Raw genomic sequence first — 115,343 nt, 5'->3', positions numbered from 1 at the left:
ACAGGTGCTGGAGGCAACTGCAGGCGGTTATGTCCTCGAAGCCGGACCGGATGTGCAGTATGTTCGTGTAGCCGGTACCTTCCCTGGATTGACCGAACCTGTCTTCGACGAGCCAGCACCTTTCTCGCCGGCACTATCGGCGGCCGATCGAATGGTGCTGGTGCAGAAGTACCCGGAGGCTACGGCAGCCAAGGCTAAGGCGAAGGGGTATCTGCTCAATAAGGATGAAGTGACGACAGTAGAGGTTGATGTATATAACTTTAACGAAACGGCGATGACGGGAGAGGTAACGGGCACGACATACGGAGGATGGTCTTTTTCCTCGCAGGCAGAAAGTGTCACGATAGCACCTTTTTCCATGGAAACGTTGACCTTTGAGCTGACGGGCAGCGCTTCGGTGGCCGCGGATGTGAAGTTCCCTGTTGTGTTCCAGGGGATGTTCGGCGGCGAGGAGACTTCGCGCTCGATTACGCTGATTGCATCCGACGAGAATTTGCCTGCAATACCTAGCTTGCTGGTGCCTGGATACGACGATCCCAGTCGGTGGGGAGATAACAACTCCACAGGCACAACCAATATGGTGACAGCTCCCGAGGTGGGCGAGACACAATTCGAAATAACGTTCGGAAGCGGGGACAAGTGGACGTACCCGAGCTTTGAACTGGATGAATCCACCGATTTTGCAGGTTCGGAGGGGCTGACCTTCGAGGTGTACTTCCCTGAGCCAATCGACGGTGTGACGATCCGAAGCTTTATGTATGAGCGCAACGGTGCGGGTTACTTTACGGCAGGTGGAGCCGCTCCGACGGGGGGATGGCAATCCGTTAAGATGCCTTGGTCGGACTTCGCGGCATTCGGCGACCCGGATGATAACTTCCATCTCGATCCCGACCAAATTCGGGAGTTCAGCATCGGAATCAATTCCCGGACCGCCACAAGTGTGGGGTATAGAATCCGTAATGTCGGCGTGTATACCCAGCCGGATTCGGGTCTCTACAGCAAGATTGTTAATCTCTCTCCGGTTCATAATGGAGAAGTAACTGCCGGCACCGTCGAGATTACGGCCGATCTTGTGCAAGGCGAAATTCCTGTGGCGGCGGATACGATTCAAGTGCTGGTCAATGGAACGCAGGTGCCCCATCAACAGATTGGATCGGCGATTCAAGCGACAACGACGTTGCAGCCAGGCAGCTATGCGGTGACGGTCAAAGGATTCGACACAAACGGAAGATTGGTTGCGGCCAAGTCTGCTGTAACGGTCATAGAAGATAGCGAATCCGGGAACGAGAATGGCAATGAAGACGCAGGCGGCGTCGTGCCTGGAGGCGAGGACTCCACGATCATGAAGGCGACTGCTGCCGATTTGTTGCCGGCGGAGGGCGGCAGCGGACTGAAGCTGCAGCTAGCCGCGAAAGCGAACCAGGTAGAGCTTCATGCAGCTCTGTTCCATATGCTGTCGGGGCAGGAGCTTGAGATTGAAGCGGGGGGCGTTCGATTGATCATCCCATCAGGTACGCTGAAGCCGCTGCTCGAGGGCCAAGACGGTAATCGGTACGACCGGATCGTGATTGGTATTGATGGAGGAAGGGGAGATACCGAAAGCAAGCGGATGGGATTGCCGGATGAGGACGGTCCTCTAACGAAAGCTGGCGAGCTCGTCGAGCTGTTCATCTACGGGGTTGATTCAGCCGGGCACAGGTTCACGCCAGAGCGGTTCGATATACCTGTAACGCTGCAGCTTTCTTACGAAGGGTATGAGGAGCCGGAGCTGCTCGGTATCTATTATTGGGAGCCGGATGTGGATGCTCCCCAATATATTCGAAGTGTGTGGAAGCGTGCGCAAGGGAAGATCGAAGCACGGTTGAATCATGCTGGAACGTACTCGTTGCTGGCGTACGACAAACGTTATGTTGATGTGTCTCCGCAGCACTGGTTATATCCCGCATTACGGCAGATGACGGCCGCTCATGTGACAACCGGAGTAAGCGAAGATCGATTCGCGCCTGACCGTCAGGTAACGAGAGCTGAATTTGTTGCGTTATGGATGCGTGCATTAGGCTATGCAGGACTGGAAGGCGAGCAGCTAAACGCCGATACGTCCTTTGCCGATGTACCCTCCGACTCTTATTATGCGGCAGCGGTAGCTGCGGCAAGGCAAGTCGGTATTGTGACCGGAAGAGGGGATGGCCGGTTCGCGCCCGATGAGCCGATCACGCGCGAGGAAATGACGACGATGCTCATTAGGGGGCTGAAGCAAGCCGGCAAGCTCCCATTATTAGAAAGCAGCGAAGGGCAAACGATATCCTTCTCCGACGGTAACGATATATCAGCTTGGGCATCGTTGGCTATTGAGGAAGCAGCAGCCATTGGTTTGGTTGTCGGCTACGAGGATGGAACCGCGCGGCCACAGCGATGGGCATCTCGAGGAGAAGCGGCAGTAATCATTTGGCGCGCTTATCAGCTCTAGGCTGTTACGTTTTAGGAGGATTGTCGTCTTCAAATAGAGGGAGCGAACAAGTATAATGGACGAAATAGACCCGGGCTGGCAAGCACGAAGACATAGAGGAGGCGGACAAGTGAGAGAGAGAAGGTCATGGCGATTCATGCAGAGCAGCTTATTCGAATATTTCTATTATTTTCTTGCCCTGTCGCTGCTAATTTCGTCCATTACGGGAGCTACCCTGTATTATTCGTCATCCAATATCTTGTGGCGGGACGCTGTCCAGACGAGCAGCAATACCCTTCAGCTTCTCAAGAACGGTCAGGAGATCGTGTTGTCTGAGGTCAACAAAGCGATGGAGGCGGTATTCCTCGACTCCTCATTCTTAAACTTCATGGAATATTACGACAGCTCGGACATCATCATGCAGCTGAGGATTCAGCAGAGGCTTGAGAATGTTGTTCTAGCCAGTGATTATATTCATTCAGTGTATATTCATTATCCTCGCGAGCAATTTATTCTGTCTTCTATGCAGGGGGCCGTTCCGCTGACGGCATTCTCCGACAAGGCGTTTGCCGAGTCGCTGGCAGGGGAACGGATCGATGAGTCTTTAGTCCGTACTCGCTCGCTTCCCGCTATCTCGTCGACTCGGCATGATAACGTTATCACGATTGTGAAAACGCTGCCGATCATACATGGGGGAATTCCCTACGCGTATGTTGTGATGAATATAAAAAGCGACTTTTTGGTCAAAATCATGGATTCGTTAAACACGAATCAAGATGCCTTCCTTATCATTACCGATCAAGAAGGACATGTGCTGTCGCAGAAGTCCTCTGAGGATACATTCACTTTCGGAGCCGAGAGCGGTCTGGAGTTCTCCATGCTGGAAGGACCATCAGGCAATTTGTCTGCTAAGGTCAACGGGATTGATTCTCTCGTAAGCTATATTACTTCGGAGCCGAGCGGATGGAAGTACATTTATTCTGTATCTAAGTCGTCGGTTACCAAGAGTGTGCAGCTATGGAGCAGGGCGACTATCATCGTTGGTGTCATTACGATTGTGCTTAGCCTCATTGGTTCATTCTTGCTGTCGAAGCGGATCTTCCATCCAGTGAACCGGCTATTATCGTTGCTTCGCAGGGTGAATTCGGCAGGGGCAGGCTCGGAGCGGGGCAAGGAGATGACGCAGCTCGAAACGAAAGTGAATCGACTTATCGATCACAATCGGGATCTGACGATTCTGCTCAAGGCATACGAAACCCACCGCAAAGAGCAGTTTCTGTACCGGCTTGCAAGCGGTGTCGAGCCAGCCGATGCGGGGACGTTGGAGCGCCTTCGTTATTACGAAGTTCCGCTCCGCGCATCCGGTCACTTTGCGATCATTCTGATCTCGCTCGACGGATTCGCGAAGTTTAGTCAAGAGACGCATGAGTCCGTCCGCAATGAGTTGGTTCTGCGGATGTCCGAACATATTCGCGAGGAAGCATTCATCAAGCAGGAGTATCAAGGTTATCTGCTGGAGCACGAATCCAATGAGCTGCTGCTGGTGCTAAGCCTTGATAATCCGAGCGATGGGCCGGAATCGATGTTATCCCAGCTCCATCGCTGGATCCGGAATTTGCACAAAACGCTGCAGGATGTGTCCAATATGACGGTGACCTTCGGCGTAAGTTCGCTGCGCGAAGGACTGGAGGAGCTGGGCGAATGTTATCTGGAGGCAGAATCTGCGGTGAGTCAGAAGCTGATCTACGGCTACAATAACGTGATCTTCTACAACGGAGTCAAGTCGGAGCCGAGCATCGCGTTGTATCCGCTCAAGATCGAGAAACAATTGTTGACGTATTTCAAGACGGGCAACCGAGAAGGTGTCGCGAGCAGTCTGTTAGAATTTGAAGCGCATATGCTGGAGCATCATTCCAACCAGATCGAGGTTGTCAGACAATATTTCCTTCAGCTGTTCTCCTCTTCACTTAGGAGTATCTATGAGATTGACGCCAATCTCGGTTTCCAGCCGGTCATTCAGCAGCTTCGGTATACGGATTTGCTGGAATCGGAAACGATGCAGAGCATGGTGGGCTATATGCAAACCTTATATGATCTGATTCTGGGTCAATTGGAACAGAAACGAAGCATGAAGAACAAGGAGCTCGTTGCGGATGTTTCCGATTATATCGACTCCCATCTTGCTGATGACTTGTCAATTGAACGGTTAAGCGATTTGTTTGCGATCAGCATGTCCCATCTGCGCAAGATCTATAAGGAAGAGACTGGCGTGACCATCAAGGATACCATCAGCGAGCGGCGGATAACGAGAGCCAAGCAGCTGCTCGGTGATCCAGGACACAAAATTCAGGATGTCGCGCATCTGGTCGGATATTTGACGGTGCAATCCTTTGCCAAAGCCTTCAAGATGGACACGGGGCAGACGCCTGGCGAATATCGGGATCAGCTGCTGCGGAGGTCGCAGGGCGATGAAGCTTTGTAGTGTTGTAGTGTTGTAGCTACACGGGCATGCCATCGCTAATCGGCATAGAAAAGTCGATCACTCTCATGTGGCGACTCCTTTCCTGCATTTCATCAAAAGAGCCGAGCAGCTCCCCAGATTGTTTATCTGGCGAGTGCTCGGCTTTGTTCAATTCTAAGCGTACTATGTCAACTACTTTTTACGGACTTTAGAGCACCCCAAACACACCTAACCTGTAGAATTTTAAAAATAGGGTTACCAACTGACGAAAAGCGGTGGACGAAAGCGGTATGTCTCGAATCTGAAGAAATAGCCTCGTTTCAATCCTGTATGCAATCTGGCTGAGTGCAGATAGCTGTTCTAACGTACAATTCGCATTGACAGGACGAGGTGGATAACGCTTTAGTACGAGGTCTGGGCCTCCAGAATTTGATCCGATCTTCCCTCGGTCCCAGACATACCGACTTCATCATTTTTCTTTGTATCTAGGCAGCGCTTGATGTGATCATGCAATTAAAGGCGAGCTTTTTGTTGATTTCCTGCACGAGCCGATAAGCTGGCTTGGAGGAATGGAACGGCTGCTTATCGCGTAACATGGCAAAAGCGATCTTAAGCATCTTGTTGCCCATTGCTACAAAGGTTGCGCGTTCGTGCTTGCCTCGGCTTCTGAGACGTTCGTAAAACGGCTTCAGGTCCTCATTATGCAAGCAGAGGCTCCGCCCAGCTAGATAAGTGACATAGCGTAAGTGAGTATTGCCCTGCTTGGAGATTTTGCGATAAGAGCCCGCGCCGCCGCCTGACTGCTTGACGATCGGATTGGTACCGGCCTTCTTGATGAGTTGCCCGGCATGCTGATAATCCAAGACATTACCGATCTCCGCGTAGAGCTCTGCCGCCAAGGATACGCCGAGTCCAGGAACCGTAAGGAGTAAGCTACCGTCGGTCTGAAGCAACAGGTTTTCAATCTCATTGTCCAGCGTATTGATTTTGGCATCGAAGGCGCGGAGGTCCTGTAGCTTCATACGTAGCACCATGAGCTCGGGACGGAGCGTCTGCACGTCTGAGGCAAGTGATTCCTTTGCCACATGAAGCAGCTTGCCGATTGCGTTCGTACGCAACTTCAAGTTGTGCTGAACGGAAAGCTTCCGTAGCCCCATCTCACCAAGTTGCAAAACGAGAGCGGGGTGCGGGTAGTACTCCATGAAGTAGAGAGATGCTTTCCCCCACAAGTCGCTAAACACTTTTATTTTCTTAGCTCTTCCATTCTGGTGTTCGGCGTAACCTTGATACTCTCGCCAGACGATATCCAGGATGTTTCGGATCTCCATACGCAGGCTAGAACGCTTGCGAATTTCTGAGCGCTTTGCACGAGTTAGGACGCGCAACTGTCTTTGCAGGCCTTCCGTTAAACGATACTCCGTCGCTTTATTGTTACGAATGGCGTGAGCAATGGCGACGAGGTCGAGGTCATCGGTTTTGCACCAACTAAGAGCGCTGGCACGCTCTTCAGAGGTCGTGTAGGCGTTGAGAATTTGAACGTGGTACCCATGCATGGTCATCTGTCTGACAATGTCCTCGTAGTAGTGGCCGGTTGCTTCAATGCCAAGAAACAAGCGTACGGCTTCCGTGTCTCGAATGGCTCTTTCAATCGTGTCGTATAGGAGTTTCATTCCGGATTGACTGACGGAAAAAAAGAAGGGTTTCTCAATCACGTCGCCGAAATAATTGCATATGAGTGCTTTTTGGTGGAGCTTTGCCGCATCGATCGCTACGATGAGTACTTGCTCCAGGTTAACACCTCGCAGTTGTTGACTGAACTTTGTTCCCTTTAAGCCTTGAATATGTTGGGATTTCCCCATGTGACTTCAACCTCCTGTGGTGGGTGGTTAGATTGAAGCTCTTCGTCAGGTGCTTCTTTCTTCGATAGTCGCTGGGGATTTTCCTTTATAAAAGGAGTATATTACACGCCAGAATTTATAAGTTTTTGCATCTTATCTGAGCTTAGAATTCTCGGAATGAAACGCGCTGCGCCGCCAAAGACGGCGATAGCCGTTTCACCTTGGTTGACTGCTAATCGGATTTCCTCAATAATTATGCCGGGCTCGGAGAAATTGATCATATGACCTGAAGCGGGTGCTTGTACCCAGCGGCCATTCTCATGCTCATCTACCGTTTGCTGATGAGCGGCCATAATAGCGGGACGCATCTTGCGCTCGGCGCGTGTGATGAGCGTGCCTGAGATGATGGTAACCGGCAGTGAGCCGAGCTTAGGCGGTCTGGCACGCACTCTCGCCAGATCGTCGAGAAAGGCGAGCGACTCCGCATTGGAGGTGCGGGCGGCTTGCAAGGTGAAGTCCTCGCGAACATGATCCGCCGCGACATCCGCTGGCTGCACGCGTCCATATTTGCTCGACATGGAGCGGTACAGGCCGGTGCGAGCCATGAAAGGGAGGATTCGACGCATAAAGGCGAAATATTTGGCTGTGGTGGGATGGAAATATTGCTCGAAATGTTCGTCGGATGGATCGACAAGCACAAGAGCGGCAATGCGCGAAGGGTTGGCCGCCGCGGCTGCCCGGACGATCTGACCGCCCCAGCTATGTCCGACAAGGATAAACGGCCCCTGTCCCAGATGATCCAGCAGGTATCCGAGATCGCTCGCCATACGGCCGAGCGTCCGAGGTGCGGTATCCGGCGTGCTCTTGCCGAAACCTGATCTGTCGTATACGACAGCTTGCGTTTGTTCGGCTATGCGGGGCTGGACCAATCCCCACGCCGATCGGGAGTAACCCATGCCGGATTCGAAGACGACGATGGGGGAGCCCGTTCCTTGACTCATATAATGCAGCTTGCGGCCATCCGGTAATGTAAGATAAGAGCTTGAGCCATAGGTGTGCGGCACTTTACGTTCATCCTTTCAGGTATGAGAGCGATAGCGTAATAGATTTCGTAATAGATACCGTAATTGAAACGGTTATCCGTTTCTTCCAATGATAATTATTCTCACGCATTAGCGTATCAAAAGAACCAAAGCATGGCAAGAGTAATGAAATGGGATAGGAGCTGCTTAACTCGACGCAAAGAGACGGTCACCAAGGGAACTGGTCACCGTCACTTTTTTGTATATGTTCAGTCTAGCGCCTGCCAGCTGTTAGTCCTTCGGCAAAAGCGACTGTATGTGCTCTACAACATCCGGACGGGACAACCCGGCGCCCATGATAGATATTCGGCCGCTGTCTTCGCGCGATCGAATGAGCCGTCCGATACCTTGGCGCAGCCGCAGCATCATATAAGGCAGATCAACCTCCTCGAATGGATGGAGGGCATCGGAGCGTCTCGCCGAGAACACGGGGTCATGCGGCGGGAACGGCAACTCCCAGATGATCACATGGGATAATGATGGACCCGGAATATCTAGCCCTTCCCATAGCGTTACCGCACATAAGACGCTTGTCTCGTCATGCTGGAACTCGGCGATCAGATGGCTGATCTCGGCGCTACCTTCATAGAGGAGGCGATAGTCCTCGGCAACCGCACCGGATTGGCGAAGCTTATCCATCTCCTCCTTGAAGCCAAGAAGCTCTTCTTGCGAAGGGAACAGTATGAGCGCCCGTCCGCCGGATTGCTGCAGCAATTCAAGCACGCGTTGTACGTTGTCCGAACCATCGTCGGGAAGTAACACGGCTTCCATTTGTTCCTTGTAATCATATGGCGATGGCACCGAGAAGGATAGGTAGCTGTCAATGCCAAGATTGCTCGACATATAGTCGAAGCTGTCGTTCACGGACATCGTGGCAGAGGAGAAGACCACCGGCATATTCTGCGAGAATACGCGTTCCTTCAGCACTTCCTTTACCTTCTTGGGCATGAGCACAAGCGTCAACTCGTCCCGATCGTCTGTCACCCAGCAGATCAGATCCTTCGGGTTCTCGAATAAGGCAAGCGCAATGCCGATCATCTCGATATGCTCCTCGACAATTCGTAGTTGATACGAATCGAGGGTATGCATCCCGCTCTCGAAGACGAGCTCTTCTTCGATAATCTCCAGCCGCTTGCGAAGCTGAGCTACTGACCGCAGAAGCTCGCTGCTCTGGACAATTTCCTTACGATCCGACGCCTGTACTTTACGACTAGTACGCGCCAATAGGGCAAACAACGTCTCGCTGGCTTCCAAAGCATCCTCGATAACCATGGCAAAGCTCTCGCGAACTTCGCCTTGCAGAAGTCTGGTCACGATGGCTTCGAATGAGGAATGTTTGAGTTTATAGGTTAACGCATTTTGCGTCGCTGTCTCCAGCAGATGCCCCTCGTCGAACACAACCGAACTATGCTCGGGCAGCAGGGGCAGTTGACCTTCCCGCTTGCGGGCCTCGTATGTCCACACATGCTCCATATAGAAGTCGTGTGAGCAGATGATGAGATCCGGCGCCTTTCGGTAATGATCGCGCGAGATCGTTTGACCGCAGCGATGACGCTGGCTGCACACCAGACAATCCTGGAATACATCCCAGCCGAGATGGCTCCACTCCTCATCGGTCAGATGCGGAAAGTCCTTGCGATCACCGTAAGGGTAGAACGACTGCATCGTGCCTGGTGTATGGACGAAGTCCGGCAAGCTGCGATAGATGTCACGGTACTGCGGGTCACCATTCATAGCGGAGCGCGCTTCGTCCAGCTTGTTCAGACAGATGTATTGATCGGGCGACTTGCCAAGCCTCGCATCGATCTGCAAGCCAAGATGTGTCGCTAGCTTGGCGATATCCCCCTCGGGCTTGACCAATTGTTCAATCAGCGACTCGTCGGCGCAAGCGATAATGGCGGGTTTTCTCGTATATTTGGCATAACACAACGCGTAGAGCAAATAAACGAGCGTCTTGCCTGTGCCGACGCCAGCCTCGGCGAATATGGTTCCTTTGGTGCTGTATGCCCGTTCAAGCTGAAAGGCCATATATATTTGTTCATCACGAACCTCGAAGCCAGCCTCAGGGAGCACTTCATAGAAAACATCCGCGATCCAGTCGCTGGCTTGCTGGATGAATGGGATTTTGGGATCTACATTAAAGGGATAATTACTCAAATACACGGAGCCCCCAACCTCTTATTAGAAAACATCCCATCATTATACCTCCAATACGGCTATGATGCGAGTCTGCGGCATGATTTCATTCTGTACGGTATGATATAATGCAGTCGTTATCTTTTGAAGGAAGGGGTGCTGCCGGATGTCGGAGCATCGCGTTTACGTCAGATTCCCTTATGTGTCTGATGCAGCGGACTTAGCAGCTATGAACAATCGCAATCGTGAATTTTTTGAGTTATTCTCGCCGATTACAGACGAGGATTTTTATACCGAAGAGTACCAGCGCCAGTCGATAGTTCGCGGGAGAGCCGACAGGATGGAGGATCGCAAATATAACTTTGTCGTCTGCCTCAAGGAGAATGATGAGATTATCGGCACGGTGGGATTATCCTTTGTGACGAGAGGACCGTTGCAAAGCTGCATGATCGGATACAGCCTCGACAAGGGGCATAACGGCATGGGATACATGACAGAAGCGGTAGAGCAGGTCGTTCAGTACGCCTTCAACGAGCTGAAATTCCACCGAATCGTCGGCGAAGCCTCGCCGCGTAATCCGGGCTCTATCCGTGTACTCGAGAAGGCCGGTTTCCATAAGGAAGGGATCTCCCGCAGCAATCTTAAGATCAAAGGCGTGTGGGAGGATCATCAGGTGCTGGCGATCATTAACCCCTCGGAAGAGATATAGTTGAGCAGGTTAATGATTGATGAGGGAAATAGTGGAGCATATAAAGTTTCAGGATGGAATAGAACACGCAAGTTCACGATCCGTTGAGTGGGGGCCTTGTACGTAGATGGTATGGATGTCGTCGTAGGAGTTAGGAATCGTAATGTCGAACTCGCCACTGCTGCCCAAGGACAGAAGGCTTCCTTTGATTTGGATTGTCAAGGCATGATCGCTATAAGCGAGTCGATACCCGCGATATTTGTTTGCACTGTCGGCCAGCCCGCCTTGCAAGCTTATCAATTCCCCTTTCACGCTGCAGTCCGACATGAAGATGGTATCGGCATTCAGCGTTTTAGGCATAAACAGGTAGGTCGTCGATCCAATCAATAATAGTAACAATATCGCACCAATGCAGAATAGATAGTGTTTCATCCTCATACGGGAACCACCTCACTTGTAACTATGTCACTCTCTTTCAATAAACGCCTGAGTAGTTGCTAAAGCTGCGCCCCAGATATTCTAATACGAAATAGCGAGCAAGCTCGAAAATAAGAGTGGCCGTCCCGACGAGGATTTCTTAAGGGCGGCCACTCTTTACTTTGAAATGGCTGTGCAGTTCCGCTACAACGTGCTCGAAGCCTGTCCCAGCAGCGAGATAATCTCTGCCGAGTTGACGGGATCACCTTGGCGCAGCTTAACCGTCTTACGCTCCGGCGGACCGTCGTACACACCTTCGGGAAAGGTGAGACCAGTCGCGTTAAATATAGTGAAGCTGACGGCGTCCTTCGAGGTGGAGATGACGGCGGCGTACTTGCCATTTTTGAGAAAATGCGGCTTCTTGTACTGGATACGTTCTGCAGCCTCGGGTATCGCTTGGTGGACTGCTTCTCTTAGCGAGAGAGTCAATTCCTTCTGCCATGGCTGCGGCAAAGCTTCGATAAAATCCGTTACTTCTGGATTCATGAACATAACATCCCTTCATTATGGAATTAGCTGTTATCACGATTATTGAACATGTGCAGATGATTGTGCAAGTCGTATTGGAGTGCGTGCTCCATAGGCTCGTAAGTAGCCTTATTACGATCCTTCAATTGTCGGAGCTCAATCTCAAACTCCCCCAAGCCTGCAGGTACCGGGATACGAAGCGCCCAGTCAAGCGCCGCAGCTTCTGATGCGACATTGATGATCATATATTCCGCTATCGAGCCGCCAAGAGCCGGAAAAGGGCCGGATTGCAAGCGCGGTTGATCGATATTCGCAGAATAGGTAATGCGGGCTCCCGACGAGCTGGGCAGAAGCTCCTCCGCCGCTACTAGAATGCCGGCCTCGGCAAGTGATTGCCGGAAAGCTGCGACGGCACGGATATGCTCCATCCGATGAGGGATGCCTGCTTCGTGATGCCCCGTCGACTTCATGATAAACATGTAACGCATATGATGTGTTTCCTCCTCGGAGGAAGGCTGATTCTGATCGTTCCTTCCTCTATATAGACGACGAACGAGAAGGCGTGGGATCGACAGATACAGCGAAAAAAATCTTACTCCGAAATCGTTACGGAGTTAGCCGCTCGTTCGAGAAGTAAAGTGCGTTCACGTTCGTTGCGTGTCATAGAGGCCGCCCGCAGGAATTCCTCGCGGGCTTCTTGGCGTCGCCCTAGCTTGAGCAGCAGATCACCTCGAACGCTTGGCAGCAGATAATAAGCAGCAAGCGCAGGCTCGTCCTGCAAGGCATCCAGCAATTGCAGTCCAAAGGCGGGACCGAATGCCATTGCGATTGCCACGGCCCGGTTCAGCTCGACAATTGGCGAAGGGGCTACTCGAGAAAGCGCTTCGTACAATGCGGCGATACGCGGCCAATCCGTCTCTTCGGCGGCTGGCGCTTGTGCGTGGCAGGCTGCTATAGCTGCTTGCAGCGCGTACGGGCCTAGCGGCCGCCCTAACTGGCGGCATCGTTCTAGTGCCGCAAGCCCGCGCCGGATCAACAGCCAATCCCAGGCCGCACGGTTCTGATCCATAAGCAAGACCGGCTCGCCTTGAGCATCTACGCGCGTCCTGAATCTGGAGGATTGAATCTCCATTAACGCAACAAGGCCATGAACTTCCGGTTCCGCAGGTGATATTTCGGCGAGGATGCGGCCTAGACGCAGTGCCTCCAGGCAAAGTAATGGTCGTATCCATTGCTCTCCCGACGTTGCCGAGTATCCCTCGTTGAACATGAGATAGATGACCTCGAGCACAGTGGAAATCCGGCTTGGAATATCTTCCCGCGAGGGGAGCTCAAATGGCACTTGCTCCGCCTTTAGTGTTTTCTTGGCGCGGACGATTCGCTGGGCGATGGTGGATTCGGCGACAAGGAAAGCTCGTGCGATTTCGTCAGTCGCCAGTCCGCATAACAGCCGCAGTGTCAACGCCACACGAGCATCCTGCGACAGAACGGGATGGCAGGTCATAAAGATCAGACGGAGGAGATCGTCGCCGATCTCCTCGTCCAAACGTTGCTCCAAGTCATCCTCGGTATAGGTCGGCGAGCCATGAGCAAGCTCTGCATACTTCTGGTCACGGAGCTTCGATCTGCGTATGTGATCTAATGCGCGGCGCTTGGCCGTCGTCATCAACCATGCGCCGGGGCTGTCGGGCAATCCGCTGACTGGCCATTTCTCGAGCGCAATAACCAAGGCGTCCTGCGCCAGATCCTCGGCGAGTCCGACGTCCCGCACCATCCGAGTCAGCGTGGCGACGAGCTTGGACGATTCCGTTCTCCAGATCGCTTCTATCGTGCGCGCCATCCGTTCCATTGTCACGCTTGTGTTTGTTCCTTTACCTGTGCACGCAGCGCTGCTTCTTTGGCAATGGAATCCGGATTGTCCATAATCTCTTCCATCTCGAACACTTGTCTAAGCTCAATCTCGCCTTGACCAAAGCCGTGTGGATCCGGCATGCGCATGGCCCACGCAATGGCTTCCTCTCTGGACTTCACCTCGATTAGCGTGTATCCGGCGATGACTTCCTTAGCCTCGGTGAACGGACCGTCAATAACCTTCGGCTTGCCGCCGGGCTCGGGGTAGGAGATGCGCACGGCGTTCATGCTCGGCTGCAAGCCGTCGGCGGCGAGGAAGACGCCGGCTTTGATGAGTTCTTCGTTATATCTCTGCATCGCTTCAATTAGCTGGGGTGTCGGCTTTACTCCTGCTTCCGAATCGGCAGTTGCTTTGACAATCATCATAAATCTCATAAGGATAACCTCCTGGAAGTTGGAATTGTTGTATATCAATTTAAGCAAATGAAGTTTGTTTACGCGCCGTTGCGACTTGTCTGCACAATATGAATGGCCGAGTCTGTTTCTACAAATGTTGTGTACTTAAACTTCGCTAGATTAGTCGTAATTCCTGCCCTTTACGTTGGTGAGTGTGAGGTGAAGAAGGCTCGAAGCTCGGTGTTAATTGCCTCTGCCGGCATCTGCCTCATATGGCCGAGACCCTTCTTGCATACCAGACGAGCATCGGGGAGGGCGGAGGCAACGGCCTCTGCTCCACGTTGCATCGACTCCGGACTTTCTGTCCCTGCAAGTACAATTGTTTTCATAGCGACATGGCTCCATTGCTCCGTGTTCAGAGGCTTACCGTGCGTATGGCCCTCGATGAGAGCAGCATCGTAGGGCAACGTGTTAGCGACGGCAAGCAGTCTGCGCCACACGCCAGGCATGATATGCATCATACTGACCACGAAGGAGGGGGCTCCCATCCCTTTCGTCATAAAGTATCGGACGGCATCCGCCCTTCGATCTTGGGCAATAAGCAGCTTAAGATGTTGGAGGAATTCCCGAGGCGGCTTACGGTCGACCGATCTCACGATAAAAGGAGGCTCGTGCAGCGCCAGCTTGGTAATTGCAGCTCCGCTCGCCGCAGCATGCAAGGCGAGCGCTGCTCCAGAGGATAGTCCCCATACATAAGCGCTGCCTCCGGCTGCTTCGATCATCGCTTCGAGATCCTCAATCTCGCGTTCGATAGCGTACTCCTTCGAATCGCCGCTGTCTCCGCGTCCACGGCGGTCGTAGTTAAACACAGTGAACCGTTCCGACAAAAGCTGTGCCAGCTTGATCGTACCTGGGAACTTGCGGTAGCTGAATGCTCCCGCTACGAGAATAAGCGCGGGTCCTTGCCCTGTTTTGTCATAGGCGATAGCGGTACCGTCCTTGGAAATAACCGTATTCATAGTTGCTTCTCTCCCTTACACTTGTGTGCTTCTAATAGGATAACGAATGAGAAGTGGAGAAATCGACATCATTCGTAAAAAAGATTAAACTTTATGGCCCCCTCTAGACAATTGTTATTCGTAAACATATAATTGTTGTTAAATAACATAGTTTGTTCGAATATAACTTTCGAGGGGTGTGTCTACATGACAAAGGCAAGGTTAAACAGGATGTTTAGCGAAGCAGGTAAATGTTTTGATGTGGCAATCGATCATGGATTCTTTAATGAATACTCGTTTTTATCTTCGATTGAAAATATGAAGCAGGCAGTGGAGACCGTTGTAGGGGCTGGACCTGATTGTATCCAGCTCAGCGCAGGTCAGGCCAAACATCTTCAAGAAATCCCTGGTAAGAGGAAGCCAGGTCTTGTGCTACGCACAGATGCAGCGAATATTTACGGCTCGGAGCTGCCTCGTTTCTTGTTTAGTGAGATTATCGACAATGCTGTAGAGCAGGCGGTGCGACTGGATGCGGTAGCTGTCTGTGTCAATCTGCTGTTGCTGCCGAACCAGCCGGAGCTTCATTATCAATGTGTGAAGAACATTACGAAGCTAAAGAACGAATGTGAGCGATATGGCATGGTTCTTATGGTTGAACCTCTGGTGATGCTGCCGAATGAAGTGAAAGGGGGCTACATGGTCGACGGTGATATCACGAAGATTATGCCGCTAGTGCGCCAGGCGGTTGAACTTGGAGCGGACGTGATCAAGGCTGATCCATGCGATCATGTGGAGGAGTACCATCGCGTTGTTGAAGTAGCTTCCGGTATTCCGGTGCTGGTGCGCGGCGGCGGCAGAGCCTCTGACGAAGAAATTATCGAGCGTACTGTCCAATTAATGGAGCAAGGCGTCTCTGGTATTGTATATGGACGCAATGTGATTCAGCATCCAAATCCAGCGAGAATGACGAAGGCGCTCATGGAGATCGTTCACAACAATATGTCTGCCGACGCAGCACTTGCATTACTTAACGGGGAGGAAAGCCGTCATGAGTAAGAAGCAAATTCGATTCGGCGTTATCGGCTGCGGCTTGATGGGCAAGGAATTCGCCAGCGCGGCAGCACGCTGGTGTCATTTGACCGATGTAAGCTTCGAACCGGTTATTACTGCGGTCTGCGATGCTAATCCTGCAGCGATGTCCTGGTTCGAGCAGGCGATTCCGAGCGTTAAGAAAACGTATCCTGATTATAATCAATTGCTGGCAGATCCGGAGATAGATGCAGTCTATTGTGCGGTTCCGCATAACCTGCATGCGGAACTTTACACGGATATTATTCGTGCAGGCAAACATTTGCTGGGAGAGAAACCCTTCGGCATCGATGAGGTTGCGAATAAGAGAATCCTCCAGGCGATGGCCGAGCATCCGTCAGTTGTTGTACGCTGCTCTTCTGAATTCCCTTTTTTCCCCGGTGCGTTACAAATTTCGGAGTGGGTGAAGGAAGGGAAGTTTGGTAAAATCATTGAAGTGGAAGCTGGCTTCTGGCATTCCAGCGACCTGGATCCATTGAAGCCAATCAATTGGAAACGCAAAGCAGCGACTAACGGCGAATATGGCTGCATGGGCGACCTTGGCATGCATGTATTGCATCTGCCAATGCGATATGGCTGGTTGCCACACAATGTAAGAGCACTGCTGAGCAAAGTGGTGGATGAACGCCCTGACGGCAAAGGCGGCATGACGCCGTGTGAGACTTGGGACAATGCGATTCTTGCTTGCGAGGTAGCGACCGAGGAGGGGCAGTTCCCAATGCTGCTCTCTACGAAACGAATTGCGCCCGGGCATGCCAACACCTGGTTCATTCGGATACAAGGAACGGCTATGTCGGCAGAATTTTCTACCAAAAATCCTAAGCAGGTCTCTTGGCTCCCTTACGAGCAAGGCGGCATTCAAGCTTGGCATGTGATGGATGCACCATATAAATCGGCATACAGCACGATAACCGGCGGGATTTTTGAATTCGGCTTCTCGGATTCCATCCTTCAGATGTGGGCTGCATTCTGTGATGAAGTAACTAATGGCGCTGGCGGCATGCAACAAAGCTTCCGCTGCGCAACGCCTGACGAAGCAGAGGGGAGCCATCGCGTCTTTACAGCCGCATTGGAGTCGAATCGTACAGGCAAGACGATATCTATCAACTGGGGGGAGTAGCTTGCGCGATCAGACTTATCCATATCCCGCGATAGTCGGTGGACATATATGTTTGGACATTATTCCTGCCATTCAGCAAAACTCCTTTGAATTAGTTCCGGGAAAGCTGTTGAATACGGGTCAAGTCATATTGGCAACGGGAGGTGCCGTTGCTAACACTGGCATTGCCTTGCATCGGCTAGGCGCACCCGTGAGGCTGATGGGCAAGCTCGGCAAGGATCATTTCGGCGAAGTGTTACGATCCATTATTCGCGAACAGGACGAACGACTAACGGAGAATATGATTCTTGTAGACGGAGAGTCGAGCTCTTATACCATTGTCATTAGTCCGCCTAAGGTAGATCGTATGTTTCTGCATTGTACAGGTGCCAATGATACATTCTGCTCGAACGATATAAGCGAAGAAGCGCTTCTTGAGGCGGGGTTGTTCCACTTCGGTTATCCCCCCCTGATGCGTCGCATGTATGAGAATGAAGGTGCAGAGCTTGCGGACTTAATGAAACGCGCCAAGTCTGCTGGTGCTACAACATCGCTTGACCTTGCCAAGCCAGATCCGGCTTCCGCTTCGGGAGCCGCAGATTGGCGGCGCATTCTTGAGCGAACTCTGCCTGATGTTGATGTGTTTCTTCCTAGTGTGGAGGAAGTGTTATATATGCTTCACAGAGAACAATACGAGGTCATGCAAGAGCAATATGGCAGCGAGGGACTGCTCGCCTCTATCAACTCGGAGCTGCTGGAGTCCCTATCGGCAGAATTGCTGGATATGGGTGTGGCAATAGTCGTGTTGAAGCTCGGCGAATTTGGTTTATTTATGCGAACAGCGGCGGATCAGTCTCGATTGCAAACAATGGGAAGGTATACTCCTTCAGATGCAGATGGTTGGCAGGATCGGACCCTATATGCGCCATGTTTTAGAATAGAGGCAGCAGGAACAACCGGTGCGGGCGATTGCACGATAGCTGGTTTTTTGTCCGGCTTGATGCAGGGGCGCTCACCTGAAGCAGCACTAATCGGGGCGGTCGGCACTGGAGCTTGCAGCGTCGAGAGGCAGGATGCAACAAGCGGCATTCCCCCATGGACTGTGGTGGAGAGGCGCATCGCCTCGGGCTGGGAGCAGCATGGGATTCAGTTGTCGATGGAGGGTTATTCCTTATTCAGTGCCGAGAATGGCACAATATATCGCAGTCCAATAGATACTGGAGAGTAAGATCGCGGAAATTGCGGCTCCAATAGAATAGGGAGGTTTATGTGATGTTAACACGCAGTCAAGTAAGAGCTGCTCAGGAACGGACAGCCAAGATATTGGAAGAGGCAGGTATCGTCCTGACTTCTCAGGAGCTCCAACAGATCGAAGTCGCTTCGTTCGGGCTGGATGATCTGGAGAATCAAGGTCTCGAGCTGATCACATACGTGAATACCGATAGATATTGCGCGAAGGAGCTTGTACTCTTTCCTCGGCAGACGTGCCCGGAGCATAAACATCCGCCAATTGGCGACGATCCGGGTAAAATGGAGACGTTCCGCTGCCGCGCAGGGAAGGTATTCCTCTATGTAGAGGGAGAGCCGTCCGCTCAGGCCGATAGAGAGCTCTCTCGCAGCATTCAAGCTACGGTACCACCGCTAAGCAAGGACTATTACACTGTATTCCAAGAGATCGCACTACTGCCAGGCGAACAATATACCATTCCGCCGGATACCCTTCATTGGTTCCAGGCTGGGCTAGAAGGAGCGGTGGTGTCTGAATTCTCCAGTACGAGCCGAGATGAGCACGATATATTTACCGATCCTGCAATTCAGAGAATGCCGGAAATTCTAGAGGATTAGCGTATGCGCTTATTTGGCAAGCAATGGACACGAAGAGAACTTGAGATGCATGTAGGACGCTTGGAGCAGATTGGCGGCATTCAGCGGTTTGACGGAGCGGAGGGAACGGAGAAAGGAATGGGCTTCATTCGTGTCAGAACCGGTGCAGGATTAAGTTATACGGTGACGCCTGACAAGGGTCTTGATTTCTCTCTTGCCGAGTACGGAGGAACGCCAATCTCCTGGCAGGCTCAGGGTGGTGATGTACACCCGCAATATTACGATAGTGAAGGCGCAGGTTGGCTGACAACGGCATCTGGCGGCCTGATGATGACTTGCGGGTTCATGAATGTCGGTTCACCAAGCGTATATGAAGGGCAACGTTATGGCATGCACGGCAGGGCTCATCATCTGCCAGCCAGACATGTCTGCGCTGAAGGTCATTGGATGGACGATGAATACGAGATGGTAATCAAAGGTCAGGTGGAGGAAACTAGTCTATTCGGCGGACAGCTTCGGCTCAGTCGTGAAATCCGAAGCCGATTAGGAGAGAATCGCATTCTAGTTAACGATGTCGTTCAAAATATCGGATTTGAGTCGGTTCCGCACATGCTCCTCTATCATTTCAACTTCGGTTATCCGTTTCTTTCGCCCGACACAACTATAAGTTTCCCGCCAGGCGTGGTTTCGCCGAGAGAAGAAGGAACTCCGCTTGAAGGTTATGACAGCTGGCAAGCGCCTGAGTCTGGTTATGCCGAACGAGTCTATTACCATGAGCTTAAGTTGTCGAAGAGGCATAAGGTGGAGCTTCATCAACCTTATTTTCCTCAAGCGGGCGGACGGCATATTCCTTTGACTGCGACGTTGAGCTGGTCGGGCGACTCGCTGCCTCGCTTGATCCAGTGGAAGCTGGCAGGGGCAGGTACATACGTGCTTGGCATAGAACCGTCCAATTGCGGGGTAGAGGGAGTGTCAGTAGAAGCCGATCGTAACACCTTGGTCAAACTTGTGCCGGGTCAAAAGATTCATTATTCCTGGGAGTTGAACTTCGACTGATTCGTTGCCATAATAAAAGCACATATAGATCTGGAAAGCGGGAGTTGTAGCGCATGAGCGGTCGGTTGAATGAGAGACAGCAATTGATAATGGAATGGCTAGGCTCTGAAGGAGAAGCTCGCATCCCTGACATGAGTGTACGCTTCAATGTGACGGAGATGACGATTAGACGTGATCTCGAGAAGCTCGAGCAAGAGGGGCTGGTCAAGCGGACGCTGGGAGGCGCTATTCCCCTTGGGAAGGATATAGCGCTGAAGGAGCGTACCGGTGTGATGTCAGCCGAGAAGGCTGCGATCGGGAGACTCGCGGCTTCGCTCATTCAGCCGGGCGATTATGTGTTTTTCGACGGTGGAACAACCACGATTGAGGTTGCTCGTGCGCTGCGTCCGGATTATCCGATGACAGCTGTGACGAACGCTCTTAATGTCGCGGCTGAGCTGCAAGAGAAACGAATTCCGACCATTGTGACAGGCGGCATGATTTTGGAGGCAACATCCACTCTAATCGGCCCATTCGCAGAAAACTTGATTGGCTCTATGGCTTATTCGCGAGTTTTCCTAGGCACTACCGGTATTACCCCCGGACACGGCTTCAGCAACTCGAATATGTATGAAGCGGAGATTAAGAAGGCGGCTATAAGGCAGGCGGCAGAGGTTAATATCCTTGCCGATGCGACCAAATTTGGTGCCAGAGATTTATTCTCGTTCGCAGAATTATCTCAAGCAAGCCGAATAATTGCCAATGCGGAGCCGGAAGAGTCTCTGAAGCAGGCTTGTGGCGAGCATGGCGTCACTATAATGACGGAATGAACGATTGGCTCGATTCAAGATAGAAATATAGAGGTGGACAGACGCTCATATGGGCGTCTTTTCACATTCGGCAACGCTTCCATTTATGTTATAGTGATAGGTACACCTCATATAATCTAGAACATGAACAGGAAAGAAGGGGCGTTCTACGTGCTGCAAAAACTTCGAATCGGACTGGTGTTTCGCTATTTTCTCTCTTATATGTTGATTCTGTGTATTCCCCTCTCCATTCTCGGCGTGGTGATGTACAAGAATACGGTATTAAGCCTGCAGAGTGAGATAGAAGATTCCAACCTGAGTAAGTTGGAGCAGGTCAAGGAGACGGTTGATCTGAGCATGCAAGGATTAATTCGCACGACAGCTCAGATTTCTATCGATGCAAGTCTTACTCCTTATATGGTGAAGTATAACGGATATAATGCCAGTGAAGCGGTGAAGGAGTTAACGAGATATCGTGACAATATCGGGATAGCCGACGAAATTATTCTTCATTTTCGGGGAGATAACAATTTGTACACAACCTCCGGCACAAGTGATTTTGCCGCGCTGAATTCGTTGATGTATGAATTCACATTACCAGACGGTGAGAATTTGAGTCAGCATCTGGATCAGAACACGGCCATGGAGGTGGTGTTTGCGAGAAACAAGCAGCCGGGCAGCTCGGAGGCCAGTGATCTGCTCGCCATTCTCATTCCATTGCCCAATAGCAGTGCGATTCCTCATGGAAGCGTTATCTATTTGGTCAGAGAGTCCTTCTTAACGGACAGAATCGAGAATGTACTCGGCGATTTTGATGGAAGTGTCTATATTTTCGATGAAAACAACCGGAAGCTTGCCTCCAAGAATCAGGATTTGTTCGTTGCGGAGGATGATATGAAGGAGCTTTCAGAGCAATACATAGAGCCTGGCATATTTCAGATCCGTATGAATAAGAGCAAGCTCTCGCTGCTTTATGCGGAGTCTGATTATACGCATTGGAAGTATGTTGCGTTTATGCCCAGAAATCAATTCTTCCATAAAGTATTTGAGATGCGCTCCTTCATTATCCTTCTGACGGCGATGATCATGGTTCTGGGCGCAATATTCTCCATTTTGTTCTCATATGGCAACTACAGACCGATCCAAAAGCTGTCCAAGCTAATTGCCGCATCTCGTCATGGTGAGGAGAAGTCAGCGAATCGCAGTGAGATGGATATCATACATGATTCCGTCAACTCTGCTTTACGCAAAATTGATGAACAGAAGCCTCTTGTTCAACAGAGATTGCTGTTCCAGCTGCTGAAGGGCAGTCTCATTCCGTCAACAGACCATTACCCTGAGCTTCAAACTTTGCAGGCAGGAACGACGATCCAACATTATTATGTGGTAGTCATCGCGAATGACAAGAAGGAATTTACAGAGAAGCTTAATGGTGCGGCACTTATGCAGCTTTTGACTCCTTTGCAGTACAGAGATTGGAGCTTCTATCCTGTTGACTTGCTGGATGAGCATGAAGCAGCTCTTATTGTTTGTATTGGTCAAGAGGCGGAGGCCTTCAGTTCGGAGCATAAGAAGCAGCTGGCGAAGGAAATTACATCAAAATTCGAGCAATCAGGGCAAGAAATTCCGGCAATTGGCGTAGGAAAGACCTATCGGGAGCTCTATCAGGTCAATCGTTCCTTCATTGAAGCTTCAGCAGCTCTGGAATACAAATTCACAGTCGGCAGAGGAAAAGCGATTCTATTTGATCAAGTCAGCGCCTATCAAGAGAAGTCGTCCTGGTATCCAATCGAGGAGGAGCTGACCTTCGTGCAAAGCTTAAAGCGGGGGGACAGCAATCTGGCGCTTCAGACCTTGCATGAGATGTTCCGAAGCATCGCATTGCAGGAGCAGTCGATTCTGCTATTGAAGTGCATGTGTTTCGATATCATCAACACGGTCTTGAAGACAATTAATGAGATGAACCTCCCATCCTATACAGAAAATGTGCGAGGCCTGCTGCTGTTCCAATCCATTGATGAAGTGGAGACTGGTCTTGCCGAGCTGGTAACAGAGCTCTGCGAGCATGTGAATCGGACGAAGGAAAGCAAGAACACAGCAATGCTGGATGAGGTGCTGCATTATATACAAGAGAACTATCATTCTTATGAGCTCAGCTTAGAAGCGCTAGCTGACACCTTTCAGGTGAACGCCTCGTATCTCAGTCGGTTCATTAAGGATCAGACAGGATCAACCTTTACGGAATACATGTTCCAACTGCGAATGGAGCAGGCCAAATGGCTGTTGCGTACTTCAGATAAGGCGATCAAGGATATTATTAGCGAGGTTGGTTATGTAGATGTTTCCAACTTTATGCGCAGATTCAAGAAAGCACAAGGAATAACACCGGGTGAATATCGTAAGCTTCATTCGGAGGCTTAGGAGTGGTTTATATCCTTCTCCCTTCTTTCAAGCCCTTATGACTGCACATCAGCCATAGGGGCTTTTGTGTTGTAAAGAATAGCGTAGTCTGCAAGAAACGCCAAGCACGAATATGAGCCGCCTGTAATCCCTTAAAATAAGCCATTGTACAAAAAAACAATGCTGCATAAACAACAAATTTACAAAAGTAAGCGCTTCCCAAATAATGAGACCTGTAGCTAAATGAATGGAGGCGAATGTTATGACGAAGGCGAAGAATGGGGAGATGAGGAAGCCGATGAGGACTACCTTCTCCAGAAGAATTTCCATTATGTTATTGTTTTTGTTTGTTGCAATTAATGCGACGGTCCCATCAGGGCAGATCACTGCGAATGAACTATCCCAAGTAGGAACGACATCAGGTATTGGTATCGAACAGACGGCATTAGGGAATGTATTTCAAGGAAACGAAAAGGTGGAATTTAATCTTTATACACAAAGTCAATCCATTAAGTGGCAGGTGACTGACTTTTGGGATAACCAAGTAGCGGATGGTTCGTCAGAGGTAAAGAATGGAATGCTCAAGCTTAAACTCCCTGTGAAGGAGAATGGCTACTATACATTAAAGCTCACAGCATATCACGATGGAGTACAAGCGGGTCAGGCAGAAACGGTATTCGCGATCCTCGATGACTATCCTTTTGCAGCAGTTTCGGATTCGCCGTTTGGTGTTCAGACGCACTTTGTGAACATCTTGAATAATCCGGCATGGGATCCGAAGATTATGCCGCTTGTCAGTAAGATGGGAGCGAAGTGGATTCGGGATGAGCTGCCTTGGGGGAAGGTGGAGCCTGACACAAGGGGTGATTATCAATTCCCGGATTATCTTACGAATTATATGAATGCGGCGAAGGAGCAGGGATTGTCCTCCTACTCGATACTGAATTACGGCAACAAGCTGTACGATGTCGATGATGAAGGATTCGGCGCTGCTCCGCATACTGAGGAAGGCATTCAAGGCTATGCAAGCTACGCAGTGGCACTGCTACAACAATACGGCGATCAAATTAAAGGCGTTGAAGTATGGAACGAATATAACAGTACGGCGCCTTGGAACCGTGGACCGTGCAAATCCGATCCTAATTGCTATTACGAAATGCTGAAAGCTACCTACGAGGCGGTGAAGGCCGCCAATCCAGATGTGCTTGTCACCGGTCCGGCCGGTGTTACATTGCCGTATGGCTGGCTGGAGCGATTATTTGCGACCGGAGCTCTTGATTATCTGGACGCGGTAACCGTACATCCGTATAAGTGGTGGGCTCCGGATACGGTTGTTGATGGTACAGACGCATCCACCAAGAGAGTGGAGGATCTAATCAAACAATATAACAACGGTGGATTCAAGCCGATCTGGTTCAGCGAAATAGGCTTCCCAACCTCTACCCAGGGCAAGCAGCATGTCGATGAAGCGACACAGGCTCAATATGTAATTCCGACCTACGTAATGGCAGCCTCCGAAGGGCTGGAGAAGCTGTTCTGGTATGATTTCATGAATGATGGTCTCGGTGAGGCTAATCAAGAGCATAACTTCGGACTGATTCGCAATGCAGGAGATAAGCTTGGAGCATATACGCCTAAGCCTTCTTATGTATCCTACGCTGTTATGGCGAGACAGCTGACTGGCGCTGCTTATGTAGAGCGAGACAATGCGCCTGAGGATGTGTTCAGCTATGTATTCAACAAGAACAACGAGGATGTGCGCGTGATCTGGTCGAGAAGCGGCAAGGCGCCGCAGAATGTCACGCTGGAGACAAATGATCATTTAACGATAACGGATATGATGGGCAGAGAAAGCAATTATCGTCCGTATGACGGCAAGATTTACCTGACGCTGACAGGAGAGCCTCTCTATATTGAAGGAAATGTAGACAGCATCAGCGCTGGAAGCATGATAGCGGCAGAAGGCGGCTCTGCGCTGGCAGGGGAGGATATTCCACTCACCTTGAAGGTGAACGGAGAAGGGCTCTCGCATCCGGTTCCTGTCAAGTTTGAGGTAAGTGGATCTCAACATTCGGTTCATGTACAAGCCAGAGCCGGGGAGGAAGCAGAAGAGCAAGTGCTGCTGCCTGCAGGCGCGCAGCCGGGTACGAGAACCTATGTCGTGCAAGCAAAGATTGGCGGCAAGGATGCGGGAAGATTGGTAACAAGTGTGAAGATTGATGAACCAATCAATCTCTTGAACGGAGCTGCGACAGCGGTGTTAGGAAGTCAGTCCCAATTCTACGGATTAACGGCCAGAGCAGTGGGCGGATCCAATCTGCCGAAGGTTGTGACAAGGGCTGGCGTTGAAGGGTGGCAGACGGATAAGGCAAGCCAGCAGCTATATTTCTATCTGGGCATCGATGACCGTTACATCTTTGATGGAACAAACAGCGTGCAAGTAACCGTTGATTATTTCGATGAGGGTACAGGGAAATTTGCGTTAGCCTACGATTCTACAACATCGCAATTCCAATACACGCCAAGTGTGCAGCTTGAGAACAGCGGTACTTGGAAGCAGGTTCAATTCCAATGGGATGATGCTAAATTGTCTAATCGTATAGCAAATGATGACTTCCGTATTGGCATCTATTCGCCGGAATTCGGAACGGGAAGCTCGGACATCGTCATTGCAAAGATCACAGTGAAGTCCTTAAATCCCTGATGGGATAAGGAATGTAAAGAAAAACGCAGTATAAATAATCCGCCACCCCTGTCATTCTGCATGTCAGCATTGCTCATGTAAGATAAAGCGCATACATGCGATAATGGCAAATTTACAGAAGACGCCCTTTGCGTGATGATGGGGGTGCGGAACAAATAGGCGAGTTGGAAAGGAGGAACGAAAGGGATGGGTATAAGAGCAGTTAAAGTCATCAGGAAGAATTGGGAGCTGTATCTGTTCGTTCTTCCGGCAGTGGTTTATTTCATACTCTTTCACTACTTCCCGATGTACGGCGTGCAGATCGCGTTCAAAAAATTTAATGCGGTGCAAGGCATATGGGGAAGTGACTGGGTTGGCTTTGATCATTTGGATCGATTCTTCAATTCTTATTATTTTTGGACCTTAATCAAGAATACATTTGCAATTAATCTGTATGAGCTGGTTGTCGGATTTCCGGTGCCAATCATTCTTGCGCTGGCGCTTAATGAGATGAAGCTCGTTCGCTTCAAGAAGCTGGTACAGACGATTACTTACGCACCTCATTTCATCTCAGTTGTCGTGATGTCGGGCATTATCATAATGTTTCTATCTCCTTCAACAGGTATTATTAATTTCATCTTAAATGGTTTGGGATTGGATGCCATTGATTTCATGAGCAAGCCGGAATGGTTCAAGACCATATTCGTCTTCTCCGGAGTATGGCAGGGCATGGGCTGGGGAACGATCATTTACTTAGCTGCGCTGGCGGGCATTGATATGCAGCAGCATGAGGCGGCAATGATCGACGGTGCCACTCGCATGCAGCGAATTTGGCATATCAATATACCGGGTATACTGCCTACTGTTGTCATTCTACTCATCTTGAATGTCGGTAATTTCATGGCGGTTGGCTTTGAAAAGATTTATTTGCTGCAAAATTCTTTAAATATGGAAGCTTCGGATGTGATCTCAACTTATGTCTATCGAAGCGGGGTCCTAGAAGGTCAATACAGCTTCTCGGCAGCAGTTGGCTTATTTAATTCCATACTAAATTTCATTCTGCTGATTCTCGTCAATTCATTGGCTCGGAAGATGAAGCAAACCAGCTTATGGTAGAGAGGAGGAGTCCATATGATTAGAGAAAGCTTTGGCGATCGCGTATTTCATGTGTTAAATTTTATCTTTCTTGCTATCGTGCTGGTCGTTGTCATGTATCCGCTGGTCTTTATTGTGAGCGCATCTATGAGTGATCCCATTCTGGTAAGTCAAGGCAAGATGTGGCTGTTCCCCAAGGGACTTACCTTTGAAGGCTACGATCGCGTCTTTCACAACAGCGATATATGGCGGGGCTATCGCAATACAGTATTCTACACGGTACTGGGAACGGCAATTAATTTGTTCATTACATTGCCTTGCGCTTACGCTTTATCCAGGAAGGATTTGGCGGGGCGTCAAGTGTTAATGGGACTGTTTGTGTTCACCATGTTCTTCGGAGGCGGACTCATTCCAACCTACTTGCTGGTTAAGGATTTGGGTATGATTGATTCAGTGTGGGCGCTTCTGCTTCCCAATGCGGCTGCCGTATGGAACATCATAATTACACGCACCTTCTTCCAGATGAATATTCCGATCGAGATGCAGGAGGCTGCAGAGATGGATGGCTGCAGAACAACAAGGTTATTTTTCTCTATTGTGCTTCCTCTGTCGCTGCCGATTATTGCAGTAATGGGATTATTTTATGGAGTAGGGCATTGGAACAGTTATTTTAACGGCATGATCTACTTGTCCTCACGGGATCTCTTCCCGCTGCAGCTAATTCTTCGAGAGATTCTGGTGTTGAACGAGATGAGCGCCAGCATGCTTATGGATGGAGACAGCATGGAGCTAATGGCTCAGCAAGCGAGAATTGCCGATTTGATTAAGTACGCGGTAATCATTATCTCTGCGCTTCCGCTAATCATAGTATATCCATTCGTGCAGCGCTTTTTTGTAAAAGGGGTTTTAATCGGTTCGATCAAGGGCTAGAACGTACTGGCTCAGATGGGACGGATGCTTGAATATACAGCTGCTTTCATACAAATAGGGAGGTTATTGCAAATGAAAAAAACGGGGAAATTGTTGCTCACATCTATGTTGATGCTTTCTATTCTTGCTGCAGGCTGCTCAAATGCAAATCAAAACGGTTCGAATGCGAACAATCAGGAAGGTTCGGCCAATGGGCAAAATGGGAATGCCGCCAATGCGGACAAAGAAATTCCGAACTTCAATGCAACGGGCTTCCCGCTTGTCACCGACAAAATCACCTTGAAGATGATGGGCTCCAAAGCACCTATTCAAGGAGAATGGAATCAGCTCTCGATCTTTAAGAAGATGGAGGAGTTGACGAATATCAGCTTTACCTTTGACACCCCGGTTGCTGCTAATTATGAGGAGAAGAAGAAGCTTGCATTCGCCAGCGGTCAAATTCCGGATGTGTTTTTCGGTGCTAATCTGACGCCTTCCGATGAAGTAAACTTCGGCGAGCAAGGCATTCTGATTCCGCTGGAGAACTTGATTAAGGAATATGCGCCGACGATTGAGAAATTGCTTAATGATGATCCCAATATCCGTCGTTCGATTACGGCTACAGACGGTCATATCTATGCGTTGCCGCAAATTACAGCAGGCTTCGGCTTGTATCCTAAGCTATGGATCAATAAAAAATGGATGGATAACTTAGGTCTGGAAGAGCCAAAGACAATTGATGATCTTTATACAGTGCTGAAAGCGTTTAAGGAGAAGGATCCGAACCAGAACGGCCAAGCAGATGAAATTCCGATGTCTGGTCACGGCCTTGATATCCGTCAAGCCATAGAAGCCGCCTATGGACTCAATCCAAATGGCAATATCGAGAATGTAGAAGTGAAGGACGGCAAAGTGGTTTATTCTCCAATCGAGGAAGGTTATCAGAAGTATCTGACATTCATGCATAAGCTGTATGCGGAAGAGCTGCTGGATTCGGAGTCGTTCTCGCAGACACCGCAGCAGGTTGTCGCAAAGGGACAAGAAGGCAAGCTGGGTTCCTTTAACTCGGCGGGTCCATTCCTCATTGTTGGCGTGGATAAGAACTATGATTATGTGCAGTTGAAGCCGCTCACCTCTGAGCTTAGCAGCGAGCCGATCTGGCCGCTGAATTCGCCGATTCGCCGTGGCGCATTCGCGATTACGAATAAGAATAAGAATCCGGAAGCGACAATCAGGTGGGTTGATTATCTGTATACGGAGGAAGGCTCCATCATGATGGCGCAGGGAGTAGAAGGTCAGGACTTCGAGTATACGGCTGAAGGCGGATTCCAAATGAATATTCCGGAGGGCATGAACAGCCAGGAATTCAAGGCAGGTATGGTATCGCCTGACGCCGGAACAGTAGTGCCCCTAGATCGTCGTACTGTAGATGAGATTGGCAAGATTGGTACGGAGAAAGCTAATCCGACGAATTTCTTCATTCGTAATCAAACAGAAGAGCGTCTGATGCCTTATGGCAAGGAGACCTATCCCAATGTCTATTTCACCAATGAAGAACAGGATCGGTTAAATACGCTTATGGCCGATATCCGCACGTATACGGAGCAGATGGAAGCAAAGTTTGTTGCAGGCACTGAGCCGCTGACGAAGTGGGATTCCTATGTGGCTACGCTGAAGGATATGGGAGTAGATGAATACGTGAGCATCTATCAAGCCGCATATGACCGCTGGAAGGATGCGAAGTAAACCGTCATACCTGATTTAGCTAATTTGAACAAATACGGGTCCTTTGGCATCAGTCTACGGCTGAGGAAAGGGCCCGGTTCTATTCCTGGCAGAGGAGCAAACAACGGATGAATATTATCTATATGCACACACATGACACAGGCAGATATATATCCCCATATGGATTCGGCATACCTACACCAAATTTGATGGCATTAGCGGAGGAAGGTATCCTGTTCAGGCAGATGTTTAGTGCTGCGCCAACCTGCAGTCCTAGCCGAGTGGGCTTGTTGACCGGCATGGCCCCCCACAGCGCAGGTCTGCTTGGCCTTGCACATCGCGGCTTCCGCATGAACGACAGCAGTCAGCATCTTGCTGCGTTCTTACGTGGACATGGCTTCGATACGGCGCTTTGCGGGGTGCAGCATGAGCATCCTGACATTGGCGAGATCGGATATGACCGGGACCTTATGAAGGGTGTCCCTATACCGGGTTCTCAAGATTTTGTGGCAGCGGATTTAACAAGAGCCCGTCAAGCAGCAAGTTATATTGGAGAGCAGAAGGATAAGCCCTTTTTCCTCTCCGTGGGACTGGTGAACACGCATCGGAAGAAACGGGACTTCCCTGTTGATGAGCCTGTGAATCCGAATTATGTACAGCTTCCTTTTCCGATAGCTGATACACCGCAGAATAGGGAGGACATGGCGCAGTATATTTCTTCCGCCAAGGTGGTGGATGACTGTGTCGGCATTGTTCGTCATGCCCTTCAGGCTTCGGGCAAAGAGCAAGACACGTTGTTTATCTTTACAACAGATCACGGCATCCCGTTCCCAGGTATGAAATGCAGCTTGCTCGATACCGGAATTGGAGTGTCCTTCCTCATGAAGCTCCCCGATGGCTCGCGGAGCGGCAGCGTGGTCGATGCCATGACCTCCCAGATCGATCTGTTCCCGACTTTGTGCGACATCCTGGGGCTGGAGAAGCCTGCACGGCTGCAGGGAAAGTCGTTCCTGCCATTAATTAGCGGAGAGGTCGAACACATTCATGATGCAATCTATGCGGAGGTGACCTTCCATGCCGCATATGAGCCCATGCGCGCTGTACGGACGCAAAGGTACAAGTATGTGAAGCGGTTCGGTGGGTACACGTTGCCTGTGCTTGCCAATATGGATGACTCCTTGAGCAAGGAGACGCTGCTCTCACATGGCATTAAGGAGGCTGAGGTTGAGCAGGAGCAGTTGTTCGACCTCATACTTGATCCTGCAGAGCGGGTGAATCGATTCGGAGATAGCCGCTATGCCGCTGTTCAAGCTGATTTGATGAAGCGACTGGATAGCTGGATGCGAGAGACCAACGATCCGCTAGTTGCCGGGGAGGTACCGATACCAATTGGTGCAACCGTAAATAAGCTTTCCTGTGTCAGCCCCGAGGAGGAGGACTTCGAATGAAGACGCTGGAGCAGCAATTTGCAGATCCGGGAGCCGAGTTCAGGCCCCAGCCCTTTTGGTTCCTGAATCATGAATTTGAGGAAGAGGAGCTTCTCCGGCAAATTAATGAGATGCACACGAAGGGCGTAGGCGGCGTGGTGCTTCACTCGAGACATGGCAAGAAGGAAACGTATATGTCCCAAGCCTACTTGGAGATGCTCGCCTTCTGTATCGAGGCATGCAAGCAAAGAGGCATGCAGGTGTGGCTGTATGATGAGGATAACTGGCCGAGCGGCACCTTCGGCGGCAAGCTTACGCGCAGCCACCCTGAGTATCGGATGCGCTATTTGCGTATCGAAGAGAAACGCGCGGTTTACAAGGATGCTGCTTCTGCCGAAATTGCTCTTGATTTCGCGGAATTTGCAGGCAATGCGTTGATTGCACTGCTTGCGTATCGCGTAAAGGAACAGCATGTGGACGGAGCTCTGATTCTAGAGGAGCGGGCGGAGGATCTGACAGACAGGCTAGGGGAAATCTGGAGGCCAACGACGCCTGGTCATTATATTATTCTGGCATGCTGGGAATGTGAAGTCGCGGAAGGAGTTACCTTTGGCAATGGTTATTATCTCGACACGATGAACGAAGAAGCGGTCGAGTCATTTGTACAGCTTGCGTATGATCCCTTCGACCGCTATCAAGCCGAGTTCGGTTCTACGATACAGGGTGTATTCACGGATGAGCCGGGCCTCATGATTCACGATGGGTTCTTTGGAGTGGAGGCTTATCGCACGAATGTAGAGCATCCAACCTGCAACTTGCCGGGTGTGACCTTCGCCTGGACGAGAGGAGCGCTGCAGAAATTCGAGTCTGATCACGGCTATGGGCTAAAGTCCGTGCTTGGAGCACTGCTCTATCAAGTGGGTGATCGAAGTCATGGCATCAGAGAGCATTATTACAATAGTTTAGCCGAGTGGTACAGGAAGGCTTATCATACTGCGTTATCCGCCTGGTGCGGGAAGCGTGGTCTTCGCTATATCGGACATACACTTGAGGAGCCGCTATGGGGGCAAGCGAGATCACAGGGAAATCAGACGATGGTGCTTAGGGAATTCGATTATCCGGGTGTTGATTACTTGACACCGGGCATTGGCACGAAGGAAAATCCTCATCGAATTCTGTCGGTCAAATGCGCAGCATCTGTTGCCCAGCTGGAGGGCAAGCAACGGGTCGTATGCGAAGCCTTCGGTGCGAGCGACCATGCATATTCGATGCGGGATAGAAGACTGGATGCTAACTTCATGGCATTTTTAGGCGTGAACCTGTTTATCCCGCATGCGTTTTATTATTCGTTCGCGGGCTACAGGAAAACGGATTTTCCGCCGACGGAGTTTTTCCATGCTCCGCATTGGGAGCATTATAAGACGTTCGCAGATTATATCGGCAGGCTCAGTCTGATGGGGACAACAGGAAAACGTAATGCTGGCGTTCTTCTCTTCTCGCCTATTCATACGGTATATCAAGAGATGTTCGAGGACGGAAAGTCAGTTCGTCAGCCGCAAGCAGATGTGACGTTCACCTTGCTATCCGATCGATTGCTCCGCAATCAAGTCGATTACGATTATATGGATGAGCTTCAGTTGGAGGAGGCAGAGGTGACAGAGGATGGCGCACTGATATTCCCAAGAAGTCATGCTCGTTATACGGCGATGATTCTCCCCGCGATGTCAGCTATCTCCGTACAGTCGGCAGCTAAACTCTCCGTATTCGTCAAGAAGGGCGGCTTGCTCATCGCAGTCGGACAGCTTCCCAAGCATAGCCTGGAGCGAAGAGAGGATCCGGCAATCTTGGATTTCTTTGATGAATTGTTTTCGGAGAGTGACGGCGATGTGGACGCTATCCCCATGGATAGCAGGACAACGAAGGGAAGGACGATGTTCTTTCCGCAGGAGGAAATATTAGGGGGAGACGCCACGTTGCTCTGCGCTTTCCTGAAGGATTGGGAAGCCAGCAAGCATTGTGATCAGCACGTCCAAGGATTGCGTTTCAAGTCCCCCGAGGGACGACAGGAGGATCTGATTGTCACGAGGAGAGCGTACGGAGGCGGCTCCTTCGTATGGCTGATGAATTGGTCGAAGGAGCCGCTAGTGATAGCCTTGGACAGCTTAGGGCAGCATACGAAGCTTGTCGAATGGCGGTTGAAGGATGGCTCTGTTACAGCGTTGAGCCATGAGGAAGCGAAAGGTTTTCTTCTGGAGGCGGGAGAGCTGCGCATTGTGCATACAGCTATTCATGAGAATGATGCAAACATGCTCGCAATAGCTGAGGCGCAAGAGGAGCCGAACACCTTGGCAACAGAGTGGGGGGCATCAGCGCGATCAGCGCTGAAGCAGCGGCTGCAGCTTGGGGGAGAATGGAGGTTCCAAGCAGAAGAGCCGAATGTGCGTATACTCGATCGATGGGAAGTTGTTCTTAATGACCGAGAAGCAAGACTGCAGGCGAGAATGCCAGGGCAGGTCAATAGCTATCGAACGAGGCTCGAGGTAAGTGAAGAGGGCGTCATAACGGGAGACATTCGACTCGTTATCGATGATCTTGATCAGAATATCCCTTCGCATATCGGATTCTTATCGAGACGGAGGAATGTAGAGATATTCGTGAATGGGCATAAGCTACCTGCATTAAGGGAGACGAAATGGCAGGATCGCTTTTATCGCGAAGCGGATATCGGAACCTATCTGCAGGAGGGTGTCAACGAGATTGAGATTCTATGTCTGTCACTTCTAGAGACGATGCCTGCAATGACGTTCCCGGCCTTTGTTATTGGTGATTTCTCCCTAGATCCAGCCGGCAGGCTAGAGCTGCCGAAGTCAATCATTCAAGGGGATTGGACGCTGGAAGGTTATCCCTATTACGCAGGCAAGGCAAGCTATATGCAGTCCTTCGATTGGAATATTACAGCCCAGGATGCTGCGGGCGATCGTTTCTATCTGGAGCTCGATGAGGTGAGAGAAACGGCCGAAGCTTGGCTGAATGGTTGTCCGCTAGGTGTCTGTTTGTGGCAGCCTTACCGTTGGGAGCTGACAGGTGCCTTGCGGCAAGGGTCCAATACGCTGCGTATCCAGACGGCGAATACGCTTGAGAATTTGTACGGCAAACAGAGCTTGCCCTCTGGCATTATCGGAGGCTGCCAAATCTTGATTCAGAAGGAAGGTTAATGCCATGGGAGAACAGAGTCAGGAACATCAGCACAAACAGGAGCATCAACTTCAGGATGGACCGCATCAGCGTGAGCAAGCATCGCCTCAATCGATCTATCTATTCTCCAGCACGCACTGGGACAGAGAGTGGTATCAGACCTTTCAAGGCTTTAGAGCGCGGCTCGTAAAGATGATGGATGAATTGATCGAGACATTGGAGAATCAGCCGGATTTTGAAGTTTTCCATCTTGATGGACAGACCATTGTGCTGGAGGACTACATTCAGATTAGACCGGAAATGCGAGGCAGGCTGCAGCAATTAATCTCTACTAGGCGTATCCTTATTGGACCTTGGTATTGTATGCCGGATGAATTGCTGCTATCGGGTGAGAGTCTCATTCAAAATTTGGCAGTTGGCCACCGAATCAGCAAGGAATGGGGCGCCGAGTCTTGGAAATACGGGTATATCTGCGATATCTTTGGCCATATTGCACAGATGCCGCAAATCTTCAAAGGCTTTGATATTGGCTACGCCATGCTCGGCAGAGGGACGAATGAACACACAACGGACTCGCATTTCCGCTGGAGAGCCCCGGACGGCACGGAATGTCTGACCTTCAAGCTGCCGGACAACTACGGCTATGGAGCTTTCTATACGGATGTGCTGCTGCCTGCACGAGAGCAGCAGCTGAATTCGGAGGGGCGTATGGAGAGAATACGCAGCCATGTGCAGACAGAGCTCGGGCGAAGCAAGACACCAATTGTCGTGCTGATGGATGGTCTGGATCATGAGCCGGTGCATCAGGAGACGGTTGAAGTATTGAAAGAGATTCGGGAGCTGTATCCGGCAGCAAGCGTGAAGCATGCCGATTTGACGGAAATGGGCCTGGAGCTGGAGTCATTCAGAGCACATATGCCAGTCAAGGAAGGCGAGCTGTATGAGCCGGCGAAAGCGAAGGCCCCCTATCTGCATGTTATCACCCATACGCTCTCGAGCAGGTATCCGCTAAAGCAGGAGAATGACCGATGTCAGGCCTTGCTGGAGAAGTGGGCACAGCCACTGGCTGCAATTGCCGAGCTGGAGGGATATGCCGTTCCTCGTACGTATATCGATTTGTCTTACAACTACTTGCTCCAAAACCATCCACATGATTCGATTTGTGGCTGCTCCATCGATCAGGTGCATCAGGATATGATGTATCGGTTTGATCAAAGCAGGGAGCTGTCACAAATCGTAATTGATGACGTGATGAGAAACCGTGTGGCAAGTATTGTGCAAAGCGCCGAGCACGAGCATACGCTGCTGCTGACCAACCCGCTGCCCTTCCGCCGTAGGGAGGTCGTTACTGTGGACATTGATTTCGAGCTCGACTACCCGGAGGTATATCAGGAGCCATTTGGTTATGAGATGAAGAACAGCTTTAAGGTTTACGACAGCTCTGGCAAAGAGATCCCGTACGGACTAGCTGATATTCAGCGCAATCATAAGGTGAGAGTTTACAATCAGCATGTTGTCATCGTGAACCGGCACAAAATTTCGCTGGAGGTAGACGTCCCTGCTATGGGATCTGCAAGCTACAGGGTGGTTCCATTCCAGGAGGCATCCAGGTACTTGCATGTCATGTCGCGTCACGAGAACATAGCCGAGAATGAATTTGTGAAGCTGACGATTAACGGAGACGGCACGCTGACAATGCTGGACAAAACAAGCGGTGCTATCTACGACAAACTGATGAGCTACGTGGATGACGGCGAAATTGGCGACGGCTGGTATCACGCCAATCCTGCCGCTGATCGCGTTATTACGAGTCACGGCTCGGAATGTGTAATTGAACGGATTGAGACAGGGCCATCCCGTACAGTATTCCAGGTGACACAATTAATGAAGGTGCCCCAGGAGATGGAATACGATCAGGCGGGAATTCGCCGCTCTCGTGACTATACTACTTTAGAAATTACATCTCTTATCGGTTTGTCCATGGGAGCAAGGCATATTGATGTGGAGACAAAGATTGTCAATACGGCAAAGGATCATCGGCTGCGGCTGAACCTGCCAACAGGCGTAAACAGTGACAGCTATTTCGTGAAACAGCCGTTCGCCTTCATTACGAGAGACTGCGGGGTGAAGGAGGAGACGCAGCACTGGAGAGAATGTGATGTGCCTGAGAAGCAGATGGGCGGCATTGTAGGCAAGCGCCGCGAAGAGGATGGCACCGGCATCGCGCTGGTCGCTCCATTCGGCTTGCATGAATGTGCGGCGGCAGACGATGAGGCGGGGACCATTCAGGTGACGATGTTCCGCTCCTTCCGCAAGACGGTTATGACCAATGGGGAGGAAGGCGGGCAGCTTCTTCAGCCGCTAACCTTCCGCTATGCGTTGACGATGCTGCAGCCGGACACGGTCTTCGCAGATTTGGCAAGATTGCAGGACAGTATGCAGGCAGGCATACACAGCATGGATGTACGCTGCGCGGCAGAAGCATTGCCCTCAGGACATAGCTTCTTCAGCTTGCAATCCAGGCATATCTGCATGAGTGTCATGAAGCGTTCGGAGGAGAAGGACGGAGCGGTGGTCGTTCGTCTCTATAACGCTTCCAACCAGCTCGATACGGCTGAACTTGTCCCCTGCAGAGCCATTGAGGAAGCGGAGGAAGTGAATATGCTGGAGCAGACAATTGGGAGAATCGCGCCAAGCGGAGAAGGGCGCACGCTTTCGCTAAGCATCGAGCCATGGGGCATTAGAACCTATCGATTTACTTTAAGAGATTAAGTGCGATTACAATATCAAAGGGGTGAAGGCGTATGACAGCAAGCAACAAACGGCCTAATATTGTATTTATTATGTCTGATGACCATGCCGCACATGCAATTAGCAGCTATGGCAGCCTTATTAATGAAACGCCGAATATCGACCGAATTGCCAAGGAGGGCATGCGTTTTGACAACTGCTTCTGTACGAATTCCATCTGCTCTCCGAGCCGTGCCGCAACATTGACCGGAACCTATAACCATATCAATGGGATTAAAACGATCTTTGATGAGTTCGACGGCAGGCAGCAGACGCTGCCCAAGCTGCTTCAAGCAGACGGATATCAAACCTCCATTATAGGCAAGTGGCATCTAGGACACGGAGGAATGAGCGATCCTACCGGCTTCGACTACTGGAATATCCTGCCTCACCAAGGCGAATATATCGACCCGGACATGATTGAGATGGGGGTGCAGAAGAAGTATAAAGGGTACGTCACCGATCTGATAACCGATATGTCGATTAAATGGATAGACAATTGCGATAAGGATCGTCCGTTCATGCTCATGTGTCATCATAAAGCGCCGCATCGCTCTTGGGTTCCAGATGAGAAGCATGCGCATATGTACGAGGATGTAGATATCCCCGAGCCTCCGACCTTCCATGATACTTATGACAATAGAGCGGAGGCGGCAGCAGCGGCACTGATGAGGGTCGACCGCGACCTGAATGACCGTGATCTGAAGCAGAAGCCGCCCGAGGGCTTAAGCGACAGCGAATTGAAAAGCTGGAAGTATCAGCGATACATGAAAGATTATCTACGCTGCGTAGCATCTATTGACGACAATGTGGGCCGACTTCTCGATTATTTGGAAGAACAGGGACTTGCAGAGCATACGATTGTGGTCTATACGTCAGATCAAGGCTTCTTTCTTGGCGATCATGGATGGTATGACAAACGGTTCATGTATGAGGAGTCGCTTCGCATGCCGTTCCTGATTCGTTACCCGGAACTCATTAAACCGGGAACAGCAGCTGACCGAATTGCAGTCAATGTGGATTTCGCCCCTACCTTCCTGGAGCTGGCGGGTCTTCCGATTCCTGCTGACATGCAAGGCGCAAGCTTCGTCCCGCTGCTTAGAGGAGAGAATCCTGAAGGCTGGCGGAGATCGATGTACTATCGCTATTGGGAGCATATGTCTCCGCCGCACCGCGTCTATTCCCATTACGGTCTGCGGACAGAACGTTATAAACTAATCTATTACTATTCGGAGAGCTTGGGCTCTACCGGCGCACTGGATGATCCGAAGGAGAAGGAATGGGAGCTGTTCGATCTGGAGGTCGATCCGGCAGAGATGCGCAGCGTGTATGCCGAGCCGGAATATGCGGCGATTGTTAAGCAGCTAAAGGAAGAGCTGTACGCCCTGAAGCTGGAGCTGAAGGATTACGAATAAGCTTTGCAACTGACTGGCATTGGCATCGAAGGAACGATACGCAGATTATCATGAGAGGGGGGGACCAAATGATTAACAAACCAAACATGGTGCTCTTTACTGTTGATCAGCTGGCAGCGGCATCTCTGCATTGTTATGGAGGTAAGACAGCATCTACGCCCAATATAGACGGCTTGGCGAATCGGGGCATGCGATTTGACCGATTTTATGCGCATTCGCCTCTCTGTGCGCCGAATCGGGCCAGTATCTACACGGGGAGATCTACCGAAATACATGGCATTACCCGCAACAATCTTGTGCTGACTGAGGATTTGCCGACCTTCGCGCATGTGCTGAAGGGTGAGGGATACCGAACGGGTGCTTTCGGCAAGTTCCATCTCACGCCCATGCAGAGACCGCTGCCGAAGGATTTCGCTTATTTGGGCTTCGATCAATCCATTGGAACCGAGGACTCCAAGCTCGGCCCTTGGCTGGACTGGGTGGAGCGTGAGCATCCCGCGCACTTCGATAAGGCCCTCGCTGTCTCGTGGCCGATGCCTTATATTAGCGAATATGGCGAAGAAGGCCGCAATCTGCGTCCGGCATGGGATGAGGCGCATGAGAAATATATGAAGCCGCTGCGTGAGCAATCGGATTGGCGATTAATGTATGGATCTCCGCTGCCCAAGGAGCTGCACCAGACCACATATATTACCGATGTATCCTTGCAATTCATGGGGAAGCAACGGAGGGAGCATCCCGAGCAGCCGTTCTTCTGCCATGTCAGCTATGTAGATCCGCATGACCCCTATGATCCGCCGGCGCCTTATGACACCATGTACAAGCCGGAGGACATGGAGGCGGCTGTTCCGCGAGCGAAGGAGCATTACGATTATTCGCCGCTGGAGGATAAGCGGGACTTTCACGGATTTCGTGGCATAGCGGATGATGAAGCCAAGGTGAAGAAGCTCAGAGCGCTCTATCAGGGTTCACTCACCTTCCTCGATGATCAGATCGGCCGCCTCATCATGTGGCTGGAGGAAGAAGGACTAATGGATAATACGGTCATTCTGTTCACAAGCGATCACGGTGATATGCTGGGGGATCATGGCTTCATTACGAAGGGTTTGATGCATTATGACAAGAGTATACGCTGCCCGCTCATCGTAAGTGGCGCAGGTATAACGAAGGGCAGCACAGATCGGCTCTCCACCTCGCTCGACCTGTTTCCCAGCCTTTGTGAGCTGGGTGGAGCGGCTGGGTTGCCTCCTGTCGAAGGATTATCCTTCATACCGACATGCGGCGGATTGCCGGAGGCAGAAAGTTGGTCTGAGGTGACGGTGCAGTTGGAGAGAGCTAAGAGTATTGTGACTGACGACGGCTGGCGATTAACGGTCTACAATGAGCAGGGCAAAGGCCAGATGTTCAATTTGCAAGAGGATCCAGACGAGCAGCGAGATCTCTATCATGTTAGTGAGTGGCTCTGGAAGAAGGCAGAGCTGCTGGAACGGATGACCCGGGCGCATTTCCGTCCGATGGAAACGGCGCAATACCGGAACTTGCCAATCATTAATGGCATGAAGAGCATGCCAAGTGAGGAAGTGCACGCCTTTCGATCCGTATTTACCATAGGAGCAAGAGAGGGTGCGACTCGGTCATGAATGAAATAAAGGATATGACTTCGTCAAACAGCGAAATGGTTTATAGGGAGCTCATCTATCGTGAGGCAGATGGATTTGGCTTGCGGCTTCACATCTATTCGGAACGGGCATCTTCCCTTGATCAGGATACAATACGGGATAACGGCTCAACTGTGTCCCCTTCCATCGTCGTATTCTTCTTCGGCGGCGGATGGGTGGATGGCAATATGCGTCAATTTCATCCACAATGCCGCTTCTTCGCTTCGAAGGGGATGATCGCGATTGCCGCGGAATATCGCGTTACACGGCAACATGGCTCCACCCCGTTTGACAGCGCGGAGGACGCATGCGCCGCCATAAGCTGGATCCGTCGGCATGCCGAGCAATGGGGGGCGGCTTCGTGGCCCATTATCGCAGCAGGCGGTTCTGCGGGCGGACATCTGGCGCTATGTGCTGCGATGTTTGCAGATCGTGATGATCATGACAATCGTGTTAGCTGCAAGCCCGATGCGTTGCTGCTATTCAATCCTGTGGTCGACACTACAGAGTCGGGCTTCGTCAACGGAGTGCCTCGCTTCGGCGGCAGGGAGAGAGAGCTGTCTCCTACACATGCGGTTCGTCCTGGTCTTCCGCCGACGCTTATTCTCCATGGCACAGAGGATAAGGCGGTCCCGTACCGCAACGTTCTGCTGTTTCAAGAGCGTATGCGGGCTGCCGGCAATAACTGCGAGCTGCATACCTTCGAGGGCAGAGGACATGGCTTCTTTAATCATCCTTCGTTCTTTCCGGCTGCCGAGATAGAGGATTATGAGGAAGGTTTGAAGCTTTCGTTGGCGTTTATCTGTTCTCTGACCGGCAAACAATTTAGTTGATAGTTTCATAGTAGAGGTTTCAGATTTATACAACCGCTGATCTTGTGCTAATCCTTGACAGAGCAGGGAGCATCGATTAGTATCAGTAGAAATATATAACAGAAATGGCTTTGACCAAGGAGCATGATACGGCATTCGGCGGCGCAGAGAGAGACCCTTAGAGCTGGAAGGTCTTCCCCGGACGTATCAGACCCGCCTTGCGAGCTGTGACGGCTAGCTTATTCGGTCGTTGCCGGTGCCGACCGTTATTCGGATAGAGAATCGCTGCTTCTTGGCGATTAAAGCTAGGGTGGTACCGCGACACATTCGTCCCTGACGAATGTGTCTTTTTTGATTGACAGGAAAGTATCATTTTTTTTGAAAATAGGAGGTTTGACAGATGCGCCAATCACAATTGTTCGCTAATACTTTACGGGAAACTCCAGCGGAAGCCGAGGTCGAGAGCCATCGCTTGCTGTTACGGGCGGGATACATTCGTCAATTGGCTGCGGGTATCTACACTTACATGCCACTCGGCTTGCGTGTTCTGCGCAACGTGGAGAATATTCTTCGAGAGGAGCTGGAGAGGGCAGGAGCTCAGGAACTGCTTATGCCAGCTCTGCAGCTAACCGAACTGTGGAAGGAGTCGGGTCGTTACGAAGCATATGGACCCGAACTTATCCGCCTGTCGGATCGCCATCATCGGGAGTTCGCACTTGGTCCGACGCATGAGGAAGTCATTACGGCGCTGGTCAAGCAGGAGGTCGGCTCTTATCGTCGATTGCCCGTGACATTGTATCAAATTCAGACCAAGTTTCGTGACGAACGACGCCCGCGCTCAGGCTTGCTGCGGGGACGGGAATTCGTCATGAAGGACGCGTACTCCTTCGACTCATCCTGGGAGGGACTCGATTTGTCTTACCGCGCTATGTACGACGCCTATCATCGTATCTTCGAACGCTGTGAGTTAACATTCCGAGCGGTAGAAGCAGACGCGGGAGCTATTGGCGGCGAAGGCGGCACACACGAATTTATGGCGTTGGCAGATATTGGCGAAGATACAATCGCGGTATGCTCTTATTGCGGCTATGCTGCGAATATGGAGATGGCAACATCCAAAGTCGAACGAACCAAGAACGATAATAAATCCGAGAATGCTCAAAAGGAAGTACCGGCTTGCCAGAAAATATATACGCCTGATGTGCGCTCGATCGATCAGTTGACGGCATTCTTGCGTGTGGAACCAGCGGATATCATCAAGACTCTCATCTATTTGGCAGACGGAAAGCCGATCGCCGTTCTTGTGCGCGGGGATCATGAAGCGAACGAGGTGAAGCTCAAGCATGCAATAGGTGCATATGAGCTTGCCTTGGCGGATGCAGACACGATTGCGGCTGTCGCTGGCACGGCTGTCGGATTTGTTGGTCCGATTGGCTTGACGATCCCCGTTCTAGCGGATCTGGCGGTGGCCGAGATAGAAGCGGGTATCGCAGGTGCGAACGAGATTAACTTCCATATTGCGAATATCGTACCGGGGAGAGATTTCCCAATTATGCATACCGCGGATATTCGCAGTGTTACCGAAGGCGAAGCGTGCGAGCGATGCTTGGAGGGCAAGTTGTATTTGGCGAAGGGGATAGAGGTTGGTCACGTATTCAAACTCGGCATGAAATACAGCAAGGCGCTAGGGGCGCGATACCTGGATGCAAACGGCCGGGAGAATGCGATGATTATGGGCTGTTACGGTATTGGAGTATCCCGCATGATCTCTGCTATTGTCGAGCAGCACCACGACGAAAAAGGGATCATGTGGCCCATCGCTTTAGCGCCGTATCGGGTTCATCTCGTTCCGGTCTCCGTTAAGGATGAGGCGCAGATGGGCATAGCAGAAATCATGTATGGCGCGCTGAAAGGGCGTGGGATCGACGTTATAATTGACGACAGGGACGAGCGAGCGGGCGTGAAATTTAACGACTCAGAGCTGATCGGCATCCCGATCCGCATCGTCATCGGCAAGGATGCCGCTCGTGGCCAAGTCGAATATGTGGAGCGATCCACAGGTGTCAAGGAGCTGCTTTCTGTTCATGAAGCGATTGAGAAAGTAAGTTCTGGGGAGTGAACAACTTTTCTAGCGCAGTCTTCGTTTATACATAATGAGCAAATAATTCCAGTTGTATGGAGGAGCGGATGTTGCAAATGAGAAGGTTTGTTGATCGGAAGTTTATGGTGGGCGCAGTATGCGGGGCCATGCTGGCAGGGACGACTGCGGTATACGCCGAGGATGCGATACGTGCTACGTTATTTCCGGCCCAATATGCTTTAAACGGTGTTGCAATCGAACAGACCGGAGATTACGCAACCCTTCTGTATCAAGATCGGGCTTACGTTCCTATTCGGTTTGTTGCGGAGCAGCTGGATACGGTCGTGGCTTACGAGGATGCAACGCAAACGATTAAGCTCGATACAGGATTCGGCCTCAGCAGCATCAGCGGTGAGGTAAAGGCGGGATATATAAAAGTCGTGAAGGATAGCAAAGGCGAAGGAAGCACAGTGACCGGTCGTATATATGCCGGACAAGCTTATTGGGATGCACTTGCGAACAGCAAAGCAGCGTTAGAGCCCGGAAGCCCGATTGCGATCAAGGCGTACATCGCCTTCTATGACGAGAATAACAGGACGCTAGGCAAAGTGCCGATCAGCGTATCGACAACGGCCAAAGGGGATCGGATGCTCTCCTTTACGGCAACTTCGAATCGCGACCTGTCCAGCTACGCATTCGCAGCATTGGAGCAAGTTATTCCGGAGCCGATTTATGCTTATATGCCCCCGATACCTAACGTAGCCGATCCTACCGGCGTTCTTGAGATGGAGCAGACCGCGATACATGTCGGGGAAGATCAGACGCAAGTTCAGGTGAGAGCCATTGTCCGCAAGGACGGTACATTCCGGGTAGCGGCGGAGCTCCATTATTACGACGACCAAGGGAAGTTGCTTGGCAATACCTGGATGGATACTGAAGTTCAAGGCGCAGCAGAAGACCTTCCAGGCAAGGATCTGCGTTATTTCTATTATGAAATGGCGACACAAGCGAATCTCTCGGATGCCGTACGTTATACGATAACCGTTCACGAGCTTGAATCTCTGACGGAGAAGTGACGAGCGGAGCGAGGCCTAATCGCGTCGCAGGAGATCAGGACGTCTTACCCGAATACTATATAGTTACAATACAGGACATCACTCATCGGGATGGGATACGATATCATGTTGTTTTATTTCTTTGCCTTGCTCGCTGCGGCGGTTGTGTTGCTGGCGAACGATATTCGAAGCAGGAGTAACAGGTGGGCGGCGTTCTTCCTTGTTTTCGCTGCCATTGGCGGATTGGCGGATACGATAGACGAAGCGGGGATGCATGGGGCTGCGCGAGGTATTCAATTTCTGAATTTGACGGTGACGCCCTACGGTGTGCTCCTGTTCGCGCTGACGTATGCCGGTTTACCGGAGCGTAACCGAAGGAGATACAAGATGCTGGCGTGGCTGCTGCTTCTTCCGGTGCCGCTGATGCTTGTTGCCGGACTTAAGGAGACGGCGCTCCACATGGATTACTGGCTGCTCTTGCTGTGGAGCGGACCATATTATCTGGCTGCTTGCTGGCAGCTGGTGACGGCATTGCTGCGGGAGAGGGATGCGCATAGGCGACGCAACCGCTTTGTGACGACTGTCATTATCGTGCCGACCTTGCTGGCCGTGCTCGCCTTTATTTATGTCGCGCGAGCTGTGGCGCCGGACTTTCCTTTTTTTGACTATGTATCGCTTTTTGTGTTCTATTCGCTGGCAGCGGGGCTGCTGTTGGCGTTTGTTTATGGCGTGCTTGGAGTGAAGCTGCGTCTTGAGCGTGATCCGCTAGAGAGCGCTATGCAGGCGGCTAGCTCAGGCACGACTTTGCTCAACCATACCATCAAGAATGAAATCGGCAAGATTGCCATCAGCGCGGAGAATATGCGGCACACGCTGCCGGAGCTGACGGATGAAGCGAGCAGGGAAGCACAGCAGCACCTGCAAGTAATTGAACGCGCCGCGGACCATATGCTGGGTATGGTAGGGCGAATTCATAGCCAGACGAGAGAGGTTGTGCTGCGAGAGCAGCCGGTGCGATTGGACGAGCTGGCGGCTTCTGTCGCCGAGGAGCATCGCGAGCGCGCGAATCGTCTAGGCATTGAAATCGGCGTGCGGATGGATTGCCGTCCAATCGTAATATGCGATCCAGTGCACATTCGGGAGGCGCTCGGAAACCTGATTGCCAATGCTATAGAAGCGATGCATAGCTCGGGCGGGCGAATGGAAGTGCGGCTTGACGCAGGCAAACGAGATATAAGGATCACTGTCGAGGACAATGGTGCAGGCATGACGCGGGTGCAAGCGGAAAGAGCGTTTGAACCTTTTTATAGCACGAAGAACGGTTCCGGTAATTTCGGATTGGGACTTGCTTACGTCTACAATGTTATGCGAACGAGTGGGGGTTCGGCGGCGCTGATGCCTAGGGAAGGCGGAGGGACTTCGGCAATGCTTGCTTTTTCACCTAAAAAAGTTATCGAGCTAGAGGGGGGACCAAAGGATGTCAACTAATCCGATTAGAGTTTTGATCGTGGAGGATGATTCGGACTGGATCAAAGCGATTACGTCGTTCTTGAACCGGGAGCCGGATATGCTGGTTGTTGGCGCGGCTACAACGCATGACGAAGCGCTTATGCTGGCGAGGACGCTGACGTTCGATGTTGCATTGATGGACATTCAGCTATCGGGAAGCGGGTACGAGGGGATCTACACGACGCTTGAGCTGCACGACATTCATCCAGCCAAAATCATTATGCTAACCTCTGTCACTGAAGAAACGATCATGATGCAAGCTTTCACCGCAGGGGCCGTCAATTATATCGAAAAGACGCGCTTCAAGGAGCTGCCTCAGGCGATTCGAAGCGCGCATCACCATCCGGCGGCGATGGATGCATTGCTGAAGGAATTCGCCCGCTTGAAGCGCGAAGAGCAGCTTGGGGCGCTCACGCCTGCCGAACGAGAAGTGTACGAGCTGATCGAAGATGGGTACACACAGCCCGAGATCGAGAGGAAGCTGTACAAGGCGGAAAGCACGCTAAAGAATCAGGTCAATAAAATGCTAAAGAAGCTTGGCGTAAAAAGCAGCAAAGAAGCTGTGGAACTTGTACGCAGGAAGGGTATGTTCCGTAGAGGGGACAAGCGATGAACGCGTGGCAAAATAGCAGACTGTTGCTCCAATGGCAGTATTCGGATCGCAAACGATGGTTGAAAGTTTGAAGGTGCTAAGGCCTGGCTGCGCATCAGGAGGATGTGATGTTGGCTTTACCGGCTCGCGATTGTTGTATGGCGTACAGTAATATTTTTTGATTTGCAGCCAATTGGGACCGATTGATGTATTTGATGCAGGAATATCAGGTCAGCAAAGGTAGATAAGTGGTAACAGCGGAAAATTGATGTACAGAGTGCAGGAATGCTTATATCTAAGACGTTTGGAAGCTAGATTAATGTATAGAATGCAGGATTTTTTGTTCACCTTGGACGATGTAAAACACAACATAATTAGAGACGATTACACAAAAAAACGATTTGTCATAAACAGCATCCCAAATACCGTCCCAATACCGCCCACCGCCCAAATACCGTTCCAATACCGTCCCAATACCGTCCCAATACCGTCCCAATACCGTCCCAATACCGTCCCAATACCGTCCCAATACCGCTAGTTCAGTTCCCCCAGTATGTTGCTCCTATCAGGCAGCGTCATTTCGAAACAAGCATATGACAAAGAACAGATGAGTTAGGAAATCCCAGCAGAAGAGTAACGGTCGGCTAACAGATTCAGTCATGGGCTTTTTTTGTAACTCTGTCCCTATTCCATACCATACAAACTCATCACCACCATCCTCCTCCTCCTCCTCCTCCTCCTCAACATCCTATTATCCCCCTCAACATTCCATCCCATTAACATCCTCAACCATCTAAACTGCCGTACGTCAACACGTTCACTCATATACCTCTTAGCTCCATCCCCCACTGTCAAGTTCTACATCACATAGTACCCTCCCGGCTTGCAGACCTATAATAGTTGGAACTGCCGCGTCCTCTCGATCACCCATACAATGGACTTAACAGTCACGGGGAACGAGAGAGGGAGAGGACGCATATGAGAGGAAAGCACATTTATGTTGAGCTAGACATTGCAACTGACATGGAATCGCTTTGGAAGCATACGCAGGATCCGCAGCTGCATCAGCAATGGGATCTTCGGTTCACGGACATTCAGTATTTACCACAAGAGGACCCCGCGAATCCCCAGCGTTTCCACTATCGCACGCGCATCGGCTTCGGACTCGACATCTCGGGTACTGGAGAATCGAGGTCAGCCCGTTCGCTGGACACAGGCGGCGCAATCTCTACGCTGTCCTTCCAATCCGAGCAGCCGATTTCGTTGATCCGACGCGGGGGAGGGTATTGGCGATACAAGCCGGGTGAACAAGGAGTCAACTTCAGCACCAAATTCAATTACTCGACTCGGTTTGGGGCGCTCGGTCGATTGCTGGATGCATGGCTATTCCGCCCCATGTTCGGTTACGCTACCGCCTGGAGCTTCGATATGCTGCGTATCTGGCTGGAGCGCGGCATCGCGCCTGCCGTCACCATCCAGCGAGCAGTCATTCATTATGCCTCCGTCTTGACGTTGTCGCTGCTCTGGTTCTATCAGGGACTTGTACCAAAACTCATGACTCCGGCAGGCGGGGAGCTGGATTTGTTACGGGCGACAAATATCTTTCCTCCAGCAGCCGAACACAATATACTCCTGCTGTTAGGTTTATCAGAGATGGGTTGCGCTTTGGTTATCCTTTGGGGTCATCGACTCAAGTCGCTCTACGTCATCCAAAGCATCCTGTTAATCGCACTCGCCATACTCGCGATAGCAGCGTCACCGAATCTTCCGACATCGCCATTCAATCCGATTACGCTGACGGTTCCGATGTTAACGCTGGCGCTAATCGCATCGCTTACGACTACGGATTTGCCAAGCGCTGGTCGTTGCAAGCGCCGGCAGCCTTCGGAGAACGAGAAAGAAAGGAGAGGATCGATATGGCTTCCATATACGAGCAGGCGTTAGGCGCCGACTTTGGCAAGCTTCATCCCCGCATCCGGGAGCGATTCGGATTCGCCAGCGGAGATTGTGTTGCCTCCGTCGGCCGCGGGGTCATGGAGCATATACGCTTCTCCAAGCTGGCTGCGATTCCGCTCTATGCAGGAGCGACAAGAAATATTATGTTCCCGCAAGGCGGCAGAGGGGTGCCGTTTACCATTGAGAATTTCGCCTATATCGACCGATTCGGACGAGAAACGGTGACCTGGATTCGCACCTTCAAGTTTCCGAATGCTATTAGGCGATTCGACGCCACGATGATTTATAGCCAGGAGCGCGACCGTATTGTCGATTACCTTGGCACCAAACAACATCTGGCGGTCGATCTCGACATCTCGGTGGCCTCGAACGGAGGGATCCGGATTCGCTCCGGCGAGCAGCGTTTTTACGAAAATGTGCTGCAGTTCAAGTTCCCAGCAGCCTTAACGGGCATCGCCAATGTATGCGAGTGGTATGATGATCGGGCAGACTGCTTCCGAATTTCGGTGGAGGTGAACAATTCATTGCTTGGTACCGTGTTCGAATATGAAGGATCGTTTGAGGCGAGCAACGTCGATATCGTGCCGGATAGGATTCCGCTGTACGTCAAGCCGCTTAGGGAAGAACGCCGCGAGTAGCGCAGAGAGTAGCGCAGAGAGTAGCGAGGATAGGAAGAGGCATCTTATCTGCTCCTGATCTGCAATGCCTCCTGATCTGAAATGTCTCCGGCCGCTGCGGTTACCTGATCACGCATTCATCTGACGTCGGTACCCTTTTGGCGTTAGTCCCGTTACCTTCTTGAATTGCTGGTAGAAGTGGCGCATGCCCTGATAGCCGCAAGCTATCGCAATCGTTTCGATATTGTCCTCAGTCTCTAGCAGCAAGCTCTTGGCAAGTACTAGCCGTTTGGCATTGATGTAGTCGGTTACATTCATTCCTGTCAACTCTTTGAAGACGCGGGAAAAGTGGCTCGCGCTGACCGAAGCGCGGGCTGCCAGTTCCGCAAGTCCGCCGCATCCTACGGGGTCGCGGTTGATGTCGCTTAGCGCCTTGCGAATCCATGCGGGGCCAAATCCGGATGACATAGCTGTGTGTGTTGGCTGCGAGAACGGATGACGGCTTAGCTCAAGCAGCAATTGCTGAAGCCGCAGCCATATCGCATGGCGATACCCGGGTGCTTGCTTGCCCTGTTCATCCGCCATCGCGTCCAAGGTCGATTCGAGCTTCGTTTGTGCCGAGTCTGCCAAGGTCAATCGATATTGCTTGCGTCTTCGGGCCAGCTCGAAACATCCCAGCGGCTTGTAGCCGTCGCCGAAAGGATCGCTCTGCACAAGCGAAGGGGCAAAGAAGATCGCGGTGGATACGATAGGCTGGTCGATGGATGGGAACGCGCGATGGACGGTGTTGCCGGGGATGAGGAACAAGTCGCCCGGTCCTTTCTCATAGACGGTATGATCGATAAAAAACGTACCCGTGCCTTCGTGAATATAGACCAGCTCGTACAGATCGTGAAGATGATCCGGCAGCTCGTTCTCCGAATACCGGATACCTTGATAGACAAGCTCGAAGGGGAAGATCGGATCGAGCATAAACGGCTTGCGGATCGGTTGCATGTGATGCGGCCTCCTGAACGAGAGTAATGGTATAAATATATCAAAATTAGACATAAAATCGCAATGAAATGATATTTTATTCGCCTATTACGCGAGTAGAATAGAAGGGAGAAGAGAGGAGCGAACGCTATCATGCGAATCGATGCCCATCAACATTATTGGTCCATATCACGAACGGATTACGGCTGGATCACGCCGGAGCTGCCGGTGCTGTATAGAGACTACCTCCCTGGTGATCTGGATGATCATAGGTTAAAACACCATATCAACGGCACCATTCTTGTGCAGGCTGCGCCTACCGTAGATGAAACGGAGTATTTGCTTTCACTCGCGGCGGAGGCGGACAGCGTTCTTGGCGTGGTGGGTTGGCTGGATTTGTTCGATGCCGATCATCAAACGTATTACGAGCGTTACCTTCAACATCCAAAATTTGTCGGATTCCGGGTGATGATTCAGGATATGGACGATGCCGGCGCAATTATGCAGCCATCGTTCGTAGAGGCGCTGCGGACGTATGCCGCAATGGATGTTCCTGTTGACTTACTGGTGAAATCGAATCAGCTGGATTCGTTAAACGAGCTGCTTGATGCGGTGCCTAACTTAAGAGGCGTAATTGACCATATCGGCAAGCCGAATATTGCCGCAGGCGAGTTTGAGCCATGGGCGTCGCTCATGGAGCGAGCCTCCCTGCATCCACGTCTTTATTGCAAGCTATCGGGCATGGTGACGGAGGCGGACCACGGCGCTTGGAAGCCGGAGCAATTCCAGCGATATATTGAGCATATATTGCGGTTGTTCGGACCTGACCGCGTCATGTTTGGCTCGGACTGGCCGGTATGCTTGCTAGCTGGGAGCTACGATGAGGTCATAGAGCTGCTGGAAGGTTCACTGCCGAGTGGTTGGGGCGCGGATGCAAGGGAGAAGTTATTCGGCGATAACGCAAGAAGGTTCTACAAGCTGTAATCATGGGGGGATATCGATGGAATATCGTCAACTAGGCCATACGGGCTTGGCGGTGTCGCAGCTTAGCTTCGGCGCCTCTTCGCTAGGGTCCGTGTTTCGGGAGACAGATGATAACGAGGGGATTCGCACCGTGCACGCAGCTTTGGACGCGGGCATCAACTTAATTGACGTATCGCCTTATTATGGAGCGACCAAGGCAGAGACTGTGCTAGGCCAAGCGATCGCTCAGACATCGCGCGACCGCTTCTATTTGTCTACCAAGGCCGGACGATACGGCGATAATACGTTCGACTTCTCGGCTGGGCGGATTGTAACCAGTCTGGAGGAAAGCTTGGGCAGACTGCGGACGGACTACGTGGACATGTTGTTCCTGCACGATATCGAGTTTGTAGAGCCGGCTATCATTATAGAGGAAGCGATCCCGGCGCTGCATCGGCTGAAGGAGCAGGGCAAAATTAGATTCGCCGGCATCTGTGGCTTGCCGCTTGCTTTGTTTGAGGAATTGCTGCCGCAAGCGCAAATCGATGTCATTATTTCGTATTGTCATTATTCGCTTAACGATACGTCGCTTCTTCGTTTACTGCCTTTGCTGGATCAGCATGGCGTAGGCTTGATCAACGCTTCGCCTTTGTCGATGGGTTTGCTCGGCACGCGCGGCGCGCCGGACTGGCATCCGGCGGACCCGGAGCTCAAGGCGGCTTGTCTTAGAGCTGCCGCAAGGGTTGCCGAGCGCGGAGAGGATATCGCCAAGCTGGCGATCCAGTTCTCGACATCGGATGAGCGCATTCCCACCACGCTGGTCAGCACGGCGAACCCGCTTAACATCGCGCGCAATGCGGCATGGACGGACGAACCTATGGATCTTGAGCTGCTTGAGGAAGTGCTGGAGATGTTAGGTCCTATTCACAATCGTACGTGGGTCAGTGGTTTGCCCCGGTATAATACAGAATAAGTTATTCCATCTAATCGGCGAAGGAGGTACGGGATGAAAGGGATCGTATGTGAGCAAGTAGAGGAATTCAGCATGAGGATGGATCTGCCCGAGCCGGAGCTTGAGGAGGGACATGCCATCGTTGCAATCCGGAGGATCGGCATTTGCGGTACCGACTATCACGCGTTTAAGGGCAACCAGCCGTTCTTTGAATATCCGCGCATTTTGGGGCATGAGTTGTCAGGCGTTATCGAAGCGATTGGAGAGAACATGCAGGGTCATATAGTGGGCGATAAGGTCGCGATTATCCCATATCTGCATTGTGGCACTTGTATCGCTTGTCGGAGAGGCAAGAGCAATTGCTGCACGAACATGCAAGTGCTAGGCGTACATCGCGATGGCGGGATGCGAGAGAGAATCTCCGTGCCTGTGCGGCATCTATTAAACGTGAACGAGTTGACGCTCGACGAAGCGGCCCTGCTTGAGCCGCTAGCCATTGGTGCACATGCGGTGCGACGCGCGGAGCTTACGGCTGACGATACGGCGCTTGTCATCGGTTCGGGACCGATCGGTCTTGGGGTTATGGCGCTGGCCCGGCATGTGGGAGCACGCGTGATCGCGATGGACATCTCGCAGGAACGGCTGGACTTCTGTGTCTCATGGGCCGGTGTCGACGAGACGATAAACGCGCTTGCTCCTGATGTGCAGGAGCGTCTAGCGGAGATGACAGGAGGCGACTATCCGACGGTCGTATTCGACGCGACAGGCAACGCCGCTTCCATGACGAAGTCCTTCAATTATGTCGCGCATGGCGGCAAGCTGGTGTTCGTGGGACTGGTCAAAGAGGCGATAACGTTCTCGGATCCCGAATTTCACAAGCGTGAGCTGACGCTGATGGGCAGCCGTAACGCTACATCAGAGGACTTCCGCCATGTCATTGAGGTGCTGAAGCAGGAGAAAGTGGATATGAAAGCATATATTACGCATCGCGCGCCGTTTGAACAGATGATACAAAGCTTTGACGAATGGATGAATCCCGCCTCCAAAGTCATCAAGGCAGTCGTGGACATCGGATAACGAACGAACAAACGAGCGTGCACGCGCACAAAGAAACAGCCCTCCCCTTCTTATCAGGGGGAGGGCTGTTCGCTTGACGATAAGGTGGAGACGATGATGAATTAACGTCCCGCTACACGTGCTTTCTGTGGAGCTTCTTGAGTTGCAAGCTCAGCAATCAGCTTGTCGCCTTCGACGTCGAGGTTCGGCAGCAAGCGGTCGAGCCACTTCGGCAGCCACCAAGCTTTGTCGCCAAAGAGTGCCATAACGGCTGGCACAAGCGCCATCCGGACAAAAAATGCATCGATGAAGATACCAATGGCCAAGGCGAAGCCGATTTGTTTGATCATAATGTCATGCGTCATCACGAAGCCGGCGAACACGGCGACCATAATAACCGCTGCTGCGACAACAACACGGCTAGCTTGCTCGTAGCCATGAATGACACTGGAGACTCCACGATGTCCGTGTACATAGGATTCGCGCATGGAGGATACGAGGAACACTTGATAGTCCATTGCAAGTCCGTATAGAATGCCCGTCACGAGAATCGGGATAAAGCTCATGAGCGGACCGCCTGTATCGACGCCGAACAGGGTACTTGCCCAGCCCCATTGGAACACAGCCGTTGTAATTCCGAACGTAGCAAGAATGCTTAGCAGGAAACCAACCGTTGCTTTAATTGGGACGAGGATGGAGCGGAATACGAGCAGCAAGATAATAAGTGACAGAATGACGATGACACCGATATAGGTCGGGAACACTTCGGCCAGACGGCTCGACATGTCGATGTTGATCGCAGTAAATCCGGTTACGCCCAAGTTGATGTCGAAGTTGCTGGAGATCCCCGAATCATCGGATCGTAGCTCTTGCACAAGATTCTTTGTTTCGATATCCGTTGGACCTGTCTTCGGAATAAGGCTAAGAATGGCGATGTTGCCATCAGCATTCATGCCTACAGGCGTTACGACGGAAACATTATCGTGTTTCTGTATTTCTTGTACGATACCTCCAAGCACCTCTGGAGCAATTGTGCCTGATGAATCCTTGGGTTCCGCCACAAGAAGGAGCGGACCGTTGAAGCCTTCTCCGAAGCCGGCAGAAATTGCTTCGTAGCTTTGGCGAGCCGATGTATCCAGGTTGGCGCTTTCGCCGGAAGGAATACCGAGCTCCATCTTGGCAGAAGGAATAGCCGCTGCGCCCAGAATAGCGATAACCGCAATAATAACTACCCAGCGGAACTTCACGATACCTTTGATCCATGTAAAAGCGAAACCATGCTGCTTGCCTTTTGCCTTGGCGCGCTGCTTTTCACGCGCTTTCTCCGAGCAGATACGCTCGCCGACCAGACCAAGAAACGCCGGAAGCAGCGTAAGTGCGATTAATACGCTGAGAAGAACGGTGACAGAAGCTACTATGGCCATCATGCTGAGGAAGGAAATTCCGATAACCAGCAGACCGCATAATGCAATGATGACAGTCAAACCTGCGAAGAATACGGCGCTGCCCGCCGTACCAACCGCGCGGCTTGCAGCTTCGCGAGCTGTCAGACCTTGATCGAAGATAAGCCGGCGCTGCCGGTTTACGATAAAGAGTGCGTAATCGATGCCGACCGCCAGGCCGATCATCAGAGCAAGTACAGGTGTGAATGACGTCATAGCCACGAAGGTAGAGAGAGCGAACGCTCCGCCCACACCAATCCCTACGCCGAACAATGCGGTAATGATGGGCAGGCCTGCTGCAACCAGTGACCCTAACGTCATCACGAGGACAACGGCCGCGATCAGCAGCCCCAATATTTCAGTAGCGCTGATCGGAACCTCAACCGCTTTGAGCGAGTCGCTCGGCAGAGGAATAATGCCGGAGCCATCCACGGCCTCGGTAACCGCTTCTACGACAGAATCCGTAACGCCCGCGGGCAATGAATTCTGTTGCACGGTGAACTGGAATTGGAACAACGCGATGCTGCCGTCTGTTGCGATCAGCACGCCGGGAACAGGCATGCCATTAATCATTAACGGCATATATGGCGGCAATTCCATGCCTTCGGTGCTTTGGGCATTGCCCGCTTGTTGCTGTGCGGCACCAGCATCGGCGCCTTGCCCTGCGCTGAGATCCGCACCTGCTGCTGCGGCTAACTCTGCAGGGTTAATAATATAGTCGAGCTCGTATACTTTGCCGACGGCCTCGCTTATGGTAGCGATACGTTCAGGCGTATCAAGCCGCTCACCCTCAGGCGCGGAGAACAATACGCTCGCCTGACCGCCGGACGCTTCCGGGAGCTCTTGCTCCAGCTTATCCAGCACCTTTTGCGATTCGGTGCCGTCGATTTTCATTTCCGAGCTTACGCTCATGCCGTTAATAACGAGCATAGCAACGACAATGCCGATAATGACCAGCCAGCCTGCAATAAAGAGCCATGGCTTGTTGAATGCGGATTTACCGATTCGATACAATAATTTGGACATAAGGGGTGATGTCTCTCCTTTAGATAGCTTTTAATATTGGCGATTGGCGATTTTAAGACAACCGTGCAAGGCAGTGGCAGCTCATTTAGAAGCCGTTGCGAAGGTAACCGAACGCTATATTAAAGTATTCGTCGAACGACTGGGCTCCAGGATCCTCTTCGGGCGATTCGCCAGGGAGCGTGACGTGGAGCGTCCCGTCGAGCAGCGGTATGATGGTTGAACAGACCGCTCCTACAAGCAAATACGTATAGCTGGGTGGATGTGTGTGCTGGTATAGCTCGGTCAGGAGCTTCTGCGCTTCTCGCTGCACGCGCTGCACGGCAATTAGCGTGTACGGCTCCAGCGAAGTATAGCTTTTGGACAAGGTGAAAAGTTGTTTCAACCTGCGGAGCGATTCTTCTGCCAGCTGCATCTTTACGAACTGGTGCATAGCGTCGATGGGGGAGGTAGATTCCGGCATCCCATGCAGCAGCTCATAGAATTCTTCGACATCATGATAAGGAACGGTCGCCATTGCAACGGCCTCTTCCTTGCAGGAGAAGTAGTTGGCGAACGTACGGCGGGAGAATCCAGCCTTTTGTACAACATCTTCGACGACGAAGCCATCCATGCCATGTTCCAGTGCAAGCTGGAAAGCCGCCTCGCCTAGTGCATGTGCCGTCGCTTCTTTCTTGGATTCGCGCAAGCTAGGTTTGTGCATCATGGTGTGTCACCTCCGATACGGTGTTCCGGATTTAGCCGCGTTCTGCAATCAACTTTATCATCATAATTGCCCAATGAGCAATATTTTATCAGAATAAAGCTTGCCCATTGGGCAAGAAAATGGATGATTTGTGAACGTTCGGATTTGGGTGATCCGGGACGAGATCGTCAACGATAAAAGGACTTGCCGGCCTACGTTATAGTGGATAACGTTGGTCGGCAAGTCCTTATTCGGTGAATGATCGATTCGCCTTAAAGGTCTGCATCAGGTCACCTTTTGAATTTTGGCAGGATTGTTGATTTTATACGGGACGGGATGTTTCGTCAGTTTTTTGGCTACGATCTTGGCATCGAAGGTGATTGTATCGCCAATGGCCAGCTCCAGCTTCTTGATCGTGGCGCTGTGACTGGACCAGGCACTGCCAAGCTCCACAGGCGGATCATTGATGGAAACCGCTTCGTAGATGATAACCTCGTCGTCGGTATCAGAGAAGTGGTTCGGCACGGTTGTAAACTCTTGGACGGTAGCTTGCAGGCTGACCTTGCCCTCTGGCAGCTCCACCTTCTCCTTCTTGCTTTTCTTCGGCGCTCCCGATATTGGCGATGGTGCCGGAGATGTAACGTTCTGGAGGCTGCTGTCTGCTGGATCCACATCCCACGGCGGCGCGTCGGACAAGGAAGCTTCGGTTTGTTCTGCCGCTGTGTCGCTGCTCGAAGCGGACTCAGCTACGGATACATCCGTTCCTGTCGGTTCCTTAACGGCTGGTGCAGATCCCGCCCCGTCTCCATCATTGTCCGAGTCGGCTGCGGACTTCTTGCCGAAGCTCGCCGCTTGCATCTCCTTTAGATAGGAAGGGTGTATACTATGCAACTGGCCATTGTCGAAACGAATAACGGCCGTTACTTGATCTGCGAAGCCTATGATCGTGCAAGGCAATGTTTTGCCTTCTTTTTTGTAGGTTAGGGCTTTCATCTTGATGGCTTTCTCCGAAACGAGGCCCCACTCCTTGCCTTTCTCAAGCTGATCGGTGTCGTTCTCGAACGCCGTATAGGCGACCGGCTCAATCGTTGCGAGTTGCTCCATGACTTGTCCGCCTTTTCTAATGGTATGACTTGATTTTAACATTTTTTGACCCAACAAGGGTAATACCGAATGTATTCGATTAGTTAGAGCATCGCAGTTGACAATGTCAACTGTAACTATTAAAATTACAGTAACAACCGAAAGTGGTAAATAAAAAGCGGTTCGCCGTAAGCTGCTGGCGGCAACGTTTCCTCATGGTTTAAATGTACAATAATTTGTTACAGTTAAAAGTTTACCAAATATGATGATGACAGGCGGTGTATGGAGATGAACGTAAATGTAAGCGATTGGGTACACGGGATAACGGGCGATGGTGAGATGGTGTATGGTTTTGTGGAGTCGGCAGACCGATTGCAGAGCTTGATCACGTTATATGTCGTCAAGTCAGATAACGTGGAGCGTGAAAGGAAATACGCGACTGTCAAGTTGTCGACGATTAAGTCGGTTGAGGGAATAGATGCCGAGGATCTAAGGCATGTCGATGACTTGATTGATCTGGCATTGGCGACGAGGGACGAAGCTTGGTTTATGGAGCTGACAGACGGCATAAATACTGGGCAATTGGTACTGCTTCACGCGTCCGAGAGACTCACTCAGACGAAGCCTAATAATCGACTGGGAAACATGATCGGTTAATGGTACGATGGGACATGTAAGGGAAGCTATTCGATAGGGAGAGTGGACCAATCATGTTCAACAAAGTAGGCCAGATCATGCTTTACGTGAATGATCAAGACAAAGCGAAGTCATTTTGGACTGAAGTTGCAGGTTTCGATCTGGTAGCAGAAGAGGATAACGGCGAAGGTTTCCGATGGATCGAAGTAGCTCCCAAGGGAGCGGACACGACCATTATTCTTCATAACAAGGAATTTGTCGCCAAGATGAATCCGGGTATGAATCTGGGTACGCCTTCCTTGATGTTCTTCACGCAGTCGCTGGATGAGCTGTACGCTTCATTGAAGGAACGAGATATTTTTGTAGGAGATATCGTCGCGTTGCCGGGTGGAAGAGTGTTTAACTTCGCGGATTACGAAGAGAACTATTTTGCTGTGATGGAGAGAAACTAAAAGTCTCATTAGAAACACTACAGAAGAACGGTGCCTGAAGTCGATGACTTGGGCATCGTTCTTTTTTATGGATGAATGAGGATGAATATACAAATTTTATAATTTCGTGGTATTCTTTATTAAGAACAAACGTTCAATCAAAACCATTTGAAGCGAAGGAGAGGATGAAAAAATGTTGGGTGAAGCCGAGTCAAGGGGAGGAAAGTTAACTTTTATTGGAGTAGTGGCCATTATCATTTCATTGGTTGTCATGACGATCCATGCCGGCAGTGTGAACGCGACGGGAGAGATATTATCCCGTTCCTTACAAGGGACAATTCTGGATGAAGAAGGTTTGCCGATTGAAGGTGCGACTGTGCGGATTGGATTATACAATGGTTCCTTTCGGTTCGTTGCTTCAGGCACTACGGACGAGCAGGGGAGATACGAGATTGCCTATGAGCGGGAGCTTGGGGATGCCGTCTCAGCAATCCTCGATGTGAGAGGGAATATGATTGTGTACCAGGTGTGGGAGCCAACGCTCGACGTTCGGCTGCCAGAAGTGATGTCGACGTTAAGCGGACAGTTATCATACGGTGACGAATATACGACGCCTGTCAGCGACTATCCCATACGTCTCATAGTCAATCTGGGACGGGGGGAAGGGCGGATTACGATCGGCGAGACACGGACAGACGAAGATGGACGTTATGCACTCTCACTGGAGCCGGGGCAATTTCAGTCTATCCGCGGCGAGAATACATTCAGCTTAATCTTCAACGAAAGCATGGAGGAAGCAGTTACAATGCATTCCGGTGATCAGCGCATTATGGATCGAATCGTTTATGATCGACCTCCTATGTATTTCAATGGGCGTCTTGAGGTGGATGTGACGGACGCTGTCACGGGCGAACCGCTTGAGAACGCAGTAGTCGCATTGGCGGGAACGGATTTGCCGCTTTATCAGGCGGGCCATTATTTCTTCTCCGACATCCTGCGCGGAGGCCCCTATACGGTAAGCGCCACGGCACCAGGTTATGAGGCTGTGAATGAGCCGATCGTCGTGAACGGAAGTGTGTACCCGTTGTCCGTGCAGCTCCGGAAAACAACCGTCAACAATCCCCCAACGGTTACGGCAACTGCGGAGCGTGCACCGGATCGAGGCGAGTGGTACAACAGAGATGTGCTTGTATCTTTCCACGCTGAAGACGAGGAAGGCGAGCTCACGATAGATCCGCCTGTCCTCGTGACTACAGAAGGAGCGAATCAAATCATTACCGGTAGCGCAGTAGATGCGGAAGGGTTGATCGGCACGGGCTCATTGCAGATAAACTTGGATAAGACAGCGCCAACGACAATAGCCTCTGCATCCGGGGAAACAGGGGACGGCAATTGGTACAGGAGCAACGTTAGTGTTACCTTGTCCTGGGCGGATGATGTGTCCGGCGTTGAGAAAACCATGTATAGCCTGGACCGAGGACGGACATGGCGCGATTATGACGGGGCCATTCCTTTTTCGCGAGAAGGAGAACATCGTTTGTATTACCGAAGTGTGGATATCGCCGGCAACACAGAGGCAATCCAGCAGCATATTGTAAAGATCGACAAGACGCCGCCCATGCTGCTCGTTCTGCCTAATCCACCAATCATAACGCCGGCCAGCGGTCTTATGAAGTCCATTCGAGCGAATGTTGTGCGTGCAGACTTTTATTCGGGAATCGAATCGGTACAATTAACGTCTATCACGATTCATGAAAGTGGAGGCGACGGTACTTTGCCAACGGCGGATGATATCCAGAATGCTGAGCTTGGCACCTACGATACGGATTTCGATCTTCGAGCCGAGGCGCCAGGGGTTGGGCTGACAAGACGATATACGATCACTTATACAGCAACGGATAAGGCAGGCAACACGACGGTCGCCCAAACCGATGTCGGGGTGGTCAAGCTGTGGCAATGGACTTGGTAAAATAATAAAGACGTCTCGAACCTGCTTGAAGCGGGTTCGAGAGCGTCTTTTCGTTTAAGAGTTTAATTAACGGCTTCTTTGTTTAGTCGAACGCCAGCAGAAGTTGGCTCCTCAGCCGGTGAAGTTCGTGTGATGAAGAATGAAAGTACCAGACCTACGATACCGATGCCGATGATGACGAGGTAAGCGTCATTGATGCCCTGAATCGTAGATTCCATGCCTAGCTGCGCCTGCGACCATCCGCTAGCGGCGCCGGAGGTTACGAACTCTTCAGCATGAGTCTTCGCGCGGTCCGACATGATTGTAACGAGCAGTGCCGTGCCGACTGCGCCGGCGACTTGCCTTACGGTGTTGGATATCGCGGTGCCGTGAGCGCTCAAGCTTCTCGGCAATTGATTAAGTCCGGCAGTCTGGATCGGCATCAAGAGCAGTGCCATACCAATGCGTCGACCTGTGGACATTAGGACAAGATAAGAATAACTTGTGTGATCCGTCAAATTTATAAAGCCGACGGTTGTTGCGATTGTGATGACAAGACCAATGACGGACAACCATTTGGCCCCGTAGCGATCGAATAGCTTGCCGGTAATCGGCATCAGGAAGCCCATAACAAGCGCACCTGGAAGGAGCAGCAAACCAGATTCTAATGCGGTGTAGCCGCGAGCGCTTTGCAGGTACAGAGGCAGCAGCATCATGTCGGCGTACATCACCATCGTAACCGCGAGGCCGATAACAGTTGTTAAGGAGAACATCTTGTATTTGAATGCACGAAGGTCAAGCAGGGGCTGCGCGGACGTTAGCTGTCTCCAGACAAACAGCGCAAGAGCAACAAGTCCTACAGCGATCGTAATGGTCACTTCCGCACTCGACCATCCTTTGCTGCTTGCACTGCTGAAACCGTACAGAAGTCCACCGAATCCAGCAGTCGATAAGATAACGCTCAGTACATCGAGCTTAGTCGCGACTTTATCCGAAACGTTGCGGAGGTAGATGTAGCCGCAAGCAATGACGATGACGGCGAGTGGAATCATGCCATAGAACATGGTTTCCCAAGCATAATGCTCAAGAACGTAACCGGCTGTAGTAGGCCCGATAGCCGGGGCGAAAATAATGGCGAAGCCCACCATGCCCATGGCAGCTCCCCGTTTCTCGGCAGGGAACAAGGTCAAGATCACGTTCATAAGCAGCGGCATAATAATGCCTGCGCCGGCAGCTTGAATCATGCGTCCAGCCAATAAGACTTCGAAGCCTGGAGCGACAGCAGAAACGATTGAACCGATTAAGAATATGATCATCGATGTAAGGAATAGCTGTCTCGTTGTAAATCGTTGCATGAAATAAGCAGTGATCGGAATCAATACGCCGTTGACTAGCAAATAACCGGTAGTCAGCCATTGCGCTGTTGCAGCCGTAATATCGAAGTCAACCATCAGCTCAGGCGTAGCGACGCTCATAATCGTCTGATTAAGTGTAGCTAAGAACGCGCCTAATATCATGACGAACAGTATGGGACCTTTCTTGACGGAATCACCGTCCTGTGTAGCTTTTTTGGTACTCATTTCTCTCCATCCCTTTCGGTATCTCTCTGTTGGACTAAATTTACAACGTGTTGTATAGTATACATTGCATAAATTAGATTATAGTCCTTGGTCAATCCAAAGATCAACAGACAGCTTTATTGTGCTCTGTAGCTTAGTTTACATGTACGCTGGATCTGTTGCTTATACTCATCATGATAGACGACGATAAAAGGAAATGTAGCATGAAAGGAATAGACATAGCTGAAAGAGGGGGGCAGATTGGTGAGAAAGCAAAGCAGTGCGGATCCGCGTATTATTCGTACGCGGCAACTGATTCGAGATGCGTTCGTGTCTCTTCTGCAAGAGATGGATATAGAGAAGTTATCGGTCAATAAGATTGCGGAGAGAGCAACGATCAACCGTGTTACTTTTTATCTGCATTACCGGGATATACCCGACATGATGGATAAGATCGCAGACGAAATGGCAAGCAATATTGAAGGGATCTTGCAGAAGCCGGCCGCTGATGACAACGATTATGAAACGGATCCGGACGGAACGATCCTATTAAACTTATTGGAGCATATCGCAAGCAATGCGAGCTTTTATAAGGTCGTATTGGCGTCCAAACGAACGACGATCTTCTCCGATCGTCTGCTTAAGCTGCTGAAGGAACTCATAACGGTCATTTCGGAGCGACGGAGCAACGAAGCCAACAGGATGAAAGCCGGCATCCAGAAGGAGATTGCAATCTGGTACAATTCGTCTGCACTAATCGGCACGATCGTGTTATGGCTTCGTAACGACATGCCGTTCACACCCAAGTATCTTGCGGAGCAGTTCACTTTACTGGGCAAACATCCGATTCCGGAGGGTAACTAAACAACGATATCCCATAAACGCGAAACAGCAGCCATGTCAGCTCAGGAGACGGATAAGCCGCCTGTTGCTGTCATGGTTGCTGTTCTACTTCGTAATCCAATGCTCGCCATCCGATTCTCATGTAAGTCGACTAAACGTCCAGCACGAGCTTCATGCCCTCCACCTTAAGTTTATTCAGACCTTCGACCCATACCTTGAATTTGTCGAATGTTTCGCTCTCGCAGCCAAACAGCCGCTGTATCTCGTCCGAGATCGCTTTTTCTTTATCATTGTAATTACCGTCAGCATAGATAAGCATTAGCATCTCGGCCAAAAATATACGCTTCAACCGCTCGTCTTGAAGATTGCCGATCAAGTCGGCCGTGGAGAGGCTTGTCATCTCCGTAGGCTGCCATTGTTCAATTCCCAGCTCCAGCATACAGCCTTGCAGAAAAGCTAATTCGTTGCGGCCCACAAAGCCGTCAGACTTCGCGATCCGGTGCGCAAGCTCCAGAAAAGCTTCTTTATGCTCACGTTCCTCGATAAATTGCAAGAACAAGTCCGCTCACTCCTCTACTCTCGTCCAACACATGGTTTCTTGCGTATTGGACAATACGTCAAGTTTAGTGGAGTTGTGGGGCAAATTCAAGCAGGAAGTCAGTAATTGCAGGTGATTACCGAATTTGAAATGCAGGCTTGGCTGGATTAGAATAGTCAGGAAGACATCAAGAGGAGGGATTATGACTTATGTATCGTAAATCACAAGATTTCCTGGATGAATGGACAGCATCATCCGCAGGTACGCTAGCCGTTTTTAAAGCCATTACAGATGACAAAATGAACACGGCTATCGTTGAAGGGCACAGCACATTAGGTTGGCTCGCATGGCATCTGGTCGGCAGTGCAGGAGCATTTGGACACTTTATGGGTCTTCATATTCCAATGATCGAACGCGGCGCTCCAGTTCCGGCCACAATGGCTGAGATTGTAACCCAATACGAAGCGATCATAGAAGCTTATACACGTGACGTGACACCACTGACAGATGAGCAGATGGAAGAGGAGATCACAGCGTTTACTGGCAAAATGCCGCGCGGCAAGTTCCTGCGTGTTCTGGTCACTCACGAAACGCATCACCGCGGCCAAATGACGGTGCTTCTGCGTCAAGCAGGTCTGCCTGTTCCTGGCGTGTTGGGACCAACAAAAGAGATGCAAATGCAAAAATAAAGATACAAATGACAGCCTATGCGGTCATTCCTTACGAATAGAAGCCTCCGTCTCCACTTTAGATAGTGGTGACGGAGGCTTCTTATTGATGTACGGATTGTACGGATTGAAATCATGCAAAGCGCGTATTCATCCCTTGCCTCTTCGATAATCGGAAGGAGATGTCCCGATCGTCTTGCGGAACATCTTGGAGAAGAGCAACGGATCCTCATAGCCAACGGATCTGGCAATATCTCCGATGGAAAGCGTCGTGGCGGACAACAGCTCTCCCGCTCTGCGCATTCGGTAAGCGATGAGATGCTGCCGAATGCTGCATCCGACGGACTCCTGGAACAATGCATTCAAGTAACTTCTCTGCAGCCCGACAAACTGGGCAATATCGGATACGGTGATGCGGCTCTCATAATTACGTTCAATGAATTGGACGACCTGCGCAACGTAACGCTCCCGCGAACGAATAGGTGCAATGTCTTGCTCCAAAGGGCGAGCTTCTGCTATGGCGGATAACCACAGATACAGCATGCCGGTCAGCAGCATATCCCGTCCGCTCTTCATCGAACGCGACTCAGTCATCCTGCTTGTCATCATCTCGAAGCGTGAGGGATCGGCGCTGCGGAAGATGGGCTCTTCGCTCGATAAACCAGCTTGCTTAAGCAAGGCTGCGGCTTTGATGCCGTCGAATCCGATCCAGCAATATCGCCAAGGCCGTAAATCATCAGCTACATACCGGGCGACAGCACCGGGACAAATCAGGAACCCTTGTCCTTCGCTCAATCGGTATTCGGAGCCCTCGATTTCGAAGCGGCCTTCGCCCTCAAGGATAAAGTGGATCTTGTAATAGTCCCGTATGCCGGGACCTACAGTATGGCTCGGCGGGCATTGCTCCTCGCCGAACTGAATGAGATGCAGGTCGAGTTGATGCAGATTTGCGGGAAGAAATTCGATCATGGCGTAGACCCTTTCCATGAAATAAGGCAAGCACAAGTACAATACTTGTGCGATTGCCTTCTATGAAACGATATCACCGCGTGAAATGCGGTCAATGAGCTGGAGCTCTTCATCTGTAAATGTGAGGTTATCCAGCGCTCGTACATTTTCTTCGATCTGGGAAACCTTGCTTGCTCCGATCAGCGCCGAGGTAACGCCCCCGTTGCTGCGAAGTACCCAAGCCAGCGCCATCTGCGCCAGGCTTTGGCCCCGCTGGGCTGCAACCTCATTTAATCGCCTTACGATTGCAAGCTTGGAATCAGGGATGCTGTCCTTGGTCAGGAATTGGCTATGCCCGGCCGCGCGTGAATCCGCCGGGATCCCATTCAAATATTTGTTCGTCAGCACGCCTTGCGCCAACGGCACAAAGCCGATGATACCGGCACCGTTCTCGCTCATGGCGGTTTGCAAGCCGTCTTCGATCCAACGATCGAGGATCGAATAGCTTGCTTGGTGAATCAGGCAAGGTGTGCCTAATTTCTTCAGGATGGCGACTGCCTCGCGCGCTTCGGCTTCCCGATAATTGGAGAGTCCGATATATAGCGCCTTCCCTTGGCGGACGATCAGGTCAAGCGCGGTCATGGTCTCTTCTAGCGGTGTTTCGGGATCCGGACGATGATGGTAGAAGATGTCAACGTAATCGAGACCCATCCGCCGTAAGCTCTGATCGAGACTGGCGACTAGATACTTTTTGGAGCCCCAGTCTCCGTATGGTCCCGGCCACATCCCGTAACCAGCCTTGGTAGAGATGAGCAGCTCGTCTCTGTATGGAGCGAGATCCTTTTTCATGATTTGGCCAAAGGATTCCTCTGCCGAGCCTGGGGGAGGGCCATAGTTGTTCGCGAGATCGAAGTGTGTGATGCCGGAATCGAATGCCGCACGGGCAATGGCTCTGCCGTTCTCGAACACATCCTGTCCGCCGTAATTGTGCCACAGGCCTAACGATATGGCAGGAAGCTTGATGCCGCTTCTGCCGCAGCGATTATAAACCATTTCATTGTAACGATTTTCATTTGCCGTATATGGCATGCTGAGTAGCCTCCTACATATTAATGGATAGTTGATCTTATTTTATTATGATACGACAATTCAGGAAAATATATAGCGCCATGCCCGAATCATATGGCATGAAGCTTGATTCCAGGATGATCCATAGATTTTGATATGCGCCAGTAAAGATGTTATGAAATAAAACTCGAAAAAAAAGGGTTTATGACGTTTTATGTAGAAAATGTCAATTAGTCTATCTGATTCCGAAAGGATAGCTTTATATGGGACAGAAGATCAGTAAGGAAATGGTTATAAAATTTGAAATTAGGAGTGAAAAGAAAAGATGTATAGCAGATTGAGCAGGAAGGCCAGATGGCCCAAATGGCTCTTGTCCTTCATGCTTATTTTTTCGTTGCTGCCCTGGAGCGCATCGTCTGAGTCTACAGTATCTGCTGCGTTAGTCGAGAATGTCTACGCATTCGGCATGGGAGCGGATGGCAGGCTGGGTCTCGGTGAGGATTCAGTCGGAGATCAATTGTCGCCGGCCGTGATTGCCGGGTTGTCCGGGATCAGTGTCGAGGCAGTGTCTGCCGGTATCAATTATTCGCTTGTGTTGACAGAAGACGGAGATGTTTATTCGTTCGGCAGTGGTGCTAATGGACGACTCGGTCATGGTGACACAGCGAATCGAGCTGTTCCGACGAAGATTGCAGCGCTGGACGGCGAGAATGTCGTAGCTATTGCAGCGGGTACTGGCAGCTACTCGCAATCGCAGGCGGCACATTCGCTGGCATTGACCAGTGACGGCAAAGTATTTGCCTTCGGCACGGGGTTCGGCGGTCAGTTGGGTCTTGGCTCTACAAGTAATATGCTTATCCCCACGGAAATTACCGGAATTGCAGGCGATCCGGAATTTGTTGCGATAGCCGCGGGTGGACTTCACTCGTTGCTGTTGACCGATGATGGCAGGGTGTATTCGTTCGGTATCGGAAGCTCGGGGCAACTGGGTCATGGCGATGGTTTAAATTATCAGGTACCAACGTTGATTGCATCGTTGACAGACGTTATAGCGATCTCGGCCGGCTTTAACTTTTCGCTTGCCCTGAAGACCGATGGAAGCGTTTATGCATTCGGAGCAGGTACAGATGGGCAACTGGGACTTGGAACGGTGACAAATCATTGGTTACCAACTCTAATCACAGGATTGGCAAATGTAACGGCGATCTCAGCCGGTTACGCATACAGCCTCGTACTGACAGACGCGGAAGACGTGTATGCGTTTGGAAACAACTATGGAGGTCGGCTAGGCCAGGGAAACGATACCAATAGTGCGATTCCAGTACAAGTTCCAATGCCTGGCGGACAGAATATTAAAGCAATTTCGGCAGGGGAGCATTCGCTCGTCTTGACCGAAGATCAACATGTGTACGCATTCGGAAGCGGATTCCAAGGACAGTTAGGCAATGGCACGCAGCATAATCGAATGTCGCCCTATGCCGTTTCGTTAGTAAGCGGAGTCAAAGCGATTTCGGCGGGCTTCTACCACTCTATCCTGATCGGCGCCGTGGACGACGGGTTGACGTACTCCATCAATCTTTCTGAAGAGACACCTTCTGTTTTCTATCCGCTATTGCAAGGCTACAGCACGTCGCTGGCCAAGACGGTGACCATTACGAACACAGGGACGGGACCGGTACACGGCTTAAGCGCCGCTATATCCGGCAGTGACGCTTCTTCGTTCGAATTCGTAGGAGCGACGCCTTCGCCGGCACTTGAGGTTGGAGCTGCTTCTAACTTCTACGTAAGACCGGTACTTGGCTTAACAGCGGGCGAGTACGAAGCAACCGTCACGGTTACCGCTAACAATGGGATCAGCCAAAGCTTTGATGTTAGCGCAACAGTAACGGCCACACCTACGTACACCATCGACGTTTCACAAGTGGGAGCGCATACCTTCCCAGCACTTCAAGAGGGTTATGCCCAGCCGGCAGCCCACAATATTACGGTTGCCAGAACGGGAACGGGCGAGATTCGTAATATGGCGATCACGCTCGAGGGGGATGATTCGGACAGCTTTGTATTCGGTTCGTTCGCACCGGGCGAGATGTACTTGAATGATAGCATACGTTCGATCGTATTCCCGGTACGTCCGGTTAACGGATTGACGTTAGGCACGTATACGGCGACGGTTCGGATAACCGGTGACAATGGCGTCGATGAAAGCTTCGACGTATCCGTTACGGTTAATGCGCCACCAAGAATTACTGATCAACCGGATGATGTCGTTGCGAATGAAGGTTATTCAGCGACGTTCTCGGCGGCTGCCGAGGGTACGGGAACTTTGACCTACCAATGGCAAGAAGATAGTGGATCAGGTTTCGTTAATATGGCAGGGGAGGAGTCCGCAACACTGGTACTCGCCAGTACTTCGCCAAGCATGAACGGCAATCTATATCGTGTTGTCGTAACGGGCGCGCTTCAACCGGCTGCCATTTCGTCGGCTGCTGAGCTTACCATTAACCCGATTCCGGCCGTACCGGCCATTACTAGTGTAATTGCCAGCGATTCGCAAATTTCACTGAACTGGAATCCGGTTAGCGATACGACTGGCTATCATGTGTACTACGGCACCGCATCAGGCGTTTATGGTGCACCTATTACAGTAGGCGCTTCGGTGTACAGGTATGATTTGGCCAATCTCACCAATGGCACAGTGTATTATATTGCGGTAAGCGCGCTGAACGGCGTGCTCGAGAGTGCGGTCTCCAGCGAAGTACAAGCGACTCCGCAGGTTGCAGCGCCAGGCGCGCCTATTATTCAATCGGTAGTCGCCGGCAATGCGTCGGTCGAGCTGGCTTGGGATGAAGTTGACGGCGCGACGGGTTATACCGTCTATCAAAGCACGGACTCCGCCATCGTTGGAGCGGAAGCGGCGACTGTAACGGGCTCCGTCTATTCGCACCAGGTAACGGGTCTGACGAACGGTACAACGTATTACTTTGTTGTAACAGCAACCAATCCAGGCGGGGTAAGTGGTAGCTCCAATCAGGTGAGCGCTACTCCGTTTACAGTACCTGGAGCCCCGACGAATGTAACGGCTGTCGCGGGCAATGGACAAGCCACTGTATCCTTTGAGCCACCTTTGGACAACGGAGGTCATGCCATTACTGGCTATGAGGTTCGTTCCACTCCAGGCGGAATTGTTGCATCAGGCGGCAATAGTCCGATCCTTGTAACGGGACTAACCAACGGAGAAAGCTACACCTTTACGGTGAGGGCAATCAACGGAGCCGGTCACAGTGACGCTTCGACTGATTCCAATGCTGTAGTTCCATATGCGCCTCCGATTATTGTCGATACCGACTCCGGTAGCACTGAGCCGGAGGATGATAACACAATCGATATATGGGTGAATGGCGTTTCACAAAGCATTGGAAAGGTATTGCTGACAGAGAAGGACGGCAAGCAGTCGATTGTACTCTCCGTAGATGAGCAGAAGCTGGAAGCCTGGCTCAAGCAGGAAGGCAAAGGCGCCAAAGTGACAATCCCGGTCATGCTGCAATCTGACGAAGTGATAGTCGAAATGAATGGCATAATCGCAGCTCTGTTGGTTGACACAGATGCTACGGTAGTCATTCAGACAAAGCTTGGCAGCTATACGTTGCCTGTCTCCGCTCTCGGTCTTGACGATCTCCTGAAGGACATAGGGGACTTGGACGAGCTGGCAGACTTGAAGCTGCAAATTGTGCTTGCTGCACCGAATGAAGAACAATTAAAAGCAATGGAGCTTGCTGCTGATAATGGTTTCTTCACGCTTCTTGGTCCGGCTTTGCATTACTCGGTTCGTGTCACACATAAGGGAGCCGAATACGAACTGTCGGCATTCGACGCTTATGTTGAACGTACGATCGTGCTACCGAGGGAAGTGAACGCCAGACGTATTACTACGGCTGTCGTTGTGAACGAGGACGGTACGGTTCGTCATGTGCCAACCCGAATCGTAAGAATCGACGGCGTGCTGCAGATCGTGATCAACAGCCGCAGCAACAGCTTGTACGCAGTTGTTTCGTATCCTGCGAAGTATGAGGATATCTCCGGACATTGGGCGGATAAGGATGTTCGCGATATAGGCTCGAGACTTGTCGAATTTGGTTCTTCGAGCGCCAACTACCAACCGGAGGATGGCATCTCGCGCGCAGAATTTGCAGCAATCGTTATCAGCGCATTAGGTCTGAGCCTGGATGAGTCCGGCAAGGCGTTTACTGACGTAACAGCCTCTCATCCATATGCAGATTATATCGCCACGGCTCATGCCTACAGTCTGCTCAACGGCTACGAAGACGGCACCTTCCATCCGGAGGATACAATTACCCGTGAGGAAGCGATGTCTGTTATTGCCAGAGCGATGGTTTTAGCAGAGCTGGATCTAACGTTAGATGATGCTCAAGCAGAAGCTGTACTGTCCGCATTCGAGGACGCACCATCCATCTCGGCTTGGGCGCTCGATTCGGTGGCTGCCAACTTGCTGGCTGGCATCGTTAACGGAAGGAGCGAGTTAATGCTCGCTCCAAAGGATGCATTGACTAGAGCGGAGGCTGCGGTTATCGTGCGGCGTCTGCTGCAGCAGGCCAATCTAATCGAATAGACTGGTGTAGAACAGGATCGCGTCATGCGATCCTGTTTTTTGTGTACTTCTAATCGGAACGAAACTCCGGCCGCCGACAGAGGCCTGCACAGCCGTGCGGCTGTGTAAACAGGTGAATGGTGTGTTAACGTGCTCATAAAGGCTGTCCTTCAGATTGATGTAGTGCTTACATTAATAATCTTCGGTTTGTAGTCACACGGGAACGATTGATGTAGTCGATACAGGAATACTAAGGTCAGGAGAGAGAAATAAGGGGGAACCACGCTAAAATGATGTGCACAATGCAGGAATACTCGTATCTTCGAGGTTAGGTGGCTGGATTGATGTACAAAATACAGAATTGTTATCCGCTAGCGGAGAATGCGTTAGACATAATGTTATGTTAGGCATAATGCCGGCAACAGTGGCATACAGACCGATGTGAAACATAAAAGATGTCGGACTCGTCTATTCTCTATATAATGTCAGCCAGGGGGCGGTATGATGAAGAAACGTATCGTTATGTTAATCCTTTCCATGACAGCGGCAGCAGCGCTGAGCGGCTGCGATTCGGGCAGCGGAGGGGGCAATTCACCAGACCCGTCGGTTAATCCGACCGTTGCCGCGGAGCTGGAGGATTCGAAGCTGAATCACTCAGACACATACTTCGACATGAAGCTCCATTTATCCAAAACGACATATAAGGTCGGAGAAGCCATTGATATCTCTGCATCTCTTGAATATGTCGGCAAGGAGAAGCATTACACCGTCTGGGGATCCAGAGGCGCACAAGTCGTTTTCTCGCTGTCAGACGGGGAGGATTTCGAGATGCTGGGAGCAAGCACGTTGGATTTATCTCCAACGGAATTTAAGAAGGGCAAAGTGGTGAAATACCCATTCTCAAAGTCAGGCGGATACAGCTCTAGTGACCCGGATGCCGAATTTTGGAAGAAGTTTTACGAGGATAAGGAGCTGAAATTGCCGGCAGGTACATACCTGGTAACGGCTAGCTCTAATTTTGCTTTGACGCAGGATGTCCTGAAAGACGATTATGATGCTCGTGTGTACGCAACATTCACCGTAACGGAGTAGATAACATATAGCGATGCGAACTGCATCTCAAATATAAGAGCCAATCCATCGTTCGGGGTTGGCTCTTTGTTTGCATTGTTAGATTTCGTTGTCGCCGTAGCGTTAATCGTAATGTAGGATAGAGGCAGGTTGTTTCCATAGAAATGAGGGGTTTCGATTATGAAAAATACCAAAGTAGGTCTTTATCTTATCCTGAGCCAAGTTGGATTCCTGCTGTTCGGCGTCCTTTGGTTCATTGTGGCGATGATGTCGTTCATGATGTTTGATTCGCCTGATGCGCTCAAGGATCCTGTTACGTTATCCGTCTTTCTGTTTGTATGGCTGTATCCTGCCGGGTTCCTTGGAGCAACGATTGTTAGCTGGGTATTGTACCACAAACGCAAATACCGCTGGGCCGCCTGGATCAACGCGCTGCCGCTCGTATGGGTGCTCGTGATCGGTGGCACGTTGATGTTCCTGTGAGGGGATGTTAACGGCTCTTATGTCGCCGTGGTTGGCTGCAAGGAGCTGTAGAGCGGCGCTGTGAAAGTTCGCGCGTTAGGCGATGGGATTAGTAACAACGCTCATAACAACAGAAGTCCCCAGTCCGTTTACACGCACGGATGGGGACTTCGCCGGTTAAATTAAAGCTTCAGGTAAATCCTGTACAGGATGGTTGCCGCCTCGGCGCGACTGGCGCTGCGGTCGAGCTCGAGCCCGCTCGCGGTGCCCTTCAGGAACCCGGCTTGCACAAGAGCCTCAGCCGGCGAATCATGTTCTTCGATCAATCCGGCTGCCTTAAGCGTGCGATAGGTAAGCATAACCATTTCATCTCTGCTGATCGGGCTATCCGGCAAGAAGAGTCCCGCGCCGACGCCGTGGACGATGCCGAGATCGTGAGCGGCGGCTACATGCGCGCCGTAATACGAGTCGATATCTACATCGGAGAACGCTGACTCCGATTCTGTGCCGCCCTGCATAGCGAACATCCGCATTAGAAGGGTGACGTAATCCGCCCGAGTAATCATTCCTTGCGGATTGAACTGGTTACCAGACACGCCATGGATAATACCTTTGGAAGCCAATACTTCGGTTGCGTGGCGCATTTCTTGGTTGGCAGATGCGTCGCTAAACGTTTTTTTGTCATACGCAATGGTAAAAGAAGCGCCGTCCAGCTTCGCGGCGAATCGCATGCCGCCCGAAGCTGCATCGTAACGGCCGCTGGATACGATGCCGTCTTCGCTTGAAGCGCCGCCCGACCGTTTGATGATTAGGAATTCCGGCGCGGCGAGCTGCTTCACGGTTGGCTTATACGGCAACGCAATTCCCGCAGGGAGCAGTAGCCCGGCTGGGTCGACTTGCGTTCCGTCCTTCCATACGCTCAGGTTAAGTCCTTTGTCTGTAGGCTCCAGTCTGACTACGACTCCATCGCCGCCAGAGAGCTGCCCCGATAGCCAACCAACCGGCAGCGTTACGGCGCCGCCAGGTGTGCGGATGGACACGTACATGCCGTTCAGACCGTCGAGTGCCGCGGGAGGCAACTTCTGCAGAATCGTACCTTCGGCTTGCACGTCGATGACCACTGTATCCATTCCGTTGCTCTTTGCTTCCTCGAGAGCTTTGCTCCAAGCATGCTCATCGAAGCTGGAGATCGTTGCGTCGTTGTCATCCTTCGTGATGCTTGGATGGATAACGCCTGGTTTGCCGGATGGAGCAGGAGTAGGTGTTGGCAAAATGGTTTCCTGCGGACCCGATGAAGGCGTCGGTTCCGGTTCTACCGTCTCAGTCGGCTCGAAGACGCGGACATAATCGACATATAGATCGATCTGATCATGATAGGTGGCCAGATCGATTGGCCAGCCGCCGCCGAGAGCCAGGTTGATCATGAAGTAAAGTGGCGTGTTCGCTTGCTCGAACGTGTCATGGCGCCATACTTCCACGTTGTCGATATAATAGATGACTTCGGTATCCGTCACTTTTGTGCCGTAAATATGCCAAGTCGAAGCGCTATCGCCATACGCGAAGTTCGCAGATGAGCAATTGGTCGCGTGCGTCTCCGGATTGCCGGACCACCAATGCTTGGCTTGACATGCGCCTTGCGGATTGTGTCCGTACCCTTCGATGGTGTCCAGCTCGGCCGTCGACGGGAGATGGTCCGGACCGGAGCTATTCTGCGACATGAGCCAGAACGCCGGCCATGCGCCCTTGCCTGCCGGCAGCTGCATCCGGGCTTCGAAATAACCATTTGTTGCGGATATTCCCGTGCCATCCAGTCGAACGGACGAGAGAAGCCCGCCGATATATTTGCGGTTCCAGCCCATGGGGTCGATATAACCTTCGGGCGCTTTGGTGACCCGGATCCGCAAGATGTCGTCGCTTAGAATGTCGAACGGATTGACGGCATCCGTCGGATCCGCGAAGATGGCTTCACCGAATTGCGAGCCGTTTGGCCAATCCGGCTTCGTAGAAGTATACGTCGTGCCGACACCAGTCTTGGATATGGAGAGTGGTCCGTCGAAATCATCCGCGAACTTCACCGACATGCCTGCCGCCTGAGGAGGAGCGGCGGGCAAGCCGATTTGCCAGTCGACGCCGTTCTCGTTGTACAGCTGAACGTAGGTAGTCGCCGATTTGGTGAAGTTGGGATCGCCGGCGGGCGAATCCCAGCCGTGCATGACGACGACGAGCGGACCGCGCGGGAATTCGTCCGCGTTGAAGACAAGCGTGCCGTAGCCGTCTTCGTCTGGTGTTACGTTCGGCAGCGTCTTGGCATAGCCGTTCGGATCGGGATGCTCCTCGTCGGGCTGATGCCAGATGCTGGCGGCGATGTTTTTCATATCGGGCGCATAATAGCCGATCTCTACTTCTCCAGAAACAGATGAGCCAAGCTCCGGCGAGTTGACGAGAATATACGGCTCGCGCTCCAGCCCTTCGGCAGGCAGCGGCAGCGGCGCTGTTTGAGCGTCGACGTAGACGATTTCGCTCGCGCCGCTTTTGGCATCCGCCCGATGGTCGAAGACGACGCGCAGCCGGTCGGTCACGACCGTATCAAAGACGACGAGATTAAGTGCGTTGCCTGCCGGGTCTGCTGGCGTTCTCACTTGGTTAGGCACCGAGGTCCAGACATCTCCGTCCCAATATTCGACGTCGAACGAAGCTGGCGTCTGAACGCCTCCTTCATCGTCATAGAGATAGACGCCGGCGGCATTGATCGATTTCGACGCCGGATATGTCGTTTCTACCCAGTCGGACGAGTTCGGGGAGCCATAGGACGTCCAGCGGTTGCGCGGGAAATCAGAGAAGGAGAGAATGCCGTCGTTCACTGTGGCGACGGAGTCTCCGTTGTTGGCATAAGAGGCCGTCGCTGCCCCCATGGTAAGTTCTGCGGGCAACGTGCTGCGCGTCGTGTCGACGTACGTAATTTCGGTCACACCAGACTTGCCTTCGCTGTCATGGATAAACAAAACGCGGAATTTCTGCGCGCTAACGGCGTCAAAAGTTACAAGATTCACCTTGTTGCCTTCAGGAGCAGCGGGTATCTTCGTTTGGCCGGGCACGCTGACCCAGTCTCCACCTGCGTCCTGATATTGGACATCGTAGGAGAGCGGGGCACGTACGCCGCCGCCGTCGGAATATAGGTAGATACCAACCGCGTCTTTGGTCACTGCGCCGCCGAAGTTCGTCTGAATCCAGTCGCTGGCATTGGGAGATTCGTAAGCGGTCCAGCGGTTCTTCACCTCGGTCTGGTAGGAGGTGATGCCGTCGTTGACATGACCGACTTGATCCAGACGGAAGGTGTACGAGGCGGATACGATACCTAAAGGCACAACTTCGCCTGTAGGCAGCTCCTCTGTTTCCGAATCCCAATACCGCACCTCGGAAACGCCGCTTTTGGCTTCGCCGTGCGTTAAGACGATGCGGAAGTCGGTGGACGTAACGGAGTCGAATCGGATGAGATTGCGCTCGTTGCCTGACAGCGATGCGGGAGAGTGGATTGGATTAGAAACGGCTTCCCAATTGGTGCCATTCCAGAATTCCACGTCGATACCGGTCGGAATCTTGATGCCGCCGCCATCGGAGAACAGGTACACGCCGACGGCATCCTTGGCGCGGGCCGTGGCGTACGTCGTGCGGATCCAGTCCTGCGCGTTCGGGGATTCGTAGGCGGTCCAACGGCTCTTGGGCGTATCGTCGTAAGAAATAATGCCATCGATGACATGCGCGATTTGATCGCCGTGATACGTGTACGAAGCCGTTACGGATTCATCCGGCGCGTCTTCGGCGCCGACTTGCGGCACGGCGATCAAGCTGCCTAATAACATGAGAGTCAAAAATAATGAAAGACCTTTGCTGAGTTTCCGTTTTTTCATGGTCCAGATGTACACCTCGGTTACGGTTAAATTCCATCTCGCAACACTGAGCTCCGGTGATGGTGCTTTAAAGATACCTAAGCAAAGGGCTGGAGAAAATCATCCGTTCGTGACTTTCTCTCTACCAAAATTGACATCCGTCTACATCCTGGCAATGAAGTTGAGAAATGTTGAGCTTAAGTGCGAAGCGGTTGATTGCGCAGGGATGGCAATCCAGTATAATCAGGTTGCACTCCAAAACTTATATCGAAGGGTAGTGACGATTAATGGACAAACAGTGGAAAAAGAACGGGAGATCGACGATTTCCATCATAATCGTAAGCGCTTTCTTTGTATCGTTGTTTTCAAATTTGCAGGCATATGCGTACGATACGGGGGCGACAGTCAGCGCTTCGTACACGTTCTTTATGGATCAGGTCAGCGACGTGAACGATGGCATCGTAAACTACGGCTCTTCGGAGGGGAATCGTTGGACGGCGTACGAATCGCCTAACGCAAGTGATTGGGTCCAGACAGACTTCGGATCGGCCGTGACCAAAAGCTCGGTCGACGTCTACGTTTACGATGACGGAGGAGGCGTCAAGAAGCCGAACGCGATCGATGTGCAATATTGGAACGGCAGTGCATGGGTTGGAGCAGCGAGCCAATCCAAATCGCCTGCGACTCCAGTGGCGAACAACAAGAACACGATAAACTTCACGTCCGTGTCGGCATCGAAGTTTCGGGTCGTGTTCACACATGCGTCTGGAGCGAAGTCGGGCGTTACGGAAATTGCCTACGGAACGGGTGCATCGCCGACGGCGACTCCTGCACCAACGGCATCGCCAACGCCAACGCCAACGCCTTCCTCAGGGTTAAGCCTGCTCGCGGGCACTAGCAGCGCTTCTTATACGTACTCCGCAGATAACGCAGCTCTAGCTAGTGACGGTGTCTTCTCTTATAATGATGCGCCGCGCAATCGATGGACAAGCTATGGATCGCCTAACGCTACGGATTACGTAGAGACCAATCTTGGCGCAAGCTACTCTGTTTCGCAAGCGGTAATCTATGTTTACGATGACGGCGGAGGCGTCAAGTCGCCTGCTTCGTACAACATGCAATATTGGAATGGCAGCGCATGGATGAACGCGGCTTCGCAATCCAAGTCGCCGGCATCGCCTGCCGGCAATCAAGCGAATACCGTTACGTTTAGCTCAGTAACGACATCGAAGCTGAGAGTCGTCTTCACTCCGCAATCCGGGTCGGCATCCGGCGTGACGGAAATTCAATACTTCGGCAGCGGGGGAGGAACACCAACACCAACAGCAACGCCAACGCCTACTTCTACGCCAATTCCAACGGCAACGCCAACGCCGACATCGACACCAGCACCAACGGCGACGCCGTCACCAGGTGCGTACCCGTCGTATCAAGTCAGCGTAGTTTCGCCGGATTATGGTGCATCGATTACCGGTACGATAACAATTAAGTTCTACGCGCCGGGCATGCAGAATGTATGGGCGCGCTCCTGGCACCAGCCAGACACGGCCAATCCAGGCGCCAACGGCTATGACGCTTGGTTCGCCCGCGTGACACCGGATGCGAACGGCTATGGAGAGATCTCGTTCCCCGCGGATAACTTCCCGCATGGTCCGATTACCGTCATTTTGAGCGCATGGGATACGCCGGAAGGCAATCCGAACTTTACCCGTTCGGATAATTGTTACTTGCAGCTATATAACAACGGCGGCGTCGTCTGGAAGCAAGGTCTGCCGTCAGCGCCTCCTCAGGCTTCGGGGATGAGTGTTCTGTACGCGGACGACTTCACTGGCACCTTGTCGGTTTCCCGTACGGGTGCCGGCGCGACTTACGCTTCCTCCAAGCCGGATGCCCCGGGCGGTACGGAGTTCGGCGAAGCGATCTTCGCGGACGACGGAGGGCCGCTTGATCCGTTCGACGTGCTTGGCAGCCAATATTTGCGCATTCGCTCCAAGAAAGCGCCGGTTGGCACGGTTGATCCTATGGGCTGGAACCGAACGCACACGGGCGGTCTTCTGTCATCCGTACGGACGGACGGTACGGGCATCGCGGCGACATACGGTTATTTTGAAGCAAGGATGCTGATGCCGGCAGGCAAAGGCGCATGGCCGGCATTCTGGCTCATGTCGCAGGACAGTATTTCCGATGGCGTACCTTCGACGGCGGAGCTGGATACGATCGAAGCGTACGGTCACAATCCGCAAGGCGCTTGCCAGGTCAAGCATTGGTGGGCGGGCAGCCCGGAGATGCACGAGACGAATTGCTCGAACAGCAGCTTCGCCTTCGGTGACAACGCGTCCACTTGGCATATTTATGGCACGAAAGTAACACCGACGGACACGATCTACTACATCGATAACGTGGAGGTTTGGCGCCACACGACATTCGAGCAAGCCAAGACGCCAATGTACTTCATGATTAACCTTGCGCTTGGCGGCGGCTGGCCCGTGGATTTGGCTCGCTACAATAATCAGATCGACTTGTATGTCGATTACGTGAGGGTGTTCCAATAACATTCCGACAAATGCATCTCAAGATTTGCAGATACTTCGATAGGGAATGGAAGAAAACTACGAATCGGCGAGTCTGGCGAATTCCGGCTCGCCGATTCTAAGTTGAGAAGGGTAGAACCGATGTCAACAACGGACGATTGGATGCCGCACAGCAGTGCTCTATGATTAAGTCATGAGGAGCACATCCTTAACAATCATGTTCTGGGGGAGTACACACATGGATACGAAACTCCGTAACAAATGCGCGGCGGCAGCGCTCATGGTCATGCTAGCCGTGACGAGCGCATGCAGCAACAACGCGAACACAGGCAAGGGCAACAACGTCGTGGAGCCTGCCGCGACTTCGGAAGCGACAGCGGCGCCGACCGAAGCGCCAGTCGTTGATCCGAACGCCAAATACGATCCGCCGATCGAAGTGACGACGGTTCGTTACACGGATTCGTCCTTCAAGTTCAAGGAAGGCGAATCGATCGACAACAACGTATGGACCAAGGCGTATGAGAGCGAGCTTGGCATTAAAGTGAAAAATCTGTGGGTCGTGAACGGAGACCAGTTCAATCAGAAGATGAACCTGACGATCACATCGAACGAATTGCCAGACATGTTCATGGTCGATGCCAAGCAGTTCCGCGAGTTGGCCGATGCCGGCTTGCTGGAGGATCTGACTCCTCTCGTCGAACAGTATGGCTCCGAGCTGACCAAGGAAATGATCGAACGCGGCACGAATGCCAAGTCTGCAGCATCCTACGACGGCAAGCTGATGGCGATTCCGCCGGCTGAGGACTATCTTGGAGGTGCACCGCTCCTCTGGGTGCGTACCGACTGGCTGCAGAAGATGAATCTGCCGGAGCCCAAGACGATGGATGATTTCGCGAAGATTGCCGACTCGTTCACGAACGGCGACCCAGACGGCGACGGCCAAAAAAATTCGTACGGTCTGGCCGCTTCCAAAGACCTCATCGGCGGATATCCGGATCTGTCCGGATTCATGAACGCTTACCACGCTTACATGAACATCTGGATCAAGGACGCATCCGGCAAGCTGGTTAACGGCAGCGTGCAGCCGGAGATGAAGACGGCGCTTGGCAAGCTGCAAGAGATGTACAAAGCGGGTCAAATCGACAAGGAATTCGGCGTTAAGGACGGCGGCAAAGCTGCGGAGCTGCAGACAGCTGGTAAGATTGGCATGAGCTTCGGCGCCATGTGGAACCCGCTTTGGCCGCTGCAAGACAACGCAACCAAGGACGCGAACGCGGAGTGGGGCGCATTCCCGATTCCGTCCTCCGACGGAACGCCGTCAAGCGCGCAATCGAAGGCCGACTTCAACTCCTTCTGGGTCGTTAAGAAAGGCGCGGCTCATCCGGAGGCCATCGTGAAAGTGTTCAACCTGTATAACGAGAAGATCGTCAGCGAGAACGCCGACCCGGCGAACTTCCACAGCGCGGACGGCTACGAGTTCTTCAAATACGCGCTAATGGCCAACGGCTTCGGCACGCCACAAGGATTGCTTGCCGTGCACAAGAACGTGGTCGCGGCGCTGGATAGCAAAGACGGATCCGGACTGAATCCGGAGGAGAAAAGCTATTTTGACAAGATTGAATTGTTCCTCGGCGGAGATCGGGCGAACTGGGGCACGAACAAAACATTTGGTCCCGGCGGCTCGTGGGCGGTCATCGGCGCGAACTATGTGGATCAAGGACTGCTTAAGAAAAGCGAGTACTACGGGCCTCCTACGCCTGGCATGACGGAGAAGCAAGCCATTCTTGACAAGCTCGTGCTCGAGACGTTCACCAAAATCATTCTCGGCACATCAATCGACAGCTTCGATAAGTTTGTGACGGATTGGAATAAACTCGGCGGCGAACAAATTACGAACGAAGTCAACGAATGGTACGCCAGCAAATCCTGATTGATTGCCAAAACGCGGGTCCAAGTCCGGGGGTTCGCCCCCGGACTTTCGCCTTGGCTGCAAGTGTCAGAAAGGAGAAATACTCATGTTCAGAGCCCGGTTTAAACGCCAAATTCCGCTTCACCTCATGGTTGTTCCATCGTTTTTGCTCGTGCTTGTGTTCAGTTACGGTCCTATTGGCGGGCTCTTTATCGCCTTTCAGAAATTTTCGATCGTCAAAGGGTTGTTCGATTCCGACTTTATCGGGCTAAGCAACTTCGAGTATATGTTTTCGCTGCCGGATATTTGGCTGGTCATCCGCAATACGGTCGCGATCGCCGTCATGAAGATCGCAGCGGGGCTTGCCGTTCCGATCGTCGTCTCGCTCCTGCTCAACGAGCTTCATGCGAGAATCTTCAAACGCTGGATTCAGACTCTTATTTATTTGCCGCATTTTCTCTCCTGGATCATATTGGGGGGCATCCTGATCGACATCCTGTCCCCGTCGAATGGAATCGTCAATGAATTTCTCGGGTTGTTCGGCATCGAGCCGATCTTTTTCCTCGGCAGCGTAGGCTGGTTCCCTGGCGTTGTCGTCATTTCTGACATCTGGAAGGAATTCGGCTTTAGCACGATCGTATATTTGGCTGCGCTCACGAGCATTAATCCTTCGCTCTACGAAGCAGCCGTGATCGATGGTGCGAATCGCTGGAAGCAGACTTTGCATATAACGATTCCCGGCATGCTGCCCATCGTCGTGCTGCTCGCAACGCTGAGCCTCGGCAACGTGCTGAATGCCGGCTTCGACCAAATATTCAACCTGTACAGCCCGCAAGTATACGAAAGCGGCGACATTATCGACACGCTGGTGTACCGGCTTGGTCTTGAGCAAGCCCAATACAGTCTGGCTACTGCCGTAGGCTTGCTGAAATCGATCGTCTCGCTGGTCATGATATCAGGCTCGTATTATCTTGCGTACCGCTTGGCGAACTACAGAATCTTCTGACGGGAGGAACGAACCGCAATGAAATACACATCCGCATCGGGCAGAGTATTCAATATCGCGAACTCCGTCTTCCTGCTTGCGCTCGCGCTGCTGTGCCTGCTTCCGCTCGTCAACGTTCTGGCGGTGTCGCTAAGCTCCAGCACGGCGGCGAGCTCAGGCATGGTCAAGCTGTGGCCGGTAGAGTTTACGCTCAAATCTTACGAGTTCGTCATGCAAAAGCCGGAGTTTCTCCGCGCCTTCGGCGTTAGTCTGGAGCGGGTTGCCATCGGCACGGTGCTGAATATGCTGCTGACGATTACCCTTGCCTACCCGCTCTCCAAGGAGCCGGCGGCTTTCTCCGGAAGGCTGTTCTACGTCTGGTTCTTCGTGGTCACGATGCTGGTCGGCGGCGGTCTCATCCCTTGGTATCTTATCATCCAAAAGCTGAATCTGCTGGGCTCCATATGGGCGCTCGTCTTGCCGGGAGCGGTCAACGTATTCAACGTGGTGCTGCTGCTTAACTTCTTCCGTGGCTTGCCGAAGGAGTTGGAGGAGGCCGCCTTCGTCGATGGGGCGGGTCATTGGATTATCCTGTGGCGTATCTTCGTTCCGCTATCGATGCCTGCGCTCGCAACGCTCATCCTTTTTACGATGGTGGGCCACTGGAATTCGTGGTTCGACGGATTAATTCTGATGAATACACCGGACAAATACCCGTTGCAGAGCTATCTGCAGACGGTAGTCATTAATCGAGATCTTAGCTTGGTGACCATGGCTGATGCAGGGACGCTGGCATCGGTGTCGGATCGCACGCTTAAGGGAGCGCAGATTTTCCTGGCGGCGCTGCCGATCATCTGTGTGTATCCGTTTCTGCAGCGTTTCTTCATTAAAGGTGTCGTTATGGGAAGCGTGAAGGAATAATCATCAGAGGAAATGAGGGTTACAATGAACGGATTGAATGCTAGTGATTTCTCCTATTTAAAGACGCCAAACAAGATAGCTATCCCTGCCTTGGCGGCATCGGGTGTCAGAGGATCGTTCGACGAGAAGGCGGTGGATTGCCCGTTCGTATTCCGTCATGGCGGTATTTTCTACATGATGTACGTAGGCTTCGACGGCAAAGGGTATCAGACAGCGCTCGCGACGAGCGACGATTTGGCTCTGTGGAGGCATGCCGGCGTTATTTTGGAACGGGGAAACGATACATCTAGGTGGGATCACGTCGGCGCGGCAGGCTCATGGATATTGTTGAATTCGAACGATTTGTACGAAATGCCGACACTTAGGAAAGTGGGCGGCAAGTACTGGATGGTCTATCACTCATACCCTAAATTCGGCTACGAGGCCGGCGGTGCGGAGATGGGACTCGCCTGGTGCGAGGACGAGGATTTGCTGACCTGGCACCGACTGGAGGAACCGGTACTTTCTCACGAGGGCGGGGGAGATTGGGAGAAGGCCGGCTTGTACAAGTGCTGCGTCATCGAGGCGGAGAACAGATACTGGATGTTCTACAATGCGAAAAATCGTCCGGAATGGCCTTGGATCGAGGAAACTGGCCTCGCGGTATCGGATGATATGATGCATTGGGAAAGGCATCGTGAGAGCCCGCTGCTTCGCACGGCAGAAGGCACCTTCTATGCACAGTATTTCAGCGACCCCTGCATTCGTTACGACAGCCGCAGTGGCTTATGGATCAACTTCGGATTTGGGTTCGACGGGAGGCAAGCGCAAGGGGCTATGGCTGTGTCGCGTGACTTGCTCAGTTGGGAGATTCTCCCGGAGCCCTGGATTCCGGCAGGCGGACCGGGAGAGCTGGACGAGACGAACGCGCATAAATCTTCGATTGTGTATTGGAACGGGATATTCTACCACTACTATTGTGCAGTCCGGCCACTCCGGGAAGGAGACGCTTCGGACAACGGAGGGGAATTCCGCTGCATCGCGCTCGCGACCGGCGTTTCGGACCTAGAGGAGGAAGCAACCCATGTCAAACGTAATAACGGCTAAAGAACCGGTGGACTACGTCGATCCTTATATCGGCTCTATCGGGCATCTGCTTACTTCGACAACGCCGTTCGTGCAGCTTCCTCACGGGATGGCGCAAGCCTGGCCGATTGTTCCGCCTGGCACGACGGATCGATATCTGGCGGATCGTATGCATGGTATCCAATTCGCCTACGCCGCGCTAATAGCGACGGCGAACAAAAGCGGCACTGACGCGACTTCTTGTTCGTCCGCATACGATCATGATTTCGAGACTTCGACGCCTTATCATTATTCCGTACTGCTAGAAGATGAGAACGTATTGGCGGAGGTTACGGTTGCCAGACGTTCGGCCGCCTACCGTTTTGTTATGCCTGCCTGTGCGAACGCACGCGTGATCGTTAGGCTGCCCGCCGGCTTCGACATTCGCGTGACGGGCGAGTGCGAGTTGGCGCTGTACGGTGAGGATCGAGGAGTGCCGGTGCATATGGCTTTGCGTAGCGGCATGGCATGGAGCGGACTCGAACGGTGGGAGAATGCCGACGCGACGGGTTGTGCGCTCGTCTTCGGCGAGCTTTCTGAAGGAGAGCGCATCGAGCTCTCTGCCGGCTTGTCGTACGTATCGGCGGAGTCGGCGGAGCGGCATATCGGTTCGGGTCTGAGTGGAACGGATTTCGAAGCGATGAAGCTCGAAGGACGAGCTGCATGGAACGAAGCGCTTGGGCGCATCGCCGTGCAAGGCGGCTCCGACGAGCAGAAGTCCGCATTCTATACGGCGCTGTACCGGTCGCTGCTTCCGATGATTAACATCACGGAAGCGGACGGCAGGCATTATAGCGGCTTCGACGGGCGAACGCATGAACACGACGGACGCGATCACTATACAATGGACAATTTGTGGGACAGCTACCGCTGCTTGCATCCGCTGCAGCTGCTGCTGGAGCCTGGCTTGCAGTCGGACATGATCGCCTCTTACGTGCGGATGTACGAAGAATGCGGCTGGCTGCCGCAATTTCCGGATGTCGCAGGTGACCGTCCTTATATGACGGGCAACCATGCCGCAGCATTCTTCGCTGATACGTATGCGAAGGGCGAAAGAAATTTTGATCTGGAGAAAGCTTATGAAGCAGTGCGCCATAACGCGCTGGAAGCGACGATGCTGCCGTGGACGCACAACGGTCCGCTGACGGAGCTGGATCGCGCCTACCAGGAGCTCGGCTACTTGCCGGCGCTGCACAGGGGAGAGACAGAGAGCGTGCCGGAGGTTCACGGGTTCGAGCGCAGGCAGGCGGTGTCGGTCACACTGGAGCATGCGTACGACGATTGGTGCGCCGCGCAGCTCGCGAAGGCGCTCGGCCGGAAGGAAGAAGTGCGGGAGCTGCTCGCGCGCGCAGATAACTACCGCAACCTGTACGACGAACGGATCGGCTTCATGGCGCCGCGGGATGCGGACGGCGAGTGGGTGGAAAACTTCGATCCGGCGCGGGACGGCGGGCAGGGCGGCAGGGATTATTTTGCCGAGTGCAACGCCTGGGTCTATACGTTTCATGTCCAACATGACATCGAGGGCCTGATTGGGTTAATGGGTGGACGTGATCGGCTGGAGGCCAAGCTGGATGAATTGTTTACGGCATCCTGCAGCGGCTCCAAGTATGAGTTCCTCTCACAGTTTCCAGACTCGACGGGGCTCATGGGCCAGTATTGCATGGGCAACGAGCCGGCGTTCCATATCCCGTACCTTTACAATTATGCGGGGGCGCCATGGAAGACGCAGCGCAGATTGCGCGAAATCATGAGGCTATGGTTCACATCGACTCCGTTCGGCATCTGCGGCGACGAGGACGCGGGAGCCATGTCGTCCTGGTACGTCTTCTCCGCGATGGGCTTCTACCCCGTCTGCCCCGGCAAGCCGGTCTATGACATTGGCAGTCCGATCTTCGAAGAGACTCGCATCCGGCAGGAGAACGGCAAAGAGTTCGTCATCCGCGCGGAAGGCGTGTCGGATGTGAACAAATACATTCAGTCGGCGGAGCTTAACGGCGCGCCGCTGTCCGGCCCGACGCTGCCGCACGACGCCATAGTCGCAGGCGGGGAGCTGCTCCTGCGGATGGGGCCGCGGCCGAACAAGAGCTGGGGAGCGGACTGCGCCGGCAGCGTGCTGTAACCCGACTTTTCGGGTTGCAGCCTTCGCAGAGTGCAGCCTTCGCAGAGTGCCGCCCGTCTGCTGCACTTAGGTGCCTTAACTTAGAAAAGCCCGCCGATCGGCGGGCTTTTTGTTACTACTATTAACAATTAGCCAGCTTAAGTTGCACAGCATCGCGCTACATTGATTTGCGCAAATCATGTTAGGAGCTTCGGTGTTTACGCATCGCGATATTCCTGCGGCGTCACATTGGTTTCGCGTTTGAAGAAGCGGCCGAAGGAGGTAGCGGAGTCGAAGCCTACCTTGCCGGCAATATCCTGAATCTTTATTTGCGAGTACCGCAGCAGCTCTTGTGATTTGCCAAGTCGCAAACCAGCGATATACTCCGATACCCCTTGGCCGGTCTGCTGCTTGAATAGCCGCGACAGGTAGGTCGGGTTTAGGTACACGACATCCGCAAGGCGGACGAGTGACAGGTCTTCGCCCAGGTGGCCGTCGATGTACGATTTCAGCTTGGAGACCACGAAGTGCGCCCCTTCATCGTTAGAACGGGCCTGCTCATCGATTAGCTTGACGATCTCGGAGCGCAGGTAGGCGAGGGCGTCCTCCCACGTTACATGGGTATCCAGCGATAACAGCTTCCCGAGCCTGTCTCGGCGCTCAAACGACTCCGCTTCCGCCGCGGACGATGACGAATCATCCGACGATAGCAGCAAGTAGCAGATACCATGATACAGCTCTGCATGAAACTTGCGGCTTTGGTCCCCGCGGCGGGATAATTCGGCAAGCTCGTCAAAGTCGGCGAGCATCCTATGCTCGAGCGCGAGCTCGGAAGAGAGCAGACGGCGCAGCTTATTGCGCGCGACGGTTGCGTCCAGCTCAGGTGCAGCCTCTATGCCGAAGTTGCGATTAAATGCGTCCGTCAGCAGCAGCTCATCATCCGACCCGAAGCCATAAAATAACAACTGCTTCAGCTCGGCGTATTTGGCGGGCAATTGATGCCACTCGATAGGGGCTGTGCTTGCGGCGAAGGATACTGCCAGGTTCAAGTATTGCCGGCAGGCATTCTGAATCGCTTCGAGCTTACCGTGAACGAGGCGGCTCCATAGTTCTGCGTCGAGAGCCTCTCTAGGCATTGCGCCGAATCTCGGCGGCTCTCCGATGTTGGCAGCCAACGCCTCCGACTTCGTTGAGCTAATATCCGTCGTTCTCGCAAAGCCAACAGTCGTCTCCGGCTGGATAAACGCCGCCAGCAACGGCATCTCGGGCAGCGTGGAGAAATGGTGGAAGCCGCTCCAATGCTCCGCCGCGATGTTCTGCACGGCGTACCGCAGCAGCGCCTTGTCGGACTCGGTATGCTCGGAGTCGAAACGGTCTACGCGCGCGACGAGCAAGAGAGCCGGGCGTTCGGCATCGAGCCCGGTCTGCAGCTCATCCAGCCGGTCTTGTCTGACGGAAGCCAGACCGTGCACAAGCTGGCGCGCGTATTCATTCTGCCGGGCGCCGATCGCTTGCAGCCACTGCGCCCTCGCTTGCTCCAGCAGCTGCTCTCGCTCGCCGCTGCGTTCCAGCTCGGCGATGGCTTTGCCGATTGCTTGGAGAATCGCCTCGTCTCCGTCCATCTTGAGGACGTAATCGATGCCGCCGCCTCGCATCGCCGATTGAATATAAGAGAAGTCGTCGTAGCCCGACAGGAATACGGATTTGCACGACGGCCAGTTTTTGGCGATTACGGTTTGCAGCTCGAGTCCGTTCATGCCGGGCATTCGAATATCCAGCAGCGCGATATCGATCTTCGTACGTTCCATGACCGCTAAGGCTTCATTAGCTGATAACGCTCCATACACATCCAGCTCGTAAGGGGCCTCCTCCGCGAGCAGTTGTTTCAGCCCGCGCACGATATTCGGTTCGTTATCCACGATCAACAGTCGGTACATCAAGCTGTCGCCTCCTTATAGGGTATAGTCATGATGATCCGCAATCCCCCCAGGGAACTACGATCTGCAATCAGCCCGGCACTCTCGCCAAAATGCAGCTGAACCCGCTGCAGTACATTACGCAAACCTTCGCTGTCCGAGTTGTAGCCGGGATTGGTCAGAAGCGACGAGATATGCTCCATGGCGCGTTCGTCCAGCCGTTCGCCGTTATCCTCCACCGTAATTGCCGCCGTCCCGTCGTCATGATCGAGGAAGGTGACGGAGATCAAGCCTTGGCTGATTCGGTCCTCCAGCCCATGATGGTAAGCATTCTCGATCAGCGGCTGCAGCAGAAGCTTGGGCACCGGCAATTGACTCAGCCTCTCCGGCACGTTTCCGAACTCAATTCGGACGTGATCGTCGAAGCGAATGCCTTGAATGGAGGCATAAGAGCGGCAGAACGAAATTTCCTGCTCCAGAGATACGTTGTCGGCATTTTTGGTAACGTATTTGAAATAATCGCCGAGGTGTTTGGAGAACGCAATCACCTTCTCGTTTTCGTGAAGCTTGGCAAGCCGGTATAGGTTAAAGAGGCTGTTATATAGAAAATGGGGGTTGATCTGCGACTGCAATTGCTTGAGCTCAGCTACTTTAACTTGGTAACGCTGCACGTAAACCTCATCGATCAGCTCTCGCAGCCGGTTGACCGTTCGGTTGAACTGGTGGTACAAGTAGCTGAATTCATCATTGGTATCCGCCTGCAGCTGCTGGGTAAGATTGCCTCGCTCCAGTCCGCGGAACGCGCTAACAAGCCGCTTCATCGGGGCATGGATGCTTCGATACAGCCGGTAAGAGAATAGTAGCAAGAGTGCGACGGCGGCGATGGACAGACTCCATAACCAGATCGCGTATTGCTTGAGCGGGCCGGTCAAACTATTTTCATCCAGAAACAAAACAAGCGACAGACCTAGCTTGGAGGAGGTCTGGTGGAAGGTATAGTAACGTTCCTTGCCCTCGGAGTAGATGTTGTTGCGATCGTCGTTCCCCGCTTCTCCGACAGCAGGAGAGGAGCGGAACGCAACCGATTGCCGAATGAATGCAAGCGTCCGTTGGCGATCGCCCGGAAGGGCGCCGCCCGTCATCGACCACTCTAGCCCACTGTCCAGCAGCATCGCGCCTCCACCTCCACTGCCGCCGATGGTTATGCCGGCAAGCGAGTTCATGATGGCGTCGTTAGAGATTTCCAGCACGATGGTGAAGCCTTTGCCCACCGGCTTTGTATTGGGAAACGGCAAGCTCATCCAGAGCTTGTTCTGATATAAAGTGAAAGGAGATTCGTAGATATCGACCAATCGTTTCAACGCAGAGGCTTCTTCGACAGGCAGCTCGTCGTAGGAGGTTGCTGAGATTTTGCGATTCAGGGCGGGCACGTTGACGAATGCATCTCTTATGTAAGGACTCATATTTTTTAGAATAAGGAGCTTCTTCTGTACGTTCTTTACGGCTGCTGTGAACTGTTCATCCGTCAGAATGACCGACGAATAGGCGAGATGGTTGATGTCGTCATCAAGCACGTATTGCTGCATGAGCGTCACGAGGGGACCAAAATCGCTTTCGAGCGAGCGGATATAATCGCCTACCTTGGACTCCGCGGAGCTCGTAATCTCGTTGCGTACGAGCCGTTCGCTGCGCACATTGACGACCATGCTCAGCGTGACGAGAGGAAGGATAAGCACCAGGAAGGTAAGAAAAAGCTTGGGAAATAACGGTAGGCTGGGTATGCGCACGGATGGGTCCAACTCCTTCTAAGCAGCTACAACGAGTATATCATGCAAGCGCATTCAGAGGCGGTTCTAAGGGTAAGAAGTAGACGGACGTATAGTATTTGGTTGAGGAAAGTCGATTGAATCGTCCGCCCAAGGGCATCTAGAAGTCTATGGGACACGGGGATATGTCGCGAAATCAACGGAACCGTCACTCCTCTGCCAATATAGAGCTAAGTCGCGCCGCCATCCTTATGCTGACCCGCTAGCAGCATTTGCTGCTTGTTTCGGTATTGCGTCGGCGTGCATCCGACCCACTTGCGGAATTGGCTTGCGAAGTGGGACGGAATGGGCCAGCCAACTCGAGCGCCGATCGTTTCGACGGAAAGGTCGCTTGATCCGAGCATCAGACATGCCTCCTGAATACGGCGCGCCAGCAAATAATCCGTCACCGTTTGCCCGGTCTCTTCACGGAACAGGCGCGATACATGGAATTTGGACAGATGTATGTCGCTCGCCAGTTGCTCGAGCCTAAATGGCTCTTGGAAGTGGAGTTCGATCCATTCGAGAATCGCTTCGGTATGGGTTGCGGAACGGGAAGATAGCGGTGCATGATCGGATAGGTAAGCGCCCTCAGCTTCTAGAAAAACAAGCATTTGCGTGAGAAGAGCCGCCTTCAGCGAGAAACGCCCTTCCGGCGTAGCTTGATCCAATAGCTTGTTGTAGTAAGTCATCAGCGGTTCTATGGGATGGCGGGTTCCGAATCCGTGGAATACCTGCGACGTAAGCCCATCCTTCGAGATTCGTTTCATCCCGGTCATGAGGCTGCCGAACACCTGGAGTCCGCTTGCTACTGCGTTGGGCTCGAAATGGATGATGGAGCGAATATAGTTGGATTGCTCGCTTAGCGCTCTAACATAATGAAGCTGGTAGGGGCGGAATAGGAATAACGAGCCGGGTTGAATCGGATAGACGTTCTGATCCAGAATGACGCTGCCTTCTCCCTCGTGTACATATAGAAGCTCGATTCCTTGGTGGTAGTGGAAGTAGCCCCGGTATCCAGGCTCAGCTCCTTTCACCAGCTTGGCATTAATGGATCCATCCGGAAAATCGACATTCATTAGACGATTCATGATGATTTCAATCCTTTCCACACATCCGCAATATAGCTATAGTCTAGCACAAGAGAACTGAACTGTCGCTGCGCAGCATTTGGTATTCTCATAGTAGAAACTCATGAGAAGAGGGATATGTATGTGGCAGACTATCATGGATGATGTAATAGCGAAGACGAAACAAAACATAACACGGTTCGGGGATCAGTTTCCTCATGTCAGCTTAAACGACGAGTATTTGCTTAACGATAATACGGATTGGACAGATGGCTTCTGGTCGGGCTTGCTATGGCTGTGCTACGAATATTCCGGCGACGAAACCTTCAGAGACGCAGCGCGAGGAACGGTGGCGAGCTTCCGCACTCGCTTAGATAACAAGGTAGCGCTTGACCATCACGATATCGGCTTCTTGTACTCCTTGTCCTCCAAGGCGCAATGGATGATCGAAGGCGACGAGGAGGCCAAACGTCTGACGATTGAAGCGGCTGACGTGCTGCTGGACCGCTGGCGTCCCGAGATTGGTATTATTCAGGCATGGGGATCGAAGGGCGATCCGATCAACGGCGGACGCATCATCATTGACTGCTTGATGAATCTGCCGCTGCTTTATTGGGCGCATCAAGTGACTGGCGAGCAAAAGTATTACGATGTTGCGGTGGCACATGCCGAAGTCAGCCGTCGTTTCCTCGTGCGCGGAGACGATTCGTCGTACCACACGTTTTACTTCAACCAAGAGACGGGCGACGCCCAGCGCGGCGGCACGCATCAAGGCTACCTCGACGGCTCCACATGGACGCGCGGTCAGGCTTGGGGCATTTACGGCTTCGCATTGTCTTACCACTATACAAACAACGAGGCTTTCCTGGAAACCTCGATTCGTCTTGCAAAATATTTCTTGGAGCGCCTGCCTGAAGACCTTGTTGTCTACTGGGACTTCAACGCGCCGGTCAATGCGGAGACGAAGCGTGACAGCTCGGCTTCGGCCATTATGGCATGCGGCGTGCTTGAGCTGTTAAAAGTGTTGCCTGCCGATCATCCAGATCGGGCTGTGCTGGAACATGGCTTGGAGCAGACCATGAAAGGTCTGGCTGAAGGTTATTCCACGGTGAATAAGCCGGATGCGCAAGGATTGCTGGAGCGCGGCTCATACAGCGTGCGCGGCGGAGCTTCTCCTGACGACTACATGATCTGGGGCGACTACTACTACATGGAAGCTTTGATGCGCATTGAGAAGGGGCATAAAGGCTACTGGTACGAGTAAGGGAAACATCCTATACGATCAGAAAAACTAGAGTGGAATAGATAGAAATAGAGGTAGCCTCGGCTTGAATCTTGAAGCCTTGGGCTGCCTCTATTTGTTTGAACGAACATGAATTTGGATTTGCGCACGCATATATCTTTCGGGTTGCTGCATGTGCTTCAAGCACCATGCACCCTTTTACTCCCGTGTTTCGTCTAAATGTTAAGACGTATACAAAGGGGGAAGTTTCATGAAACGCTGGATGATGTTGGCGCTGGGCATACTTGGCAGCATGTTGATGTTGCTAACGATAGGCTGCGGAAAAGAAGAACGTTCGGTACCGCCTGAGCCAACTATCGCGGGGAGCATCACGGAGGGGGGCGTAGAAGCGGACCGGGTAGTCGTGTCCCGTTCGATAGATTTTGCACAAGTGAATGAGCGGCCTTACGTCATATTCGAAGACGGGGATGAGATGGATACATTTGCAGATGCAATGAAGTCTGGGAATAAAATAAACGGGACATTAGATGTCGACTTTCCGGATTATGACATCGTCATCGACCAAAACGGGAAACGCAGCACGCTTCATATGTGGCTGCATCGGGATGGAGGTCAAGGCATGTTCGTCTATACGGGAGATACAGGCACTGGATATACGATGACCGAGAAGTCGACAAAGGCGTTAATTGAGATCATATGGGGCGTCCACTATGATTCTGATACAGCTGCGGCTAACGGTGATGTTGTTTCTCCTTTGTCGGGCGGAATTCAGAATGCGGATCGTTGGCTGAGCTTTGTTGATAACGTGGAGAATAAGGAGCCGGATGAGGTGCAAGTGGTGTATTATACGATCGAAGGCGATCCCATCTTCCGTAATTTGATCTATGATGGGGGCGATTCGCTGAGATTCCGGCTGGATACATCCCATGATGATTATGGGGCGGCGCTTGATCGGACCGATTTCTGTCGCAGCATTGAGGCTGATAAGACCGATGCGGGAACGGTGTATACACTTGCTGGATGCGGCGACAGCGAGACGTGGTTTGAGCTCATTTTTCCGGGCGAATAAGATGTGAAACGATCCCTGTGATATACTGGATAAAAAATGAAACCTCAATCTACGTGCTTCGAAGAGTGTGGTTGCGGAGGACATGGTTACGATGGCAAGCATTGACGATACGGAGAAGGAACAACGGCTGAGCTCATTGCCAGAAGGCGTTAGACTCAGCTGGGGCATTGTGAAGAAGCAGCGCAGAGGACCTAAGGGGGAGCTCAGTATCCCTCAGATTGTCCAAGCGGCAATCGCAATTGCCGATGAGGAAGGGCTGGGAGCATTGTCGATGAGCCGGGTGGCTCAATCGCTAGGCTTTACGACGATGTCGTTATACCGCTATGTCTCTAGCAAAAACGATCTGCTGCTCCTCATGCAGGATGCGGTATGCGATATCGAGATCCCGGAGGACTCGGGCGAAGAAACCTGGCGGGAACAGATGAAGGAATATGTACGCCGGAGCGTGAGTGTCTTCCGTGACCATCCGTGGTATGCCGATATTCCGATTCAGAGCTTGCCGATTATGCCGAGTAATTTGCGCATTCTGGAGTGGATGCTGCGGATTATGCGCGACTTCCCGCTGAACGAATTCGAGAAGATGTCCTTCTTGCTCCTAGTAAGCAGCTACTCCAGAGCATACGGTATGATAGAACGGGATAAGGCGCTCGTCATGAAGGATCATGGCTCACTCAGCAGCTTCGAAGGATTGGATTATACGGCAGCTCTCCGGGAACTTATCTCTGCCAAGGATTTCCCGCATCTATACCCGATTGTGATGTCGGGCGCATATACGGGAGAGAAGGGCAGCCCCATAGAAGACGACCTGGATTTCGGTCTGGAGCGAATATTGGACGGTATCGAGCGATACATCGAAATGAAGCGCAAGATGATAGAATAACAGAAAAAAATCACAACCAGGTCAAAGATTAACGGCGTTACTCTTTCGATTTTCTCGAGAAAGCAATCGCTCCCCAGATCATTGCGAGCATCCATATGCCGCCGCACCAGAGCAGCGCCTTCCAGCCGTTATCGCCAACAGCCCCGCCGGAGAGTAGCGCACGAATGCTCTCAATGACGGGCGTAATGGGCTGATGGGCCGCGAAGCCTTGCAGCCATGACGGCATCGTATTGGTCGGTACGAAGGCGCTCGACAGATATGGTAGGAATAATAGGACGAAGCCATAACCGCTTGCGGCAGAGGGGCTGCCGGTAACGAGGCCGATCGCAGCGAAGAGCCAGGTGAACGTTAAGATGAACAAAGCAACGAGTCCAAGCGCAAGCAGCCATTCCGCGAAGCTGGCCGAAGGTCTGAAGCCGACGAGCAGCGCGACGCCGATCACAATGCCGGTTGCTACGAGATTACGTATGAGACTCGCTACAACATGCCCCGTCACGACGCTTGTGGCTTGTATCGGCATCGTGCGGAAACGGTCGATTATGCCATTGGTCATATCGGTGGCCACGTCGACGGCTACGCTGGAGGCGCCGAAGCCGGCACACAACAGGATGATACCGGGGACGACGTAGTTGACATAATCGCCATCCGAAGAGAGTGCCCCGCCGAATACATAAGTAAAGAGCAACATGAGGAATACAGGGAGCATGATGGCCATGAGCAGCGCCTCGACATTACGCAGGCTGTGGCGCAGACTGCGACCGATGAACACGGAGTTTGTGGTTAGAATCGTTCTCATCTTGCGGCAGCCTCCTTTGTTGACTCCACGCCGGGAGTCTGAGTGAGGGCTACAAATACATCGTCCATGCTCGGCTTGCGAATACCGATCTTCGTATCCCCAGGATAGCGGGCTGAGAGCTCGCTCATCATATGTTTAATCTCTGCAAGACCGCCACTTGTCGGGATCGAATGAATCAACTCATCCTTATTGTTTCTTAGCTCGATCACTTCGCCCCCTACCATGGATTTAAGCTCTGCCGAAGTGCCTTCGGCGACGATCCTGCCGCCGTTAATGACTGCAATTCGATCGGCCAGCTCGTCAGCCTCCTCCAAATATTGAGTAGTCAGCAGAATGGTGATTCCTTGCTCCTTTAATGCCAGTATCATCCCCCACAAGGCGCGCCGGCTGACCGTGTCGAGACCAGTAGTCGGTTCGTCTAAGAACAGCACAGGACGGCTATTGACCAGACTAAGCGCGAGATCGAGCCGTCTTCGCATGCCGCCGGAATAGGTTTTGGCTCGTTTGTTCGCGGCTTCCTGGAGTTCGAATTGCTGCAGCAGCTCCGCTGAGCGAATGCGGGCTTGAGAGACAGAATAGCCGGACAGCCGGCACATCATGATTAGATTTTCTTCCCCTGTCAGCACTTCGTCGACTGCTGCGAATTGGCCCGTCAAGCTAATGGACTGTTTCACTTGTTGTTTTTCCAGCTTAACGTCATAACCAGCTACGTTTGCCTTCCCGGCATCAAGAGAGGAGAGCGTGGACAAGATGCGAATCAATGTTGTTTTGCCAGCGCCGTTAGGGCCTAACAGTGCGAAGATGGTTCCAGCGGGCACAGACAAATTCAGTTCGTCTAACACGGATTTTCCCTTGAAGGACTTCCGGAGTCCGCGTACTTCGATGGCATTGGTCGCCATACAACATCACTCCTCAAATCATATTTAACAATTGTGTGCTACATAAACAGTATATGATGCACTCAGTTCATATAACTCCGTCTAGAGGATGATTTTGAAGGGATGGATAAGAGGCTCTAAGGGGGGATTTCCATGCGCGTATCGTTAAAGTCTTTTGTTGCAGGATTCGTTTGCTGTGCGCTACTCAGCGCCACAACTGCTTACGCCGCGGTTGGCTCTTCACGCATCGATTACGGATCAGCGACGATCCAGGGGAGCTTACCTTGGATGATCTAGGCATCGATGATGCTGTAACGGGAGCTCAGATTCGGTTAGGCATGACGAAGGCAGAGGTAGAGAAGCTGCTAGGGGCGCCGGACGACGAAATAATGGGTCGGGACTTGTACAATGGTCTTCAAGTCTATTACCGGGATGACAAAGCTGCAGGTTTGATCGTGGCTGCATCCGATAATGAAACGAATCGCTATAGGACCCACAGAGAAATTGGTCTAGGCAGCTCGTACCGCGAAATTTTGAGCCAATACGGCGGTCCGCAATCCCAAGAGCCTCTGTATAACGACATTGCAATCAATTATGTGTTTTCAAACAATAATGGAACGCTTGAGAAAGTAACCAAACCGATAACCCCTGTGGATAACTGGAATCTTTCCGAAACTTATTACATTTCGATTCTTTTATTTAACCTCATACGGCAAGAAGTCTCCTATCCTCTATAGGTGGGAGATGAATTCCCGTCTTCGAAGCGTTGCTTACAAAATACACGCCGTCATGATACAATCAGTAGTATAGTTGTAAATGGCGGTGATACTGTGGAATTAGATAATAATAATCATTCAGTATTCTTGATGTACTATCATCTTGTTTTAGTTATCAAATATCGTCGAAAAGTGATTGATGATCAAATATCGAATCGTCTCAAGGAGATATTCGAATATATTGCACCGAAGTACAATATTTCATTACAGGAATGGAATCACGACAAAGACCATGTTCATATTTTGTTCAAGGCACAGCCAAACAGTGAGTTATCTAAATTTATCAATACCTATAAAAGCGCATCATCACGTCTGGTCAAAAAAGAACATTCCATCATTAGAAAATCACTATGGAAAGAATATTTCTGGTCGAGAAGTTTTTGTCTGCTAACAACAGGCGGAGCACCCATTGAAGTGGTCAGACGTTATATCGAAAGCCAAGGTGAGAAGATATGAACAAAGCATTCAAATATCGGATTTATCCGAATGCCGAGCAAGAAATTCTCATCCATAAAACGTTTGGTTGTGTGCGATTTATCTATAATCAAATGCTTGCGAATCGAAAAGAAGTTTACGAGTCATTCAAAGACGATAAAGAAGCAATGAAGAAACAGAAATATAGGCTTCCAGCCGACTTCAAGAAAGATTTTGTTTGGCTCAAAGAAGTAGACAGTCTGGCGCTGGCGAATGCACAATTGAATCTGCAAACGGCTTATAAGAATTTCTTCCGAGACCCGTCTGTGGGTTTTCCGAAGTTCAAGAATAAGCATCACGATAAGAAATCCTATACTACGAACAATCAATGCGGCACGATTCGGCTCATAGACAGCAAAACCATCCGACTGCCTAAACTGAAAGATGTGAAGATTAAGCTTCACCGTCAGTTGCCAAAGGAAGCCATCATAAAGTCTGCAACGCTAAGTAAAACGGCAACGGGTAAATATTTCGTCTCCATATTGATCCAATACGAAGCACGAATAAATCTAGTAGAGCCAACCCCTGAAACGGTAGTAGGTTTGGATTATTCGTCTCGTTCATTGTTTGTCGATAGTCAGGAAAACAGTGCTGACTATCCAAAATTCTACCGAAAGGCAGAAGAAAGACTGAGAAAAGCTGGGCGCAAGCTGTCTAAACGTAAAAAAGGCGGTAAAAACCGTGAAAAGCAACGCCTTAAAGTAGCCAAGCTCCATGAAAAAGTAGCGAACCAGCGCAAGGACTTCTTGCATAAGCGCTCCAGGCAGATAGCCAATGCCTGCTCAGCCGTTGCCATAGAAGACTTACATATGCGTGGAATGGCGCAAGGACTCCGTCTGGGAAAATCTACGAATGACAATGGATTCGGGATGCTAAAGACCTTTTTGGGGTATAAGCTTGCGGAGCAAGGAAAACAACTTGTTGTGATTGACAAATGGTTTCCATCCAGCAAACGGTGCAGATATTGCCAAAACGATAACAAGGAACTTACATTGGCAGATCGAACTTGGGTATGCCAGCACTGCGGCACAGCATTAGACAGAGACGTAAACGCGGCAATCAACATCAAAAATGAAGGTTGCCGGAAGCTGGGTATAGCCTAATCGGCACGAATCAGAACCGTGGGGCAAACGGGGATAGCTTGGTCATGATGCTGGCATTAGCTGGTATGTCCCAAGAAGCCCCCACCTCTAAGCGTTAGCGCAGGTGGTGGGAGTATGTCACCAATGTTAATCGTACGCTAGGTTATATGTTAATCGGGGATTTTCAATTCGCAATGACATCAAAGTAAGCCTCTAATCCATCAATTCTGAAAAAAAGTTAATCCTGCAAGCGTTTTAGTGTGTGCTATAATTTGTCGGAAGCCTGAAGGCACGGGACCAAGCAGCACATCACAAGCGATTGCTAGGAGGTAATCATGAACATCAAGGCCCATGTAGGAACAAAACAATGGATATTTATGGCGTTGGCAGCCTTGCTGCTGCTCGTCACGCCGTTAACGGCTTCGGCCGCGCCGGCGAAGGGCGACGTTATTGTGACAAAGGATGCCGTCATCAAGCTTGACGGAGAAGCCATTACGCTTACAGAGCCGGCATTGACGCTGGACAATCGGTTATTTGTGCCGGTAGCACGAATGGCGGAGCTGTTCAACGTAAAGAAGATAAGCTGGAACCAGGCGAATCAAGAAAGCACAATCGAGACTGTGCTTGGTGACACAATCGTCTTCGGGGTTGACGTTCCCGTCGTCTATTTCAACGGAGCCCGCTATATGCTGGACGCCGCACCGTTCGTCGAGAATAACAGATTGTACATACCGCTGCGCCACGCAGCTGAACTGATGCACGCAACGGTCAAGTGGAACGATGAAGAGGATGCCGCGGAAATTACAACGGTTGAGCCTGCCATTGTAAGCGAGGAAAACGTGTTGGCTGATATTGTAAAGTCGTTCGGCACCAATGAAGCGGAGCTGCTTCTGCGTAACGAGATGAAGAATGCCGACAGCATTAAAGCAGGTATTGCGCTGCGAGTCGTGATGCCGTCCATCTTCGACAAGCCTGCTAAACCTTATACGGATCAGGATTACAAGCTGCTCGCCAAGATTACGATGGTCGAAGCCGGATATGAGACGTATGCGGGACAGCTCGCCGTCGCGAATGTCATTCTGAACCGTACCAAGGACACGAGATTCCCAAGTACGATTAAGGATGTCATCTACTCCGGCAAGCAATTCCCGCCTGCACATAACGGATTGTTAGACAAGGCAAGTCCGAACGCTAGCGTGCTGCGCGCAGCCAAGGATGCGCTTAACGGCAAGAACAACGTACAAGGCGCTGTCTACTTCTTTAATCCCAAGGTGTCCAAGGGATCGTTCTGGTCCAATTTGGATGTCGTCGCTAAGATCGGGCATCATCATTTCGCCGAATAGAATCAAACAAAAGACGCATCGCCGGCTCCCGGCGATGCGTCTTTGTTTGATTAGAGGGACGTATCTATGCAATCGTTCCGTTTACTTCAGCAATTCCTCTGTCATCCGGTTTGCGGCTTCTGCTGTAGAAAGCCCCGAGGATGTTGATAGCTGGTACACTTTCGTGAGTGTGCCATAAATGTTCTCTACATTCCGCTTCGCCTCTGCGGCATCGCCGCCGCTAAGCTCCGATCCAGTGACGATAATGCCGCCGGCGTTGATGACGTAATCGGGGGCATACACGATGCCGAGCTGACGCATACGCTCTGCATGCTTTAAGTCCGATAGTTGATTATTCGCGGCACCGGCTACAATTCTGCACTGAAGCTGTGCAAGCGTGGTGTCGTTCAGGATGCCGCCGAGCGCGCATGGAGCGAAGACATCACAGGCTGCATCATAGATGTTCTCCGGGGCACAAGCGGTCGCGCCGAATTCCAGCGCGGCTTGCTTCATACGGGATTCGTCGATATCCGTAACGATCAACGTGGCGCCGTCATCGTGCAGGTAGCGGCATAACCGATAGCCGACCTTGCCCAGACCTTGCACGGCAACGGTTCGTCCAAGGAGGGACTCGTAGCCGAATACCTTTTTGAGCGATACACGGATGCCAAGAAAGACGCCGTATGCCGTCATGGTCGCTGTCAAATCATTAACGGCGCCAAGCGAACCCGAAACATCTGTTACGTAAGAGGTTGTCTCTCGTATGCAGTCCATGTCGGCGACTGTCGTACCGAGGTCCATGCCCGTAATGTAATGTCCTTGCATCCGGTCGATATAACGTCCGAGCATGCGAAAGAGCCCCTCACGGGAGCCTTGACCCGGATGGGATAAAATAACCGCTTTGCCCCCTCCATATGGAAGACCGGAGATCGCGGATTTATACGTCATGCCTTTGGCTAGTCGCAGCGCATCCGAGATGGCTGCTTCGTCACTTTCGTATTGCCACATTCTACATCCGCCAAGCGCGGGACCAAGCTTCGTATTATCGATTGCGATAATGGCCTTGAACCCGCTTACGCGCTCCTGCAGGAAGAACACCCCTTCGTAATCACTCTGCCACATGTCCACGGACGGTCCCTCCTTCACCCAATGTGCTGCGGATCGGCAGCTTATGGTGTAGGATATTCATCGGGAGCGCTCGAGGACTAGGCATTGGCTGAGAGGGAGGACGAATTTGTTCAATACTAAGCGTTGCTCGGAATGGAGCGCGCTGCTAATTCAATAATGTTTCCATCTTGCCGAGCAGCCTGGTCCATTCCACAGGCTTTGTATCAAAGTCGTCGCAGCCAGCCTCGAAGGCATGATCGCGGTCACTGGTCATGGCATGTGCGGTGAGTGCGATGACGGGGATGCTCTTGGTGTCCGCATCTGCTTTGAGAGCGCGAATCGCATCCCAGCCATCCATAACAGGGAGGCTTAGATCCATCAGGATGAGATCGGGCTGAAGCGACTTGGCAAGCTCGACGCCTTGCCGGCCGTCAACGGCCATATCGACTTCGAACCCTTTGCGCATCAGACGACGGGACAGCATGTCCCGATTCATTTCGTTGTCTTCTACCAGCAGTATTCTAGCCATAGACTGTTTCCTCCCTAGTGTGACCAGACGACTGATCGATCAATCGATGAATTTCGGCGAGCAGCCTCGATTTCTCCAGTTGTCCTTTGTCCATGATGTTTTTGGCGTAGCCGCTTAATCGCAAGCGCTCATCCTCCGTCAATGTCTTCGCCGTGACAACAACGACAGGAATATCGCGCCATTGATCATGCTCGCGCAGCGCGCTTGCGAATTCGAAGCCATCCATCTCCGGCATCATCAGATCCAGCAGGATGAGATGAGGAGCCTCTTTCCGCAGGAGATTAAGAGCGAGTTGCCCGTTGCCCGCCTGCAGGACGCGATACCCTTCCTTGCTAAGCATCTTTGTCATCATGTCGCATGTAATGGCATCGTCTTCGATGACCAGCACGGAGCGATTGTGACGCTCGGGCACATATTTCTCAATGATGCCGATGAGGCGATCTCGTTGTACAGGCTTCGTAACGAATTCGGAGGCGCCCATCGCGTAAGCCAGCCGCTGTTCGTCCAGCATGGAGATCATGACGACGGGTATATGCGCGAGCTCGGGGTCGTTCTTCAGCATAGTGAGCACATTCCAACCGTCAACTTCGGGCATCAGTACGTCAAGCGAAATCACATCGGGTTTCAGCTGCTTGGCAAGTCGCAAACCTTCCTGACCCGATTTGGCTAATGTGACGCTCCAGTCCTCATTGCCGAGATATCGCTGCATAAGACCTAGCATCGCGGGGTCATCGTCAATCACTAGCACAGTGCCCACACCTTGAGTCGACGAGAGCGACAAATGCTGAAGATGCTCTCCTTGGACAGGTCTAGCGCTCTTGGCCGATGATGACGACTTTGCATCGCCATGCAGCGCTTCCGTTCTGCTTGTGACAAAGGCGGTTGACTCGCTAGCAACAAACGGATGATTAGAACCGTCGGCTAGCAGAGGCAGCCGGACGGTGAAGGTCGAGCCTTCGCCAAGCATGCTGTCTACTCGTATGGTACCGCCGAGCATGTTGCACAGATTCTGACTGATCGCCAGACCAAGGCCAGTGCCTCCGAACTTTCGAGTCGTTGACGTGTCTGCCTGCTTGAACGCGACAAATATACTCTCAGCCTGCTCCGGTGTCATACCGATGCCATTGTCCTTCACTCGGAAGATGATATCTAGTCCGCTGTCTGTCTGTTCGCTGGCAATAGACAGGAGAACAGTGCCTTCCGTCGTGAACTTGGCTGCATTACTGAGCAGATTAAGCAATATTTGCTTTAGTTTGGTGGCATCCGATCGGATCGTTCCGATGCTGCCGTCCAATCCATCGAGCACAAGCTTGTTGCGTTTGGCGGCGATGAGCGGATCGACAGTATCGATTAATTCGGCAATCATGGAGGGGAGGTCGAAGGGCTCCACATACAGTTCCATCTTGCCTGCTTCGATTTTGGACAGATCAAGGATGTCATTGATTAAGGAGAGGAGGTGACGTCCTGCTTTATGAATTCTGTGCAGATCCTCGGAGAAGGCGACCTCGCCCATTTCGTCCGCTTCTTCTTTGAGCATCTCGCTGTAGCCGATGATCGCATTAAGCGGTGTGCGCAGTTCATGGCTCATGTTGGCGAGAAACTGGCTTTTGATCTGGCTGGCTTCAATCGCTCCGTCGCGTGCCTTGGACAGCTCGAGCGTCCGCTCGGCAACCTTATCCTCTAATTGATCATTCAGCATGCGGAGCTCTTGGTTGGTCGTATAAAGCTCCCGAGTCTTAAGCTCGGCGATCTGCTCGGCATCCTTGCGAGCGCGTCGCTCCCTCTCCAATTGCCTGCGCAAAACCTCGATTTCGTTCATGTGATCATTCACCCCGCTAATGTAAGCACGAATCGTGCCGATGTCCCGTCAGTCAAGTCTTCACGGCTAAGCGCAATGTGTTCTCCGTAATGCTCGATACACCCATTGATCAGTCCTTCTGCCAGATCTGCGAAAGGTCTCGTCGACGAATAAACCATCACAAGCGTTCCCGGAACGGACGCATCAAAACTGAAAGCAGGCAGTTCGGCGTCCGGATAAAGTTTCCGTACTTCGACGTGGATATAGCTGTCCAAGCGCTGCAAGAAGTCGAAAGTGGAGGCATGCTCTTCAATAAAGTAGGGATAGTGCTGGACCAGAACGGCGAATAGATAGCGGCCAAACGCTTTGACGAGAGCGGCGACAGGAACGCCCGTCCGAGCGCTTAGCTGAGAGATGAGCTCGATAATCTCTGCGTGATCGTACGTACCGAGCGATGTATAGCTCCCGCCTGAAGGGAGCTTGGACGATTCGATAATGTCGTCTGCAAGCGACAAGGAGAAGGTTTCTTCGACCATGTCCAGAAACGAGGTAAATACGATTCCCTTCATCCGCCGGCTCCTTCCAACAGGTAATCGGCCTGCTGATTGATGTCGGTCAAGCGTAAGAATGCCTCTACGACATTCGGGTCGAAATGCTGACCGGATTGCAACTTGATCTCTTTCAAAGCTTCCGCAGGTGTCCATGCCTGTTTATACGGACGCTCATGAGTTAGGGCGTCGTAGAAATCGGCGAGTGCGACGATTCGGCCAGCCAGAGGAATAGCTTCGCCGCTTAACCCTTGCGGGTACCCCGTTCCGTTCCACTTCTCATGGTGGGTAAGCGCAATAACGCCGGCAGTCTGCAGGACGGGGAAGACGCTTCCTTGCAAAATATTGGCGCCGATATCGGCATGCTCCTTCATCTTGGCGAATTCCTCCGGAGTGAACCGTCCTGGCTTCAGCAGGATCCCGTCGGGAATGCCGATCTTGCCGATATCGTGGAACGGCGCAGCGCGTCCAATCAGCGTGGCTTCCTCCGGCAGGAGTCCCATGCTGAGCGCGATGCGCTCGGCTAGGTCGCCGACTCGTTTCGTATGGTGGCCGGTCTCGTCATCGCGATACTCCGCTGTACGGCTGAGCACATCCAATATTTCCGCCTGTGCCATCTCGAGCTCTTGTGTCCGCTCCCGCACGCGCTGTTCCAGATTGTAATTCCGCTCTTGCAGCTTCAGATGGTAGAATCGTGTAGCGAGGAAATTCTGGATACGAAGGACAACCTCCGTCCGATCGAACGGCTTGGAGATAAAGTCGCTCGCACCTTCATGCAGCGCACGTTTCTTGGCTTCTGGGGTTACGTCGGCTGTCAGCACGAGAATAGGCAAATATTCGCTCTCCGGCTTCCACTCGCGTAATCGCTCCAGCACAGTGAAGCCGTCCATCTCGGGCATGTGCAGGTCAAGCAGCACGATATCCGGTTGATGCTCGGCGAATAAGGATTCCACCTCTAGCGGATTTGTTGTCGTTACTAGATTCGTATATCCCGCCCGGGTCAGAATTCGTATTAACAGGCTGATGTTATATTCTTGATCATCTACGATTAGGAACTTGGCATTACGATTCCACTGAACATCCATATGTCGGCCTCATTCGAATATATAATGAAATTCATTGGCTATTATTGCCACTATTCTATTATTATAAGGGGTAATTCGATATTTTACGACTGGATTCTAGTTCAATCGACACTACCAATTTAGAATTTAAGTGGTTCAGGAGCGGCATATCTAGCGTAGAGGGAGGAAATGGTCGATTGTTTGTCGAATGAACACAAGGAATACACGGCTAGAGATACTTGAGAGGAAAAGAGGATGTTCCTATGCATCATCACCACGGCTCATATGACAGTATTCTGGTATTGTTCTCCTATATTGTCGCGATCGCCGCTTCCTATACTGTATTAGATCTGGTCAACCGGATCAGCACCACTTTGGGATCGAAACGATGGCTTTGGCTGTTATTCGGCGCTTGCTCGATGGGCATGGGCATCTGGTCGATGCACTTTGTCGGCATGCTGGCGTTTTCGCTGCCGGTACCTGTCGCCTACCATATACCGACTGTTGTCCTATCCGTATTGTTCGCGATCGGAGCATCATTTGCCGCGCTGCATATTGTAGGCAGGCCGAAGCCAACGATTACGCGTATCTTATCGGGCGGGGTCCTGCTGGCGGCGGGTATTGTTGCCATGCATTACGTTGGTATGGAAGCTATGCTGATTCGGATCGAATACGATCGTTTCTACGTCGGGTTGTCCGTATTGATCGCGCTGATCGCGGCCATAACTGCGTTATGGTTATCCTTCTATTTCCGCAGGGAGGAAGGAGCGGGCAACCGCGGGTACATGATACTGAAGCTCGGCAGCGCGCTTATCATGGGCGCAGCTGTAGCGGGCATGCATTATGTGGGTATGATTGCGGCTTCTTTCGATCTGGATGGCCTATCCCAATTCGAAGGATCGGGTCTAATTCTCGATCAAAAGTGGCTTGCTTATTTTATTTCGGGCGGAACCTTGTTTACGCTGGGATTGTCGATTTCCGGTATATTCGTATCCAATAAATTTGCATACTTGGACTCCGAGATTGAGGATAAAACAGCTGAGATCCGCAATGTGAATCGGGAGCTGCGGGAGTTAAACGATCAGTTGGAAAGTCTGGTCAAGGAACGGACGATGGAGCTTTCCGAGGCGCGAGACGAGGCGATAAGAGCCAATCAGATCAAGAGTCAGTTTCTGGCCAATATGAGCCACGAGCTGCGCACGCCGCTTAACGCGATTATCGGGTACAGCGAGATGCTGAAAGAAGAAGCTGACGATATGGGCGAGCAGTCGTTCTCCGATGATCTCGACAAAATCCGTAAAGCAGGTACTCATCTGCTCATGCTGATTAATGATATTCTCGATATTTCCAAGATTGAAGCGGGCAAAATGGAGCTGTATTACGAGCGGGTCAATATAGCAGATCTCATGCAGGAAGTCATTGCGACGGTGGGGCCGCTTATCGAAGGAGCTGGCAATACGCTGGAAACGCGGCAAGTGCAAGGAGATCTGGAGATCGATGTGACGAAGCTTCGCCAGATTCTGCTGAACCTGCTCAGCAACGCCGGCAAATTTACGCATGGCGGCAATGTCCGGTTCGAGGTCGCCGAGGAACCACATCTTGATCGTCCGGGATATAGCTTCATCATAGCCGACTCCGGAATCGGTATGAGCGCCGAGCAGCTTAAGCGGCTGTTCCAGCCATTCATGCAAGCCGATGCCTCCACGACGCGCAAATATGGCGGCACAGGTCTCGGACTCGCCATCAGCTCCCGCTTTCTGAGCATGATGGATGGCTACATACAGGTGACGAGCGAGCCAGGCAAGGGCAGCACATTCAAATGTTGGGTGCCGGCTAGGCGGAGTAACCTCTAGCTCTAACGAAACGATTTGATTCCCTTAAATAGGCTCGCCTTCACACAGCCCCCCTGGGATGGTATTCCAGGGGAGCTGTTGTAAATAATTACAATATGAAAATCAGAATAGGCTGGCTTGACTTCGATAATGAGAATTGTTATCATTAACAAGCCCGAAACTAAGACACAGACAAGCCGGGACACATATGGAACGAAGGAGTCTACACATTCATGAAAGCAACCAGAACGAAATTATCATTAAGCACACTAGCGGGAATATTGCTGCTCTCCATGCTGCTGACCGCATGCGGTGCCAACAATAACGGGAATGAAGGAAGCAGCGCAACAGGCGAGCCGACTGCCAGCGCACCGACGGAGACGGAAGCTCCGACTGAGCGCAAGCTGACAGATGGTCTGGGACATGAGGTAACCATCCCGGCAGAACCGAAACGTATTATCGCCTCTTATTTGGAGGATTATCTGGTCGCTTTGGATGTGACTCCGGTTGCCCAATGGTCGGTTCCAAATGGTATTCAAGACTACCTGCAACAAGATTTGGCTGATGTGCCGACAATTGCGTTTGACCTTCCGTACGAGGCTGTATTGTCGTTCGACCCGGACCTTATCATTACGGGCACGGCAAGCACAGTTGAGGGCGGCAAATATGATCAATATTCACAAATTGCGCCGACTTTCACACTAGGTGATGAGGTGAACGGTGATTGGCGTCAGGCTTTGCTCAAAGTTGGCGAAGTGCTCGGCAAATCCCAGCAGGCGCAAGAGGTGCTGGATAACTACGAGAAAAAAGCAACAGAAGCGAAAGCGACGCTCCAGGAGAAAGCATCCGGACAGTCCGCAGCCGCATTGTGGCTCGTAGCGAACTCCTTCTATGTCGTTAGCGATACGCAATCCAGCGGTGCTGTTATGTACAAGGAGCTGGGACTAACGGTTCCGGCGACAGTCAAGGAAATCTCCGCAGGCGCTTCGGCTAGCTGGAACGCATTGTCGCTTGAGATGCTGGCGAAGCTCGATGCCGATCACATCTTCTTGATCAATAGCGATGGTGATGGAGCGCAAATGCTTAAGGATCCGATTTGGAAGAATATCCCTGCAGTCAAAAATGGCAATATTCATGAGTTCGGCCCGGCTACAAGCTGGCTGTACACAGGTCCGATTGCGAATGGTCAAATGATCGATCATATTCTGGAGAGCATCGTAAAAGAATAGCTTTTCTTTAAGGAACAACCAAACGGCGGATTGTCGTCCCTTCACTGAAAGGACGATGATCCGCCGTTTGTAGTTAGGGGAGTCCGAGAGCGCGGAATAGTTGAGCTATTGCTGATTCATAAATGGTAGAATGGAACATAGCAATACGATTAGCCGAATACGGAGAGGAGTAATAACATATGGGCAAACAAACGGTCAAATGGGGAATTCTAGGCTGCGGTGGCATTTCATCAAAGTTCGCGAGCGACCTGAAACTGGCGGAGGGAGCCGAGCTGACGGCGGTCGCAGCGAGAACACAGGATAAGGCGCAAGCGTTCGCGGATAAACATGGTTTCGCTCGCGCTTATGGCAGCTACGAAGAACTCCTGAACGACGCGGATGTAGAGATCATTTATGTTGGCACGATTCATCCCCTGCATAAGGAGCAGGTGCTCGCTTGTCTAGAAGCAGGCAAAGCAGTATTGTGCGAGAAGCCGTTCACGATGAACGCGGCTGAAGCTGAGATACTCGTAGCAGCTGGACGCGATAAGGGATTATTTGTTATGGAAGCTATGTGGACACGTTACCTGCCGCCTATCGTGCAAGTTCGTGAATGGCTGCAGCAAGGACTTATCGGAGACGTTCAGCTCGTGCAAGCGGACTTTGGCTTCGATGCCGGCTGGAACCCTGGCGGCAGGCTGCTTAATAAGGAGATTGGCGGAGGCGCTCTGCTGGATGCCGGTATCTATCCCGTTTCATTTGCTTCGATGGTATTCGGCGAGCAACCGACCACGATTCATAGCAGCGCAGTAATTGGCGAGACGGGAGTCGACGAGAAGTTCTCGGCCTTGTTCGTATACGAAGGCGGACGTACCGCGGTGCTGAATGGTGCAGTCCGACTGCAGTTGACCAATGAAGCTTATCTGTATGGAACGAAGGGCTATATTCATATTCCAAGCTTCCTATTCGGGAAGTCGGCGAGCTTGCATGTCCGCGGAGAAGAACCAGTCAGCTTTGAGGATGATCGATCGTTCTTTGGATACAAGTATGAAGCTGAAGCTGCGATGGAAGCACTTCGTGAAGGTAAGACCGAGAGCGAAGTGATGCCGCTTGACGAAACAGCTGCAATTATGGATACACTCGATCGTCTGCGTAAGCAATGGGGATTGTCTTATCCTGCGGATGAGCAGTAAGAGCGTGAAGCTGGACAGGCTTGTATCTCTCATAGAATCGGAATGAGAATCCGGACCTAACACGGTAGCGATATGCCGTCTTAGGTCCGGTTTTTTTAAAAATAAAGGATTGTGTATCTAGCATTGGAATCGCTATCAAATTGGAGTATGATAGGAATATTCGGAACAATCACATTATATTGAATTTCATTGTTCAAGGGGGAAATTAAGAGATGCCGCAAGTCGATATGCCGTTAGAAAAGTTAAAAGAGTATCAAGGAAGAAACCCGCGTCCTGCGGACTTTGACGCTTACTGGGATCGTGCACTTGAAGAGCTTCGCGCCGTTGACGGCAACGTCGAGCTCGTGCCAAGCGCGTTCCAGACCCCGCAAGCGGAGTGCTTTGATCTGTATTTCACGGGGGTTAGAGGCGCACGCATTCATGCCAAATACATACGCCCTCGCAACGTGACTGAGCCGCATCCGGCTATCGTGATGTTCCATGGCTATACGGGCAATTCGGGAGACTGGAGCGATAAACTTGCGTATGCCTCTCTGGGTTTCTCCGTCCTTGCCATGGATTGCCGCGGTCAAGGCGGCTCCTCCGAGGATTCCGGGGGTGTGAAGGGCAATACGCATCATGGTCATATCATTCGGGGTCTTGACGATCACCCGGACAACCTGCTCTTCCGTCAAATCTATCTGGACACCGCTCAGCTTGCGGGCATCGCGCTTGGTCTTCCAGAAGTTGATCCGGAGCGCGTATACGCAATGGGAGGCTCCCAAGGCGGTGCGCTCACGATTGCCTGCGCGGCGCTGGAGCCCCGCGTCAAGAAGCTGGCTCCCGTGTTCCCGTTCCTATGCGATTACAAGCGCGTGTGGGAGATGGACCTGGCGAAGGACGCTTACGCGGAGCTTCGCACGTATTTCCGTCATTTTGATCCGCTGCACGAGCGGGAGGACGAAATTTTCGAGAAGCTGGGCTATATCGACCTCCAGTTCCTTGCGAACCGCATTCGCGGCGAAGTGCTGATGTACGTCGGACTAATGGACACCATCTGCCCGCCGTCCACGCAATTCGCGATGTACAATAAGATCACGGCGCAGAAGCAGGTTGTGATCTATCCGGACTTCGCGCACGAAGGTTTGCCTGGCTCGTCCGACCGCACGATTCAGTTTTTCTTGAAGGATTAATATAAGTACCGACGAACACACCGTTTCTCTTCGAGAGAAGCGGTTTTTTTTATAGCATCATAGTGTACTTTGCAACTAGATTTAGAACATTTTGGAACATTACATTCTTTCATTTTCGATAGAATTCATAGAACTTATGAACTATAATGAAAAAGTATTTTGTTGGTATCATTTTACTTGATAGGGAGAGTGTGTGGGTGTTGAGAAAATTTTGGAAGCGTGTAATTCTTGGAGTCAGCATTCTTGCTTTAGCCCTTCCTAGTCTGACATTGTCTGAATTTCCAATGGCAGCGGCGGCTAGTGAATCGGCATTAAAGTCCGATTTGGAGGGACACTGGTCTGAAGAAGTGTTCTCGAAGTGGATTGAGCAAGGATGGATAAACGGATATACGGACGGTACGTTCAAGCCGGACAAACCGGTTAAGAGGGCGGAGCTCGCGGCTATGATCAATCGCGCGTTCGGATTGGCAGAGCCTTCGGATACGTTGCCTTTTACGGATATTAACAGTACTCATTGGGCTTATAAGGATATTTTAATAGCCTTCCAGGCGGGATATTTGAAAGGGGCTAACGGCAAAGCAAACGCTGATACCGTCGCGACTCGTCAAGAAGGCGCCGTTATGATGGCGAACGTATTAAAGCTGGAATCGGTTACCTCAGCTGATTTGTCCCAATATAAGGACGGCAATTCTGCGGCTGTCTGGGCGCAATCGGCTCTTAGCCAATTATCCGCCAAAGGCATCTTCAAAGGTGACACGAATGGAAATCTTCGTCCGGGTGATGTCCTAACGCGCGCGCAAGCAATAACGGTAATTGACTCGGCTCTGGTGAAGAACCAGGAGAAGGTCGTATTCGACACGGCGGGCGAATACGGGTCTCTTGAACAGACTCAAGTTATTAAGGGAGATGTGGTCGTAACCGCTGCCGGCGTTACTTTGATTAATATGGAGATTCAAGGCGATCTGCTTCTGGCGGAAGGCATTGCCGAAGGAGATGTGTATCTAAAGAAAGTAAATGTCCGGGGCACGATGACCGTCCAAGGCGGCGGAGAGAATTCCATCCATGTAGAGGACACAGTACTCGTCAAGGTGATCGTAGACAAAGCAACCGGCAAGGTACGTATTGTGGCAACAGGTTCCACGGATGTAAAAACGGTGGTCGTTCAATCGCCGGTCAAGCTGGAGGAACAAGACTTCCAGTCAGGGAAAGGCTTTAATGCCGTTGAACTCAGCAAGAGCTTGCCTGCCAATTCCAAGATTGACTTGGTCGGTCAGTTCGAAGATGTAAGAGTGCTTGCGACGACTATTCAAATCAATATTCCTAGCGGAACAATCGAGCATCTGGATGTAGCGGCTAACTCCAACGACAATAAGATTGAGCTTGGAGAAGACGCTAGCATCGTCAATCTGGTATTAAACGCAATAGCGGAGCTTGCAGGAAAAGGACAAATAATGACGGCTACGCTTAGCGAGCAGGCAGAGGGAACCAAGTTCGAGACCGAACCCGTGAAGGTGGAAGGACCGGGACAATCAGGCGGAGCAACGACGCCTCCCGTCGTTATCCCGGGCGGAGGCGGAGGCGGACCGGTTGTGCAGCCTCCGGCAGGCAACCAGTCTAATGCTGCGCTGAGCGATGTTCAAGTCGGCGGTAACTATTCTCTTGTGCAAAGAGATGCGCAGCTAGCCGCGATTGGAACGGGCTTCCATAAAAATATTTTGGGCTACAGCATTTCCGTGCCGCGCAATATTTCGAATATAACCGTGCCTGTAACCGTAACTTCGGAGTCAGACGAGGCGAAGATTTACGCCACTGTTGAATATAAGGATCAGACCAGCGCTAATTTTTCTTTAACAAATACAAATCGTGCATTTAACGTTCAATTAAAGCCGTTAGAAGATGTACAAGTCTCCATCTCTGTCATCAGCGGCAATGGACTAATCGAGAAAAACTATTGGATCAGCTTCCAGTATGAGAGAACGGTACAGGATGCGTTTCTTATTCGTCAATACGATTTACCATATCTAATCGAACCCGGAAATGTTCGATATGAAATATATTCCTCCAAAGTATTTAATAAAAACGATGTCGCAGAATTATACGAATCGTCTGATGCAACCGAGCCTTTTCTATCTGCTGTGGCAGGAAACCTTGGAGAGATTTACCTGATGCTTAATGGTGAGAATGCTAGGCTTCAGGAAACAGGCGAGTTCTTTATAAAGGTCAAACGCGGCGGTCAAGACATTCTTGTCGGTGATTTCAAATATGACTTTTCAACGATACCTAGAATTACGGATGTTGAAGGTGTAACAGTGCGTTCAATGACGAATGTAGAAAGGGAAGAAACGCTAGGTGATCTCTCGCCGAAGGTTCCCTACTATAGAGTTATCGCTTTGGATCCTTCCCGATGGTCTGGAACATTATTGGAAGATGCGAAATATTACACGAATCACGAAGCTCCCTCTGATTCCATTTATTTTGAATTAGGGGCCCCGGTACGAGACAGCTATAAAGCGGATCTTGACCCGTTCTATACCAATATAAATCTTATTAGACAGGCAGAAGGATATTATGGCATGCACAACATGAATGATCCAATCGTCTACGATTCCTATGTGCAAATTATCTTCTATAACAAAAATTACCAACCAATCGGCTACTATCAGGAAGCTATGGAGCCCGGGCCGGAACATGTATTGCCAGGTTATACTGTGGTTCATTCCATAAGGCCAGAGCTCAATACGGGGGATCAAACGCCGCCAGCATTCACGGGTGCGTTACCGGCCCATCTGGCTGTCGGTGAAAAGCTGTTCTTTAGCGTAAACGAAAAAGCCAACGTCTATATCGTGCCAGACGGCACCCAGTGGGAGACAGGAAAGGACATTGATAGCCTTGTTCGCAGCGGAGGAGGAGCCGGGGCTAGGTATGAAATTACGGATATTTCCGCTGCGCTGGATACGAGCAAACTTGCGACAGGTGACTGGATTGTCGTAGCTATAGACGCTTCGGGCAATATTTCAAGCTCGGTATTGATCAGCCTTGTGGATCCGGAAAGTGTAATCATGTTTGATGGATTTATGTATAACTTTAACAAAGGGATCGGATTAAGATTTGATACCGAAATTGGCGTTCCGGATAACTTGAAGGAAGCTATCTCGCTGTCCAGAGACGGTGGACTTACCTACGAGCCGCTTGGGCAAGGTGATCGTGTATCTCGAGATACCGATAATTCTATTTACATTGTATTCGAACATCCTTATTCAGGCAGTCTCAATCAAATTAAAATCAATAAGGGTACTCTGGTTCATGTAGCAAGCGGAAGAACGATGGATTACGATTGGATTAGTCCTACCTTCGAGGCTGGCACCGATGTTGCTATGACTAGCGAAACGAATCTTGAAATAGGAGAAGAGGTTGTGTTCTCTGTAGACAGAGCGGCCACCCTATACCTAGTTCCACTAGATTGGTTTGGTCGGTTTCAAGAAGCCGTTGCCGAGGGCAAGGGCAAATCGGTCACCTTAAACGAGCAACAAGCAGGGCAAGAGATCCGTATTTCGACTCAAGGACTGGTGCCTGGAAAATATGTGTTGTATACGCAACTTGGTGTCATCCATACCATTAACTTGAACCAGACACAAAATGTAGAGAGTAACCAAATCACCGTTGTAAACTCTCAGATCGAGAAGAGCGTTACCGTTACGAATCTGAATCCAGGCGATACGATCCGCGTGTACGGTATGGGTATGATGAATTCTGAACGTCTTCTATTGCAATCCAAAACGGTGCTTTCAGGAGAGACAAGCGTCAAGCTGGAAGTGCCCGGGCTTTCTGATTACGGGAGTGTGCTGATTACTATTCAGGCTCCCGATCGAGGCGAAAGCAAAGGTCTAGGCATTAATTATTGATATTGTATTCATACAGATAGGTGAACAAAGGCCTGAGCGATCCTCGCTCAGGCCTTTGTTCACCTACAGGAAAGTATATGATTTTGCTCAGATCGGACATTTCTGCCACTCGCGACAGGGATCAGGGGAGCCGCGAAGAAGGATGTTCCGCGCCAGTCGGTAACCTCGTAATCAGGATGAAACGCGTCGAAATTTTCCTCCCCTAAATAGGAAAACGCCCTAACTCTCCGCCCCGTGCGGTTAATTAGGACGTTCTTCGTCTCTTCCTGCATGATCAGCAAAAGGGTTGTCTGGCAAGACATCAAAGCATGTTTCTCATGATAACTACAGCCGCCAAGCCGGTTCCAGTCTGTGCACGCCTTTCGGCGCGTAGCTGAGAGAAGAGGCGAGACCGCAAACATCGGCGAGCAAGTAGAGGATGCTGAGCCACATCTCGGTGCCCTGCAGGCCGGCGGAGTCGCTGTCGGCAAGGACAAAGGCGAAGCCGCGATCCGGTACCCAGCTCCGTAGAACGATGTCGATGTGGTGTTCGGCCCACGCGACAATCTCGGGCCGGCGGTGGTCCGTCTGCCGTAGACAGAGCCATAGTGGATGGATGACATCGAGCACGTTGCAGGCGTTGAGCCGATCCTCCCGGAAGAAGGCCTGATTGCGGCTGTGGCCAAGCACGGTGTCGATGGCGGTCTTCGGATACGGAAGCGGCAGTCCGAACTGGGCGTACGTCGCGCGGGTCAGGCGGTAAAAACCGTTGATCGGCTGCAGCCATTCTTGCGCCTCGGTCGGCTCTCCCCATAGACCCGTTAGCCGGTTCGCATGCGTATGCAGCCACCCAAACAAGTCGTCGGGGCGATGCGCCGAGCCGAAATGCCGCAGGTTATGGTACAGACCTGTCGTGTAACAATCAATCCAGTCGCCGCAGCCCCATGCGTTTGTTGTCCACGGGAGCGACTCCAGCTTACCGTACAGCGTTCCCGTATCCATCGTCTCCACGACATGAACGGCGTGTGGCAACTGCGAGCCTAACACCTCTAGCGCGTAGCCGACCGCAAGGAGGTGGTAGCGCGACAGATGATCCGTGAGCAGCTCAGGGCGGTACGACTCCGAGTCGGGAGGCGTCCATGGATCGGGCAGCAATCCCGTTGCGGCGTCCTGGAAGCCGCCAAGCTTGGCGATCAGATCGTCGCGCGTCCAGCCAGGAGGCAGCTCGCCGAACATGGCCGCGATCTCTACGGCATCGCAGTAAGCACGCACTGTACGTTTGTAGCCGGGGCGATCGCGGAAGTAGCGCTCGCCGCCCTCGGACTCTTCATAATGTCCAAGCAGTCGCGAAAGCTGCTCCCGCGCCTCAGCGCCGAAGCCGCGAAGACGGCTCGCCAGTCGGGTGTTCGCAGTGATAGTACTGGCTTCGTCACCGGAGCCGTATAGTCGATTCGCGAGTAACGCTTTCGCAGAGGTAGCACTAGCCTCGTTGCAGTAGCCGCGAAGACCGTTCTCCTGAACCGCGTTTGCAGCGATAACACCAGCCTTGTCGTTGATCGTTGACTCGTCGGTTGCCGCACTCGCAGCTCCCAGATCGGTATTCGTCACAGTTGCCGTACCAGCACCCCCCAGCACCGTCATCGCCACCGCACCCAGCTCGAACGCCGATTCGCTGCCGTTCTCGCGTGGGGCGGCGCTTTCATCCAGTCGACTGCGAATGACCTTGGCAGGATTGCCGCCAACAATGGCATAGTCCGGTACATCTTTTGTGACCACGGCTCCTGCAGCGATGATCGTATGCGAGCCTATCGTAACGCCATCGAGGATAACCGCATTAGCACCGATCCATACGTCATCCCCGATTCGGATGCCGAGCGACGTATGAGGCTGACGATAAATCGGAAGATCTACCGACGCATAACCATGGTTAAAGCCATATAAACTTGCATTGGAAGCAATGCGTACGCCGTCTCCCATCGTGACGCGGCCTGCTACGACAGCATAAGCATTGATCGAACAATACGCTCCCATCTCAATATGACCATTGCGCACAATCGCTCCCCCAGCAATATAACTGCGATCACCCATGCGGATCGAATCGGGATGGAACACAGCCTCAGGCGAGACGACACAATGATTGCCGAAGACGCCGTTGAATTGGGTGGTCAATTCTTCTTGCAGGAGCTGTTGTTCCTGCTTCTCCTCTTCCGTCAAGCTCATCCAAGGCATATAATCAACCGGCTTGCGCCTCATTACGACTCCCCCTTTGTCATTATCACGTCGATTCTAACATGTGGTTTCTTATTTTAACATGGTTGTACCGATTTCAAACTTGTCAAAATCGCTTCAAGGATTTATGCTCCAAGGGAAAAGGATACAGGAGTGGGAAAAAGCAATAGCAGGAGGGAATAGAAAATGGACAAGGAGCAGATGCTTCGCCAGTTACATATCCAAATCCACTGGGTAATTGACAAGGAGGCATCGCCTGGCTGGCGAGATATTCGTCAGAATAGAAGCGCACATACCTTTTATTGGATTAAAGAAGGGCGCGGGCGATTTCGTGGTAAAGAGGACTACGATGTTCGAGCGGGTATGTTGTTTTATTTGCGACCTGGTTTGCCGCTCTCGATGGAGACAGATGATCGATATCCGCTGCGAATTACGATGGTGCTAGTGTCCGCATTTCATGC

At 51.8% G+C, this 115,343-nt stretch carries 85 protein-coding genes and 1 pseudogene (2 of these 86 cut by a window edge); 57 read left to right on the top strand and 29 right to left on the bottom strand.

Going from position 1 to position 115,343, the window contains the following annotated elements:
- Positions 1-2,467, top strand: the 3' portion of a protein-coding gene (locus ACX1C1_RS03385; protein WP_458955759.1) for an S-layer homology domain-containing protein. Its footprint begins 1,961 nt before the window's first position; the window shows 2,467 of its 4,428 coding nt (coding positions 1,962-4,428); the start codon falls outside the window, past its left edge; the stop codon is at positions 2,465-2,467.
- Between the two features lie 109 nt (positions 2,468-2,576).
- Positions 2,577-4,928, top strand: coding sequence for a helix-turn-helix domain-containing protein (locus ACX1C1_RS03380; RefSeq protein ID WP_458955758.1), 2,352 nt, complete (start codon positions 2,577-2,579; stop codon positions 4,926-4,928).
- Between the two features lie 464 nt (positions 4,929-5,392).
- Here ACX1C1_RS03380 and ACX1C1_RS03375 read toward each other — a convergent pair whose 3' ends face one another.
- From ACX1C1_RS03375 to ACX1C1_RS03365, 3 genes are all read right to left on the bottom strand, one after another.
- A complete protein-coding gene (locus tag ACX1C1_RS03375; RefSeq protein ID WP_458952756.1) occupies positions 5,393-6,766 on the bottom strand; it encodes an IS110 family RNA-guided transposase in 1,374 nt (457 codons plus the stop codon).
- 101 nt (positions 6,767-6,867) lie between these two features.
- Positions 6,868-7,809 carry an alpha/beta fold hydrolase gene (locus tag ACX1C1_RS03370; protein ID WP_458955757.1) on the bottom strand — a complete coding sequence of 314 codons (942 nt, stop codon included), beginning with the start codon at positions 7,807-7,809 and terminating at the stop codon, positions 6,868-6,870.
- 249 nt (positions 7,810-8,058) lie between these two features.
- Positions 8,059-9,984 (bottom strand): ATP-dependent DNA helicase, encoded by a 1,926-nt coding sequence (locus tag ACX1C1_RS03365; RefSeq protein WP_458955756.1) that lies wholly within the window; start codon positions 9,982-9,984, stop codon positions 8,059-8,061.
- Between the two features lie 145 nt (positions 9,985-10,129).
- Here ACX1C1_RS03365 and ACX1C1_RS03360 point away from each other — a divergent pair, with 145 nt between their 5' ends.
- A complete protein-coding gene (locus ACX1C1_RS03360) occupies positions 10,130-10,672 on the top strand; it encodes a GNAT family N-acetyltransferase (RefSeq protein WP_458955755.1) in 543 nt (180 codons plus the stop codon).
- A 48-nt stretch (positions 10,673-10,720) separates the two neighbouring features.
- On the opposite strand, the gene ACX1C1_RS03355 is transcribed toward ACX1C1_RS03360, so the two are convergent.
- From ACX1C1_RS03355 to ACX1C1_RS03330, 6 genes are all read right to left on the bottom strand, one after another.
- Positions 10,721-11,089, bottom strand: coding sequence for a hypothetical protein (locus ACX1C1_RS03355; protein WP_458955754.1), 369 nt, complete (start codon positions 11,087-11,089; stop codon positions 10,721-10,723).
- 183 nt (positions 11,090-11,272) lie between these two features.
- The gene (locus tag ACX1C1_RS03350; protein WP_458955753.1) at positions 11,273-11,614 is read right to left on the bottom strand and encodes a DUF1801 domain-containing protein; all 342 of its coding nucleotides are present in this window, start codon (positions 11,612-11,614) and stop codon (positions 11,273-11,275) included.
- A gap of 26 nt (positions 11,615-11,640) precedes the next feature.
- Positions 11,641-12,084 (bottom strand): YciI family protein, encoded by a 444-nt coding sequence (locus tag ACX1C1_RS03345; protein WP_458955752.1) that lies wholly within the window; start codon positions 12,082-12,084, stop codon positions 11,641-11,643.
- Between the two features lie 104 nt (positions 12,085-12,188).
- Positions 12,189-13,445 (bottom strand): RNA polymerase sigma factor, encoded by a 1,257-nt coding sequence (locus ACX1C1_RS03340; protein WP_458957581.1) that lies wholly within the window; start codon positions 13,443-13,445, stop codon positions 12,189-12,191.
- Positions 13,446-13,447: 2 nt separating this feature from the next.
- On the bottom strand, positions 13,448-13,882 hold the full coding sequence (locus ACX1C1_RS03335; RefSeq protein ID WP_458955751.1) for a YciI family protein: 435 nt from the start codon (positions 13,880-13,882) through the stop codon (positions 13,448-13,450).
- A gap of 161 nt (positions 13,883-14,043) precedes the next feature.
- Positions 14,044-14,862 carry an alpha/beta fold hydrolase gene (locus tag ACX1C1_RS03330; RefSeq protein WP_458955750.1) on the bottom strand — a complete coding sequence of 273 codons (819 nt, stop codon included), beginning with the start codon at positions 14,860-14,862 and terminating at the stop codon, positions 14,044-14,046.
- Positions 14,863-15,048: 186 nt separating this feature from the next.
- Between ACX1C1_RS03330 and ACX1C1_RS03325 the strand changes: the two genes are divergently transcribed.
- The 23 genes from ACX1C1_RS03325 (at position 15,049) to ACX1C1_RS03215 (ending at position 48,636) form a co-directional block, all read left to right on the top strand.
- On the top strand, positions 15,049-15,897 hold the full coding sequence (locus ACX1C1_RS03325; RefSeq protein WP_458955749.1) for a class I fructose-bisphosphate aldolase: 849 nt from the start codon (positions 15,049-15,051) through the stop codon (positions 15,895-15,897).
- Complete coding sequence (locus ACX1C1_RS03320) at positions 15,890-17,050, top strand: Gfo/Idh/MocA family protein (protein WP_458955748.1); 1,161 nt, start codon at positions 15,890-15,892, stop codon at positions 17,048-17,050. The genes ACX1C1_RS03325 and ACX1C1_RS03320 overlap by 8 nt, the downstream gene beginning before the upstream one ends.
- 1 nt (position 17,051) lies before the next feature.
- Positions 17,052-18,257: a carbohydrate kinase family protein gene (locus ACX1C1_RS03315; protein WP_458955747.1), complete on the top strand. Its 1,206-nt coding sequence runs from the start codon at positions 17,052-17,054 to the stop codon at positions 18,255-18,257.
- Between the two features lie 44 nt (positions 18,258-18,301).
- Positions 18,302-18,874 (top strand): D-lyxose/D-mannose family sugar isomerase, encoded by a 573-nt coding sequence (locus ACX1C1_RS03310; protein ID WP_458955746.1) that lies wholly within the window; start codon positions 18,302-18,304, stop codon positions 18,872-18,874.
- 3 nt (positions 18,875-18,877) lie between these two features.
- Positions 18,878-19,909: a DUF4432 family protein gene (locus ACX1C1_RS03305; RefSeq protein WP_458955745.1), complete on the top strand. Its 1,032-nt coding sequence runs from the start codon at positions 18,878-18,880 to the stop codon at positions 19,907-19,909.
- 53 nt (positions 19,910-19,962) lie between these two features.
- Complete coding sequence (locus tag ACX1C1_RS03300) at positions 19,963-20,718, top strand: DeoR/GlpR family DNA-binding transcription regulator (protein WP_458955744.1); 756 nt, start codon at positions 19,963-19,965, stop codon at positions 20,716-20,718.
- Between the two features lie 150 nt (positions 20,719-20,868).
- On the top strand, positions 20,869-23,118 hold the full coding sequence (locus tag ACX1C1_RS03295) for a helix-turn-helix domain-containing protein (protein ID WP_458955743.1): 2,250 nt from the start codon (positions 20,869-20,871) through the stop codon (positions 23,116-23,118).
- A gap of 241 nt (positions 23,119-23,359) precedes the next feature.
- Complete coding sequence (locus tag ACX1C1_RS03290) at positions 23,360-25,801, top strand: glycoside hydrolase 5 family protein (RefSeq protein ID WP_458955742.1); 2,442 nt, start codon at positions 23,360-23,362, stop codon at positions 25,799-25,801.
- Positions 25,802-25,987: 186 nt separating this feature from the next.
- Positions 25,988-26,896, top strand: a complete 909-nt coding sequence (locus ACX1C1_RS03285; protein ID WP_458955741.1) for an ABC transporter permease — start codon at positions 25,988-25,990, stop codon at positions 26,894-26,896.
- A 15-nt stretch (positions 26,897-26,911) separates the two neighbouring features.
- Positions 26,912-27,805, top strand: a complete 894-nt coding sequence (locus ACX1C1_RS03280) for a carbohydrate ABC transporter permease (RefSeq protein ID WP_458955740.1) — start codon at positions 26,912-26,914, stop codon at positions 27,803-27,805.
- A 72-nt stretch (positions 27,806-27,877) separates the two neighbouring features.
- On the top strand, positions 27,878-29,530 hold the full coding sequence (locus tag ACX1C1_RS03275) for an extracellular solute-binding protein (protein ID WP_458955739.1): 1,653 nt from the start codon (positions 27,878-27,880) through the stop codon (positions 29,528-29,530).
- Between the two features lie 107 nt (positions 29,531-29,637).
- Positions 29,638-30,957 (top strand): sulfatase family protein, encoded by a 1,320-nt coding sequence (locus ACX1C1_RS03270; RefSeq protein WP_458955738.1) that lies wholly within the window; start codon positions 29,638-29,640, stop codon positions 30,955-30,957.
- Positions 30,954-34,151, top strand: a complete 3,198-nt coding sequence (locus tag ACX1C1_RS03265; protein WP_458955737.1) for a glycosylhydrolase-like jelly roll fold domain-containing protein — start codon at positions 30,954-30,956, stop codon at positions 34,149-34,151. Before ACX1C1_RS03270 ends, ACX1C1_RS03265 begins: the two co-directional genes overlap by 4 nt.
- A gap of 4 nt (positions 34,152-34,155) precedes the next feature.
- On the top strand, positions 34,156-36,903 hold the full coding sequence (locus ACX1C1_RS03260) for a glycoside hydrolase family 38 N-terminal domain-containing protein (protein ID WP_458955736.1): 2,748 nt from the start codon (positions 34,156-34,158) through the stop codon (positions 36,901-36,903).
- Positions 36,904-36,935: 32 nt separating this feature from the next.
- Positions 36,936-38,336, top strand: coding sequence for a sulfatase family protein (locus ACX1C1_RS03255; RefSeq protein ID WP_458955735.1), 1,401 nt, complete (start codon positions 36,936-36,938; stop codon positions 38,334-38,336).
- A 68-nt stretch (positions 38,337-38,404) separates the two neighbouring features.
- Positions 38,405-39,976 (top strand): sulfatase family protein, encoded by a 1,572-nt coding sequence (locus ACX1C1_RS03250; protein WP_458955734.1) that lies wholly within the window; start codon positions 38,405-38,407, stop codon positions 39,974-39,976.
- Positions 39,973-40,827, top strand: a complete 855-nt coding sequence (locus ACX1C1_RS03245) for an alpha/beta hydrolase (RefSeq protein WP_458955733.1) — start codon at positions 39,973-39,975, stop codon at positions 40,825-40,827. Before ACX1C1_RS03250 ends, ACX1C1_RS03245 begins: the two co-directional genes overlap by 4 nt.
- A 379-nt stretch (positions 40,828-41,206) precedes the next feature.
- Positions 41,207-42,925, top strand: a complete 1,719-nt coding sequence (locus tag ACX1C1_RS03240) for a proline--tRNA ligase (protein WP_458955732.1) — start codon at positions 41,207-41,209, stop codon at positions 42,923-42,925.
- A gap of 68 nt (positions 42,926-42,993) precedes the next feature.
- Complete coding sequence (locus ACX1C1_RS03235) at positions 42,994-43,962, top strand: stalk domain-containing protein (protein WP_458955731.1); 969 nt, start codon at positions 42,994-42,996, stop codon at positions 43,960-43,962.
- A gap of 105 nt (positions 43,963-44,067) precedes the next feature.
- Positions 44,068-45,429 carry a sensor histidine kinase gene (locus ACX1C1_RS03230; RefSeq protein WP_458955730.1) on the top strand — a complete coding sequence of 454 codons (1,362 nt, stop codon included), beginning with the start codon at positions 44,068-44,070 and terminating at the stop codon, positions 45,427-45,429.
- Entirely contained in the window at positions 45,419-46,063 is a 645-nt protein-coding gene (locus ACX1C1_RS03225; protein ID WP_458955729.1) for a response regulator, read from the top strand. Before ACX1C1_RS03230 ends, ACX1C1_RS03225 begins: the two co-directional genes overlap by 11 nt.
- A gap of 957 nt (positions 46,064-47,020) precedes the next feature.
- Entirely contained in the window at positions 47,021-47,986 is a 966-nt protein-coding gene (locus tag ACX1C1_RS03220; protein WP_458955728.1) for a DoxX-like family protein, read from the top strand.
- A complete protein-coding gene (locus tag ACX1C1_RS03215) occupies positions 47,959-48,636 on the top strand; it encodes a DUF4166 domain-containing protein (RefSeq protein WP_458955727.1) in 678 nt (225 codons plus the stop codon). The genes ACX1C1_RS03220 and ACX1C1_RS03215 overlap by 28 nt, the downstream gene beginning before the upstream one ends.
- Before the next feature lie 108 nt (positions 48,637-48,744).
- On the opposite strand, the gene ACX1C1_RS03210 is transcribed toward ACX1C1_RS03215, so the two are convergent.
- Positions 48,745-49,611 (bottom strand): helix-turn-helix domain-containing protein, encoded by an 867-nt coding sequence (locus ACX1C1_RS03210; protein ID WP_458955726.1) that lies wholly within the window; start codon positions 49,609-49,611, stop codon positions 48,745-48,747.
- A 132-nt stretch (positions 49,612-49,743) separates the two neighbouring features.
- Between ACX1C1_RS03210 and ACX1C1_RS03205 the strand changes: the two genes are divergently transcribed.
- The 3 genes from ACX1C1_RS03205 to ACX1C1_RS03195 are packed head-to-tail and all read left to right on the top strand — an operon-like array spanning position 49,744 to position 52,582.
- Entirely contained in the window at positions 49,744-50,574 is an 831-nt protein-coding gene (locus tag ACX1C1_RS03205) for an amidohydrolase family protein (RefSeq protein ID WP_458955725.1), read from the top strand.
- Positions 50,575-50,590: 16 nt separating this feature from the next.
- Positions 50,591-51,526, top strand: a complete 936-nt coding sequence (locus ACX1C1_RS03200) for an aldo/keto reductase (RefSeq protein ID WP_458955724.1) — start codon at positions 50,591-50,593, stop codon at positions 51,524-51,526.
- Positions 51,527-51,559: 33 nt separating this feature from the next.
- Positions 51,560-52,582 carry a zinc-binding alcohol dehydrogenase family protein gene (locus ACX1C1_RS03195; RefSeq protein ID WP_458955723.1) on the top strand — a complete coding sequence of 341 codons (1,023 nt, stop codon included), beginning with the start codon at positions 51,560-51,562 and terminating at the stop codon, positions 52,580-52,582.
- Positions 52,583-52,683: 101 nt separating this feature from the next.
- Here ACX1C1_RS03195 and ACX1C1_RS03190 read toward each other — a convergent pair whose 3' ends face one another.
- From ACX1C1_RS03190 to ACX1C1_RS03180, 3 genes are all read right to left on the bottom strand, one after another.
- Positions 52,684-55,029: an MMPL family transporter gene (locus tag ACX1C1_RS03190; RefSeq protein WP_458955722.1), complete on the bottom strand. Its 2,346-nt coding sequence runs from the start codon at positions 55,027-55,029 to the stop codon at positions 52,684-52,686.
- A gap of 85 nt (positions 55,030-55,114) precedes the next feature.
- The gene (locus ACX1C1_RS03185; protein ID WP_458955721.1) at positions 55,115-55,732 is read right to left on the bottom strand and encodes a TetR/AcrR family transcriptional regulator; all 618 of its coding nucleotides are present in this window, start codon (positions 55,730-55,732) and stop codon (positions 55,115-55,117) included.
- Positions 55,733-55,996: 264 nt separating this feature from the next.
- A complete protein-coding gene (locus ACX1C1_RS03180) occupies positions 55,997-56,815 on the bottom strand; it encodes a hypothetical protein (RefSeq protein ID WP_458955720.1) in 819 nt (272 codons plus the stop codon).
- Positions 56,816-57,082: 267 nt separating this feature from the next.
- On the opposite strand from ACX1C1_RS03180, the gene ACX1C1_RS03175 reads away from it, so the two are divergent.
- From ACX1C1_RS03175 to ACX1C1_RS03165, 3 genes are all read left to right on the top strand, one after another.
- Complete coding sequence (locus ACX1C1_RS03175; protein WP_458955719.1) at positions 57,083-57,451, top strand: IDEAL domain-containing protein; 369 nt, start codon at positions 57,083-57,085, stop codon at positions 57,449-57,451.
- A gap of 53 nt (positions 57,452-57,504) precedes the next feature.
- Positions 57,505-57,882, top strand: a complete 378-nt coding sequence (locus ACX1C1_RS03170) for a VOC family protein (RefSeq protein WP_458955718.1) — start codon at positions 57,505-57,507, stop codon at positions 57,880-57,882.
- 172 nt (positions 57,883-58,054) lie between these two features.
- Positions 58,055-59,830, top strand: a complete 1,776-nt coding sequence (locus tag ACX1C1_RS03165) for a carboxypeptidase-like regulatory domain-containing protein (RefSeq protein ID WP_458955717.1) — start codon at positions 58,055-58,057, stop codon at positions 59,828-59,830.
- A gap of 62 nt (positions 59,831-59,892) precedes the next feature.
- Here ACX1C1_RS03165 and ACX1C1_RS03160 read toward each other — a convergent pair whose 3' ends face one another.
- Positions 59,893-61,389: an MDR family MFS transporter gene (locus tag ACX1C1_RS03160; RefSeq protein ID WP_458955716.1), complete on the bottom strand. Its 1,497-nt coding sequence runs from the start codon at positions 61,387-61,389 to the stop codon at positions 59,893-59,895.
- Between the two features lie 240 nt (positions 61,390-61,629).
- Here ACX1C1_RS03160 and ACX1C1_RS03155 point away from each other — a divergent pair, with 240 nt between their 5' ends.
- On the top strand, positions 61,630-62,232 hold the full coding sequence (locus ACX1C1_RS03155) for a TetR/AcrR family transcriptional regulator (protein WP_458955715.1): 603 nt from the start codon (positions 61,630-61,632) through the stop codon (positions 62,230-62,232).
- Positions 62,233-62,362: 130 nt separating this feature from the next.
- Here the strand turns inward: ACX1C1_RS03155 and ACX1C1_RS03150 are convergent, their stop codons facing one another.
- A complete protein-coding gene (locus ACX1C1_RS03150) occupies positions 62,363-62,770 on the bottom strand; it encodes a tellurite resistance TerB family protein (RefSeq protein ID WP_458955714.1) in 408 nt (135 codons plus the stop codon).
- Between the two features lie 188 nt (positions 62,771-62,958).
- Here ACX1C1_RS03150 and ACX1C1_RS03145 point away from each other — a divergent pair, with 188 nt between their 5' ends.
- Positions 62,959-63,438, top strand: coding sequence for a DinB family protein (locus tag ACX1C1_RS03145; protein ID WP_458955713.1), 480 nt, complete (start codon positions 62,959-62,961; stop codon positions 63,436-63,438).
- Positions 63,439-63,567: 129 nt separating this feature from the next.
- Here ACX1C1_RS03145 and ACX1C1_RS03140 read toward each other — a convergent pair whose 3' ends face one another.
- Together ACX1C1_RS03140 and mgrA are read right to left on the bottom strand one after the other, a co-directional pair.
- Positions 63,568-64,386 (bottom strand): AraC family transcriptional regulator, encoded by an 819-nt coding sequence (locus ACX1C1_RS03140; protein ID WP_458955712.1) that lies wholly within the window; start codon positions 64,384-64,386, stop codon positions 63,568-63,570.
- Between the two features lie 60 nt (positions 64,387-64,446).
- Positions 64,447-65,454: an L-glyceraldehyde 3-phosphate reductase gene (gene mgrA, locus ACX1C1_RS03135; RefSeq protein ID WP_458955711.1), complete on the bottom strand. Its 1,008-nt coding sequence runs from the start codon at positions 65,452-65,454 to the stop codon at positions 64,447-64,449.
- A gap of 304 nt (positions 65,455-65,758) precedes the next feature.
- Here mgrA and ACX1C1_RS03130 point away from each other — a divergent pair, with 304 nt between their 5' ends.
- From ACX1C1_RS03130 to ACX1C1_RS03120, 3 genes are all read left to right on the top strand, one after another.
- On the top strand, positions 65,759-70,060 hold the full coding sequence (locus ACX1C1_RS03130) for an RCC1 domain-containing protein (protein ID WP_458955710.1): 4,302 nt from the start codon (positions 65,759-65,761) through the stop codon (positions 70,058-70,060).
- Between the two features lie 480 nt (positions 70,061-70,540).
- Positions 70,541-71,131, top strand: a complete 591-nt coding sequence (locus tag ACX1C1_RS03125) for a hypothetical protein (RefSeq protein ID WP_458955709.1) — start codon at positions 70,541-70,543, stop codon at positions 71,129-71,131.
- Positions 71,132-71,290: 159 nt separating this feature from the next.
- On the top strand, positions 71,291-71,593 hold the full coding sequence (locus ACX1C1_RS03120; protein ID WP_458955708.1) for a hypothetical protein: 303 nt from the start codon (positions 71,291-71,293) through the stop codon (positions 71,591-71,593).
- 161 nt (positions 71,594-71,754) lie between these two features.
- Here ACX1C1_RS03120 and ACX1C1_RS03115 read toward each other — a convergent pair whose 3' ends face one another.
- On the bottom strand, positions 71,755-75,480 hold the full coding sequence (locus ACX1C1_RS03115) for an S-layer homology domain-containing protein (RefSeq protein WP_458955707.1): 3,726 nt from the start codon (positions 75,478-75,480) through the stop codon (positions 71,755-71,757).
- Positions 75,481-75,746: 266 nt separating this feature from the next.
- On the opposite strand from ACX1C1_RS03115, the gene ACX1C1_RS03110 reads away from it, so the two are divergent.
- From ACX1C1_RS03110 to ACX1C1_RS03085, 6 genes are all read left to right on the top strand, one after another.
- On the top strand, positions 75,747-78,011 hold the full coding sequence (locus ACX1C1_RS03110) for a glycoside hydrolase family 16 protein (RefSeq protein ID WP_458955706.1): 2,265 nt from the start codon (positions 75,747-75,749) through the stop codon (positions 78,009-78,011).
- 217 nt (positions 78,012-78,228) lie between these two features.
- A complete protein-coding gene (locus ACX1C1_RS03105; RefSeq protein ID WP_458955705.1) occupies positions 78,229-79,920 on the top strand; it encodes an extracellular solute-binding protein in 1,692 nt (563 codons plus the stop codon).
- An 85-nt stretch (positions 79,921-80,005) separates the two neighbouring features.
- Positions 80,006-80,905 carry an ABC transporter permease gene (locus ACX1C1_RS03100; RefSeq protein ID WP_458955704.1) on the top strand — a complete coding sequence of 300 codons (900 nt, stop codon included), beginning with the start codon at positions 80,006-80,008 and terminating at the stop codon, positions 80,903-80,905.
- 18 nt (positions 80,906-80,923) lie between these two features.
- Entirely contained in the window at positions 80,924-81,805 is an 882-nt protein-coding gene (locus tag ACX1C1_RS03095) for a carbohydrate ABC transporter permease (protein WP_458955703.1), read from the top strand.
- A 24-nt stretch (positions 81,806-81,829) separates the two neighbouring features.
- On the top strand, positions 81,830-82,891 hold the full coding sequence (locus ACX1C1_RS03090; protein ID WP_458955702.1) for a glycoside hydrolase family protein: 1,062 nt from the start codon (positions 81,830-81,832) through the stop codon (positions 82,889-82,891).
- A complete protein-coding gene (locus ACX1C1_RS03085) occupies positions 82,869-85,031 on the top strand; it encodes a GH92 family glycosyl hydrolase (RefSeq protein WP_458955701.1) in 2,163 nt (720 codons plus the stop codon). The genes ACX1C1_RS03090 and ACX1C1_RS03085 overlap by 23 nt, the downstream gene beginning before the upstream one ends.
- A 197-nt stretch (positions 85,032-85,228) precedes the next feature.
- Here ACX1C1_RS03085 and ACX1C1_RS03080 read toward each other — a convergent pair whose 3' ends face one another.
- The 3 genes from ACX1C1_RS03080 to ACX1C1_RS03070 form a co-directional block, all read right to left on the bottom strand.
- On the bottom strand, positions 85,229-86,947 hold the full coding sequence (locus ACX1C1_RS03080; RefSeq protein ID WP_458955700.1) for a helix-turn-helix domain-containing protein: 1,719 nt from the start codon (positions 86,945-86,947) through the stop codon (positions 85,229-85,231).
- Positions 86,947-88,713: a sensor histidine kinase gene (locus ACX1C1_RS03075; RefSeq protein WP_458955699.1), complete on the bottom strand. Its 1,767-nt coding sequence runs from the start codon at positions 88,711-88,713 to the stop codon at positions 86,947-86,949. Before ACX1C1_RS03075 ends, ACX1C1_RS03080 begins: the two co-directional genes overlap by 1 nt.
- A gap of 209 nt (positions 88,714-88,922) precedes the next feature.
- Positions 88,923-89,822: an AraC family transcriptional regulator gene (locus ACX1C1_RS03070; protein ID WP_458955698.1), complete on the bottom strand. Its 900-nt coding sequence runs from the start codon at positions 89,820-89,822 to the stop codon at positions 88,923-88,925.
- A 121-nt stretch (positions 89,823-89,943) separates the two neighbouring features.
- On the opposite strand from ACX1C1_RS03070, the gene ACX1C1_RS03065 reads away from it, so the two are divergent.
- The 3 genes from ACX1C1_RS03065 to ACX1C1_RS03055 all read left to right on the top strand — a co-directional run bounded on the left by ACX1C1_RS03065 (position 89,944) and on the right by ACX1C1_RS03055 (position 92,993).
- Positions 89,944-91,065, top strand: a complete 1,122-nt coding sequence (locus ACX1C1_RS03065; protein WP_458955697.1) for a glycoside hydrolase family 88 protein — start codon at positions 89,944-89,946, stop codon at positions 91,063-91,065.
- Positions 91,066-91,294: 229 nt separating this feature from the next.
- Complete coding sequence (locus ACX1C1_RS03060; protein WP_458955696.1) at positions 91,295-92,113, top strand: DUF4362 domain-containing protein; 819 nt, start codon at positions 91,295-91,297, stop codon at positions 92,111-92,113.
- Positions 92,114-92,204: 91 nt separating this feature from the next.
- Positions 92,205-92,993: a TetR/AcrR family transcriptional regulator gene (locus ACX1C1_RS03055; protein ID WP_458955695.1), complete on the top strand. Its 789-nt coding sequence runs from the start codon at positions 92,205-92,207 to the stop codon at positions 92,991-92,993.
- 37 nt (positions 92,994-93,030) lie between these two features.
- Here the strand turns inward: ACX1C1_RS03055 and ACX1C1_RS03050 are convergent, their stop codons facing one another.
- Both ACX1C1_RS03050 and ACX1C1_RS03045 read right to left on the bottom strand, forming a co-directional pair.
- A complete protein-coding gene (locus ACX1C1_RS03050; protein ID WP_458955694.1) occupies positions 93,031-93,789 on the bottom strand; it encodes an ABC transporter permease in 759 nt (252 codons plus the stop codon).
- The gene (locus tag ACX1C1_RS03045) at positions 93,786-94,688 is read right to left on the bottom strand and encodes an ATP-binding cassette domain-containing protein (protein ID WP_458955693.1); all 903 of its coding nucleotides are present in this window, start codon (positions 94,686-94,688) and stop codon (positions 93,786-93,788) included. The genes ACX1C1_RS03050 and ACX1C1_RS03045 overlap by 4 nt, the downstream gene beginning before the upstream one ends.
- A gap of 132 nt (positions 94,689-94,820) precedes the next feature.
- Between ACX1C1_RS03045 and ACX1C1_RS03040 the strand changes: the two genes are divergently transcribed.
- From ACX1C1_RS03040 to ACX1C1_RS03020, 5 genes are all read left to right on the top strand, one after another.
- Positions 94,821-94,964, top strand: coding sequence for a hypothetical protein (locus tag ACX1C1_RS03040; RefSeq protein WP_458955692.1), 144 nt, complete (start codon positions 94,821-94,823; stop codon positions 94,962-94,964).
- Positions 94,952-95,404 carry a hypothetical protein gene (locus tag ACX1C1_RS03035; RefSeq protein ID WP_458955691.1) on the top strand — a complete coding sequence of 151 codons (453 nt, stop codon included), beginning with the start codon at positions 94,952-94,954 and terminating at the stop codon, positions 95,402-95,404. Before ACX1C1_RS03040 ends, ACX1C1_RS03035 begins: the two co-directional genes overlap by 13 nt.
- Positions 95,405-95,497: 93 nt before the next feature.
- Entirely contained in the window at positions 95,498-95,899 is a 402-nt protein-coding gene (tnpA, locus tag ACX1C1_RS03030) for an IS200/IS605 family transposase (RefSeq protein WP_458955690.1), read from the top strand.
- On the top strand, positions 95,896-97,020 hold the full coding sequence (locus tag ACX1C1_RS03025) for an RNA-guided endonuclease TnpB family protein (RefSeq protein WP_458955689.1): 1,125 nt from the start codon (positions 95,896-95,898) through the stop codon (positions 97,018-97,020). The genes tnpA and ACX1C1_RS03025 overlap by 4 nt, the downstream gene beginning before the upstream one ends.
- Before the next feature lie 314 nt (positions 97,021-97,334).
- Positions 97,335-98,342: a cell wall hydrolase gene (locus ACX1C1_RS03020; protein WP_458955688.1), complete on the top strand. Its 1,008-nt coding sequence runs from the start codon at positions 97,335-97,337 to the stop codon at positions 98,340-98,342.
- A gap of 81 nt (positions 98,343-98,423) precedes the next feature.
- On the opposite strand, the gene ACX1C1_RS03015 is transcribed toward ACX1C1_RS03020, so the two are convergent.
- The 5 genes from ACX1C1_RS03015 to ACX1C1_RS02995 form a co-directional block, all read right to left on the bottom strand.
- On the bottom strand, positions 98,424-99,443 hold the full coding sequence (locus ACX1C1_RS03015) for a Leu/Phe/Val dehydrogenase (RefSeq protein ID WP_458957580.1): 1,020 nt from the start codon (positions 99,441-99,443) through the stop codon (positions 98,424-98,426).
- Positions 99,444-99,594: 151 nt separating this feature from the next.
- Positions 99,595-99,957, bottom strand: coding sequence for a response regulator (locus ACX1C1_RS03010; protein WP_458955687.1), 363 nt, complete (start codon positions 99,955-99,957; stop codon positions 99,595-99,597).
- Positions 99,950-101,776, bottom strand: coding sequence for a hybrid sensor histidine kinase/response regulator (locus ACX1C1_RS03005; protein WP_458955686.1), 1,827 nt, complete (start codon positions 101,774-101,776; stop codon positions 99,950-99,952). The genes ACX1C1_RS03010 and ACX1C1_RS03005 overlap by 8 nt, the downstream gene beginning before the upstream one ends.
- 8 nt (positions 101,777-101,784) lie before the next feature.
- Entirely contained in the window at positions 101,785-102,324 is a 540-nt protein-coding gene (locus tag ACX1C1_RS03000) for a heme NO-binding domain-containing protein (protein ID WP_458955685.1), read from the bottom strand.
- Positions 102,321-103,388, bottom strand: a complete 1,068-nt coding sequence (locus tag ACX1C1_RS02995; RefSeq protein ID WP_458955684.1) for an HD domain-containing phosphohydrolase — start codon at positions 103,386-103,388, stop codon at positions 102,321-102,323. The genes ACX1C1_RS03000 and ACX1C1_RS02995 overlap by 4 nt, the downstream gene beginning before the upstream one ends.
- 242 nt (positions 103,389-103,630) lie before the next feature.
- Between ACX1C1_RS02995 and ACX1C1_RS02990 the strand changes: the two genes are divergently transcribed.
- The 5 genes from ACX1C1_RS02990 (at position 103,631) to ACX1C1_RS02970 (ending at position 112,674) form a co-directional block, all read left to right on the top strand.
- Complete coding sequence (locus tag ACX1C1_RS02990; RefSeq protein ID WP_458955683.1) at positions 103,631-105,220, top strand: sensor histidine kinase; 1,590 nt, start codon at positions 103,631-103,633, stop codon at positions 105,218-105,220.
- A gap of 212 nt (positions 105,221-105,432) precedes the next feature.
- Complete coding sequence (locus tag ACX1C1_RS02985; protein WP_458955682.1) at positions 105,433-106,428, top strand: iron-hydroxamate ABC transporter substrate-binding protein; 996 nt, start codon at positions 105,433-105,435, stop codon at positions 106,426-106,428.
- A 179-nt stretch (positions 106,429-106,607) separates the two neighbouring features.
- The gene (locus ACX1C1_RS02980) at positions 106,608-107,600 is read left to right on the top strand and encodes a Gfo/Idh/MocA family protein (protein WP_458955681.1); all 993 of its coding nucleotides are present in this window, start codon (positions 106,608-106,610) and stop codon (positions 107,598-107,600) included.
- A 212-nt stretch (positions 107,601-107,812) separates the two neighbouring features.
- A complete protein-coding gene (locus tag ACX1C1_RS02975; RefSeq protein ID WP_458955680.1) occupies positions 107,813-108,772 on the top strand; it encodes an alpha/beta fold hydrolase in 960 nt (319 codons plus the stop codon).
- A 197-nt stretch (positions 108,773-108,969) separates the two neighbouring features.
- Complete coding sequence (locus ACX1C1_RS02970) at positions 108,970-112,674, top strand: S-layer homology domain-containing protein (RefSeq protein ID WP_458955679.1); 3,705 nt, start codon at positions 108,970-108,972, stop codon at positions 112,672-112,674.
- Positions 112,675-114,351: 1,677 nt separating this feature from the next.
- On the opposite strand, the pseudogene ACX1C1_RS02965 reads toward ACX1C1_RS02970, so the two are convergent.
- Positions 114,352-114,516 (bottom strand): annotated as a pseudogene (locus tag ACX1C1_RS02965) (DapH/DapD/GlmU-related protein); the annotation flags it as partial.
- A gap of 552 nt (positions 114,517-115,068) precedes the next feature.
- Here ACX1C1_RS02965 and ACX1C1_RS02960 point away from each other — a divergent pair.
- Positions 115,069-115,343, top strand: partial view of a helix-turn-helix transcriptional regulator gene (locus tag ACX1C1_RS02960; RefSeq protein ID WP_458955678.1) — the 5' portion only. Its footprint extends 559 nt past the window's final position; only the first 275 of its 834 coding nucleotides appear in the window; its start codon is at positions 115,069-115,071; its stop codon lies beyond the right edge, outside the window.

It is taken from the genome of Paenibacillus sp. strain BS8-2, from assembly GCF_054483835.1.
This window is presented reverse-complemented; position numbering and strand designations above follow the sequence as displayed.

Excerpts from the sequence above, each read along its gene's own strand:
- ACX1C1_RS03115 (WP_458955707.1), bottom strand. The coding sequence starts at position 75,480 with ATGAAAAAACGGAAACTCAGCAAAGGTCTTTCATTATTTTTGACTCTC.
- ACX1C1_RS03230 (WP_458955730.1), top strand. The coding sequence starts at position 44,068 with ATGTTGTTTTATTTCTTTGCCTTGCTCGCTGCGGCGGTTGTGTTGCTG.
- ACX1C1_RS03240 (WP_458955732.1), top strand. The coding sequence starts at position 41,207 with ATGCGCCAATCACAATTGTTCGCTAATACTTTACGGGAAACTCCAGCG.
- mgrA (WP_458955711.1), bottom strand. The coding sequence starts at position 65,454 with ATGCCATATACGGCAAATGAAAATCGTTACAATGAAATGGTTTATAAT.
- ACX1C1_RS03070 (WP_458955698.1), bottom strand. The coding sequence starts at position 89,822 with ATGAATCGTCTAATGAATGTCGATTTTCCGGATGGATCCATTAATGCC.
- ACX1C1_RS03375 (WP_458952756.1), bottom strand. The coding sequence starts at position 6,766 with ATGGGGAAATCCCAACATATTCAAGGCTTAAAGGGAACAAAGTTCAGT.
- ACX1C1_RS03345 (WP_458955752.1), bottom strand. The coding sequence starts at position 12,084 with ATGCGTTACATGTTTATCATGAAGTCGACGGGGCATCACGAAGCAGGC.
- ACX1C1_RS03005 (WP_458955686.1), bottom strand. The coding sequence starts at position 101,776 with ATGAACGAAATCGAGGTTTTGCGCAGGCAATTGGAGAGGGAGCGACGC.
- ACX1C1_RS03290 (WP_458955742.1), top strand. The coding sequence starts at position 23,360 with ATGACGAAGGCGAAGAATGGGGAGATGAGGAAGCCGATGAGGACTACC.
- ACX1C1_RS03065 (WP_458955697.1), top strand. The coding sequence starts at position 89,944 with ATGTGGCAGACTATCATGGATGATGTAATAGCGAAGACGAAACAAAAC.
- ACX1C1_RS03145 (WP_458955713.1), top strand. The coding sequence starts at position 62,959 with ATGTATCGTAAATCACAAGATTTCCTGGATGAATGGACAGCATCATCC.
- ACX1C1_RS03045 (WP_458955693.1), bottom strand. The coding sequence starts at position 94,688 with ATGGCGACCAATGCCATCGAAGTACGCGGACTCCGGAAGTCCTTCAAG.
- ACX1C1_RS03055 (WP_458955695.1), top strand. The coding sequence starts at position 92,205 with ATGGCAAGCATTGACGATACGGAGAAGGAACAACGGCTGAGCTCATTG.
- ACX1C1_RS02980 (WP_458955681.1), top strand. The coding sequence starts at position 106,608 with ATGGGCAAACAAACGGTCAAATGGGGAATTCTAGGCTGCGGTGGCATT.
- ACX1C1_RS03200 (WP_458955724.1), top strand. The coding sequence starts at position 50,591 with ATGGAATATCGTCAACTAGGCCATACGGGCTTGGCGGTGTCGCAGCTT.
- ACX1C1_RS03210 (WP_458955726.1), bottom strand. The coding sequence starts at position 49,611 with ATGCAACCGATCCGCAAGCCGTTTATGCTCGATCCGATCTTCCCCTTC.
- ACX1C1_RS03010 (WP_458955687.1), bottom strand. The coding sequence starts at position 99,957 with ATGGCTAGAATACTGCTGGTAGAAGACAACGAAATGAATCGGGACATG.
- ACX1C1_RS03190 (WP_458955722.1), bottom strand. The coding sequence starts at position 55,029 with ATGTCCAAATTATTGTATCGAATCGGTAAATCCGCATTCAACAAGCCA.
- ACX1C1_RS03110 (WP_458955706.1), top strand. The coding sequence starts at position 75,747 with ATGGACAAACAGTGGAAAAAGAACGGGAGATCGACGATTTCCATCATA.
- ACX1C1_RS03265 (WP_458955737.1), top strand. The coding sequence starts at position 30,954 with ATGAAGACGCTGGAGCAGCAATTTGCAGATCCGGGAGCCGAGTTCAGG.
- ACX1C1_RS03085 (WP_458955701.1), top strand. The coding sequence starts at position 82,869 with ATGTCAAACGTAATAACGGCTAAAGAACCGGTGGACTACGTCGATCCT.
- ACX1C1_RS03320 (WP_458955748.1), top strand. The coding sequence starts at position 15,890 with ATGAGTAAGAAGCAAATTCGATTCGGCGTTATCGGCTGCGGCTTGATG.
- ACX1C1_RS03255 (WP_458955735.1), top strand. The coding sequence starts at position 36,936 with ATGACAGCAAGCAACAAACGGCCTAATATTGTATTTATTATGTCTGAT.
- ACX1C1_RS03060 (WP_458955696.1), top strand. The coding sequence starts at position 91,295 with ATGAAACGCTGGATGATGTTGGCGCTGGGCATACTTGGCAGCATGTTG.
- ACX1C1_RS03125 (WP_458955709.1), top strand. The coding sequence starts at position 70,541 with ATGATGAAGAAACGTATCGTTATGTTAATCCTTTCCATGACAGCGGCA.
- ACX1C1_RS03000 (WP_458955685.1), bottom strand. The coding sequence starts at position 102,324 with ATGAAGGGAATCGTATTTACCTCGTTTCTGGACATGGTCGAAGAAACC.
- ACX1C1_RS03260 (WP_458955736.1), top strand. The coding sequence starts at position 34,156 with ATGGGAGAACAGAGTCAGGAACATCAGCACAAACAGGAGCATCAACTT.
- ACX1C1_RS03170 (WP_458955718.1), top strand. The coding sequence starts at position 57,505 with ATGTTCAACAAAGTAGGCCAGATCATGCTTTACGTGAATGATCAAGAC.
- ACX1C1_RS03120 (WP_458955708.1), top strand. The coding sequence starts at position 71,291 with ATGAAAAATACCAAAGTAGGTCTTTATCTTATCCTGAGCCAAGTTGGA.
- ACX1C1_RS03330 (WP_458955750.1), bottom strand. The coding sequence starts at position 14,862 with ATGAATACGGTTATTTCCAAGGACGGTACCGCTATCGCCTATGACAAA.
- ACX1C1_RS03280 (WP_458955740.1), top strand. The coding sequence starts at position 26,912 with ATGATTAGAGAAAGCTTTGGCGATCGCGTATTTCATGTGTTAAATTTT.
- ACX1C1_RS03025 (WP_458955689.1), top strand. The coding sequence starts at position 95,896 with ATGAACAAAGCATTCAAATATCGGATTTATCCGAATGCCGAGCAAGAA.
- ACX1C1_RS03165 (WP_458955717.1), top strand. The coding sequence starts at position 58,055 with ATGTTGGGTGAAGCCGAGTCAAGGGGAGGAAAGTTAACTTTTATTGGA.
- ACX1C1_RS03250 (WP_458955734.1), top strand. The coding sequence starts at position 38,405 with ATGATTAACAAACCAAACATGGTGCTCTTTACTGTTGATCAGCTGGCA.
- ACX1C1_RS02995 (WP_458955684.1), bottom strand. The coding sequence starts at position 103,388 with ATGGATGTTCAGTGGAATCGTAATGCCAAGTTCCTAATCGTAGATGAT.
- ACX1C1_RS03015 (WP_458957580.1), bottom strand. The coding sequence starts at position 99,443 with ATGTGGCAGAGTGATTACGAAGGGGTGTTCTTCCTGCAGGAGCGCGTA.
- ACX1C1_RS03160 (WP_458955716.1), bottom strand. The coding sequence starts at position 61,389 with ATGAGTACCAAAAAAGCTACACAGGACGGTGATTCCGTCAAGAAAGGT.
- ACX1C1_RS03245 (WP_458955733.1), top strand. The coding sequence starts at position 39,973 with ATGAATGAAATAAAGGATATGACTTCGTCAAACAGCGAAATGGTTTAT.
- ACX1C1_RS03105 (WP_458955705.1), top strand. The coding sequence starts at position 78,229 with ATGGATACGAAACTCCGTAACAAATGCGCGGCGGCAGCGCTCATGGTC.
- ACX1C1_RS03300 (WP_458955744.1), top strand. The coding sequence starts at position 19,963 with ATGAGCGGTCGGTTGAATGAGAGACAGCAATTGATAATGGAATGGCTA.
- ACX1C1_RS03180 (WP_458955720.1), bottom strand. The coding sequence starts at position 56,815 with ATGGAGCAACTCGCAACGATTGAGCCGGTCGCCTATACGGCGTTCGAG.
- ACX1C1_RS03325 (WP_458955749.1), top strand. The coding sequence starts at position 15,049 with ATGACAAAGGCAAGGTTAAACAGGATGTTTAGCGAAGCAGGTAAATGT.
- ACX1C1_RS03080 (WP_458955700.1), bottom strand. The coding sequence starts at position 86,947 with ATGTACCGACTGTTGATCGTGGATAACGAACCGAATATCGTGCGCGGG.
- ACX1C1_RS03090 (WP_458955702.1), top strand. The coding sequence starts at position 81,830 with ATGAACGGATTGAATGCTAGTGATTTCTCCTATTTAAAGACGCCAAAC.
- ACX1C1_RS02990 (WP_458955683.1), top strand. The coding sequence starts at position 103,631 with ATGCATCATCACCACGGCTCATATGACAGTATTCTGGTATTGTTCTCC.
- ACX1C1_RS03340 (WP_458957581.1), bottom strand. The coding sequence starts at position 13,445 with ATGGAACGGATGGCGCGCACGATAGAAGCGATCTGGAGAACGGAATCG.
- ACX1C1_RS02985 (WP_458955682.1), top strand. The coding sequence starts at position 105,433 with ATGAAAGCAACCAGAACGAAATTATCATTAAGCACACTAGCGGGAATA.
- ACX1C1_RS03050 (WP_458955694.1), bottom strand. The coding sequence starts at position 93,789 with ATGAGAACGATTCTAACCACAAACTCCGTGTTCATCGGTCGCAGTCTG.
- ACX1C1_RS03020 (WP_458955688.1), top strand. The coding sequence starts at position 97,335 with ATGAACATCAAGGCCCATGTAGGAACAAAACAATGGATATTTATGGCG.
- ACX1C1_RS03285 (WP_458955741.1), top strand. The coding sequence starts at position 25,988 with ATGGGTATAAGAGCAGTTAAAGTCATCAGGAAGAATTGGGAGCTGTAT.
- ACX1C1_RS03225 (WP_458955729.1), top strand. The coding sequence starts at position 45,419 with ATGTCAACTAATCCGATTAGAGTTTTGATCGTGGAGGATGATTCGGAC.
- ACX1C1_RS02975 (WP_458955680.1), top strand. The coding sequence starts at position 107,813 with ATGCCGCAAGTCGATATGCCGTTAGAAAAGTTAAAAGAGTATCAAGGA.
- ACX1C1_RS03275 (WP_458955739.1), top strand. The coding sequence starts at position 27,878 with ATGAAAAAAACGGGGAAATTGTTGCTCACATCTATGTTGATGCTTTCT.
- ACX1C1_RS03355 (WP_458955754.1), bottom strand. The coding sequence starts at position 11,089 with ATGAGGATGAAACACTATCTATTCTGCATTGGTGCGATATTGTTACTA.
- ACX1C1_RS03095 (WP_458955703.1), top strand. The coding sequence starts at position 80,924 with ATGAAATACACATCCGCATCGGGCAGAGTATTCAATATCGCGAACTCC.
- ACX1C1_RS03305 (WP_458955745.1), top strand. The coding sequence starts at position 18,878 with ATGCGCTTATTTGGCAAGCAATGGACACGAAGAGAACTTGAGATGCAT.
- ACX1C1_RS03185 (WP_458955721.1), bottom strand. The coding sequence starts at position 55,732 with ATGATGCACAAACCTAGCTTGCGCGAATCCAAGAAAGAAGCGACGGCA.
- ACX1C1_RS03215 (WP_458955727.1), top strand. The coding sequence starts at position 47,959 with ATGGCTTCCATATACGAGCAGGCGTTAGGCGCCGACTTTGGCAAGCTT.
- ACX1C1_RS03220 (WP_458955728.1), top strand. The coding sequence starts at position 47,021 with ATGAGAGGAAAGCACATTTATGTTGAGCTAGACATTGCAACTGACATG.
- ACX1C1_RS03235 (WP_458955731.1), top strand. The coding sequence starts at position 42,994 with ATGTTGCAAATGAGAAGGTTTGTTGATCGGAAGTTTATGGTGGGCGCA.
- ACX1C1_RS03175 (WP_458955719.1), top strand. The coding sequence starts at position 57,083 with ATGAACGTAAATGTAAGCGATTGGGTACACGGGATAACGGGCGATGGT.
- ACX1C1_RS03270 (WP_458955738.1), top strand. The coding sequence starts at position 29,638 with ATGAATATTATCTATATGCACACACATGACACAGGCAGATATATATCC.
- ACX1C1_RS03040 (WP_458955692.1), top strand. The coding sequence starts at position 94,821 with ATGCGCGTATCGTTAAAGTCTTTTGTTGCAGGATTCGTTTGCTGTGCG.
- ACX1C1_RS03350 (WP_458955753.1), bottom strand. The coding sequence starts at position 11,614 with ATGAATCCAGAAGTAACGGATTTTATCGAAGCTTTGCCGCAGCCATGG.
- ACX1C1_RS03195 (WP_458955723.1), top strand. The coding sequence starts at position 51,560 with ATGAAAGGGATCGTATGTGAGCAAGTAGAGGAATTCAGCATGAGGATG.
- ACX1C1_RS03310 (WP_458955746.1), top strand. The coding sequence starts at position 18,302 with ATGTTAACACGCAGTCAAGTAAGAGCTGCTCAGGAACGGACAGCCAAG.
- ACX1C1_RS03205 (WP_458955725.1), top strand. The coding sequence starts at position 49,744 with ATGCGAATCGATGCCCATCAACATTATTGGTCCATATCACGAACGGAT.
- ACX1C1_RS03335 (WP_458955751.1), bottom strand. The coding sequence starts at position 13,882 with ATGAGATTTATGATGATTGTCAAAGCAACTGCCGATTCGGAAGCAGGA.
- ACX1C1_RS03140 (WP_458955712.1), bottom strand. The coding sequence starts at position 64,386 with ATGATCGAATTTCTTCCCGCAAATCTGCATCAACTCGACCTGCATCTC.
- ACX1C1_RS03100 (WP_458955704.1), top strand. The coding sequence starts at position 80,006 with ATGTTCAGAGCCCGGTTTAAACGCCAAATTCCGCTTCACCTCATGGTT.
- ACX1C1_RS03130 (WP_458955710.1), top strand. The coding sequence starts at position 65,759 with ATGTATAGCAGATTGAGCAGGAAGGCCAGATGGCCCAAATGGCTCTTG.
- ACX1C1_RS03360 (WP_458955755.1), top strand. The coding sequence starts at position 10,130 with ATGTCGGAGCATCGCGTTTACGTCAGATTCCCTTATGTGTCTGATGCA.